This window comes from Bacillus salacetis (genome assembly GCF_049177075.1).
Taxonomy (GTDB): Bacteria; Bacillota; Bacilli; order Bacillales; family Bacillaceae_B; genus Rossellomorea; species Rossellomorea salacetis_A.
This window is the reverse complement of sequence record NZ_CP185377.1, coordinates 175001-270000: the sequence shown is the minus strand read 5'-3', so window position 1 is coordinate 270000 and position 95000 is coordinate 175001. Positions and strand designations below refer to the sequence as shown.

Below are 95000 nucleotides of genomic sequence, written 5' to 3'. Positions count from 1 at the left end.
AGTCTGGGCCGTGTCTCAGTCCCAGTGTGGCCGATCACCCTCTCAGGTCGGCTACGCATCGTCGCCTTGGTGAGCCGTTACCTCACCAACTAGCTAATGCGCCGCGGGTCCATCTGTAAGTGGCAGCCGAAGCCGCCTTTCCACCATCCCCCATGCGGGGAAAAGAACTATCCGGTATTAGCCCCGGTTTCCCGGAGTTATCCCAGTCTTACAGGCAGGTTACCCACGTGTTACTCACCCGTCCGCCGCTGACTTCAGGGAGCAAGCTCCCATCAGTCCGCTCGACTTGCATGTATTAGGCACGCCGCCAGCGTTCGTCCTGAGCCAGGATCAAACTCTCCGATAGAAGTTTGACTTGCTCATTTGCTAATTATAGTATTAGCAACTTTGTAAGAACTAGGTTCTTACTAGAATTAATGTTGACGTTTTTTGTCTTGTTTTGTTCAGTTTTCAAGGTTCAATCAGTAATAATGGAGCGGGTGAAGGGAATCGAACCCTCGTCATCAGCTTGGAAGGCTGAGGTTTTACCATTAAACTACACCCGCATATTTAATTGCTCACTGGTCGGGAAGACAGGATTTGAACCTGCGACCCCTTGGTCCCAAACCAAGTGCTCTACCAAGCTGAGCTACTCCCCGTTTTGTTATCTCATCCTCAAAACAGGATTGAGTTTTAAAATGGCGCGCCCGAGAGGAGTCGAACCCCTAACCTTTTGATCCGTAGTCAAACGCTCTATCCAATTGAGCTACGGGCGCAATACTTTCAGTTGGTGCGGCCGAGAGGAGTCGAACCTCCACGGGGTTGCCCCCACTAGGCCCTCAACCTAGCGCGTCTGCCATTCCGCCACGACCGCGTTAAAAGCGACAAGTTCTATTATATAATTTCACTCGTTAGATGTCAATAATTATTTCAAAAAGTAAAGTGCGGGTGAAGGGAGTCGAACCCCCACGCCTTGCGGCGCCAGATCCTAAGTCTGGTGCGTCTGCCAATTCCGCCACACCCGCATATTTTTTTATTGTTCCCCTTGAGGAAAACAATGGTGAGCCATGAAGGACTCGAACCTTCGACCCTCTGATTAAAAGTCAGATGCTCTACCAACTGAGCTAATGGCTCTCAATGGCTGGGCTAGCTGGATTCGAACCAACGCATGTCGCAGTCAAAGTGCGATGCCTTACCGCTTGGCTATAGCCCATCATTTTATTAACTTCTCGCAGAAGCGAGGTTTTAAATATAACATGTTTTGTCGAAAGGCGTCAAGCACTTTCTTCAAAAAGTTTTAATGGCGGTCCGGACGGGACTCGAACCCGCGACCTCCTGCGTGACAGGCAGGCATTCTAACCAACTGAACTACCGGACCAAAGATTTTTGCCGACAGGCAAAATATCTATCCTTAATGTAAGAAATAAGATATTTAGATGGTGACCCGTACGGGATTCGAACCCGTGTTACCGCCGTGAAAGGGCGGTGTCTTAACCGCTTGACCAACGGGCCATTTTATAATGGCGGAGAAGGAGGGATTTGAACCCTCGCGCCGCTTACACGACCTACACCCTTAGCAGGGGCGCCTCTTCAGCCACTTGAGTACTTCTCCACTACTTCATAAAAATGGCTCCGCAGGCAGGACTCGAACCTGCGACCGATCGGTTAACAGCCGATAGCTCTACCACTGAGCTACTGCGGAACAAAAAGTATTTAGTGTCGTTGTCCGACTTTTATTATTATAACTACATCCACTTTGGATGTCAACGGATTTTTCAATGTTATTCAGAACTTGTTTTTTCTAGTTGCAATCTGCCTCTGCACTTCCCGCAAACATACCGCTCCGTATTTATCCTTCGCCTTCTTTTGTACACGAGATTACATCCGGTACATATATATAGATGGATTTTCGATCTCTTTTTAGCCTGGGATTGAAGCGGGCTGCAGTGCCTTGGTGCATCCACCTGTTTCATCAAGTCCCTGAAATCCTTATCTCTGTGTTTGTATCCTTTTCCCTCTATATGCAAATGGTAATGACATAGCTCGTGTTTTATGATGCCAATCAGCTCATCCATCCCATGCTCTTCTAGATACTTCAGGTTAATCTCGATATTATGTGAACGCAGCATATAACGTCCGCCAGTGGTGCGCAGCCTTTTATTGAAAAAAGCCTTATGCCTGAAAGGTTTGCCGAAACTCTTGGATGATATATCTTCAACCAGCAATTGCAGCTCATTGTTTTCCACAGACATCAACTCCTTTCGGTGAACCTGACAAACTATTATAGCATATATTTAAGAGAGGAACTTATAGTTCATCTTAGAGTTGGATTTTTGGCTCATTTCACCTGATGAAAACAAACCGAGAGAGCAAATACATTTGCTCCATCGGTTTGTTTTCATCAGGTGACCTTTCAGCAGAGCTGAAAGGCAATTGAAACCGGAGGTTTCAATTGAATGAGCCAAAAATTTAAAAATGTTCATTCATAACTTCTATAAAGGAGGTTTGGTTATGCCTAACTGGCTTGTCAGCCAAATGCGGAAGGCTTATTTCGAAAAAGACCGTTACCAGATCAAACTTCTCAATCAATGCTGGTATTTCTATAGAAAAAAACACTGCTCGTAGTAAGCAGTGTTTCCTTTATGCCTTTTACGCTATTCCTTTACCATCGATAAGGCAACTCTTCCTTTTTTCACATCGGCACTCTCTACCCACACGGTTACGACATCTCCTACAGAGACGACATCAAGAGGGTGCTTCACGAATCCTTTGCGAAGCTTTGAGATGTGTACAAGTCCATCCTGCTTCACACCAATGTCTACAAACGCTCCGAAGTCGACTACGTTTCTGACCGTTCCTTGCAGCTCCATCCCCGGCTGAAGATCTTCCAGTTTCAGTACATCCTTTTTCAATAGCGGAGCAGATAGTTCATCCCGTGGATCACGGCCAGGACGGACAAGGGCATCTATAATATCCTTCAATGTCAGCTTACCAACACCAAGCTCTTCTGATAACTCTTCAAGATTAATGCCTTCTATTCTTTTTCTTAGTTCTTCTGTTCCTAAAGAGCTTTCATCCAAGCCAAGCTTCTTCAAGAGATTCCTGACTTCATCGTAATTCTCCGGGTGGATTGGTGTTCGATCCAGAACTTCCTCACCATCCATGATCCTCAAGAATCCGATACACTGCTCATACGTCTTGGCACCAAGGCGCGGGATCTTCTTCAATTGTTTTCTAGAAGTAATCCGCCCCTCTTCTTCTCTTTTCTTCACAATATTATTTGCGACCGTCTTAGATAAGCCGGCTACATATTGGAGAAGCGAGGAGGAAGCTGTATTGACGTTCACCCCTACTTGGTTAACAACTGTTTCTACCACAAAGGTAAGGGATTCGTTCAGCTTCTTCTGCGAAACATCATGCTGGTACTGCCCCACTCCAACTGATTTAGGGTCGATCTTTACAAGCTCTGCAAGTGGATCCTGAAGCCTGCGTGCTATGGATACTGCACTTCTTTCTTCAACCTGCAGATCAGGAAATTCTTCCCGGGCAATATCAGAAGCTGAATAAACACTCGCACCTGCTTCGTTAACGATAATGTAAGAGATATCCTGATTCACTTCTTTCAGGATATCAACTGCAAACTGCTCCGTTTCCCTTGAAGCCGTTCCGTTTCCTATTGCTACAATTTCAATATCATATTTTTGCAATGTTTTTTTAAATGTTTCCACTGCAGCTTCTTTTTTTGCCTTAGGAGGGTGAGGATAGATGACACTGATCTCAAGCATTTTGCCAGTCTGGTCCACTACCGCCAATTTACAACCTGTCCTGTAGGCCGGGTCGACTCCCAATACCATCTTCCCTTTCAGCGGAGGCTGCAGAAGAAGCTTCCTTAAATTCTCCGTAAATATATGTATGGCACGGTCCTCGGCAGTTTCCGTTAATGCATTTCGTATCTCCCTCTCAATCGACGGCTGGATCAAACGTTTATAACTATCTTCGATTGCCTCTTCGATGGTCTTGGAAGCCACAGAATTCTTCTTGATCACATTCTTCACCAGGAAGTTATGGATCCTGTCTGCATCAGGATTGATGGACACCTTCAGGATGCCTTCCTTCTCTCCCCTGTTTACTGCCAGGACCCTGTGAGGCACAATTTTATTTACCGGTTCACTATAATCATAATACATTTCAAATACGTTCTTTTCGTCCTCGGCGTCTTTTTTTACCGCGGTAACAAGCTGCCCTGTTTTGAATGTATCATTGCGGATCCATTCTCTGAATTTGGCATCGTCAGATACAGTCTCTGCAATGATGTCTTTGGCACCCTCGATTGCATCTTCCGCTGAATTCACTTCATTTTCTACTGAAATATATTTTTCCGCTTCCCCCTGCAGACTTCCGGATTCAGGGAAGGATAACATCCAAGTAGCGAAAGGCTCCAGCCCTTTCTCTTTTGCAACAGTCGCTTTTGTTCTGCGCTTTTGTTTATAAGGACGATATAGGTCTTCAACTGTTTGAAGTTTATCTGCTTTTTCAATATCCTTCTTCAACTCTGCCGTCAGCTTGCCTTGTTCTTCAATTAAACGAAGGACTTCTTCTTTACGGTTTTGGAGATTTTGGACATAATTCCACGCATCCATGATCGCCCTGATCTGTACTTCATCCAAGGCTCCTGTCTGCTCTTTTCTGTACCGGGCAATGAACGGAACTGTATTACCCTCATCTAAAAGGGATATTACGCTTTTAATCTGCTTTATATTGATTGAAAGATCTTTTGAAATTTTCTCTATCAGATTTGGTTTTTCCATTACTGAACTCACTGCTGCATTACCTCCAGTTTATTTCTCTACCTACCAAGTTTACCATAGCCTCTAGTATATATACTGTCTGTATGCAGGACATTCCTGCTTGGACTTTGAGCAAAAGAAAAAGCCTACTCATCAGAGTAAGCTTCCAACTATAAAGGTTGTATCATCTATCGGCTCTGCCAGACGCAAGCTGATTTCATCATTAATTTTTCTCAAGGAATTACTCTTTTGAAGCAGGGATTTAATATTCGTGATATTCAATCCGTCAGAGTGCAGTAAAAATTTAGATTGGGGTTCATATGTGAATCTTTGCGTTCGATATTTTTGGGGTCTGCCGGAAAGATAACCTGTTACCGGAAGGGGATACGTCATTTTTCCCACCGATGAATACAAATAGAAACGGATATTGCCAACACAGCTGTATTCAAACTCATTGCTATTGTAATACACCTTCATGATGGCTACAGCTGCCCCTCTTTTATGCATCAATTCCTGGTTGCAATAATTCATTAAGGTGGAAACATCCTCTTGATGATGTTTTTCCACCAGCTCCACTACTGCATTTGAGGATTCATAGGCAAACTTTCCACTTCCCAAGCCATCGGCTAGTATACAGATAAAATAATCATCGGTAGAGGTGAAAAAGAAGCTGTCACCACAATAAGGGTTCTTACCTTTTGACACTTGCTTGGCATAAACCTCAATCTGATCTTGGACTAAATGAGTCATCCAGGATGACTCTCCGAATTTCTCATTTCTGCATCTATAGCTTCTTTCAGCTTTTTAATCGCCCGCCTTTGAAGCCTGGATACATGCATCTGTGAAATTCCCAATTTTTCTCCGGCGTCTTTTTGGCTGAGATTATCCAAATAGGTATATTGAATGATGAGCCTTTCTCTCTCTGATAAAACATGAAGCACTTTTTCCAGGACAAGTTTCTGGTTGATTCGTTCGTAACCCTCGTCCACACTGCCGACGATATCCAATAATGTAACTGTACTTCCTTCAGAATCAGCCTCGATAGAATGGTCAACAGACAACGCCTGGTAGCTTTTGCCCATTTCCATCGCTTCCAGCACTTCTTCTTCAGTCACTTCAAGATAATCGGCAATTTCTTCGACTTTCGGTGAACGCTCCAATGAATTGGTAAGCTCTTCGACCGTCGATTTAATCTTAGGGCCTAATTCTTTAATCCTTCGCGGTACATGTACACTCCATGTCTTGTCACGGAGGAATCGTTTGATTTCACCCACTATTGTGGGAATGGCAAATGCTTCAAATGTCTTTCCAAAGGAATCATCGTAACGGCGTATGGCACCTAACAAACCAATCATACCGACTTGGACAATGTCCTCATGAAAGGATTTCCCTTTTGAATATTTTCTCGCTATAGAAATTACCAGATTTTCATAATGGAGCACCAAATTACTCTGGGCTTCTTCATCATTATCTTCCTGGTATGCTTTTATCCATTCTTTGACTTTTTCTTTTGTTTGCTGGTTAGGTTGAGATAGTTTCGGCATCCTTCTCCACCTGCTCTCCTTCTAGGAACTTGGTCATAAAGACAGTTACACCTTCTTGATGGTGGACTTTCACCTCATCCATCAGACTTTCAATCAGGTACAGCCCAAGTCCGCCTTCTCTGAGGAATTCCACAGAGTTTTCAGCATCATAAGGACCTACTTCTTCACGTGTCTTTTTAAAATCAAAGCTTTCACCATTATCAGCTACCATAACTTCCAAACGTTCTTTATATAAAGCGAATCCGACAACGATTTCACCGGTTTCGTCCTTGTAGGCATGCTGGACAGCATTTGTAATAGCCTCACTTGTCGCTATCTTCAAATCTTCAATCGCATCATAGGTGAAACCCATTCTGCTGGCAATACCGGAGAGAGTCAATCGAATTACACCCACATATTCTGGTTTAGCAGGGATTTTCATCTCGATGTAGTCAAAATCTTGCATTATTCTACGCCACCTTTTACCTCGGAATTAATATTCATAATATCTCCAAGTCCTGTGATATCAAACAGGCGTTTTAAGCGTTCTGATAAACCGATCAAGTAAAGCTGGCCACCGTTTGCTTTAATGGTTTTGAATAACCCTACAAAAACCCCTAAGCCTGTACTATCCATATAGGAAACCTCGGATAGATCAACGTTCATTACAACATTTTGCTCTTCAGCAGAAGATGCAAGGGCATCTTTTAATTTCGGAGCCGTATAGGCATCAATTTCCCCATTTACTTTCACGTCGATCACTTTGTCATTTTCATTCAAATCTATCGTCAAATTCATCAAATTTCACCTCTTCTACAAATCCATTGCTATATTCGTTTACCCTACTGAATAGATAATAAACATCAATCAACAAATTCTTTTTAAAATGATAAGGGTGAAGTCATCCCGCAGTTGGAAATGCTGCAGTCTTTCCAATTCTTTATATACACTGTTCACAATATCCTGGGCAGGCAGGTGGATGTACTTTTCGATATATCCAATCAAATCCTCCCTTTCGATGAACCCCTCTTCCGTACGGCATTCAGTTACCCCGTCAGAAAGAAGGATGATCAAATCGCCCACATTGACTTGTCTTTCGTACTGCCTGTATTTGGCTCTCTTATCTACTCCAAGCAGCAGTCCCTTTGCTTCAAGGTCCTCGAACTCACCGTTCTCGGAATTATAAAAGAACCCCGGCTCATGCCCGGCTGAAGAGTAGTTGAAAACATGTTCATACGGATCATACATTCCGTAAAACATGGTGATGAACATACTTGGATCCACATTCATTTCTACAACTCTATTAAGGCTTTCCAATACCGCACTTGGAAAATGCCTGTGCTCAGGGAGGCTGTCCATTGCATACTTGATCATGGACATGCAAAGCGCGGCCGGTATCCCTTTACCGATTACATCCGCGATGGCCACACTTATATAATCATTGTCATCTTGCACAAAGTGATAATAATCTCCATTCATCCTCTTGGCAGGGACACTCAGCGCCCCGACATCCAGCGCGTCCACTTCAGGTACTGTTGTACCAAGAAGCGTCTGCTGCATATTCGAAGCAATTTCGATCTCGTTATTCAGTTCCTGCTGTTTGGAGCGCAGGCTCTGATGCTCACGATAAGCAAAACCGTAACCTATCATAACCTCTAGTAAAATATCAAAAGAATCGAGCACACTACCTGATAAGCCAGGCTCCATTTCAAGCATGATGCTCTTATGGAGGCTGATGATCTCCTCTGGAGAGATATTATGTTCAATCGACTTCCGGCTGAACTTCTGTCCCAGATATAGAGCCTGTTCATCCTGTTCTTTCAAATAATTTTCTATGATCTCTTTATATTTAACATCCATTAATTCTCTAAAGTCCATGTCACTCCCCCTAGCGGAGCCACTTTGTAGCTCTTATATCAGTTCCTTCTCCCGGGGTCGATTCAACATTGAATTCATCCATCAATCGCTTCACACCCGGCAGTCCGGCTCCCAGACCTCCAGAAGTTGAAAAGCCATCTTCCATCACTTTTCGGATATCCTTTATTCCAGGTCCTTCATCCAAAGCGATGATACGAACACCGTTCTTTCCGTTCTCGCTTAGTTTTTCTATACATATTTGTCCCTGTCCGGCATATAGGTAGATGTTCCTGGCCAGTTCAGAGATGGCAGTGGTGATCCGGGCTTGGTCGACTGTTCCAAATCCCAGGTCCTTCGCTACATTTCGCCCAAGTTGTCGGGCTGCAACGATATCCCACTCATTAGTGATCTTTACGCAGGATTGGATTTCCATACACTAGTCCCCCAATTCCTGTTGTAATTTCTCCAAACCTTTTTCTAGATCCAATGCCGTCAGAACATCATCCAGATGAATGCCAAGTTCAATAAGCGTGATGGCAACAGCAGGCTGAATTCCCGTGATGACTACTTTTGCCCCCATAAGCCTGGACATATTGATAACATCACCAAGCACCTTGGCGATAAAAGAGTCGATGAAGTCGATGGATGTGATGTCGATTACCACACCTCTGGCGCTCGTTTCATGAATCTTATGAAGAAGGTCTTCTTGAAATTGAAGAGCCGTTTGGTCATCTAGTTCCCATTGAATGGATATTAACAGGCAATCGTGCAGCTTTAATATTGGTATTCTCACACTGTTCCCTCCGTTGAAACAATTTTTCTATTCGTCATTTCAAGGGCCTTTTCAATGCCCTTTCTTAAAGTACTGTTTGTGCTGAACTGATTTAAATCGATCCCGAGATTTACGATGGTCTGGGCAATCTCCGGCCTGATGCCTACCAGCATGCACTGCGCACCAACGAGCCTCACAGCCTCTGATGCTTGTATAATGTGATGGGCCACCATCGTATCCACGACAGGAACCCCCGTAATATCGATCAGCACGACTTCAGCACGGTGTTTCACAACACCAGTCAGCAGGTTCTCCATTATCAGCCTAGCCCGCTCGGTATCAATCGTACCAACCAGGGGCATAACAGAAATCTTCTCGAAAACAGGGATCAATGGAGCAGAGAGTTCTTGAAGAGCTATCTTCTGCAAGGAAACCGTTTTTTCCCATGTTTTTGCATAAGCTTGTACAATTTCGTTATACATGGGTGAAAGCCATTTATCAAAATCCTCCACCGATTGCTTATGGTTCTCCTTATCGATCTTTCCATTTTCAGTTAAATAGTCATAGACGATACGGCCGAATCTCCGCAGTCCGGATGTCACAAAAGTCAGCGGCCATCCCAGACGGACAACCCGCTCAGCAAAATCTTCAAGCCTCTCAGAATACTCTTTAGAATCTTCAAGATTGGAAATGAGCAGGTCGACAAACTCATGGCTTGTTTTAACAAAGACTTTATCGGATACAACTTCCGTTACTAAATCGTCTGATTCATCCTTCATTATCTCCATCCATTCAGAGACAAATTCAGATTTGTTCTCCTTGATTGTTCCAATTAAATCGTTAAACATCTAGTCCTCCCCATTTTATCACAAAGATTTTCTGTTCCCTCCCAGAGGTGCCAATTGTAATGCCGATTTAAAAAAGTAAATAATATATATGAAGATTTACACGAAACTGGAAAACAGAATTTTTTTTAACAGTTGCTTTTCTCATTTACATTATAAATATTTTTTGATTATTTGTCATATAATGTCCACTTTACAATAGACAAGGTACTTTATCCAATCGAATGCATACCATAAATTGAAAAATATTCATATAAACAAACAAAAGCCCGGAAGGAACTGCGGGTGCATTTTCCTGCTGAGCTTCAGAGCCGGATTTCTTCTACAAATAAAAAAAGAACACTCTCACCTAAAAGAGCGTTCTCTTGTCAAAACTGTATGAGACCCACGCTGATCTGCAGGGCATCATCCACTTTTTCCATCATTTCATCATCTAAATGCGTAATCTTATCCGTTAAACGCTGTTTGTCGATTGTTCGAATCTGTTCGAGCAAGATAACGGAATCTCTTTCAAAGCCGTAACGCTTTGCATCAATCTCAACATGAGTAGGCAGTTTTGCTTTTTGAATCTGGGCTGTGATGGCAGCCACGATCACAGTGGGACTGAACCGATTGCCGATATCGTTTTGTATAACCAGGACAGGCCTTACGCCTCCTTGCTCGGATCCGACTACTGGGGAAAGGTCCGCAAAATAGACGTCACCACGCTTGACAATCAAAGGATTAGCCTCCACTCACTAAACGTTCGACTGTATGTTCCGCTTCATATTCCGCCTGTATTGCTTCAGAAGCGATAGCAAGATTGATCTTTGCCATCTCCATATATCCACGTCTCATTGTTTCACGGATTTGGCGCTTCTTACGTTCACGAAGATACATTTTAGTCGCACGATAGATGTACTCATTGCGATTTACATTTTCTTGTTCTGCAAAGCCGTCTAATTCCGTAACGAGCTGTTGCGGTAAGCGAATTAAGATTTCTGTTGTTGTGCTGGATTCAGACACAAACCACACCTCCACCAATCACTATATACCGTTTCGTTTTACTACCATAACTATCATACCATCAATTGCCTGAAGATAAAAGACATAAAATAAAATCCTTCTCTATTATCGGCTTTAAAGCTGGAGAATTATGCATGTTTTACCTAAGCTGTTTCATAAATCCAAGATTTTCTGCGTAAGGAGGCTCCTTGGGATTCAAGTAAAGTGTGTTACATACCCATCATTACTTTTACCCCGTCTCAAAACCTTTCCCTGAATATTCTTATACAGCCTGCCGGCAGTTCATTCCAACTAATTTTATATATCACCGGAAAGGTTCCGGCATATCACTTCTTTTTCATTTGGATTTTCAGGTGTTATTTACCATGCCGCAGTTTACTTTTTATAAAATCCGCTTGTGGCGAGCAGCTGATTGGAAACTTCCACCGGTTCTCCATCCTTGATATAAATTCTTGGCACCCGGTTGGAGATGATGCAGGGAATCTCATAGTTGATAGTATCAAGTTTGCCTGCTATCTCATCCATCGATATAAAATCTTCCCCCTGCCTGCCAATCAAGGTCACCTTGGTTCCAGGCTTCACCTCATCCGGCAGGCTGATCATGCATTGGTCCATGCATATCCGCCCAACGATCGGGGCGCGCTTTCCGTTGACCAATACCTCCTGGCCCTGCAGTTTCCTTAACCATCCATCGGCATACCCGATCGGCAGAGTCCCGATCCATTCATTCTTTTTTGTTTCATAAGTCGCACCATAACTGACCTTTTCCCCCGCCCGGAGTTCCTTCACTTGCACAACCCTTGAGTGGAGGGAAAACACCTGCTCCAGCGGAAATGGAAGAATGCTTTTCATTTCAATTGAAGGGGACAGGCCATACATGGCGATTCCCGCCCGTACCGCATTGAAGTGCGATACAGGATGGGACAGCGTTGCTGCACTGTTCGAACTGTGGACATATTCAGGGCGTTCAGACAACGAAGAAATCATCTCTTCAAAGACCTTCAACTGCCGGTCAAAATACTCTGTATCCAGTTCATCTGCTGTTGCGAAGTGGGTGAAGACCCCTTCCAGGCAGAATCGCTCTTCCCGGCGGATAAACTTCTCAACCTTTTGAAGTTCTGCCGTATTACGCACCCCTATCCGGCCCATTCCAGTATCACACTTAATATGGATGTTCAGCTTCCCGTCTTCCTTCTCCAGGAATCCCCTTGCTGCTTCCAGCCAATCATAATCAAATACTGTCAGTGAAATATCATGGGTCATGGCAAGATAGGCATCTTCAGCTCGCGTAGCCCCGAGCACCAGGATCGGAGCATCTATTCCATTTTCTCTAAGGGAAATGGCTTCATCCAGGAAAGCAACCGCAAGCCCCCCGGCTCCAGCCTTCAGCGCCATACGCGCAGTCTGGACATCTCCGTGGCCATAAGCATTCGCCTTCACCACCGCAAACATCGTTACACCTTCCGGCAAATGCCGTTTGATATTTTCAACATTTTTATATAGGTTATCAAGATCGATTTCTACCCAGGTATCCCTGAAGAATCGGGTTTGAGTAATCAATGAATTCACTTCCTCTTCCTGAAACAAAGCTGCCTGTTCTGTACAGCTTTTCCATATGACTATTAAATCTGCATTGCGTTTAGTAATAAATTCGATTATTGCCCGGGCGGCCATTGCTGTCAAACCCTATATTTCCTATTTCACTCCGAAAACCGCCAGACCCTCAACCTTTTGAAGGACTGGCGCTTGCCGGAGTCCGCCTCCAACATTTTCTTTTTAAAAAGTATATCAGAATTTCCTATCCTTTTTCTAATGACAGCCTAAAAATAGGAGCCGCCCGTCAGAGCAGCTCCTTCACAAATTGTTTATTTAACCATTGATCCTTGAACCGAGCGGGCGATTTCTGTCATTTCGTCCGGAGTCAGGTCATTGGATGCAAGCATATAGTCAACACCATCATACGTCCAGGTAATCGTGCGGTCGGTCATGGCCGCGACTGTGAATCCAAGATCCTGGATATCTCCGTTTACCGTTGTGGAAACTGTCACAGCAGGAACGACTGTTGATTTCTCTTGAACAAGAGTGAAGGATTTTTCACCATCATAAGTGAGAACGACACGCTTGCCATTATCCGTCTTCACTTCTTTTTCCTCTACAAGCTCAGCGCCTTTTTCAGCTGCTGCAGTAGGATACGTTACAGTGAACTCACTGTCGGCCACATTTGCAGTCACAGGCATTTCAAGCTGGGCGCCTGTCATGTTCTTCTTCATGTCGAAGTCGTTTTTATCAAATGCCGCTTTTGTATCCATTTCAGAGAACTCAACTGTTACAAGCGCATTGCGGTCGGCATCCATCACTTTTACGGAAGCCGGTGTCAAATCCTTCTTGTTAAAGCTGATTTCCTGGAAAGGCAGCATCTGGCTGTTTTGATATCGTGTGGCCGTTTCGAAAACATAGTGTTTATCGGTTGCCGTAAATTTGGCCTCTTTGTCCGCCTTGATATCCTCTACAAGCGACTCAAACAGGTATGCCTGGCTGCTGTTGTTCGGCCAGTCGCTTTCAAACTTGAAGCTTTTGTTCAGCGCCGGCGTCAAAACAAAAACTCCTTCGTCATTACGCAAAATCATCTGACTCTGTTCTTTGGCAGGGTTCGATAAGTTCACGCGGTAATAATTCGGATCATTATGCCAGATATCCACATCATACGTTTGCGGTTCATCTCCGACCTGAAGAGTCATCTTCGCTTTTGCTTTATATCCCTTCATATCTTCCACTTTGGCACTCAAATCCTTGAGAACATCTTCTTGAGACTTCGCTCCGCAAGCAGCAAGCATTAAGATCGCCAACATCGCTGCAGCCAAAACAACTAACTTCTTTTTCATCCTTTCAACCCCTTTTATCTCAGTTAACGTATTAGAGAGAGGGGAAACCAGCCGGCATGAATGAACTGTTCTCCATTCAAGCCGCTCAACACCCGCCGTCCAAAAATCTTTGGAAAACAGCAATCCCGCTGCCAGCTGGCCTTGTCTCTCCTACTGCACTATGAATATATGAGACAACCATGGGGTTTATGCTAGAAAAGATGACAAGCCCGTAAAAATTAATTGAGCGGCTGAGGTCCTTGAAGACACACTGAAGGGTTTTTTTCTTTTTATGTATCTGGGAAGTTTCTTCAAGGCACCTAGGATGTTCTTTTTTCTTGTTCATGCCTTTGAGACTCTTCTTCAAGACACTTTTATAACGATTTTGTCCACTTCATGTCCTTGAGAGGCTTTTTCATGGAATTCACTTAAATTTCTTCTATAATCACCTGCGCAGCGGCAAAATCTTTGCTGTGGGTGATGGAAAGGTGCACACCTTTATCAATTGGCAAGGCTATATAAGGCTTGCCCCGGTGATCTTTTCTCACTTCAATATCCGTAAAAGAAAGATCGGAACCGATTCCGGTGCCCCGGGCTTTGGCAAATGCTTCTTTTGCAGCAAACCTGCCCGCCAGAAATTCATATCGGCGGCCATCGGATAAAGATGAGTAGTGATCGATTTCCGCGTCAGTCAAAACCCTTTTAATAAATTTCGGCTGCCTCTCTGCAAGCCTGGCTATTCTTTTGATTTCCACTATATCAAGACCGATTCCTTTGATCATTGAGATCCTCCTCATTCTATTTCTATCTATTATTACATAGTATTAGTACAAGATATCCCATCATTGATGGTAACACACATCAGGCTACACACTCGGCGAATAAACAGGTAGAATGTTAGACATGCAAGGGTCAGCGTTCTTAAAGGAGGTAACAAACATGTTTGTCCGAACAGAAAGCTTTTCTCAATTCATCCGGCTTTATCCGATTGTATCCATTATAGTATTTATTCATCTATTGTTATTCAGTGTTACTTTGGTTCCGTTCTTACCAGAGATATGGGTCTATGAACATTTTGCCGGAATCAACCTTTATATATTCAACGGCGAGTGGTGGAGGCTGATAACTCCAATCTTCGTTCATCTGGGGTTTGCCCACCTTTTATTCAACTCGTTTTCCCTCATCCTCTTCGCTCCTCCATTGGAAAGGATGCTTGGAAAAATAAAGTTTACGGCTATTTATCTCGGCTGCGGTTTCATCGCCAATGTCGCTACTTACTTTTTAGAACCGCTAACTTATAACCATGTAGGCGCATCAGGGGCAATCTTCGGGTTATTCGGTATTTATGTCGGGATGGCCCTGTTTCATAAACATCTGATTTCAGCACAAAACAAGCAAGTGATCATCCCGATTGTTGTGATTGGTTTGGTCATGACTTTCTTCCAATCCAATATCAATATTACCGCCCACCTATTCGGACTGCTTGCAGGCATCATTATTTCCTGGCTGCTGCTTCCTTATATGGTCAAAAAAAATCACTATTAAAAAACGGCGTGCACGAGGGAACCGCTCCTCGTACATGCCGTTTTTTGTTTTGGGTCTTTGGTTTCCTTGTTTCTGGATACCGCACGCATACACCTTTACAGCCCCTGCTTCTCAGGGTAATACCATTGATAAATTCTTTTTACACTTTCATCATCGAGGTCGACAATTTTGCCTGCGGCTCCTGTTTCTCCTGATTTCACTGTTGCCCTCAGGTTGGCCAGCTCTTTTCTCACCTGAAAGAAGTTTTGCTCTGTTTCCAATGATTGAATCCGGTATTTCTTCATCAATAATGTATGCTTCTGCAATGAGCGGTATCTCAAGCCAAGTTGTGCTTCCTCGATACTCCAGCCGGCACTGCGGAACTTGGAATACCCGAAAAGCCAAAACGGGACATAAAGGAATAACGACCATAGCCCAAGCGGCCAGAAAGCAATGGTCACCCCAATAATAACGGCTGTCACCAGCAAGCTTTCCCTGAAAAGATAACGTTTCAAGGATCTTTTAGGTACGGTTTTAAAATCTACTGAAATCTTGTAGTCAGGCAGGACATCCTTCATGACTGCCTCTATTTTTTGTTTTTTGATCATTGGAAGGATCTTGATTGTGCTGCTTTCTTTTTCAAGTACAGATCCGCCGGCGCTTTCAATTTGAACGGCAGCATACCCCAAGGGCTGTCTCAGGATATTTTCGACGATCCTGACCCCTTGGATCCGATTGATCGGAACCGTCATTTGCTTTTTCTCCAGAAGGCCTCTTGTGATAATCAAGTCGGCCCCTTGCTTTTTTACGGTAAAATCAGCAAACACCAACAAAGTGCCGATGATGGCCGCAATCCAGGCAATCAACAGGCCTATGATCACAACAACACTCACCAGAACAACACCGCTTCGGACGAACTGCTCCAATTCGTTAAACACTCTTTCATACGGTATGAGTTCATCGAATTGTGATAGGAAAATCAACACCCCCGAGATGACGACACCGGCACCTCCGGAGGTAGTGGCCATCAGCAGCAGGTCTTTAAAATTCATTTTGAATACCACTTCTTCGTTGTTTTGGATAACAGGCTGTTCTTCTTCAGCACCTGTATTTCTTTTAGACGATTTAGCTTCGTTAATGATCCTCTGCAGTTCCTGCGCTTCACTTTTACTGATGGCCGTCAGTTCCGCTTCCGCCTGCTTGGAATCAGAAGATCCGGCAGTTTCCACCTTGACCTTAACAAGTCCGAATGGCCTTTGCAGGATCCCCTCCGTCAAATTCAGGCTTTGAATCCGTTCAAAAGGGATGTATCTCTTTTTCTTTACAAATAATCCATATTCAATCCGCAGCTCTCCCTCTTCAAGCCAATAGGAAAAACGAAGCCACTTGATGATCCCTGCGACCAGCAGGAAAACCATGATGGAGCCACCAATAATAAATGGCAGCCACTCAAGGAATCCTTCGGAATCATCTCCTCTGTTCAGAAAGACCAAAAAGATGAACGGAAGAATGAGCTCCTTCAACTGCTTAAGAAAGTTTGCCACTGCGGAAATCGGATGAAGCTTCTTTTTCTCAGACATCATCTTCAGCCACCCTTGCCAGAGCCGATATCGAATTTCGCAGCTCATCAGCCTCATACATATCGAGTGCGGGGATCTCATGAGTAGTCGCGGCCGTGGAGATGGTTATAGTCGCTAAACCATATTTCCTAAGCAGCGGCCCCTGTACGGTATCAACATGCTGGACCCTGACCATCGGTACAAGTGTCCTTTTCACAAAGAAGACTCCTCTTTGAAGCTCAATCTCCTGCTCCCTTACTTCATAACGCCATCTCTTCCAGCGTATGACCGGGAACAGGACGGCAAAAAAATATGTATAGACAGCAGCAATGATCACCGCCGTAACGGGAATCCAAAGCGGCCAGTCAAAAATAATCGAGAGAACAAGCGCTGCCACAGCAAGGATGATGACTCCGACCGAATGAATCAGCCCGGACCATCTCCAGACAGGGAGCGCTTTCTCCGATATTCTTGTGCTTGGTTCATTCACCATCGTTCTTCCTCCAATCGATTTCTACCTTTCTCCATTGTATACGATTGCAGGCGCATTTTAGTTTCGTTTCACTATTAAATTTCAAAAGATGCATGATCGATCCAGCGAAGCTCCTTCTTTTCCCGCAGATCTTCAACCAGCCGGAACAAGGCATCATCCTTCTTTTTCGCTTCAATCATGCAGTCGACCTGATCCGCGGAATCTTTAATGCCATTGAGAAAATCGAGGAACATACCCGGATCAATATATTCAGCGTGCGCTTTGAAATCTTTTTCAGAGCGCGGACTGGATATATGCATTTTCACCGGAAGAGGTGAATCCGCCCAAGTCCCCACGACTCTTTCCCAATCCTCTTCCCAGCTTTTTTCATGGTGAGCCAGGTGATGATGATAATCAAAAACCATAGGGATTCCAAGCTTTTCACACAAATAAAGGGTATCATGAAGGGTAAAAACAGTATCATCGTTCTCGAGGATGATCAGCTCCTGCAATGAAACAGGAGTCAGCCCCCAGTTATGGATGAACTGTTCCAGCGCCTTTTCCTTATCTTCATATGCCCCACCGACATGAAGGACACACCGATGCTTCGGATCGACATCCATCCCCCTCAGCAGCGCCTCATGGATCTTCAACGTCTGCAGAGTGTTCTTAAGAGTATCTTTGTTATTGGTATTGAGGAGGACAAAGTGATCAGGGTGAAAGCCTACCCGCTGCGGATGCTCCTTGATAAAATCACCGATCTCCTGCAGCGGTTCTTTCATGGCCCTCATGAATTTCCAGTCTTTCAGCTCGGGATGGTTCGCTAGCGGGATCAGCTTGGAACTGAACCGGAAGAATTTAATGTCATGAGCAAGATTATGCTTAAGGAGCCTCAAGCAGTTATGCAGATTGGAGACTGCTATCCGCTCAAGCTTCCGCAACCCGGCCTCCCTGTCTTTCAGCTGTGAAAATTGTTTATATGTCATCGTCTGAGATGGTGACGCATTCTCCAGGTGAACACTCATCGCTACATAACCCAATCGAACAATTGTCATTTCTTCTCCGCCTTTTTTGGGAATAGCATCTGCTATTGGGGCGGGTTCTATTAGAAAGGGGTTTGGTGAGTTTCGGGGGTTTGGCATCATTCGGTTTACTCCGCCATTATGATGCTGGTTTACATACGCTTTGGGGACATCATCCACTTCAAGCTACCCTTTTAATGCTGGCATAGACGCTCTTTGAGGACATCATCCTCTTTATGCTCCCATTATGATGCCGCCATTTACGCCCTTTGAGGACATCATCCTCTTTGCTCTCCCCTTTTGATGCCGGCATAGATGCTCTTTGAGGACATCATCCTCTTCTCTCTCCAATTATGATGCTCGCATAGACGCTCTTTGAGGACATCATCCTCTTCTCTCCCCCATTATGATGCCGCCATTCACCCGCTTTGAGGACATTATCCGCTTTATGCTCCCATTATGATGCCGCCATTCACGCCCTTTGAGGACATCATCCGATTCACTCCCCCACTATGTTGCTGGCACCCCCTCATCCAAACAACAAAAAAACCATCCCCGATAAAGGAGATGGTTTCGTATATTTATTAAGATTCGCGCTGCTGTTTACGGCGAGGATTTCTTGAAGAACGGCCTCTTGAAGAAGAGTAACCTTGTCTTCCTCCGCCTTTGCCGCCGCGGTTAGAGCCTTTTTTGAAATCGCGTTTTCCGCCGCCGCGTCCACCGTTTCCTTTGTTCGGAAGCGGTCTTTCTTCTGTGATTTGAACCGGTGTATCATCCGGCTCTTTTGTCAACAGGCGAAGAGCAGCTGCTGCGATATCCACGCTGCTGTGGTCTTCAAGCAGTTCTTTTGCCATGTTGCGGTAGTTTTGAATGTCATTGGAGTTCACTGTTTCAACAAGCTTCTCCATTGCCAAACGCTGCTGTCCTTCCAATGCTTCGTTGGAAGTAGGCGGCTTCATTTGCGTCATTGTCTTTTTCGTTGTTTTCTCAACGATGCGCAGGTAACCCATTTCTCTTGGTGTTACAAACGTCATCGCCATACCTTCTTTACCTGCACGTCCTGTACGTCCGATACGGTGGACATAGCTTTCAGGATCTTGAGGGATATCGAAGTTGTATACGTGAGTAACGCCTGAAATATCAAGTCCGCGTGCTGCTACGTCAGTTGCAACAAGGACATCGATACGGCCTTCTTTGAACTGGCGGAGAACTGTCATACGTTTCGCCTGGCTCAAGTCACCGTGGATTCCTTCTGCAGAGTAGCCTCTTAGTGTCAATGCACGAGCCAGTTCATCGACACGGCGCTTTGTGCGTCCGAAGATGATGGCAAGTTCAGGTGACTGCACATCAAGCAAGCGGGAAAGCACATCGAATTTTTCTTTTTCATGCGCTTTTACAAAGTACTGCTCGATATGAGGAACCGTCATTTCTTTTGATTTTACACTTACTGTTTCAGGATCTGTCATGAAGTTGTTCGCAATCTTGCGGATCGGTCCCGGCATTGTTGCTGAGAACAATAGTGTTTGGCGCTCATCCGGTACATTTTTCAAGATTGATTCGATATCTTCGATGAATCCCATGTTAAGCATTTCATCCGCTTCATCCAGAACAAGCGTGCTTACGTTTCCAAGCTTCAACGTTCTGCGGTTGATATGATCAAGCATACGTCCAGGTGTACCGACGATGATATGAGGGTTCTTCTTCATCGCGCGGATCTGGCGCTGGATATCCTGTCCGCCGTATACAGCCAATACGCGTACTCTTTTATCTTGACCGATTTTGAAAAGCTCTTCAGAAACCTGGATTGCCAACTCACGAGTCGGGGCAATGATAAGTCCTTGTACGTTCGGGTTGTTCACATCGATCTTCTCTACCATCGGGATACCAAATGCTGTCGTTTTACCAGTACCTGTCTGTGCCTGGCCGATAACGTCTTTACCTTCAAGTGCCAATGGAATCGCACCGGATTGGATTGGTGTTGCTTCTTCAAAGCCCATGCGATTGACCGCTTTTAATGTACTAGAGCTTAAATTTAAATCTGAAAACTTTGTCAATTTCTCATTTCTCCTTTTGTTCAGGGCTGCTTCCGCATTATTTGCTGCTATTACAAATCAATAAATTAAAATGACGCTCTTTTCAAGTTGAAAGGGGAGCGAATAGATATCATGAAGAAATTCTCTTCTTCAACTGCCAGCAACAAAGGTTACGAAAAAAGCCTTGTTTATTGATGCATTTATTTTATTGACATGGTCTACATTTTCATAAAGAGAACCCGGCTGCAGTCTAAGCACCCTTATAAAACATAAGGGTCATGGATCTTACCGAGATATATTTATTGTGAAAGCCGTGTTATCCTTATCGGCAACGTGTTTGGGACAATAACTACCCTACAAAAAAAATTACTCTTCTTAAAGAAGAGTTTGCACAAAAAAATGTGAACAATGTTATGGATATGTTACCACTAATAGAAGAAGATTTCAATTAAAGTAAAATTATCTTGCTATTCACTTATCTTTCACCAGGAATTCTTTCACCTTATTGAATAGTTCATCACTGTCATCACTGTGGCAGATCAAGTGCTTTGCTTCTTCCGAAAAATATCTCTCCTTTTCTTCATATGTAATTTCTTCATACAAGAAATCGGCACTTTTCGGAGGAACGATTCCATCTTTTTTTCCCTGAGCAATAAAAACGGGAACATTAATATCCTTCAACAACGGTTTGGCCATCAATACTACTTTCCTGAACTGGTAGGTTGCCGATATGGGGGTATCCTTGATTTTCTTTTTGTACCGCAAGAATAACTCATTATCGGACAATTCTCCCCGGAAAACATCCTGGATCATCTCCTTAATGTCTGCCAGGAGCTGTTTAGGATTGACGTAGTAAGCGGCAGCACTTAACAAGACCAGCCTGCTGACGGGGTACTTCACAGCAAGATAACTAGCGATAAGGCCTCCCATGGAAAAGCCGATAACATATACCTCTTCACATTCTTCCAGCAAAACCTTCAATTCCTTCTCTGCACATTCAACCCATTCATCCGCCTTCTTCCCTTTCAGAGCGAGTGACTCACCATGGCCGGGAAGTGTCGGCACTGCAATCTTCCAATCTGTATGGCGTTTGAGATAATGAGCCAGAGGGTCGACTTCATAAGGTCCTCCTGTAAAACCATGTATAAGTAAACATCCATTCATCATTATCACCGTTTTCGAGGTATTATATTTATAGCGCAAAATAATATTTTGTAAACATCTTTGCGGTTTGCTTTTTATAACCAAAGGAGGTTTTTCATGAAAGCCATTTTATTTGATTTGGACAGGACGCTGCATGACAGGGACTCCTCGGTCCTTGAGTTCCTGAAAGCTCAGCACCAAACCTTAAACAGACTGCACCATACGGTCATACCTCCCTCTTATATTGACCGGTTCATCGAATTGGAATGCAGGGGGTATGTTTGGAAAGATAAGGTGTATGCCTCCTTAGCAGAAGAATTCAGCCTTCCGCTTTCACCCGAAGAGCTGCTGCATGATTACCGGAACGGCTTTCACCGGCACTGCATTGAAATGGACGGGGCTTCCGCTCTTCTGATATTCATCAAGTCACTGGGGTTAAAAATAGGCATGATTACAAACGGCATGACGGATGTGCAAAACCAAACTATCGACGCTCTTGGGATTCGGTCTCATTTTGATTGTATCGTTATTTCTGAAGAAGCCGGGATGAAAAAACCAAATCCCGAGATTTTCGCATCTGCTGCAGAAGCATTGAATGTTTCAATTTCAGAATGCCTTTATGTTGGTGACCATTATGAGAATGATGTGGCCGCCGCCCGAAAAGCCGGCATGAAGGCAGCCTGGCTGACAGTGGATGAACTGGCGCCAGCAGGGAGTGCCGCGGACATAACAGTTTCCTCATTGGCAGAGCTGCAGGAATACTTATCAAAATAAAACGGGTGCCTGGTACAAAGTTGTGCCAGGCACGATTTCTCGGTCCAAAAGCATTACTTGGTAAGATTTTCGATGATCTCTTCCAGCTCCATCCCGCGCGAAGCTTTAAAAAGGATGACTTCGTTTCCTTGAAGGATGCTTTCCAGCTTCTCAGTCAGCTGCTGTTTGTCATCAAAACTAAAGACGTTTTCTTCGCCGATGTTTTCTGCTGCCCCTTTTGCGGTGTTCTTAGCCAGGTCACCGTAAGTGAAGACCAAATCAACCTTGCCTTTTTGGACTTCCTGCCCTACCTCATAATGATAAGCCTCTTCATTTGGGCCAAGTTCAAGCATGTCACCGGCAACCAGAATTTTTTTGCTGTACCCCTCAAGGCCTGACAGAAGGCCGATTGCCGCCCTCATGGAAGTCGGGCTTGCGTTATAGGCATCATTAAGAATTTTCTCGCCATGCTTCCCTTCCATCATTTCCATTCTCATTTTTGTCAGCTTCAACTGCTGGAAGGCCTGAGGCATTTCCTTGTAATCCACACCCAGTTCTTTTGCGATCAGCATGGAAGCGAGGGCATTCATGACATTATGCTCACCCAGCACCGGAAGGACGACTTCTGTATCAGGCTCTGCATTCACCCTGAACACACTTCCGGAATCGGTTGTTTTTACCTCTAGTGGATAAAGCGTGTTTTCTGTTCCTTTGCCGAAGGTTTCCACTCTGAACGGCCAGTCTTTGTCGATTCTTTCGTTCAGTAATGGCTCTTCCCCGTAATAGACAAACAAACCTTCTTCTCTTAAACCGCTGATGATCTCCAGCTTGGCTTTGGCGATGCCTTCCCTGGAACCCAGGTCCTGAAGATGTGACTCACCGATGTTGGTGATGACAGCCGCATCCGGAAGGGCGATAGTTGACAGCTGTTCGATCTCGCCAAATCCGCTCATGCCCATTTCCAGGACCGCCACCTCAGTGTCTTTTTCCAAATCAAGAATGGTTAGCGGAAGGCCGATATGGCTGTTGAAGTTCCCTTGTGTCTTTTGAACTTTGTATTTCAAGCTGAGAAGGTTTGCGACCATATCTTTCGTGGTCGTTTTTCCATTGCTGCCTGTAATCCCGACAACTTTGATGCCAAGTTCATGGCGGTAGGCTGTGGACAGGTTTTGCAATGCTTGCAGACTATCTTCCACGATGATGATCGGAAGGCCTTCCGGAGGGTTCGGCACATCTTTTTCCCATAGAGAAGCAGCTGCTCCGCTTTTAATGGCTCCCTCAACAAACTTATGGCCGTCCACTTTTTCCCCTTTGAAAGGAATGAATAAGTTTCCTTTTTCAATTTTCCTGGAGTCGATGGAGACCCCTTGAATGGTTACATCCTGAAATGCCGATAGATCATTTTCTACATTTATCATTTGGGCTAACTCGCCTAAAGATTTTTTTATCATTTCAACAGCTCCCTTTGCGGCTATTTTCAATTATTATAGGCTCTTTTCTCAACTTTGTTACTCTCGTGTATGTATAAAAGAAGAGAGCTGACCAGTTTTCCTCGTCAGCCCCTTTGTTTTACATAGTATGTTTGATGTTCTGCTTCTCGGCATGACGTTCTTTTGCCAGCTGGACAAGACGTTCAATCAATTCAGGATATTCCACACCGCTGTGCTTCCAAAGCAGAGGGAACATGCTGAATGGAGTGAATCCTGGCATCGTATTCACTTCGTTCATATAAATCGTACCTTCTTCTGTTAAAAAGAAATCCGCACGCACAAGACCCGAGCAGTCCAATGCTTTAAACGAATCGACTGCAATCCGTTTCATTTCTTCGTAGGTATCTTCCGGGATTTCTGCCGGGATGATCAGGGCTGTGTCTCCATCTTCATATTTCGCTTTGTAGTCATAAAAATCTTTTTTCGGCAGGATTTCACCGGCTACAGAGCATTCCGGGTCGTCATTCCCCAGCACGCCAAGCTCGATTTCCCTGGCTTTGACGCCTTGTTCAATGATGATTTTGCGGTCAAATTGGAAGGCTTCCTTAAAGGCAAGGACCAGTTCCTCACGGGAAGTCGCCTTGCTGATCCCTACGGAAGATCCAAGGTTGGCCGGTTTTACAAAACAAGGATAGCCGAGTTCTTTTTCAACTTCCAAGTAAGCGGCTTCCGGATCGCTTTCCCATGTTTTTTTCAAATACCACACGTAATTCACCTGCGGGATTCCCGCCTGTGCATAAAGGTTCTTCATGATGACTTTATCCATCCCAGCCGCTGAAGCCAGAACTCCGTTACCGACATAAGGAAGGTTAAGGAGCTCAAGCATTCCCTGGACAGTTCCGTCTTCCCCGTTCGGTCCGTGAAGCAGCGGAAGGATGACATCAAATGTGCTGTCTTCGCTCTCAGAAACACTTAGTGTCGTGCTTAAAGCATTCGGAGCAATCGCCTCTCCTTCTGAAAATGCCAGCTTTTTCGCTTCCTCTACCGGTCCTTCCAGCTGAGGCCCCTTGATCCACTGGCCTTCCTCTGAAATATAGATCGGATATATATCATATTTTTCATTATCCAGCGCGCCTATAACTGCTTTGGCTGTCTGCAAAGAAACTTGATGCTCCGCTGACTTGCCTCCGTATAATAAACAAATTTTCGTTTTCATAAGTATAGCCTCCAAATATGAGTAGATGTTTCTATTTTATCACTTTCACTTAAAAGCGGAAGAAGGATTATGCAGGAAAAGCAAATAAAGTCTTACGGCTCTAAGGCTCATTTCAGAATCCATGTTATCAGCCTATGCAGAAATCCGTTTAAAGCAACACCCTTCACCATAAATTTCTATGTATCAAATGTAATTCTGCGATCCGCCATTCTTGCGCTGGTAAAATATTACCCCCGCGCGATACCTTATCAAACATACTTATTATGAGGGAACCGAACCCGGGCTATTCCCTGCAACGCATTAACGCACTAAAAGGGACAGTCCCTCTTAGTGCGTTAACGTGATAAAGCTTTAGTGTCATATTCGACAATATCAGACACATTCCGGGTGGTGACTGGCACTGATCACTTCACCACCAGTACCGGCCTGTCCGCTTTTTGTACGACTTTAGGGCTGACGCTTCCCAGCATCAGCTCCTGTATGGCATTCAAGCCTCTGCTTCCGACTACAATAAAATCCATATTTTCTTTTTTAGCCAATACAATGATTTCCTCAGCCGGGTCTCCTTTTGTGAGATTGACTGAATAAGCGAGCTCTGCCTTTTCAAGAACTCTGGAGATGGGCTTCATCTTTTCTTCCCGCTCCCTTTGTCTTGCGCCGGGATTCATTCCGAGCCAGGCATCATGCTTTGAGGCTTCATGATCAACAACGTGCACCACCATCAGTCTATATTCCTCGTCACCCTTCAACAAGGTGACAACGTGTTCAGCTGCTTTGCCCGAATGCGGTGATCCATCGGATGCCAATAGAATAGATTTCAACCTTTACACCTCTTTTGAGTTTTATTTTATCAGATGTCCTTGGGGATAGAAGCATTCTTTTGAACCAATCAGTTTTTGTCTATCCCCCTCTAACTTTGTTAAATCATACGTCTTTGGTCCTGTTTTTTTGACCATCTTCGATAAAAAATTACGGTTTTATGGAAAGTAGTTCAGTTTTGTGATTGTAAAACTAGGAAAAGCAGTCTACAACGGACTGTTTTTTTCTATAAATCCAATAATTGAGAAAGTCACCAGGAAAAAGGAAGGGTACTTAAAATAAGGGAAGATTTTTCAGTTAAACTGCAGAATTTAACTGGCGAGAGGTAAATAAGGGAAGGATTTTCCGTTAAACATGCTCAACAACCCGATTTTCACGTTTTTTAAGTAAATAGCGGAAGATTCTTCCTCTATTTGACCTGTTTTCCCCGAGATTTCTTCAATAAGGGAAATTTCTTCCCTTAATAAAAAATAGCATACGAATAGTGATGCAATTCGTATGCTAAAGACTATGAATTTCCTCTATAGTGAACCACTTATTCCGAAGAAGAGCAGTCTCTATTTTAATGGCCTGAAAGCTTAGCGCCTTCTTTATTATGGACGGCCAATTTATCTATAAGGTTTGAACTAGCTTCATTAACGCCTATCAGTGTGACCGCTGTTCCTGATTCTCTTAGCTTCAGGACGATACGGTCGATCGCATTGACACCGGAGTCATCCCAGATGTGGGCTTTGGAAAGGTCAATTTCCACCTTCTCCACATTTTCATTGTAATCAATTGCGGCAATCAAGTCAGTTACAGACGCAAAGAAAATCTGTCCTGTAATTTGATATACGCGTTTCCCCGTTTGTTCCTCGATAAATGAGTGAACATGGACTTCTGAAATTTTAGCAGCGAAGAACAGTGCGCTTAAAATGATTCCAGCAAACACTCCTTTAGACAGGTCATGCGTATAAACCACTACAGCAACTGTCACAATCATGACAAGTGAATCTGTGATCGGCGCTTTTTTCAGCGCTTTTAGAGATCCCCAGTCGAATGTACCAATCGATACCATGATCATGACACCGACCAAAGCAGCCATTGGAATTTGTACAACCAGATCACCGAGAACCAGGATCAGGAACATTAGGAATACCCCGGCCACAAATGCAGACAAACGTCCGCGGCCGCCTGACTTAACGTTGATCACTGACTGGCCGATCATCGCACAGCCCGCCATGCCGCCGAAGAAACCAGCGACGATGTTCGCAATCCCCTGGCCTTTACTTTCCTGGTTCTTGTCACTTGCTGTATCTGTCATATCATCAACAATCGACGCTGTTAATAATGATTCCAGCAAACCAACCATCGCCAAAGCGATAGAATAAGGGAAAATAATGGCTAATGTCTCTAAGTTAAAAGGAATTTCCGGCACTAAGAAAACCGGGAGAGACCTTGTTAATTCCCCCATATCACCAACTGTTTTCACACCGAGACCGCCGAAAATAACGATCATGGAAATCGCGATGATCGCAATCAGCGGAGATGGAACAGCCTTAGTAAACCTTGGAAGGATGTAAATGATAGCAAGTGCTCCGGCAATCAAGGCATAAACCAATGGACCTTCACCAAGGAAGTGAGGCACCTGTGCCATAAAAATCAAAATAGCCAGTGCGTTTACGAAACCGACCATAACAGAACGAGGGATGAATTTCATGAACCTCGAAAGTTTAAATACCCCGAACAGAATTTGGAGCACACCTGTCAAAATGGTGGCGGCAAACAAATATTGAAGGCCATGGTCTTTCACCAACGTGACCATCACCAGGGCCATCGCACCTGTAGCAGCAGAAATCATTGCAGGACGCCCGCCGACAAAAGCAATGACAACCGCAATACAAAAGGAAGCATACAATCCTACCATTGGATCTACACCCGCAATGATGGAAAACGCGATCGCTTCCGGAATTAAAGCAAGGGCAACGACAATACCTGAAAGGATATCTCCTCTGACATTGTGGAACCATTCAGTTTTATAGTTTTTGAACAAAAACTTGCACCTCTCTCTATTAATATAGTATTTCTTTTCCCGTAGAAAAGACACCGACCAAAACATGAGTAATCATACCTGCTATTCAACAACTTAACAAGAGGTTATGTAAGCGGTATTTATTGATGTTTTCTCTTGATAACTTCGTTTTTCTAACAAAAACTATCTCATGCACTAAATTCGCACCACCTAAAAGTTTAACTATTCAGAAAAAATATTCTCATCTTAAAAGTCAAATCCTTACAAGGATGTCCAGCGTTTTTGCTATTCTATGGAAAGGAGGTTTTTACAATGAGTTCAAAAGCACCTATACATACGAAGTTTTATTATGGCTGGATGATTGTTGCGATTTCCGGTCTTGCTGTCTTTTTCTCCGGCCCCGGCCAAACTTACTCTGTTTCCGTCTTTATTGATAGATATATCGCTGAATTCGGATGGAGCCGGTCGCAGGTTTCTTCTATTTATTCTGCCGCTACCTTACTGTCCGGTTTATGTATGTTCTTTGTGGGATGGTTCATTGACCGTTTTGGACAGAGGCGGATGCTCGTCTTCGTTTCGATCGGGCTTGCGCTTGCCTGCCTGCTCAACAGCATGGTCGCGAATATAGCGATGCTTTTCATCGGGTTCTTCCTGATTCGATTATTCGGGCAGGGGTCACTCACACTCATTCCGAATACGCTTGTTCCTCAATGGTTTATCTTAAAGCGCGGTAAGGCGTTGAGTTTTATGGCTATCGGCGGATTTGCCAGCTCTGCAGCAATACCGCCGATCAATGCCTGGCTGGTTACCCAATACGGCTGGAGTTTCACATGGCAGGTGTGGACTGTACTTCTTTTAGTGGTTTTCACACCTCTTGCCCTTTTCTTTGTACGAAACAAACCTGAAGATATCGGCCTCCTTCCTGATGGACGGCAAGTAAGGCCTGACATGACGGAAGATGAGGAAGACGACTTGGAGGACAACTGGACTTTCCAGGAAGCCTTGAAAACAAAAGCCTTCTGGCTGCTCCTTTTCTGTGTCAGCATCCCTGCACTCGTCAATACCGGAATCACCTTTCACTTGATCTCCATTTTCAAGTGGAACGACCTTTCCGCAGGAACTGCCGCCCTTGTCCTCAGCCTGATGGCTCTCGTCGGCTTCCCGGTGACACTGCTTGCCGGAAGGGTTTTGGATAAGGTAAAGGTCAACTATGTACTTGCCGGGATATTCCTCGGGGAGATCATTTTCATCTTATTTCTCTTTGTTACAAAAAGCCCTTGGCTGGCGATTGTCTTCGGTCTGCTTTGGGGAATCAGCGGCGGTTTCGAACGGATTGCCCTGACCTATATCTGGCCTAGTTATTATGGAAGGGCTGCATTGGGACGCATCAAAGGAACCGCCACGACTGTCATGGTATTAGGGTCGGCGTTCGGCCCGCTGCCATTTGGTTTTGCCTATGATACGTTTAATGGCTATTCGGAGATCCTGCTGCTGACCTTGATCCTTCCCGCCCTCGGGATTGTATGCTCATTGCTGGCGAAAAAGCCGGCGAGGGAAACAGCTTGATAACAAAAGCGCAAGCGCCTTGATCAGCCCCGACAGGCATAAGACGAGCCGGCGGGAAGGTTGCTCTTTAACCTTCTTGACGGATTGGCTTATGACCCCGAGGGGCTAGGCGCTGGAGCTGGATGCAGAGCACAATCTTTATTATCCACACCCCAAAAATTTTATAATTTCCTTAACAATAAAAAGCGGAAGAAACCACTGAAGTCAAACAACGAAAAAAAATCCTGTGCAGACTAAGCGGCACAGGATTTTTTCATGATATTTATATTAACATTTAGGGACGAATGAAGCTCCTACGATAATCAACAAGATGAACAGAACCACGATCAACACAAAATCTCCATATCCACGGGCTGGAGCTACAGGGTAACAGTAAGCTGGCGAAGTGTACGCAGGTGATACTGCAGTTGGCGCCATATTCACATTAGGGGCTGCATTTACATTACCATACATTTTCTAGTCACTTCCTTTTAGGGCATATTTATCACTAACTATAGTACTCTCGGGATGCGTGATGTGAGCCCGTCAACCTCAAAAATGGGTGAAAGTCTATCTTGGCCATGGCAGCCCTTTAGAAAGATAACGATGATACCTCAAGCAAGAGATGGAATCTTTATTATGATGTATGACCCTTTGCTGCTTTTTCGCGCGGCTCCATTGGGAAACCCCGATACCTGCTGCACTATTGAAAGAAAGCCGTGTGATCAGGCTTGTTAAATAGGCAGACTGATCACTCCCATCCTTCCTCATTTTATTGAGAAATTCGAGAATTTCTGTATCGCTCATGACACCAAGCCCATGCCCAAAATATTGCCCATCCCCCATGGCCACCGCATTGACGCCCCGGTACCACGGGCTGTCAGGGCTATAGTCCGGATTATTAAAGTAAACGACATCTCCCGGCAAAACGTGGTCTCCATAGAATGTATGGATCCCCAGATCCTGATCGGTATGCCAGCTGTATAAATAGATATCTTGAAAAAGCGCATTGAAATCAGCTGCACCAATACTGTTTAAAACGGCATGATAGTAGATGATGACACATGCTGTGGCGCATTCAAATGCATATAACGTGCTGTTCGTGAAAATATCGCGTATCGCATCGGAAGGATTCACACCATCTTTTAACCGGAATCCGCCCGCACTCGTCAGGTCCCAATAGGCAGGATTGCAAGCCGCGTAAACGAAGGTGGTGAAGACCGCCTTTCCCCCACTCATCTGTTTTGCGCTTTCGATCATATTCTTTCTGTATTTCAATTCAAATAAAAAATCCTTGTTTGCAGGGTATGAATAGACCACTTTGGCATCAACCATTTTTACAGCGATCTTTTTTTCAATACTTCCCAGGTTCAATGAATCAATCTGCTGAAAGGTCCTTCCCGCTATTTGTATCATGAGCTTCCCCATCCCGGTTATAGTATTTGTTAGTACTATTCGTATTCATATCCGGGGTGAAAAATGAGGATGTGCTCAAAAAAGCCTGTACCCACGGGGGATACAGACCTTCTAATAAGCTGAAAAATATGGGAGCGCCCGCTTACTGAGACCTTTTTAAAGAGGTGTGCAAATCTCTATATAATGCCCGTCCGGATCTTCCACATAGGCAACGACTTGCCCCCAGGGCTTTTCTGTCGGCTCGAGCAGAATGGCAACTCCTTCCGCCCTTAATTTCTCAACGACACCTTTCACATCCTCCGTGACGAGGCCGATTTCAAAAGTCTGCTCTTTCCGTTTTTGATCAGGGATCGGTAGTCCGGTTATATCCCTGCCGGACTCTCTCGTATTAAAAGAAAGGGTTGTTGCGCCCGTTTCTAGTTCTATGTATGTTCCAGCTTCCATTTTAATAGAAAGCCCAAGCAGATCTCTGTAAAAATGAATGGTTTTATCCAAGTTTTCCACGTATAGGATGATATAGCCTAATTTCAATGACATCTTAATCCCCCCAAAAGTTATCGTCCCTACACTAATTCGATTTCCTTTGCGAAATTCCTTGTTAATGGATGTTTTCCTTTAGAGAAACTGCCGAGTGTGGTTAAATAAAATAAAGAGTTAATTTTCTGACGACAGGTATAGGAGAGATAGAATGACAATCACAGGACCAAAAGTAACTCTTCGGGCGGTCGAGCCGGAAGATCTTCCGGAATTATTCAAACTGATTTACGGGGAAGATGATACTCTTCCTGAATGGAAAAAATGGGATGCTCCCTATTTCCCTCACAGTAAACCCAACTATAAATCTTACATAAAAGGAACGGCGAGAAAAATTAAAGATGGCCGGGATAATCAGAGGATGGCGATTATTGTCGATGATATCCTCATCGGTACGGTCACCTACTACTGGGAAAACCAGGACACCAAGTGGCTTGAAGCCGGGATCGGGATCTACCGTCCGGAGTATTGGAATGGCGGCTATGGTACAGAAGCTTTGGCTCTATGGGTTGAACACCTATTCCAAACGCTTGATATCCCTCGCGTCGGCATCACGACATGGTCAGGCAATGAGCGCATGATGAAAGCTGCTGAAAAAATCGGGATGATCCTTGAAGGCCGCCTGAGAAAGTGCCGTTATTATAACGGAGAATATTATGATTCAATCCGGATGGGTATTCTTCGCGAAGAGTGGGAAGAAAAGAAACCTAGTTTCGTAAGGTAACAGGACGGGCTTTGCTTGTCCTGTTTTTTTGTTGTGACGGACCCTTTAGCACTTTAAAGCACGAAGAGGGACTGTCCCTCTTCGCGCTTTAAAGCGGTAAAGTTATTCTGCAAACAAAGAACCAGATTAAGCATACAGGCTTAATCTGGTTCTTTTAGTTGATATAAAGTCCCCACTCTTTGGTTTTCCGGTCAAAGACGAAATAGCCGTATGGCGGCTGGGCTGAGCGGGTTTTATAATCTTCGAACATGGTGTCCATATGCATGTAGTCACCCATTACCCAAATGGGCACCTTGATGTTTCCTCTGCCTTTGATGGCTTTTTCGATAGAAATCGCCGCTCCCTCTTTGATCTTCTCTTTTAGTGAATACATCACTTCTTTGGAGATCGGCGGAAGGTTGGTGACCTTCTGGCTTGGCAGGAGCCGCTTCAGGGACTTGTCCCCTTTTTGCTGCAGCAGCTTGGCCGAAATGACGCTTCCGAGCATGCTGTAGAAGTCATCCGTATAGCGGTAATAGGTTTTGTTGAACCATCCGTCATCATGTGCCAAGTAGACAAAGCGGTTATTCAACTTGGAATAGAAAGGTGAATGGAGACTTTGTTTCGTGTGTCCCATATAGAGGATTTCAGCCAGCTCCTGTCCGCCCAGCTGGTCAAGGCCATCCACTTCTTCAAAGTCGATCCAGCAGAAATCTCCGTAACCGTATATATTATCTCCTGCTAATTTGCTGACATCCTTCTTATTTGTATACTCCATCATTGTATTCATATTGAATGAGCCGTGATCAAATTGATGCTTGATCATCAGCAAGTGATTGAGAGGCTGCGGCAGGTTTTGTGAGAAATCCCGGAAACCCAATCCGTAAGACATCACATATTTCAGTGTTTCGTTTTGGTGTACATAGATGACGTCTTTAAAATGGCCGTTCTGTTTCAGTGGTACCACATCCCTTATTCTGGTATCTGAATTCATAACGTTAATTTTATCAAATTTTGACGAAAATAATATTTTATTATCATTACATTTTTTTAATACCGGTTAAGACTATAATAGAAGATGAAATCTCCACCAAAGGAGGTCGGAGCATGTATAAAACATTGCCGCAAGACCAATTGACACTGCTTACCATCAAGGCCCTTAAAGATGGAAAGAAAAAAGAACTGCAGCAAATCCTTGAAGAACTCCAGCCCTATGATATGGCGTTGATTTATAAAGATTTGCCTGAGAAACACCAGTCACGTTTCCTCCTTCAATTAACCATACCCGTTCTGGCGGATATGATTCAGGAACTTGCTCCGGAGGAACAAATTTCCGCCCTTCAAAGAATCGGGAAAGAACGGTCCGGCAAAGTCCTAGATGATATGGACAACGATGATATCGCCTCATTACTGGACAATATGTCACCGGAAAGGATCCAGCAATTCCTCTCGGGAATGACGAAAGAGGAATCATCCATCGTTCAGGACATGATGAACTACCCGCCGGAAACCGCCGGCCGCCTGATGACAAACCGCTTTGTCTGGATCAGGAATTATTACTCTGTCAGGGAAGCTGTCGATAAGTTAAAAACATTCGCGGAATTTGCGGAAACGATCAATTACTTATATGTTGTGGACGAACACAGAAAGCTGGTCGGGGTTGTCTCCTATCGCGACCTCCTCCTCGCCGATATGAATCATATGATCAAGGACATCATGTATACACGCGTAATTTCAATCGGATTGGAAACTGACCAGGAAGAAGCGGCAAGGCTGATTGAGCGATATGACTTCCTGGCCATTCCCGTCATTGACGATGAAGGGGAGCTGAAAGGAATCATCACGTTCGATGACATAATCGACGTTGTCATCCAGGAAGCGAACGAGGATATCGAGAAGCTGTCCGCATCCGGTAAGGCGATCGATTTCGATACCAAATCCCATGTTGCCGCCTACAGAAGGCTGCCCTGGCTGGTATTGCTGCTGTTTATCGGCCTTGTATCCGGGAGCATTATCGCTTCCTTTGAAGAGACACTATCCAAGGTTGTGGCTCTTGCCTTTTTCATGCCGATGATTGCCGGGATGACGGGTAACACAGGAACACAATCGCTGGCAGTCGTTGTCCGCGGGCTGGCTTCAAGGGACATTGACATGAAGACAGTCATGCGATTGATCGGGAGGGAATTCGGGGTCGCCCTGATCATCGGGGTTACATGCGCACTCTTGATTGCCGTTATTGCCTACGTCTGGCAAGGGAGCTATGTACTTGGTTTTGTCGTGGGGGCTTCGCTTCTGCTTACTTTGATTATCGGAACCATGGCCGGCACAGTGATTCCCTTGATCTTATATAAAATTAAAATCGATCCCGCTGTTGCTTCGGGACCGCTGATCACAACCATCAATGACATACTTTCGCTGCTCATTTATTTTGGCATCGCCTCATTTTTTATTCATGCGTTAATGTAGAAGCTGCCGCCTCTCCCGCTAATTACTAGAGAAAAGACTAATTCCAATTAAATGGGGGAATGTATTTATAAGAGTCTTTTTCGGGGAGGTGCAGAGGCCCAATCCTCTTAACGTTTTAAGGGGTTGCCCTTATTTATGATTGCTTTGAATCTATTTCTCGTAGCGGTCCTGATTGGATTGACAGCTTTTTTCGTTGCATCCGAGTTCGCCATTGTCAAAGTGAGGTCAAGCCGGATCGATCAGCTTGTCGCGGAAGGCAGCCCAAAAGCGGAGGCAGCACAGAAGATCATTTCCAACCTGGACGGCTACTTATCAGCATGTCAGCTCGGCATTACCATTACTGCTTTAGGCTTGGGCTGGTTAGGAGAACCGACCATCGTCGTTCTGCTGAATCCAGTATTCGAAAGCTTTGCGATTCCTGAATCGGTGTCACACGTCATTGCCTTCGTTATTGCATTCGGTGTGATCACATTCCTGCATGTCGTGATCGGTGAATTAGCGCCGAAGACGTGGGCCATTCAAAAAGCAGAACACATCACCCTTTTAACCGCAAAGCCGTTAATTATGTTTTATAAAATCATGTACCCTTTCATTTTTACATTGAATGGTTCAGCGCGCTTCATCACCAGGATGTTCGGCCTTGGAACAGCCTCCGAACATGAAGTCGCCCATTCGGAAGAAGAACTCCGGATCATTTTATCCGAGAGCTATGAAAGCGGCGAAATCAATCAATCTGAACTCGAGTATGTAAATAAGATCTTCGAATTCGATAATCGGGTCGCCAAGGAAGTGATGGTCCCCAGAACGGAAATCATCAGCCTTGAGAAAGATACACCTCTGAAAGAAATTGTGAGGACAGTCAAAGAGGAAGGCTACACCCGTTATCCTGTCACTGAAGGAGATAAAGATAACATTCTCGGGCTTATCAATATAAAGGAAATTCTCACCGACTGCCTGAGCAATGAGTGTCCACAGGATCAGCCGGTTCCCAACTATATCAAGCCGATCATCAGGGTCATCGAGACGATCCCGATTCATGACCTTTTGTTAAAAATGCAAAAGGAGCGCTCGCATATGGCAATCTTGATCGATGAATACGGCGGAACGGCTGGTCTCGTCACAGCGGAAGACATAATAGAAGAAATTGTCGGCGAGATCCAGGATGAGTTTGATATCGATGAACGTCCACTCGTCCAACAGGTGGCTGATGAGCATTTTATTATAGACGCTAAATTGTTGATTAATGAATTCAATGATCTTCTCGGGACGGACCTATCGGACGAAGAGGTTGATACAATCGGCGGCTGGATGCTCACCCAAAAGTATGACCTCAAACAAGGCGACTCCTTGTCTGAGGACGGATACACCATCACTGCCAAGGAAATGGAAGGGCACCACATTTTTTATGTCGAAGTGAAGAGAATGAATGAGGACTGACCGGGCTAATCGGGCAGTCCTCATCGTTTTTCCAGACGCTTTAAAATGTGAAATTAGGGTAATAGAAACAAAGGCCGGCGCAAAAGGAGTAAACCCATCTAAATCATTATTGTTCAGGCAACCCATCTTTGATAGAGTTAAGAGTGTTGGCTAGAGGTCAGGTTAGTTTTGTACATAAAACTGAAAATGATAATTTTAGCTTTATTATTCAGATAGTCCATTATGATCAACATTATTCGTCAGGAAGTTGATTGGAGCGGAAGGTGCCCGACCTCCTGCGGGATTAGCGGGACAGGTGAGACCCCGCAGGCGCAGCCGAGGAGGCTCACCGCCCGCCCCGCGGAGTCGGGCGCCTGCAGCGGAAATCAACCAATACCCTTTCAAACTGAAGAAAAGGTACTGCACTCTTCCAACCCAAAAATTTACTAATAAAAACATTTTCATATTTCACGGACTTCCATTAAACTGTACTATAGAATTCAATTAGAAATTAAGGTGAATGCACATGGAAACTCGCCAGCGTTTTTCAGATAAAATCGATTGGGGATTAATATTTTTACTGTTTCTCTTTTTCATTGTCAGCACAATTGCCATCAGCAGCGCCCAGACATCAGGCCAGTATGCTGGTTATAACTTCGTTTTAAGACAGGCTTTCTGGTATGTCGTCGGCTTCATCCTGATCGGGTTTGCTCTCTTGTTCGATCCGGATCAATACAAGAGACTGGCCTGGTACGCATACGGTTTCGGACTATTCCTGCTTGCCTTGCTGGTCATCGCCCCTTCCAGCATCGCACCCGTCCGAAACGGAGCGAAAAGCTGGTTTGAACTGCCGGGAGTCGGATCGATCCAGCCATCAGAATTCATGAAGACATTCTTGATCCTTGCCATCGCCAGGGTCATCAGCAGCCATCATGAGAATAATCCAAAGAAGACACTGAAGACGGATTTCATGTTACTTTTAAAAATCGGTGTGGTCACATTGATCCCACTAGGGCTGATCATGCAGCAGCCCGATTTGGGTACCTCACTAGTGATCATTGCGATTGTCAGCGGCCTTATCCTTGTATCGGGAATCACATGGAAATTGATTGTCCCTATCTTCGCCAGTATTGCGGCAGCCGGGGCTTCAATCCTTGCATTGGTCGTGTACGCGCCTCAGCTCCTGGAAAAATATCTGGGTGTCCAGCCGTACCAGTTCGGCCGCATCTACTCCTGGCTTGATCCTTATAATTATCAGAAACAGGAAGGCTATCACTTAGTCAATTCCTTAAAAGCCATTGGGTCCGGACAGGTATTCGGGAAAGGATATCAGGATAAACAGGTGTACATCCCTGAAAACCACACAGACTTCATATTCAGTGTCATCGGTGAAGAATTTGGATTCATCGGAGCCAGTGTCGTCATCAGTCTGTTCTTCCTGCTTATCTATCATTTGACGAAGACTGCTCTTGATATCAAAGAGCCTTTCAGCGCTTATGTATGTGCAGGTGTCATCAGCATGATCACCTTCCACGTTTTCCAGAATATCGGCATGACGATCCAGCTTCTGCCGATCACGGGTATCCCCCTTCCTTTCATCAGCTATGGAGGAAGTGCGTTAATGGGGAATATGCTTGCCCTCGGGCTCGTGTTCAGTATGAGGTTTTACCATAAGAACTACATGTTCTCTTCAGATGATTCATAAAATTTCAATTCAAAGGTTTCCTTTCGTGCAGGATGTGTGTATAATACTCTCTAACAATAATAAGTTCGATGACAAAGAGAGTAGTTTCAAGGCCAGAACCCCAGAGAGCCGGGGATGGTGGAAGCCCGGTGTTCCCCTTGGAATGAAGCGCACTTTGGAGAAGCATATCCGAACACTTCAGTAGGATATGCCGGGTACATCCCGTTATCTGATGAGCTGCCCTGTTTGGGGAAGAAGAGTGGTACCGCGGGAAACCCGTCTCTATCTAGAGGCGGGTTTTTTTGTATCCTAAAACAGCTCTTTGTCATCCGGCACTCAATTCTTTCGGAGGTGGAATCCATGAATTTATATGATTTTTATGCGGAATTGCTTGAAGAACATCTGAGTGAAGACATGAGTAAAGAAGAAATCAAATCCGTCATTGAAACGCCGAAATTTTCTCACCAGGGTGACCTTTCATTCCCCTGCTTTCAGCTTGCCAAAAAGAAGAGACAGTCCCCAGCAGCGATCGCAGCTGAATTAGCCGGTTCCCTTAGCAGCTCTTTCTTAGTAAAAGCAGAAGCTGCCGGTCCCTATGTGAATATCTTCTTTAACGGAAAAACGACTGGAGCAGAAATCATGGACGGCATTCTCTCCCAAGAACCTCAATTTGGAACCCTTTCTTTCGGGAAAGGCAAGGTCATCACGATCGATATGTCCTCACCCAACATTGCCAAACCTTTTTCAATGGGACACCTCCGTTCAACAGTCATCGGGAATTCCATTGCCCTGCTTGCTGAAAAATGCGGCTTTGAAACAATCAAAATAAACTATATTGGCGACTGGGGCACCCAGTTCGGAAAGTTGATCACCGCCTACAAAAAGTGGGGAGATGAGGAGAAGGTGAAAGCCAATCCGATCCCTGAACTGTTCAGCCTTTATAAAAAATTCCACAAGGAAGCAGAAGCGGATCCTTCCCTGAATGATGAAGGCAGACGGGCTTTTAAACTTCTCGAGGACGGAGATCCGGAAGTGACTGCCCTCTGGAACTGGTTCAAGAGTGAGTCCCTCTCTGCTTTCGAGGAAATTTATGAACTGCTTGGAGTATCCTTTGATTCGTATCATGGCGAATCCTTCTATAATGACAAGATGGGCGCTGCCGTAGAGCTGATCAAAGAGAAGGGGCTCCTTGAAACCTCGGAAGGTGCTGAAGTAGTCTGGCTGGATGACAAAGGCCTTCCCCCTTCCCTTATCAAAAAATCAGATGGGGCGACTCTCTATGCGACCCGTGATATCGCAGCCGCACTCTATAGGAAAAAGACATACGGCTTCTCACAGGCGTTATATGTCGTCGGCCAGGAGCAGACGATCCATTTCCGCCAGGTGTTTGCCGTGTTAGAAAAACTCGGCATGCCTTGGGCTGATCAAATGGTTCACATCCCATTCGGCCTCATCCTCCAGGAAGGCAAAAAAATGTCCACCCGGAAAGGAAGGGTCATCCTGCTTGAAGAGGTACTGAAGGAAGCCATCGATATGGCCTCCTCCAATATTAAAGAAAAGAATCCAGACCTTGAGAATGCTGAAGAAACCGCCCGCTGGGTCGGAACGGGTGCCGTCATCTTCCATGATCTCAAAAACGACCGGATGAACGATATCGAGTTTTCCCTTGAGGATATGCTCACCTTTGAAGGAGAAACAGGACCATATGTACAATATACTCATGCGCGGGCCCAATCCATCCTGAGAAAAGCGGACATGCAAGAGGCAGATCACTTTACCGGGCTGGAAGATCAAGAGAGCTGGGAATTGATCAAAATCCTGAACAAATATCCCGAAGTGATACAGGATGCCTATACAAACTATTCTCCATCGATATTGGCAAAATATATCCTTGCTGTCAGCAAAGCTTTTAATAAATACTATGGAAAAACAAGAATCCTGGAGGAAAATGAAGATCTGCACTCACGGCTTTTATTGGTGAAATCTGTCACAGATATTCTTAGTGACGGACTCTCCCTCTTAGGCATAAAGGCTCCATCCCAAATGTAGAATGTCGATATTTCCCGAGAAATTTTTTAGCACAAAAGCGCAAGCGCCTTGAACAGCCCCGACAGGCATAAGACGAGCCGGCGGGAAGGTTGCTCTTTAACCTTCTTGACGGATTGGCTTATGACCCCGAGGGGCTAGGCGCTGGAGCTGGATGATCAAAAGCGCAAGCGGCCGTTCAGCGCCGTACAGATTGGAGGGCTCTCGCATGAGATAAAGGAAACACGAAGAGCGGCAGCGATTCGATGTTGACTTATCTCTAAAAAGTGGAAAGGCCCCGCTCAGCGGCGTACGAACTGGAAGGCTTCCGCATGAGATAAAGGAAACACAACGAACGTAGTGAGTTGATGTTGACTTATCGCAAGAAGGAAGACTGAAGTTCGATAGCCGTTGGGGCCTTGCAGCTGGATTCGCAAGGAGAGAGACCGAAATCTGCTAGGCGCTGGCCGCTGGAGCTGGATGCAGAACACAATCTTTATTATTCACACCCAAAAATTTTATAATTTCCTTAACAATAAAAAAACAGCCCGGTTCACAAGTACTTCATGCTTGTGAACCAGACTGTTTTTATAATTTACGAATACTCGATACGCCCTAACACCCTTGCAAAAAATAAACCGACAAGAAATGTAAGGACACTTGCGATAATGAGAGCGGCACTTTCCGGGATACCCGGGAAAATAACCACAATGGATCCGACCACCAGGCCGATGATCAGGGCATAAGTCGCTGATGAATAGTTCTCCAGGAAGAACTTGATCAGCTTGCTCATGACGACGATGCCAATAAGGATACCAACCCCCACGACAAAGATGACATCAAGCTGGAAATTGGAAATACTGCTGATGACTGTTGAATAGACACCGATGATCAGCAGGATAAATGATCCACTGATACCAGGGAGAATCATGGCAGCACTTGCTATGAAGCCCGAGAAAAACAACAATACATATGTTCCTGTCGTTATGTCCTGTATCACTGCGGTTTCCTCTGATTTGAAGAATACCATCGAAGCCACGATGACAGCGCCGATTAACAGCAGAATATAATGATAGGGCTTAAAATTCGTTTTCATCTCTGATTTTTGAGCTAAATAAGGGATGATTCCAATGATCAATCCCATGAATAAAAATTGGGTAGGAGCCGGATAGTGTTCAAAAAGCCACTCAATAAGCTTGGCTAATACCAGAATGGAGGTCACAACACCAATGCCAAGCGGGATCAAGAATCGCAAGTGCGTTTTCCATTCTTTACTGAAAATACCGTTGATGGCAGCGATCAATCGATCGTAGATACCCAGCATGACAGCAATCGTTCCGCCGCTCACACCCGGGATCACATCACTCGCGCCCATTATCATACCTCTATATATATTTTTCCATTCCCACATTAGATGATCTCCTTTAACATTTTCTAACATTCAACTTTTCAATGCGGTTTAATACCGCTACAACAGTTTATCATCATCAGACAATATTTTCTATAGATTATAATACTCACCAGTTATTTGTCCTATTTTGTCAGAAATTCAGATGCGCTTGCAATAAAAAAGCAGGCCATTCAGTGTACCATTGGAGCTTGGACACCAGAATTGAACTGCTTGATTGTTGGTTAATCGACAGCTTCTTGCTTTTCTTCCTCCCCGACGATAAACGGGATATGGTGTTTCAATACTTCCAGTTTGGCGGGGGTTTCGGTATAGACCTCCCCGTCCATATCGATATTCTGGAGGGGTGTGCTATCTATTGCGGCACTCCGCGCTCGAAAATGAAGGATTTCCCCGCTTTTTTCATTAAGTTTGCCCGTTCCTTTTGCAGCCAGCAATTCTTTCAAAAGGCGGAAACCTGCTTCTTTAATAATGAAGATATCGATCAGTCCGTCACTATATTTCTGAGGCGGAAGAGGCAGTTCACTTGTGCCGATGAACCTTCCATTTGCCACGAACACCATGACAGCCTCTTCTTCGACAGCTTTTCCATCAATCTCCGCCTTGAAGGTAAAGCTCTTTGCTTCCTGTATGGTCTGGAATGCACTGAGGTAATAGCTCAGCTTTCCAAAGACCCCTTTTACTGCTTCATTGACATTCTGGGAGGCATTCGCAATAATTCCGACTCCCCAGAAATTTGAAAAATAACGTTCATTTGCTTTGACGATATCAATTTCTTCTATCATACCCTGCTTAATCAGCCTTGCCGCCTGTTTGATATCCTGGGGGATCCTGAGCGAGCGGCTGAAGTCATTACAGGTACCGGCTGGCAGTATGGCTGTCTTCGGCCTCTCAGCAAGTTCCGCTAAACCATTCACACACTCATGGACAGTCCCATCACCGCCAAGAATGATGATGAGCTCATAGTTTCCGCCCTTTTCCCTGCAAATCCGTTCTGCGTCCGATTTACTTTTGGTGCCATAAAGCGTCAACTCATCACAACATGATGACAGTTCACCTATACAGTTACCCAGGGTTGAGTCCAGATCATCCTGACCTGCTTTTCCATTATAAATCAGTAAAGCATTTTTATACCGGTTCATATCCTTCAGCCCCTAACTCTTTTCACTTCTATTACTCTTCTTCATACCACTTTCACGGCATAAAAAAACACCTAACAAAATGTTAGATGCGGGTCAGGCTGTATGCGAGTCGTCTTGAGGAACCGTTTTCATCGCTTTGTAAGCAAAAGCCAGTCTTCCTCTGATATAGGACTGCGGATCATAAGCGATATTTTCATTCTTTATTCTGTGGATTTCCACCTCTGCAAAGGTTCCAAGGGCCCGGCATATGTTATCCAATGCCATTTTAAGTGCTTGCGGATCATTGGCCAGCTTCCTGTTCATACACTGATATGAAAGCTCATCTGCCTTTCGTCTGATCGCTTTCAGCGTTTCTACATCGAACATGGATTCAGGCATACTCTTCCCTCCCCTTCCTACTAAAAGTATATCGAAAGAAGGGGATGATTATGTCTGTCCCATATTTCAATTTTATGAATCATGTGACAGCGGTTTCGGTAAAGGCTGCAGGCTTTTCAGTGATTGGAAAACTTCCATTCGGGATTTCGTTTTTGTAATGTTGACACCGACCTTCGAGAGCTTTGAAACGACTTTCTTTAACCGATCATTTTCGTTTGCCACTTTGTGTACACCCTCTCATAAAATTGTCTCTTCCAGTACTACGAATGAAACCTCATTTGGTTTCACTTTTTTCCGAAATTCATAAGTCCATTTTATATTACCACTTAATACTCTGTTTAACCTTATTTTGAATATTTTTTAACTTTTTTCTTTTCTTATGTGCTTCTCTTGATGCTTATTGGATGAGTTTGTTGATTTGCGCTCCAGGTGTACGACTCCGCGGGGCTCGCGGTGAGCCTCCTCGGCTGCGCCTGCGGGGTCTCACCTGTCGAGCTAGTCCCGCAGGAGGTCGCACACCTTCCGCTCCAATCAACCTTATGAACAAGAAGCGAAAAAACTTTAGTAGCGTGTTCCAGAAAAACTTTCTGTAGACACCTTTCCCTGTTTCTTCAACCTTTAACGTCCTATAGAATCCCCCTATAGACACTTTCTCCAGCTTCTGCAAACTTCCATGTCCTATAGAGCTCTTATATAGCCTTTCCTGCGGCATCTTTTGTGCGTTTTCAAAAAAACATTTTTTTACAAAATAGTTCACATAAAAAATTCAATAATTGACATCATAAGTATCATGAAAACTAAAATTCTTTCCATTGTCGTCACGTTGTCTATTGCCTTTGGGTTAATTGCTCCAACTATTTCTCACGCAGCAGATGTCTATTATGTTCAAAGAGGGGATACGCTTTGGATAATCTCCAAAAAGTATCAAATCGGGCTTTCTGAAATCATCAATGCCAATACACAGATTCCCAACCCGGACCTTATTTATCCTGGACAGAAGATCAACATCCCTAATAAAGATGTGGTCAAAGGGATTGAAGGTGAAGTCATCAGGCTTACGAACCAGGAACGTGCCAAAAACGGCCTCTCTCCTCTTCGTGCAGACTGGCAGCTTTCAAGGGTAGCGCGTTATAAATCAGCTGACATGAGAGATAAAGGATATTTCTCACATACGAGCCCAACGTATGGATCTCCATTTACTATGATGAAGAACTTCAACATCAACTACCGTGCCGCAGCTGAGAATATCGCTGCCGGCCAGCCTACTGCCCAGTCAGTAGTTCAGGCTTGGATGGAAAGTCCCGGCCACAGAAAGAATATCCTGACTCCTAACTACACGCATATTGGAGTTGGATACGTAAAAGGCGGTTCCTATGGAGCCTACTGGACACAAATGTTCATTCAAAAATAAGGAGATGAAACCATCTGACAGAGCTGCCTTCCCGGGCGGCTCTGTTTGTTTTTGTCCTAATTACTTCTCCCAGGCATATACATGTACAAACGCTAAGGGAGGAGATTTTTTTTGAAAAAGATACTGGTTTTCCTGTTGAGCGCAGTTACCCTCCTCGCATTATTTCTGCCTTTCACCGCCGTTATTGCTGAAGACCCAATCATTGACAGCATTGATGAAAAGCTGGAAACGGTCGATCCGTACTATCAGAAGGGTTCTGCTGGTGTGATGGATTTTGTGGATTTGACAATGGATGTCGCCATTAATGAAGAAGAGACTGAGACCCAAAAGGTGAAGATGGTATTCGTGAAGTATCAAATTGACAGAGACACCATCTTTCACTTCAATAAGCAGGAAATCTTCTATTACAGTCTGGATAAAAACACTCTGCTTGAAAATGATTCCGTCATCGGAAATGAGGAGTCTCAAACATTCATCACTAGCCATCAAGATGATTACCGCAGACAAATCACTCCAGGTTCTTTAGCCTTGATCCTGATCCTTGTATTTGGAACCGTGCTCGTGTTCCCGCTGTTCGTGATCCTTTTACAGAAAAATGCCCCATCTGACGAACTTTACCACTACAAGCTGTAGCTGGTAACTTTGGCTGGACTTAGAAGGCTCTGTAAAGAATAAAACAGCCCCGGTTTCCCATACTAATTATGTACTGACCAATACTTTCAAGGGGGAATCAGAATGCGAGTACGTGATGTAATGACAACGAATGTAGAGGCCTGTTCCGCTCAAGACACCTTCCAATCAGCTGCCAATAAGATGAGTTCCCTGGGAGTGGGAGCTTTGCCGGTTGTGCAGAATGGACAGGTTGTCGGTATGGTTACAGACCGTGACCTTGTAGTGAGGGGCTTATCCCATAACAACACTGCCGGCGCAATCCAAGGTGTTATGTCAAACCACGTCGTCTCTGTTTCTCCGGATGCCTCGGTAGAAGAAGCCGCGGCATTGATGTCCCAAAACCAAGTACGCCGCCTTCCTGTTGTTGAGAATGGGAACCTGGTCGGGATGCTTGCACTGGGCGATTTGGCAGTACAACAGCAGTCCGATCAAAAAGCCGGGGCTGCCCTCAGTCAAATTTCTGAGCCAGACCATCTTCATTAATCGCGAAAACGTCCGTTTCGACGGGCGTTTTTTCTATAATTATGGTTATATTTCCATGACCAGGAAGGATTTTCAGCCTTTTTGTCGAAACCTTTTGTACAGATGAAGACAAAAAAGGGGGAATACCAATGCGCTCTGCAAAACCTTCCCGCCGCAGGCCCAGAAGCTACCGGCGCGAAAAACAAAAGACAGCCGTCATTGATAACTTGGTCGATTTCCTGTATATGATGATCGGCATCACTATGATTACCTGCGTCTTGCTCCTTGTATTAAATTACGGTATTTAAATCAACTTTTACCGCTTCATTTAAAGCTTCCAAAGCAAATTCATGATCATTGATCACATAAGGTATCTCTGAAGGTTCAGCCCAGATCCGGCAAGCGGATTCATTATTTCTTAGGAATGGCAGGACCTCTTTTATATCCATACGGTAAAAAACCTGGTACCCAACCAAAGGGTACTTTCCTTTTGGGTCAAACTCCGGATTGTTCTTATGGCTGACTTCAATCAGGCTGATCTGCCTGACTTTCCCTTTTACAAATGCCTCTTCCATCACTTCCCTATGAAGGGCTTCCTCAGGCGTTTCTCCCGCTTCCACATGCCCGCCGGGAAAATTGAATCCTCTGCCCTTTATGTTTACGAGAAGGACCTTACCCTGATCAAAGCAGCACCCATGTACACTGGTAACCAATTCAGTTGGCGGCAATTGTTCAGAACGAATCCATGTCAGTTCGACAAGCCCGCTCCCCCACTGAACCTTGATGGTTTTTCTCATACACTTCCCTCTAAAGCAGGGGTTTCCCATAACCGAATGACTTTGCTGAGCTTTTCCCCTTCAAATACAAGCTTGTAGATATCCGGTTTGGTCGTGCTCCGCCAAAAATCGAGAGTGCCATAAGCGGGATCAAAAGCCCCCATGATAATGGTCATCACGTGTCCATGGATACCGACTGCCACGCTTTCCCCCTCATGCTTCTGCAGTACTTCCATTAAGGCAGCCGCGCCTCTCTCCTTTACCTCATCATTGCTCTCTCCTCCAGGGAAAGAGAATGCCGGATGGTCAAATACTTTCTGCATCGCTTGTTGAGTATCCTCTATGAAAAAATCCTTTGATGCCAGGTCCCTTTCCCTGAAACGTTCATCAATTTGAACCGGGAGACCCTTTGCATCTGCCAGACCTTGCACAGTTTGAATGGCTCTTGTATAAGAACTGGAATAGACCGCATCAATTTTCTCTTCCAGCATTATTCCCTTCACCCGCTCTGCGTCTTTCAATCCTTGAACAGATAATCCTCTGGTCTCTTCTTCTTCTAAATTAAATACCGAATGTGCATGCCTGATCATATAAATAACCGTCATTCCCATCACCTGTCCTTTCAACATTGAAATTCGGCATTGAAAAAGAGAATCCTGCTATCTTAATCATGTCAATTTCATGTCATATCTTTTAGATTGTTGAGAAGGTTTTCTAATATAGTAATCTTGTGACTTTTGCTTCTTTTTAAAAATCAGGGACCTTAAGCGCTTTCATGTTATGATGTGAACGTAGTAAAGAGTAGGAGGTTAAAATAATGCTATTTCTCTCAACACCATTGATTCAGGATCCGATGGCCATATTTGCCTATCTTGCAGCGGTGGTCGGCCTGATCTTCGTCTTAGGAGAGTCGAAAAATCCTTTTCTGCAAAAGTTTTTTCATTATGCTCCTCCATTAATTTGGACATATTTCATTCCGATGTTATCGACTACAGTCGGCATCATTCCGGACAGCTCCGACTTGTACAGTTTTGTGTCCACTTACATACTGCCTGTGGGACTGCTGCTGCTGCTGCTTTCCGCAAATGTACCAGCGACACTCAAACTGGGGCCAAAAGCCATCATGATGTTCCTTGCCGGGACGGTCGGCGTCATTATTGGCGGTCCGATAGCGCTTGCCATTTTCCAGCCGTTTCTGCCTGAAGAAGCCTGGACAGGTGTGGCTGCCCTCGCCGGGAGCTGGATTGGCGGCAGTGCCAACATGGCTGCTTTAATCGAAGCAACCGGCACGCCGGACTTTGTCCTTTCGCCGATCATTGTTGTTGATACGGTTGTCGGATATGGCTGGATGGGAATCATGATTTTCCTTGCAAGCTTCCAGCATAAGTTCAACAAATGGAATAAGGCCGACAATTCAGTCATCCAAAAGGTGAACGAAGATATGGGCGCACTTCAGCGAAAGAATTCTCGCCCTATCGATGTCCCGCAGCTGGCAGCCATTCTTGGACTTGGTTTCGGGGTAGCCTATGTGGTTCGTATTTTTGCAGAGACGCTTCCGGAAACTTCCGTCCTTTCTGCGGGAACATGGACGATTATGATTATCTCGGCAGTCGGTATCCTGCTGTCTTTTACAAAAGTCAGCAACCTGGAAAACTACGGCGCCAGTAAAGTGGGATATGCCGGGATTTATATCTTGCTGGCAACCATCGGGGCAAAGGCAGACCTGGCTTATGTCGTCGAAGCACCACAATATGTATTAATGGGAATCGTATGGCTTGCCATCCATGTATTCGTTATCTTCCTGGCAGCCCGCCTGCTTCGTGCACCATTGTTCTTTGTTGCCGTCGGCTCACAGGGTAACATCGGCGGAACAAGCTCCGCCCCAGTTGTTGCTTCTGTCTTCCAGCCTTCCCTTGCCCCTGTAGGGTTACTGATGGGAATCATGGGGAATGTCGTCGGGACCTATGCCGCCGTAGCTTGTGCCATGCTCGCCGAATGGGTCAGCGGATTTTATTTTTAAGATTGATAGTTTGCTATGTAAACGAAACTCCTTTGGGGTTTCGTTTTTTGTTATTGATGGGAAGTGACCAAATGACATTGGCTGTTTTTAATTACAATCCTAGCTTTCTAGGACTTTAAAGATGGAAAAGACAATCTAGAGTCCTTTATATAATTCTTATAGGACTTTAAAATTCGGAAAGAGTATCCAGCGTCCTTTAACGGCTGCTTATAAGACTTTAATAATGGAAACGGGTTTCTAACGTCCTTTAAAAGCTCTCTATAAGACTTTAAATTTCGAAAAGAGTATCCAGTGTCCTTTAAAGACTTTTTATAAGACTTTAAAATTCAAAAAGGGCATCCAGCGTCCTTTAAACTTCCCACATAGGATTCACCTCTGTAACACCAGCCCAACACCACCAAAAAAAGACCCATCCGCTCAAACACGGACAGGTCTCCCCCCTTTACCCTTCCACTGCATTCGGGTCATCATATACTTCAATATCTAATTCATCCGTCACTTTACCGGTGATCAAGCCGGATGTCATGGCTCCGCTGACATTGACGGCTGTACGCCCCATATCGATCAGGGGTTCAATGGATATCAGTAAACCAGCCAGGGCAATCGGCAGGTCCATTGCCGAGAGCACGAGGATAGCGGCAAAAGTTGCTCCGCCTCCGACTCCAGCCACTCCGAATGAACTGATGGCCACAACCACGATTAGTGTAAAGAGGAACGACGGCGTCATCGGGTTGATCCCTACAGTTGGCGCAATCATGACCGCCAGCATTGCGGGATAAACTCCGGCACAGCCATTCTGCCCGATGGACAACCCGAATGAACCGGAGAAGTTGGCAATGCCTTCCGATACGCCCATATGTTTGGTTTGGGCATTAATCGTCAATGGCAATGTCCCCGCACTGGAGCGGGAAGTAAAGGCGAAGGTGAGAACCGGAAAAGCTTTTTTCAAATAGGTGATCGGGTTTAATCCGGCCAGCGTCAGCATAATCAAATGGATGGCCAGCATGACGAGCAGCGCAGCATAGGATGCAGCAACAAATTTTCCAAGTTTTAAAATCGCATCGAAGTCACTTGTTGCCACTGTCTTTGCCATAATGGCAAAGACACCGTATGGCGTTAAACGGAGAACCAATTTCACAACCCGCATGACAATAGCATAAATGGCGTCAACAATCTTTTTAAAGAACTCGGCTGTTTCCTTTTCTTTACGATAAACGCCAAGATAAGCGACACCAATGAAAGCAGCAAATATAACTACAGCAATCGTTGATGTGGCCCTTTCTCCTGTAAAATCCAAGAATGGATTGGCCGGCAGAAGCTCAAGAATCCTCTGCGGGTAGCTTTGGTCTTCCAAGGCAGCGGAACGTTCCTCAAGCTGAAGTCCCCTCGCAGCTTCCGCATCCCCTTGTTCAATTTGGATGGCTTCCAGGCCGAAACCCTGCGCAGCCGCAATCCCGACTGCAGCCGCAATTGCAGTTGTCCCGACCAGGAGCCCGATGATCAAAACAGCGATTTTCCCCAGGTTATTTCCGAGCTTAAGCTTGGTAAAAGCAGAAAGAATCGATACAAAGACAAGAGGCATGACAACCATTTGCAAAAGCTTGATATAACCATATCCGACGATGTTGAACCAATCGATCGACTGCAACAGGGTTTCATCGGCCGGACCATACAGCCATTGAAGAACAAACCCGAAGACAATCCCCAGCCCAAGGGCAGCAAAAACCCTTTTGGAGAAAGACAGATGTTTCTTCTGCATGTAAAAAAGGACACCTGCGATGATAAGAAATGCGGCTATGTTGGCAAGCAAAGCCAAACTGGTCATTCCCTTCCCTCCCTTTGAATAATGTAGTGTTAAGAAGGCAGTGAACGTTCACTGCTTTTACATCATATGAGGGAAAGAATTATTGTATGTTTCATGTTCTCCAGTATGGGAAGAAGGATGGAGACAAATCCGGAAGCAAGAGCACGTTGAGGAATTTTAGATGGAAGGAACCGGATTAACTTGTTCCGTTGTGATAGAATGACTAAGTATAATCAAAATTACTGATTGGCGTTATTATTTCATTGATTCAGAGGGGAATTGTATGGATATCCTGTCTATTTTTCTTGGCATCTTTGTTGTTTTGAATATAGCCTTCGCCTGTGTCGTCGTATTTCTTGAAAGGCGTGATGCCGGTGCCACCTGGGCATGGCTGATGGTATTGCTTTTCATTCCTGTGCTGGGCTTCATCCTCTACCTGGTTTTTGGGCAGAACCTGACCCGGAAGAGGTTGTTTCAGTGGGATGAAATTGAAAAAATCGGTATTGAGGAGCTGATTGCAAGGCAGGTTAAAGAAATCAAGGGAGAGTCTTTTTCTTTCAGGGACAGCACGATCAGCACAAATAAAGAACTGATTTATATGCATTTAATGAATAATGAAGCGGTCCTGACCCAGGATAATGATATCACCGTCTACACCCATGGTGAAGATAAGTTTGAGGCTTTGCTGAATGATATCAAAGCGGCCAAAAACCACATTCATTTTCAATATTACATACTGCGCAGGGACGCGCTTGGCAAAAAAATCCTGAGTGCCCTGACTGAAAAAGCGGCGCAGGGTGTGAAGGTACGGGTATTATATGATGAAATGGGTTCACGAACATTGAACAAAGGATTTTTCCGTGAACTGATCAAGGCTGGCGGGGAAGTGGAAGTCTTCTTTCCTTCACGGATCCCTTATATCAACCCGCGCCTCAATTACCGGAACCATCGGAAGCTTGTTATTATTGATGGAGTGACCGGATATGTCGGGGGGTTTAATGTCGGCGATGAATATCTTGGGCTGAATCCGAGATTCGGTTACTGGAGGGATACTCACCTCAGGCTGGAGGGCAGCGCCGTTCTGGCCATGCAGACCAGGTTTATCCTCGATTGGAATCAGGCTTCCGCATCAAGGGATATTCATCTTGAACGCAGGTATTTTCCTGAAGCCAAATTTAAAGGCAATGCCGGAGTGCAAATCGTGACGAGCGGTCCGGATTCGGAATGGGAACAAATCAAGAATGGATATATCAAGATGATATCTTCGGCAAAGGAATCGATTTACATCCAAACGCCTTATTTCATTCCTGATGCAAGTCTTCTTGATGCGTTAAGGATTGCTGCCCTTTCCGGTATCGATGTCAGAATCATGATCCCTAATAAACCTGATCACATGTTTGTGTACTGGGCTACTTTCTCCTACATAGGGGAGATGCTGAAAGCCGGAGCACGGATTTATATCTATGATAATGGCTTCATTCATGCAAAAACGATTGTCGTTGACAGTGAGCTGTCTTCTGTCGGGACAGCGAATATCGATGTCCGCAGTTTCAGGTTGAATTTTGAGGTGAATGCATTCATTTATGATATTGAGCTGTCAGAAGAACTTAGCTCCATCTTCCTTAAAGATATTCGATTATCCAGGGAGCTAACCATGGCAGAATACTTAAAACGCCCTTTATGGATCCGGTTCAAAGAATCCATCTCCAGGCTCTTATCCCCCATCTTATAATAACAAAAGGCAGCCCGCGGGCTGCCTTTTGTGTGCTTTATTATCCTTTCAGGAAGCCGGGTTCTTCATAGGAAGGGTTTGGGTAGGTATAGAAACCTTCGCCTGTTTCCCTGCCGAGCTTTCCTTTATCGATATATTCCGTTTTCAGGACAGCCGCCAGTTTGGCAAATTCTTCGGAACCTGTTGCTTCTGCTTTTGCATTGGAGATATTATAAGCAGTTGTGATGCCGACGATATCCAATATACCGAATGGACCCTTCGGCGAGCCTGTAGCGATCATCCAGGTCTTATCAATCGTTTCCGGATCCGCCACTTCTTTCACAAGCAGCATCTGGGCTGCCTCCAGGAATGGAACCAATAGGGAGTTCAAAATATAGCCCGGCTGCTCTTTGTGCAATGGCAGGGCCACCATTCCAATCGCTTTGGCAAATTCCATTAAGTCATTGAAGACCTTTTCATCTGTTCCAGGATGTTTCATGACCTCTGCAGTGTTGTTTTTCCAGATTTCATTTGCAAAGTGCAGAGCCAGGAATTTTTCCGGGCGGCCGGTCGCTTCAGCAAATTGGCTTGGCAGCAAAGTCGAAGAATTCGTTGCAAACACTGTTTTTTCTGGTGAAGCCTGTCCTAATTTTTCATAAAACTCCGTCTTGATCTTCACTACCTCGGGTACAGCTTCAATTACAAGGTCTGCGTCCTTCACAGCTTCCCCTAAATCAGAATAGAAGGAAATACGTTCGAATGCTTTATCCAGCTCGTCTTGGGAAGCTCCCAAGTCTTCCTGATATCGCGGCTTCAGATTTGTGATTCTGTCTTTAGCCTTGCTAATCGCTTCATCATTGATGTCATAGACATTTACATTAAATCCTTTAAACGCTGTCTGGAATGCGATCTGGCTTCCCAAAACGCCGCTTCCTGCTACAGTGATATTTTTATAATTCATCGTAACTCTCCTTTCTGTTTTAAGCCTCTGGTTAGTTATTACCACATCGGAATGGAAATGAATCAACATTTTATTATAGCCTTATAATGCAAGACCAATGAGTAAAACACTTATAATAATAAAAAAACCGCAGCGCCTTGACTCCAGCTGCGGAAAATACTATATTTATATACTTTTATCCGGCTGTCCGATTACAGACCAGCTACTTAATAGGCCAGCTTCCTCTTCCCGGGACAGCCCTGCTTTCAGTTCCACAGAGCCCCTTGTTCGATTCCAGCTCATCGTATCCTCAATTGTTTCCCGCGGATTCCGAAGAACCAGCCCTTTTTTCATCGCCCGTGAATAATCAGCCAGGATGAAACCATTAGGATATTGATCATTCACCGGAATCCATAATGGAAGCTGGGTAAAAGGAGTGACTTCCCTTTCAACCAAAAAGGCATCTTCTATCCAAGTGGCTTCCGTTTCCTTCGGGGCAATAAGGAGAAGATCCTCCACAAATTCTTTCATGCTGTATCCCTGCTGTGGCCCTGTTACATTATAGGTCCCTGTTTCTCCCTCTTCTGCCATGAGGATGATCCACTGGGCAAGGTCACGGACATCGATCCATTGTATGACCCTTTCTTTGCTGCCGGGAACAAGGACTTCCCCGCCTTCTGAAAACCTCTGGACCCAGTATGTAAACCGGTCTGTCGTGTCATCGGGACCTACAATCAATCCTGGTCTTATGCTGAGCACCCTTCCGGGAAGGATCTGTTCCAGCTTTTGTTCACACAGCGCCTTTAAGGGACCATAGGTTTCACCATTCACCTCTTCGGTGTCAGGATGATTCAGGGTACCTGTTTCGTCGCTTTCTTGCGCCTCCCCTGTCAAAAATTCCTTATAGACCGATATTGATGAAATAAATATGTAGCGGTTGATTCTATCTTTTAACAATGAAGCACTCTGTTCCACTTTCGCCGGTGCATATCCGGACGTATCGATGACCGCGTCCCATTCTCCTTGTCCAAGTGCAGATAAGTCACCGCTCTCCCGGTCACCTGTCAATTTTTCAGCCTGCGGAAACAGATGCGGATTGGTTTTCCCCCGGTTAAACAGGGTCACTTCATGGCCTTTTGAAAGGGCTGCCTGAGCGATATGCTTGCCTAGAAAAGATGTTCCTCCCAGTAATAACAGTTTCACGGTTTCTCCCCCTCTATTCTTTTCCGTAATCGGTCAACGTCACCTTAAAAACATAGCCTATTTCTGCCGACTCTATATCATCCGACAGCGCTCCATCTTCATTAATAGAAACAGCTTCCATTCCGTTTTCACTGGTCCCAACCCACGCTGTAAGATAGACGGCTTCATCTTTTACCAGTTTCTTTTTTTCATTGAGAAGCGTGGTGAAGGATGAGGCTTGAACTCCATCTACGTCCTCTGTTTGTTCTATCAGGCCATTGATAATGCCGTTCAGAAAGGTAATCTTGTTGTCCTGCCTGTCAATCCCATATGAGATCAGAGCCTGATCGAATTCTTTTTCCACTTGTCCGTGGGTATAAACCCGATCATCCACTAACTTTCCATCCTTATAGATTTCCATGGCAAATTGAAGATCCTCTACTTCTTCCAATGTTCCATCTAATTTAAAAAACTGGATGCCATCCACACCCGTCTTACTGATGAGAATCTCTTCTTCTTCGCTTAATGAATGAGGTTTGATTGAAATCGTGCTGCCTTCATCCTTCACGCCTGCACATCCCGCCAGCAGCACCAAAAACAGGATCAGGAGTCCCCCTAGCCTTCTCAATATCATCCGCCCCTTTAAAATCCGCTCACTTCTACTATATTATTAGATGCCGCACACCTTAATTCCTTTATCTTACATATAAAAAAAGCCGGCATGGAAGCCAGCTTCTGCTTTATAGCAGTGCATTGATTTGATAGATTTTCCCGTTTTCAATATCATTGCTTTTTAAAACTTTCACCAAAGCCCCCGCAACCGTTTCAGCATCACGGAGCATTCCTTCTTCTTTGTATTTTTTGAAGGTTTCAATGTCATTGAATGCGGATTTGGAAGATGAACGGATTGTTGACTGCATGTCTGTATCCATGATTCCCGGACTGAATGCAAAAACCCTGTGCTTGCTGCTTCGGTTTTCCAATTCCAGCGCAACGGTCTGGGTGAACATATTGATCCCTGCTTTGGTACTGCAATATACACTCCACCCCTGGATCGGTCTGCTCCCGGCCCCGGAAGAGACATTGGCGATAACAAGCCTGGCATCTGAATTCTCTACCTTCTCAAGAAAAAGATTGCTGATGATCATCGGTGCCAGCAGGTTCACGTTAACGTTCGCTTCCGTACCTTCAGCATCCAGCCTCCCCGCTGTCTCGATAGGATCCACCATACCAGCATTGTTGATGAGGTATACAACTTCCTTTTCTTTCCCGAACACGGTATCAGCCATTTCTTTGAAAACCGACTGAACTTCAGAACTGCTGCCAAGATTACATGTATAGTGCTGGTACTTTCCATTGTCCACTTCAGCCTGCTTCTTAAGTTCTTCATTTTCAGAACGGGAGACAGAAATAATGTTTACCCCTTCAGAAAGCAGCTGCTTAGCAGTGGCTGCACCAAGTCCTTTTGAAGCACCAGTTATAATTGCATAAGCCATGTCTATCACTCCTTTTTTCTTGAGTATATTAAATTTTCCTTAGGTAATAAAGAAAACGGACTTTGGTATTTCTTTTTATTAATCTCTTCTGCTTGCAGCAGGGTCCTAGTTACATTTCCATGTCGGCTGTGCTGCTGGATACATATCCTTTCAAAAAACCGTTCGCTTATGTATCTACATTGCCATTCTGCATACATGAGTTCCCATCAACCAGTAGACTCTTGTATCTTGATTGCGCCACTAGATACATATCTGTCCAAAAACCCAATCACTTATGTATCTACATCACCATCCTTCATAAAGTAATCGCAGATGAAATCCCAGCAAATTTACTCAATGCCCATTCTGGACTGTTTAGCCTTTCCCAACAGTGGTAAAAACATAAAAAAAGGAGTGATGGCAGTTTGAAGATGATGCGAGTGCTGCTTTTGGCCTTTCCGCTTTGCTTCGGTATCCTGCTTTCAGGGTGCAGTGACTTTGAGGAACAGCCCCCGGAAGTTGAGGAAGTCGAAGAGGACACAGATGCGGTAGATGAAGATGAGGCTGGCCAGGATTCCCCTGGTGCGGAGGCAGATAATTTTGACGATGATGAAGGCTCAGACGCTGATCCCGAAGAGCCGGACCTCGATGAAGAACCATCTGAAGAAGAATAGATAATAGACCCGCTGATCCATAGGAATCAGCGGGTCTATATTTAGTGATGATCAACCACTTTCGAAGGAGTGATGACGAAGTCTGCCGGCTTTGGCTGAACAGAATCCGGTTTCACGACTTTTTCTTTTTTCCTCTTCCGCTTGAACACGTTCACACCCACTTTTCTTTGCTGGATCTCCTTGACTCCCTGGACAATCAACTGCATGGCAATGATGGAGATCATAAATGCTGCCAATGGAGCCAGCACAATGGAGTAATTACCGGTCATCAACGCATTCTTCGTTGAACTAATCAGTCCCGACCATTCAAAAGTAGAAGTTTTTGGGGGGTCCGGCATATCTCCCCTTGTGACGATCGTTCCGCCAAGGAATAGGTGAAACAACCCAAGATGCACAAGGATAAACAGCACTTGGATGAATTGCTGGCCAAACAGGATGAACAGCCTCGGTGCCAGGTGCGGGAAAAGATGCGTCCATAAGATGTGCCTGTTGCTTCCCCCCATGAGCTTTGCATTCAGGATGAACTCATTCTTGGACAACTCCCTCATTTCATTTCCAATCAATACAGTTGTCAACGGGATGACAAGGATGGTCAGAATAAAGGCCTCGAACAAAAGCTTTTCCACCATCGAGTATTGAATATCCGAGAACGGATCCTGCCACAGCACCGGTCTCAGTAGTAGGTACGCAATGATACTGAGGGGCAGGAAGTGGATGGAGTCCACAATCCTGGTCAACCAATTCTTTCTGTATTCGTTCAGGTAAAAATGATAATAAACAGATAAATAGAATCCAAGAAGAACCCTCAATAGTGCAACAATCAGCGCGAATATCAGTGTGTACTTGGCCCCCACAATCAATTGATCTAAAATACTGTAACCAAAATAATCAGAACCCAGGATCATCAGCTCCGATGGCTTATGCGGCGGAACGCTGATAAGCTTCCCTTTCTCATCCCGAAGCCAAATAATCTGATCGACCGGCACTTTTGCAAAGATCGTATAAAGGATACTGTAGGCGATCATCGCAAACAGCACCAGGAATCCTAAAGCAAACTTGGGGTTTTTCATGTGCTGCAGGAACAGCCTCCAGAGAGTCGCGATATATCCCCAGATTTTCCACTCGACAATCGGTGAACGATCTTTTTTGTATTTTGAATGGTCTTCTATATCTTCAGTTCTAAGCCATGTATAGATGAGTTGATAGAGGAAGAAAAATGGTGTGTAGATCATGATGAGTGCGGCGGCTACTGTAATGGGCCTGAAATCTTCAACGATGTAATACGTTATCCCCCTCATATTAAAAACCGTTTCGATGATGAACAGGCTGGATAGCATCCCCCATAAGATGATTTTTCCATGATAAAAGACGCTTGGGGAAATGTTTTTTATAACATAAGATCTTAGTATTTTTGTCTTTCCGAGTCCCTTGCTTTTGGCAAACTCTACGTGGGTCTTCAACAGTTCCTCTTCCGTCACCAGAAGAAGTATGCGGTAGAATGACAGCATCGGAATGATGGAAAGCGTGATGATCGGCGCAAGATAGACTTTTTCTTCTCCCAATGCCGTGAACAGCATCAACTCGACGCCAAATGTTTTATAAAAAAAGACGATGAACAGCTGCAGCAAGAATGCGACCATCAAATCCGGAACAGTCTCAAGGAAACCCAGTGACTTTTTGATGGGTGACATCAGCCATTTCGGCATCAGGACCGTGAAATATGTAAGAATCAGCGCAAGACCCAACCCGGCGCCCAATGCCCCGAACAAGATCTGCAAGGAATAGTAGTAAGGTTCAAGCAGCATCTCAATGACATCCACTTCATATCCCTTATACATATAAAACCATGTCTCTTTCTTCGGCAGAGAAATCGCGAACTTTACGAATTCTTCCATATATCCGATACCGTTGTAAATCCCTCGTTCTTTGAACGCATGAGGAGCTATACTGACAAATACAATCCCGAGAATGCCGAGAAAATAATAAAATGGAATTTTAAGCAGGAAATATAGTTTACTTCTCATACCCACCCTCCCTTTCGTAATTATTGTAATGTTTTTGTAAAATTTATTCAATTCTAAATAATAAATTTAATATTCAAAGAAAAAATCCGGGGGAATTCCCTCCGGATTTTAGATACACATTATTTAAACAGATCAGCTAATGACTGGAAAAGATTACGGAAGAAGTCCAGCACTCCCTGTAAGAATCCTTTTCCTTCCTCACCGACTACTTCTTCCAGCCTTTGCTTAATATCATTTGAAATATCTTCAAGCTGGCTTTTTACATTGTCGAAATCGATATCCAGGTTTCTCATTTTATCAAATAAATCGATCAGCAGCTGACGGTCTTCAGGGCTGAGTTCAATATTCAATGATTGCAGCTGCTCGTTCACGATCCGCTCTACATCTTCCTTAGTGGCAGGATTCTGTTCGGCAATCTGCTTCTTGATTTCTGTCAGGAGCTCACTGACCTTTTCCTGATTCATTCCTTCTTCTTTTGCCAGCTCCGTCGCAAGGCCAAGTTCTTCATTGGCGACTTCCATTCTGACTGTGTCCAGCTTCTCGCCGCTTACTTCATAGGCTTTATAGATTCCTGTGAGGGCAGAGTGGCCGCTGACCTTGATAGGGGAAGCTACCACTACCGTCGCATCTTCAACCCCTGCTGTCAGCAGAGCGTTGGCATACATTTCGTCGGTTACTTCTGTGATATTTCCAGGAGTGGCCCTTTCGATGACAAGGCCTTCTCCTTTTTCTTTTCGTGTAATTTTGGCTGATGAAAACATTCTGGCATTTCTGTCTTCACCTTGGATATAGCGGGCCAGGTCTTCACCTGTCACCGTAATTTCCTCGACCATTTCAGGGTCGTCCACTTCAAGGGCTTTCCTGACTTCTTCCTTTTGAGCCTCAGACAGGGATTCCCCCAGGACCACGATCGGAAGCCCGAATTTTTCATTTATGCTATCTTTGTTCGTTTCATTATCGGCTGCCATGACTGTACTGTTTGCAACTAGACCAAATAAGACTGCAAGAGTTAAAGCGATCTTACTCCATTGCTTCTTCATTCAATTAGTTCTCCTTTTTCCATGAAAGATATCTTACAGGAACATCATATCACTTTAACTCTATAATATGTCTACTTTTTTCTTCCATTCATCCTCGAGGATGCTCATCTCCCAAAGGTTCCAGTATTCATCTTCATACCTTTGGACGTCACGCTTAAGCCCTTCCTTTTGAAAGCCGGCTTTTTCATAACATTTGATTGCTGAATGGTTAAAATCATAAACCCCGAGACTCACTCGATGGAGATTCAATTGATCAAAGGCAACCTTCAGGATTTCCGTCATCATTGCTTCCCCGACACCTTTGCCGCGCATGAAGTCCTCCCCGACCAGCACACGGCAGACTCTTGCTGAGCGGTTCTCCCTGTCGATGCTCTCCAGGGAAATATGTCCGACCGCCTTTCCCGAAGCGGTTTCAACCACCTTATAGATGAGCTTTTTGCTGTCTTGCTGGTTCGCATCTTCTATATGTGAATGAAGCTTGCTCCGTGTCAGCGGGTAACCAAAGCCGCCTCCGCCCCATTGAATATATTCCCGTTTGGAATCAAACCAGCCGATCAGCTGGTCAAAATCACCTTCAGTGAAATACTGCAATTCAACCATGCTTGCACCGCCTTTTTTCTGTATTAATACCCTGTTTCATTTGAAATATGAGTTCTAAAGGAATGCATGATAATTATCAAAATCAAAATCATTATCAACCAAAAAAACAAGCCCTCAAAAAGAGGGCTTGTTTTATAGGCATCTCATTATTAGACTTTTTGAACGTTTGTCGCTTGAGGTCCGCGTTGGCCTTCTTCGATATCGAAAGTTACTTCCTGGCCTTCGTCTAATGATTTGTACCCTTCACCTTGGATTGCTGAGAAGTGTACGAATACATCGTCTCCACCTTCGCGCTCGATGAATCCAAAACCTTTTTCACTGTTAAACCATTTTACTTTACCATGTTCCATTTTTCTTTTTCCTCCTAATGTCTAACAAAACAAAAATTTCGTTATAGTATTTTACTCAACTTATTATACCCAGCGGCTCGCGACTTAAACATGAATTACCAATTTATTTAAAAACTTTTTTTAGCCGAGCTTTATTTTGGCAAATTTGCGTTTCCCCACACCTATGATGAGTCCGTCTGTCAATGACACTATGAGGGCAGGATCCTCGACTTTGCTTCCGTTGATTTTTACTCCGCCGTTTCCAATCATTCTCCGGGCTTCACTTTTAGAGCTCATCATCCCAAGGGCAACAAGCAGGTCCACGACAGATGCCTCTGTATCCTTCTCCCAATGAACAACAGGGATATCAACCGGGACAGCTCCTTTTTGAAAGACAGATTCAAACTGGGACTGCGCTTTTTCGGCTGCTTCCTCACCATGGTACATCCGGACCAGGGTATGCCCGAGCTGCACCTTCGCATCCCTTGGGTGAAGGCTGCCGTTTTCCAGCTCATCCTTGATCTCTTTCTTTTTTTCCAATGGCAGGTCCGTGGCCAGTTCAAAGTATTTCACCATGAGCTCATCCGGGATTGACATTGTCTTACCGAACATCTCATTGGGATCTTCATTAATCCCGATGTAATTGTGCTTTGACTTGGACATTTTTGCTTTGCCATCAAGGCCTTCCAGGAGCGGCAGCAGCATGACAACCTGCTTCTCTTTCCCAAAATGATCCTGCAGCGTCCGTCCCATCAAGACATTGAAATGCTGATCCGTTCCTCCGAGTTCGATATCACTTTCCAGGACGACCGAATCGTATCCCTGCATAAGCGGGTAAAAGAACTCATGCAATGAAATCGGTTTTCCGGTGGATAGTCTCTCCGAAAAGTCATTCCGTTCAAGCAGCCTTGCCACCGTGATACTGCCGGCCAAATGGATGACATCTTCCAGGTTCAAGTCCTTCAGCCACTTGGAATTATAGAACAGCTCTACTTTTTCCTTAGCAAGCACTTTTCCAAACTGCTCAAAGTACGTTTGGGCGTTATGTTTGACCTCCTCATCGGTCAGCTGCTTCCTCGCTGCCGACTTTCCTGTTGGATCTCCAATCTTTCCAGTGAAGTCACCAATGATCAATTGGACAATATGGCCATTCTCCTGAAACTGCCTCATTTTATTTAACACTACCGTGTGGCCGATGTGCACATCGGGTGCAGACGGGTCCAGTCCCAGCTTGATTTTCAATGGGGTGCCGGTCTTGATTGATTTGGCGATCTTTTGTTTCAGTTCGGCTTCAGGGATGATTTCCTGCGCACCGCCGGCATAGATGTCGAACTGCCTTTCTACTTCTTTTAACTGGTCATTATTCAGGTCTTTCATCCAATCTGCCATCCTGTTCTCCTCCTTAAAAATTTTTTACAAAAAATAAAAAAACCACATCCCAAAAAAGGGACGTGGTTTGTTGCACGCGGTACCACCCTCGTTGAAGATCGCTCTTCCACTCTAAGACATAACGGTTCAACCGTCCTTTGCTACTGCCGCTTCACAAAGAAAGCTCGAGGAGGTAATTCACATTCACCTTTATACCGGTTTTCACCGCCACCGGCTCTCTGCAATAGGGAGATGAACTGCTACTTATTCCTGTCAACGCTGTTATATAAATTAGAAATAGTGTAACGGACCTCTTCATAAAAAACAAGAAGTTTTTTATTTCATCTTATTCTTTCTTATTTTTAAATATACCCCCATTGCTGTATAGGTGCCGATCAATAATATGAGAAACACCGGGAGACTAAGGTCTGGCATAGAAACACCCTCTATTTCATGTCTTGGAGTGATGGATGGAAGAACAGCAGCAAAACTGCAATGAGAGGCAGCGAAATGATCAGGGCAAGGAGTTTGTTTTTATAGTGCATCCGGATCATTGTAAACATAATCAGGTTGAAGATGAGAGACCAGCCTGCTCCCCAGCCATTTTCATATACAAAGAGGCCCCTTTTGTAAAATATATACTCTATGAAAGTAAAATAAGCGATCCAAACAGCGACATAGACAAGCGATTTCCTGCTGTTCTTCGGGTAGTACCTCAGATAAATCATCAATACAACCGGCAGTATAAAAAAAGAAAAGGTCAGTTCAATCAATGTATGGTTCAGCCAGTCGACCGTCACGGCCTTGTATTTCCATAACGTATGATTATAAAACAGAAAATTATAAGTCAAATTGCAGATCAAATAATACTGGACGGTCGGATAGTAATCTTTCCATCGCTTCCAATCCACAAAAAGGTAAGCAAAAATAATATAAACCACAACTACAAGGAGTAGATACATATACGTTTCTCCTGTTTTTGTTCTCATTCTGTCACTATTGCCTGTTTTTTATAACCCCTTTGCCGTTTATTTCATATACTTCTCCGTCTCAGGTCGTATTAAAAAATAAATCGCCGGTGTCATTGTATAAACTTGGTAAACACAATATGATGATGATATAGAAAGCGACATAAGAAACGAGGGATAAATATGAAAAATCTTTTTGCTATTATCATAGCCATTCTGGTGGTCGGATCGGTACTCATCATCCTCAATGACAATACTTCTTTATTTGCCTCCGGGAAACGTACAGGCCAGAACAGTGTGGCCGTCAACAATGATGTAGATAAGATTGAAATTGATGTTGCCAGCAGCAATACGGTCATCATTCCAGAGGACCGCGAAGATGTAAAAGCAGAACTGGAAGGGAAAGGCAACCTGATTGTCAGTGCAAAAGGTGATGGCGTCAGAGTTGAAGTGAGGCGGAAATGGTTCAGCTGGATGTCATTTGGCCAAAAATCTGAACTGACCGTTTACATTCCTGATCATTTTGACCGGGACATGGATATCAATATCGGCTCCGGAAGCCTTGAGTTCGAAGGGGATTCTTCTTCAAAGCCTATGGTGCTTGATACGTTACGCACGGATATGAGTTCAGGCAGGCTCGAATTAACAGATATCAAAACAAACAAATTTATTCACAACGGCTCATCCGGCAGTCTTACAGCGGACCGGTTTACCACCAAGGAAGGGATTTTCGATATCAGTTCCGGCGATGTCGAGCTTTACGATTATATCGGTCCTCTAAAGGGAGAGCTTTCATCGGGGGATATAGAAGTGGAAATGAAGGAATTGAAAGGCGATATCAGCTTTGACCTTAGTTCCGGCCAGGTTGACCTTGATCTCCCGGATGATGCGGATTTTGAACTCAATGGCGAAGCAAGCAGCGGCCGCATTTCCAGTGAGTTTCCGCTTACAGACCAAAAGCAGGATGATGGTGACATCTCAGGTACTCACGGTTCAGGGAAGTACAACATTGAAGTTTCTGTATCAAGCGGGAATGTGAGAATATATTAGCAGCTTTAAAGCAATAAAGGATCCAGCCCCAGGCTGGATCCTGCCATGAAATTATTTGCCTTTCATTTCTTTTACTTCGTCTGGATGGTTGTCGATCCACTCTTGCGCTACTTCTTCTGCATCCTGGCCTTCGTCAATTTTCACGATCATTTCCTCGATGTCTTCTACAGGCATCTTCCATTTGCTCAGGAATTCGTATGCTTCCGCCGCTTTGTCTTTCAATTCGTTATTCGTGATGACATGGACTTCAGATGTTTGGAAATAGTCCTCAGGACTCTCAAGCACTTTCAGATCATAATTGACGAACATAGGATGCGGTCTCCATCCCAAAAACAGCACTGGTTCTTCATTCTCCATCATCCTTTGTGCCTGTGCGAGCATCCCGCCTTCACTGGAAGCTACATACTCCAGGTCAAGACCAAGCTTTTCAATCATTTCCCTTGATGTAACCGTCATTCCGGCTCCTTCTTCAATTCCGTAGATCTTTCCGCCGAATAGATCTTCCTTGCCTTTAAGATCTTCTACGGAATCAATGCCCTCTACATATGTCGGGATGACCCAGCCCAACTGGCCTTCTGTGTAGCTGACAGCTGTGTCGTCAAGCTTATCGCCGTATTTTTCCATGTAATTCGCATGCATGACCGGCAGCCAGGCATCCATGAATACATCCAAATCCCCTCTTGCCAGTCCTGTATATACTCCTCCGGCATCCGCTTGTGTTTCATTGACGGTGTACCCCATATCTTCCAGGACCAGTTTTGCCACTTTGGTCGGCGGCACTGTACTCGTCCAGGGAGTCACGCCAAAGTTGATGGTGACTCCTTCATTGTTGCCGCCATTTTGCTCTGCATTATCTTCTCCTTCATCGTTGGCACCCGTTCCACAGCCGATCAGCATAAAAACTGCAAGCATCAAGATGAAGCCTAGTTTCCATTTTTTCATTGCATTACACCCCTATTCTTTTATTTCTGACCCAGCCCTTGCGTAATACGGTCCAGGATGATGGCCAAAACAACAATTCCAAGACCGCCGACCAGCCCCAATCCAACATTCACGCTTGAGATACCGGCTAAAACGGTTGATCCCAGCCCCGGTGCCCCGATCATGGAAGCGATAACCGCCATGGACAAAGCAAGCATGATTGTTTGGTTGATTCCTGCCATAATGGTCGGAATGGCCACGGGAAGCTGCACCTTTGTCAACATCTGCCATGAGGTAGATCCGAATGCTTTTGCCGCTTCCACCATATCTGCCGGCACCTGCCTGATGGCAAGGCTGGTCATCCTGACAGCAGGCGGTGTGGCAAAGACGAAAGTTGAAATAACCGCTGGAACTTCACCCAGTCCGAACAGCAGGATGGCCGGAATCAGGTACACGAAGCTCGGCAACGTCTGCATGAAGTCAAGGATCGGGCGGACAACTTTATCCAAAGCTTCGGATTTTGCAGCCAGAATGCCCAGCGGCACCCCGATGACAATCGAGAATAAGGTCGCGACTATAACGACCGCCAAGGTTAACATCGCATCTTCCCAGAGATCGACCGAACCAAGGTAAAACACACCGATCAAGGTAAAGAGCGCGACTCCCTTCCCGGCAAATTTCCAGGCAAGGAGAATAAGGATAATCGACATGACTTCAGCAGGGATCCAAGTGAAAATATCCGCTACTCCATTGATAAAAAACGAAATGATACCGCTGATGGCTTCAAAGAAACCTCCCAGAACCGGGATCAGCCAGTCATACACAAAATTGTTTGTCCATTCTTCCAACGGCAGTGTAAAATAGTTCATTCTGCTGTCACCTCACTTTGCTCTTTGCCAAGTACCAGTCCCGAAAGAATTGAGACCCTGACGATGATTCCCTTCAGCTTGTTATCCTCCACCACAGCAATCGGATATCTGGACTCGGCAGCCACGCCAATAAGATCATTTAACGGCGTTTCCGGGGAAGTCGTATGGTAGTCCTGCTCCAGCACATCTTCCACCCACTTATTTTCTTTATAGGCCTGAATGGCTGAATCGATCGTTAAGATCCCTTTCAAGTTCTTATCCTTATCCACTACAAAGATACTTGATAAACCGGCATCTTCCATCTTTTTCACAGCCATTCTCGGACCGTCCTTCCATGTCGTGACCACGTCAGGTTTTTTCATGACATTCTCGGCCACCAGCACTTTTGAACGGTCCACATCCTCAACGAAGTTATACACATATTCATTAGCCGGATTTTCGAGGATTTCCTCTGCGGTGCCGATCTGGACAATCGATCCGTTCTTCATGATGGCAATTCTGTCCCCGAGCTTAAGGGCTTCATCGAGGTCATGGGTAATGAACAGGATTGTTTTCCCAAGCTTACTCTGCAGATTCAAGAGCTCATCCTGCATTTCTTTCCTGATAAGGGGATCCAATGCACTGAATGCCTCATCCATAAGAAGGATATCCGAGTCATTGGCAAGGGCCCGCGCCAGCCCGACCCTTTGCTGCATACCGCCGCTGAGTTGGTCCGGATAACTGTCTTCATATCCTTTAAGGCCGACATCATGGATGGATTTGAGAGCCTTTTTGGAACGTTCCTCTTTAGCAATACCTTGAATCTCTAGACCGTATTCCACATTGTCTTGAACGGTTCTGTGAGGAAACAACGCAAACTTTTGGAAGACCATCGCCAATTTTTTTCTGCGGGTCAGCATTAAATCTGTCTTGGTCATTTCCGTAATATTATGGCCGTCAATCAATACCTCGCCCGCTGTTGGCTCTATCAATCTGTTCACTAACCTGATCAGTGTGGATTTCCCGCTCCCTGAGAGACCCATGATCACGAAAAATTCGCCTGCTTTCACCTGGAAAGTGGCATTGTTCACCCCGACGGTCATCCCGGTTTCCTCTAAGATTTTTTCTTTCCCCTGTCCCTCTTTTAACCTTTTAAGCCCTTCTTTAGGGTTGGGTCCGAAGATTTTCGTAAGGTTATTGACTTCAATCTTGTACATAAGCATGTCTCCTTTAATAAACTCTCTGACATTACTATTTGTCATTTTTACCATTTCATACTTGAAGAGAGGTTTATTTTGGGCACAAAGGTACCACTTCTTCCCGCTAACCTTTCTGAACAAAAAAAGGACCTGTAAAGGCCCTCGTTTACTTTATTACATGTCGTCCGCACTGTTCCATGTCTTGCCGTCCGTTGAATTTCGTACGGAGTATCGTTCTGCTGTCGTCAGCTCTTCTGCCGTTACTCCGGGCATCGCACCAAGCTCCGTGTCAATGACATCATTTAAAATCGCCGGGTTATCGGTCTCCCTCAATACAGATTGAAGCTGCTCTTTTGCTCTATTTCTGGTACTGCGCTTCACCATCAACAACACCTTCCTTCAGGTTAGTTTTTATAGGTTTTCCCAATCTGGTCTTCCTATTCGAAAGACATGGCCGCCTGCAGCATCTGCTTCCAATAGACCAAGAAAAAGAAGTGACCTTCTTCCCTGACTGAGTGAATGGCCGAGCCTTGATATTTGTTGTGCAAGAATAGAGCCGTTTCTTCCGGCCAAAGGTTATCCTTTTCTGCATACCAGATATGAACCGGGAACGGTGCCTCCCACTCCTCCAGTTTAAAAGGCTTCATCACTGCACGGAGTTCGGCAAATTCCGCCCACCCTTTTGTTCGATAAGCTTCTTTCAACCCCTCTGCTGTCTGCTTTTTCAGCTGTTCTTTCAAATCATTGAGACTACCGCTATGTTTCTCCCTATTCTGGATTTTCATTAAGATCCGTCCGATTTGGCCATTCCATTTTTTATTGACGCTCGGTAAGAATCGGCGGATGAAGAAGGGAACGATTCTCACTAGTTTGCGGATGAGTTTCCATCGGATGGGAAGGAACTTGCTGCTTTCTTTATTGGTAAGAGGAATGGCACTGCCTGCTATTGAGAGTGCAGCCACACTCTCGGGATAACGGTACGCATACGCTTGAGCGAAAAGAGCCCCATTTGACCAGCCGAAACAGTGAACTTCTTCTTGTATTCCCAAGTGATCCAGAACCTTTTTTACATCACCTGCATGATCAAACATGGTATAGTCTTTTACCAAATCGGAGTCCCCGTATCCCGGCCGGTTCACCATAAGAATGAACAAGCCGTTTTTGCGCAAAAACTCTTCATCATAAAAGACCGATGAAGCAACAGATCCCCATCCATGAAAATAAAGGACCGGCCTGCCGGACACATCACCGATTATTTCATATGTAATAATCCTCCCTGAAGGATGTTCGAGCAAAAACCTTCTCTCACTCCGCATAATGACCCTTGTCCCCCCATATCATCCTTTATGTAACTATTTCCCTGCCAAAAGGGGTTACAAACAGGCCTGGTGACAGTCACTCCCCGGTTTTTGTCGGAATTCATCCTACTTTAGAACCTAGTCATAATAGACTACCTTCTCAATTGAGAAGGTAAATCCATTTAACTGTTTTTTACATTTTATCTTGCCTGTCGAGAAGCAAAAAAGTACAATCAATCAGGATATTTGTTGCAGATGCCTTCGTGAAATACTAATTAAGAGGAGAGCTGCAAGCTTGAAATTAAATAATAATGAAAAACTCAGCATTTATAATGGAATCGCCTCAACCGTTTCTACGAATGCTGTGAATGGATATATTCCGTTGTTTGCCATTGGTGTCCTGGGTGCAAGTAATACGCAGATGGGACTGATCACTTCCCTGCCATCCATTATCGGAATGCTTGCCTTGATTCCAGGTGCCATGTGGCTGAACCGGGTAAAAAGCAAGAAGAATTTTGCCGTTGCCTCAACGTTTGCAACAAGACTTTTATTCATGCTCATTTTATTTGTACCGTTCCTGTCGCCTGAATGGGCCCCGTGGGCTCTGGTCGGACTGATTGCCATGCTGAACTTCCCGGGTGCCTTATCCGGATTGTCCTGGCAGTCGATGATCGGTGATCTTGTTCCTGAAGAGAGAAGAGGCAACTTCTTCAGTTCGAGGAACAGGTCCACGACCATCACGGCGATGATTGTGACGTTCTGTACCGGCTTCTTCCTGGAGCAATTCAGTGAAGGCAGTGTATTTCCCTATCAGATGTTATTTATCGTCGGATTTGGATTTGCCCTGCTTGAAGTGTTTTACTTACTAAAACATAAAGAAGCGCCTGCCGAACAGGCGGTTTCAGAGGAAAAAGAAGAAGCACAGAAGAAGAAATTTTCACTTGAAGTGTTCAAGCATAAACCCTATGTGGCTTTCGTTGTTTGTGCCCTGCTCTTTAACTTTGGCGCACAAATGGGCTGGTCGATCTTCAGTATTTATCAGATCAAAGAAGCACACGCCACCGCCCTATGGTTCAGCATGTTTTCTGTTACAAACCAGCTTTCCCAGATTGTCAGCATAAAATGGTGGGCAAAGTTTGCAGATAAATATGGGAACACAATGATGTTATTCGTTGCTGCGGCAGGAATGGCGACTGCACCCGCCCTGATGATTGTTTCAACGAACCTTTACTACATCACCGCCATCAATCTGTGGATTGGAGTCTTTGTGGCCGGAACAAACCTGCTGTTGTTCAACCAGCTGCTCAATTCTTCCCCGCAGAAACAGCTGACTACCTATATCGCAAACTATAACTTCCTGCTTGCGATCATCGGGTTCCTTGCACCACAATTCGGTGTCCTGCTCCTGAACCAGTTCGGTATGGGCAGCGCCATGATCCTGACAGCTTCAGTACGTATGATGGGGGCTTTGGCATTCCTGTTCGTTGCACTGAAAATCCTTGCCCGTGACAGGCACACCCCGAGAAATGTCGAATTGGCGGCAGAACATTCTTAACAATGATACTAAGAAGCGATGATCCCGCTTGGGGTCATCGCTTTTTTGGTGAGATGTCATTTTTATTGACCGGGTTTTGTCGTTTATCAACGGAAGGTTGTCGAATATCGCTCTTTTTGTGTCGAATATCGACCAAAGGTTGTCGAATAACGACCAGGAATTGTCGTTTATCGGCCATTCGACACATTTCGACACCTTTAGCCAGAGAAGGTCATCACACCCCAAGCTCACCCGCAAACAAAAAAGCACACTCCCCGAGCGTGCTTTTTCAAATTATCATTCGACATATACCGGGGCGTGCCTGTCACCAATCACACGTTCTGCAGATGCTCGATGAATTCATGGAGCTTTTCTTCGCTTTGCAGGTTCTGGTTGCATACCTGGCTGTCCTGGCAAATGTAGTTCCCGCGGTTTCTGAAGGTCCCGTTTGCCGCGGCCTTGGACTCAGTAATGAACATGCCGATATCGCCTATCGAATTGCATATTGAACAGACTCCCTTTTGGCTGTGGTTTCTGAATGTTCCCCTGATGCCTGTCAGCTTACCGTTCCTGTCGGTTACAATATACTTCCTTTCCTGGCCGATATCGGTCCAGCCCAAATAAGTAATCTCTTTAAAGTCCATGCCTTCAAGATTTGGAAGCTTGAGTTTCTTTACTTTGGGAAAAAGCTTCTGCAAGGCTTTTTCAGAGATATCCCCGTTCCGGAAAGGAATGACAAACGGCTTTAATCTGGCAAGAAATAATTCCGCGTCCTGCTTATCTTTGATTGAGACAACCGGCTCAAGCAAATCCCGATGTTCTTGAGTGGGTTCCGGAATAAGAGTCATGACTCTTTCCAGGGATACAGCTTTCAGTGCTTTCAGGACCCCGGGGTCGCTGGCACTGGAATGACCATTTATCAAGACTTTTGTCTGGGCTTTTATGACGTTGTACTGAGCGTTTCTAATAAAAGGTTCCATCTCATTTACTCCTTTTAAAAATCTTCTCTATTATTGTAGAGTATTTCCCCTTTGGTGAATATGGCGAAAATGTTTAGCATCCGAACTCGCCATACAAAAAGCACTGCAGATTCTACGGCAGTGCTTTCTTCGAAGTTATCTTGTATACACGATTTTCTTTATGGTTTCTGGAGAAAGAAAATAATCCTCTGCCAGCTTATCAATTGCGCAACCGCTTTTAAATGCTTTTTTAATTGTGGAGTTCCTTTCCTGGATCAGCTTCCTGCCGCCTGAACGGGAACCCCACTTTTGATAAGAAGATTTTGGCTTTGGGATATAAATTGTTTCTCCCTGTACATATTTTTGAACTTCCCTTAATAACTCTTCCGGTAATAGATCATTAGCTTTCGCAGCTTTCATTTCCGCCAGCCCCTTATTATTTTTTATAAAAAAGAAAATAAGGTGCAAAGCCAGGTTAAATCAGAAATGTGAAAGCTTGCCTGGGCGATTATCTAATATCGTTTCACCCCATGCAAAGTATCGCCTTCCCAATAACAGGCTTTGCATGAGTCGCTGCAGATTTTGACAATGATTGTACCCTTGTCATCCTCCACCACCTCCTTTAAAGTTACTTTAGTTTATCCATTATTTGTTAGTATGTGAGTTCATTATAAAAGAATTTTATCATAATTGCATCCCAAAAAAGTATGAAACCGGCTAGTCTGTTAAACCTATTACTTAAAGAGCGGTTTCAATTAGTAAAGAAAGGGAAAAGGAAAAGGAATAAATTATACGGAGAGGTAGTATATGGTAAAAAATCACTTAGAAAAAAACATTTCCGGCTATATCGGCCGCTTGCTGAGAGAACATTTTGGCAAGGGACCCGGAAATGTCATCTGTAATGTATCCGGTCCTTATGTGACAGTGCACATTTCCAACTTTCTGTCACCAATGGAGAAATCCCTTATAGACAGCGGCCAGACGGTCTATGTAGAGAAAACAAGGGATTTATTGATAGATTCACTGCTTACAGAAATTACAGCCTACATCGAATTAAACTCCGGCAAGAATGTTAAGGAATTCTACTACGATTGGGAGCTTCAAAAAAAGACTGGAATGATGATTGCTGTCCTGTCTTCTTCTACGGAAGAACATCTGCTGCCAGAAAAAAATGACTTTAAAAACAGCGGGACAGTCAATGACGAAATCATCAAGATTAGCGCAGAGGTCCAGAAGCCGCCGGAGAATACATATTCCTTCTTGCTAAACTCGCGTACCTTATTGATCATAAGGGAAGGAATATTCATCGAACTCGAGAAAGAACTGATTCGGCTTGGGTCTCAAGAGGTATTGAAATTGGCAAAGCGGAATGTAGAAAAGAGACTTCTTTTAGAACATAAAGATACTTTTGAGGAAAGTTTGAATGCAGAAGTGGCAGACTTCTTTGTTGATTGGAGCTTCGATAAAGACAAAAGCCTCATCCTTTTTAACCTCAAGCCGTCATAAAATCTCCTTTGATAATGGACTCAATCATGTTATCATAGAAAAGAATTTACTTTTTCTCAATGAAAAATTCTAATTCTGATAGCAATGAATGGGCATAGAACCGGACATAAGTCAGAAGAGGAGGATTACACCTTCTTTTCTGACTTTTTTTATTTCCATAAATTGGTTTTTAAACTATTTTAGGATAAAGGATGAGGATATACAAGAATGAACATCAACTCACTATCACAGAAAGAACAAGAACTTTTGTCTTGCATAGATAACTATATAGAAAAAGTAAATGAACAAAGTACTCAGCCCGTCACCATCAAAAAGAATGAACTAGAGGACCATATTGAGACTGTAGCAAGAAGGTTGTCCATTCAATATAAGAAGAACTCCACTTCCATTCGAACCTACTTTATTTTCTTTCTGGATCAGCAGGATGTTCAGGTTGAACTATTTTATCGATATCAGAGCTACTATACGAGGCACAGTATAGATCCTGTAAAATAAATGAAACCCCCTTTTGGATAAGGGGGTTCTTTACGGTTAATTCAGCTTTGTCAGAAGTTCCTGTATTGAAGCATGGTCTTCCGGCGACTCATCTATGTGACTCCAGATGATGTTCCCCTCTTCATCAAAAATCCAGGAACCTCCCTGAATATAAATATCCTGAGTATTAAGCGACTCCTGTACAACTTCCCTTTGTCCTTCATCTTCAGGGAGAAATGCTTTCTTGCCACCCTTAAGATACGCTTTGCCGGCTTTCGCAAGCAGCTTCCACTTAGCCATTGTTTTATGCCCCATCCTTTTATATAAGGCACGTTCGGGATCTCCATAAATCCCAAAGGGATAAGGTCCAAACTCCTTTGTAAAACGTTCCAATAACGAACGATTGGAAGGCGTGATTGCAATCACCTGTGCCCCGCCCTCCGTCAACTGGTCATAATGCTCACGCAACTGCGCAAGAAATGCTCGGCAAACAGGTCAGCCGGGGTGCCTTACAAACACGACAAGGCTTCTTTTACCCTCAATGATTTCTTCAAATCGGTGATCCCCACCAAAAGGTTTCTGCAAAATTTCAGCCATCATCTCACCTTTTCTATTTAGACTTATGGTTCCATGATAGCATTTCTCTTTGCTGACCACATGTTTGAACACTCCTTGCTTCCATTAAAAATATTCGCCGTAGTATACATACGTCAGGCAGGATACTACTATCGTGTAAATAAAGGATAGCCAAAAAGGAATGGACTGAAAATATTTATTCCCCTTGTCCTCAACTACTACTCTGTATCCCGGTCCATGGCAATAAAATATGGCAGTTGATATAAACACTCCAATCAAAAGTGTCCACTCCATGAATGGACGTCCGGTCTCAAGGAATGCCAAATAAGGCAGCCCAAACAAAAGAAGCAGAGTGAATACTGCGGTGCCCAGCCTGAGTGGAATAGTATCTATCATCTCCCGTCCCTCCTTTTATTTCAGAATATTCATTTAATTATACACAACCCTCCCATATATTGGAATGTTTTTACAAGTTTTATATTTAAATCTAAATAATAAAAGTTTATTATGGAGCCCATTACTTCATTTATTTACGTTGGTTGATTGGAGCGGAAGCTGTACGATCTCCTGCGGGACTAGCGGGACAGGTGAGACCCCGCAGGCGCAGCCGAGGAGGCTCACCGCCCGCCCCGCGGAGTCGTACAGCTGGAGCGCAGATCAACGACTCTGGTAACAATTAACTGTATTACCGAAAAGAGAATATTGAAAAAATCCTTTGACTTATAGAAAAAAATAATGTAGATTCGTAATGTACGAACATTAATTAACTAATTTAAAAATAATATTCGTTTTTAGGAGTGTTATATATGGAAAACGTGTTTGATTACGAAGATATTCAATTAATTCCTGCAAAATGTATTGTTGAAAGCCGATCAGAATGTGATACAACCATTACATTGGGCGGCCATACTTTTAAATTGCCAGTGGTACCTGCCAATATGCAGACAATAATAGATGAGAAAATTGCGGTGTACTTAGCGGAAAATGGATATTTCTATATCATGCACCGTTTTCAGCCTGAAAAACGACTTGATTTCATCAGAGATATGCACTCAAGAGAGCTCATCGCTTCCATCAGTGTGGGCGTTAAAGAAGAGGAATATGGGTTTGTTGAACAGTTGGCAGCAGAGGGTGTCACACCTGAATTCATTACAATCGATATTGCCCACGGTCATTCCAATGCCGTAATCAAAATGATCAAGCACATCAAGAAGCACCTTCCTGAAAGCTTTGTCATTGCCGGAAATGTAGGTACACCTGAAGCTGTAAGGGAATTGGAACATGCCGGTGCGGATGCAACCAAAGTTGGTATCGGACCTGGGAAAGTCTGTATCACTAAAATCAAAACAGGTTTTGGTACTGGGGGCTGGCAGCTCGCTGCCCTTCGCTGGTGTGCCAAAGCAGCCAGCAAGCCTATCATTGCTGACGGCGGGATCCGGACACACGGAGATATCGCAAAGTCCATCCGATTCGGTGCTTCCATGGTCATGATCGGTTCTTTGTTTGCCGGGCATGAAGAGTCACCTGGTGAAACAGTTGAAAAAGACGGTAAGGCTTATAAAGAGTACTTCGGTTCTGCTTCTGAGTTCCAAAAAGGCGAAAAGAAAAACGTCGAAGGTAAAAAGATGTACGTTGAGCACAAGGGTGCCTTAATAGATACCCTGACAGAAATGGAGCAGGATCTTCAATCTTCCATTTCTTATGCAGGCGGCAACACACTTGATGCCATTCGCCACGTAGATTATGTAGTTGTAAAGAACTCAATCTTCAACGGAGATAAAGTATATTAATAGAAAAGCGGGCATGGTGTGAAACCTCTGCCCGCTTTTTCTCTGGTTATCTTTTTTTTCAGAAGGATGGTATCCACAATGGCAAACGGCGTTAAGGGGTTTCCTCTGTCTGTTTCTTGTAAACCCTGCCTACTATCTTTGAAGACATTTGACAGAGCAGCATTCCAATCAGGGCTGCAGCAAGGATATAGACACCGGCAAAAATCTGCAGTGTGCCGGAGGCAAGACCGGCAATGATAACAGAAAACTCCCCTCTGGGTGCCAGTGTAAAACCTGTCTCGAAGGACTCTTGTTTATTCAGGCCATACCATTGTCCGCCGACATATCCGACAATCATTTTGTGGAATACTGACCACAGGATAATCGCAAAAAGGAGGCCGAATGCCGGGATATCACTGGTAAACTCAAGCGAGATCCCAAAGTTCAGAAAGAAGAATGGCAGAAACAAATTTCTGACCGGGAGTGCGACTTCCTTTATCTTATCTTTAAAATTGGTACCCGCAAACATCAACCCGGCAAGGAAAGCACCGATGACTTCTGATAAGCCAAGGAAGACGGCGAATCCTCCGTACGCCAGGGCCAACCCGATAATATAAACCAAAAGATAGTCTTCATGCAGGAATTTTTCTATAAGAGTATAACCCTTTTTCTGAATGAAGCGGCTGATGGCCACGGCAATCCCAATCAAAAGGGCAACTTTGAAGAAGATTAAAAGAAAGTCCACCACGCTGAACCCATCTCCACTCAATCCGATCAAAATGGTAATCAGGATAGGTGCGACCATATCCTCGAAGATCAATAGGGTCAACACGTACCCTGACTCTTTTCTATCTAATTTATTATTGTGTTCCAGTAATTTAAGAGTGATGGATGAACTGGTCGCATAAACCAGCCCTCCAATCAAAAGGGAATTGAACAGGCTCTGGCCGAAAAAGGCACTGATCCCAGCTGTTACACCCACTCCCAAAACCAGGTCCAGGAGACCGGGTTTCCAGACCTTTTTTCCTTTTGATGCTATCTCCCCCAACCGGTATTTCATCCCGAGAAGAAAGAATAGCAGGATTAATCCTATTTCCCCCGCCACTTCAATTGTTTTGACTTCCCCAAGCAGGCCGGCAAGCGAGATGCCTGCTCCGAGAAGTATGTATATGACGATATCAGGTATGCGCAGAATCTTGTTCCCAAAGTAGGCAGTGATAAATAGAACTAAAAGAAATAAACCGAGAAATAACGGTAAATTCACGTAATGCACACCCTCTCAATTGATAACAAATAGTAATCTCCTATACCCGGATTTCATTTAATCTAAGCTTAGTAGAAACTGGTACTTCATTCGACCAATATCGGGTCGTGCCTGTCACTAGTTGTGGTAAAATGAATCATTCAAACCAAGGGGGAAATGAAATGTATACGAAGGAAGGGTTAGAAGAAGTATTTATTAAAGGGATCAGGTGCCTGCTGGCCAAACCTGAAAAGGATAATGGGCACACCTTGATTTTCTACCATGGCTGGGGCTCTATTCCCGAAAATCAGGCATTTTCAGCAAAAATTTTAGCATCATATGGATTTACCGTCATCCTCCCTGAAATCATTCACCATGGAACTCGGAATCCTTTTCCAAATCCTTTTGATACAGAAGTTCTTCAGAAGAATTTCTGGAAGGTCGTCCTTCATTCTGTAGAAGAAGCAGAGGGATTAATTTCTTGTGCAGTCAAATCCGGATTAGCTAAAGAAGGGAAGATCTGTCTTATTGGGAGTTCTACAGGAGGAGTGATTGCCTCTGGAGTATTTGTTGAAGTTTCTTCCATTACCTCTTTGGTTACCCTAAACGGTTCACCCGCATGGGAAGAAACGGAGCATCTTTGGAGGAAATCAGATGGCAGGCCACCTGCAGCAGAAGAAGAACTAGCGCAAATCCGAAAATACGATCCGATAAACCGTTTAGAAAATCTGAAACAGCGTCCTGTATTAATGCTTCACGGAAGCCATGATGAACGTATACCATCCCAGGGGCCGAAAAAATTCTATGATGAAGCCAAAAAGATCAATGATTTTGTGCAATACAGGGAATATTGGAATGTTACCCACACCATCAGCTTGAATATGATGGAAGAAATGATTAACTGGCTGATGGAGATCCATAAATAAAGAATCTAGATGCTTAAGGGAAGCATTGAGTAAGTCACCATAGGAAGTCTACTTGAAATAAGGGAAATTTTTTCCGTTATACTGCAAAATTTAGCTGGGCAGATGTAAATAAGGGAAGGATTTTCCGTTAAGCATGCTCAGAAACCCAATTTTCACGTTTTTCAAGTAAATAACGGAAGATTTTTCCCTTATTTGACCTATTTTTCCGGACATCTCATACATAAGGGAAATTTCTTCCCTTATGGTATAAGCTCATACTTGCGGTCCGAGTTTCTCCTTGCTTTTATGGTGGAGGAGCGTCCTGAATAGAGAACCGCCTATTAATAGTTAAAGTTCCTTCCGCGAAAACGGCAAAAACAGCTTAACCCCTCTTTTATTGAAAGGCAGCCATTTCATGTCCGCAATCAAATGGCTGGCATATCCCCCCAAACAAGCCATCAAGATGCCCTCCATTCTGATACTAGCCTGAAGATAATAGGCGATGACACCGAAAAAAACCAAACCAATAAGCGAATGCGTATAACTCCGGTGCGAAACCAGTGAAGCGATGATGATATAAATACCGAATAATAATAGCCAATTTTCAGCAAGGAACAATCCTCCCATAAACGCACCTGCTCCCGCAACGGTCAGCAGGTGCCGCTTTTTGATAAAGGTGGAAACCAGCATGATCCCCAGTCCTGCCGCTATCCCTTTCCACATCTCCTGTTCAGCTCCGGCCCACCAGCTATACACAATAACTGCTACTCCGATCACTTGAGCCAAGGTCATGAGAAACTTATAGGAAGATGTAAAGGTATTACTCAGCTTGCCGTCCACGTCCAAATCCGGGACCAACCCCGAAACTCCCCCTGCTGCTATCAATGTAATCGTTTCAGCAGGAGCTGCCTGTAAATAGTGGGCTGCCAGAAACCCGGCACCCGCCCCTATCATCATATGTGCTGTTCCATTCATGTCGTATCCTCATTTCTGTCTAATCCTGATGATTCCTCCATTATACTAGGAAAAATCCTTTATTAACTGCTTTTGGCCGAATTTTGGTACTATTATATCAAGAGAAAGATTGGAGGGACCCAAGATGAAAAAGCTGATTATCGCGCAGAATATCGAGAAGGAACAGATTGAACACATCCAGCAGGCTGCTCCCGGGTGGGAAGTCATTACCGGCAAAGAACCTGAACATTGGGAGAACCACTTGGAGGATGCTGAGATTATTGCTGGCTGGAAGAGAAGCATGGAAGGGAAAACACTGGGAAGCCCAGCTGCTCTTCGCTGGATCCAGACTTGGAGTGCCGGTGTCGACAGTCTCCCCTTAAAGGAAATGGAGTCCCAGGATATCCTGGTCACCAGTGCCAACGGGGTGCACGCCTACCCTATCTCAGAAACCATTTTTGCCATGATGCTCGGCTTGACCAGAAAGATTCATACATACGTAAAGAATCAGGAGCAAAAAGAATGGGCCCATTCCGGACTCAAACTGGAGATTCACGAGAAGACCATTGGGATAATAGGAGTCGGAGCGATTGGAAAAGAGACAGCAAAGATTGCCAAAGCTTTCGGCATGAGAGTTCTCGGTGTCCGCCATTCCGGTAAAGAAGCCGAATATGTAGACGAAATGTTCAAGACGGAACAGCTTCACGATGTTCTTCCTCAATGTGATTATGTCGTCAACACTGTTCCGCTCACATCGGAAACCCGTGGAATGTTCGGCCAAACAGAATTCCAGTTAATGAAGGAATCTGCTTTTCTCATTAATATCGGGCGCGGCAAGACCATCAAAGAACAGGACCTGATCAAAGCCTTGGAATCCGGTAGCATCGCCGGGGCGGGACTTGATGTTTTTGTCCACGAGCCGTTGGAAAAAGACAGCCCGCTTTGGAAAATGGAGAATGTCATCATCACGCCTCATACAGCGGGATCTACTGAGTTCTACAACAAAAGAGTGATTGAAGATATTTTCATACCGAATTTGAAAGAGTACATTTCCGGTAACCAACCACCGGTTAATCTTGTAGATTATCAAAAAGGGTATTAAATATTCAAAAGCGCAAGCGCCTTGATCAGCCCCGACAGGCATAAGACGAGCCGGCGGGAAGGTTGCTCTTTAACCTTCTTGACGGATTGGCTTATGACCCCGAGGGGCTAGGCGCTGGAGCTGGATGATCAAAAGCGCAAGCGGCCGTTCAGCGCCGTACAGATTGGAGGGCTCTCGCATGAGATAAAGGAAACACGAAGAGCGGCAGCGATTCGATGTTGACTTATCTCTAAAAAGTGGAAAGGCCCCGCTCAGCGGCGTACGAACTGGAAGGCTTCCGCATGAGATAAAGGAAACACAACGAACGTAGTGAGTTGATGTTGACTTATCGCAAGAAGGAAGACTGAAGTTCGATAGCCGTTGGGGCCTTTCAGCTGGATTCGCAAGGAGAGAGACCGAAATCTGCTAGGCGCTGGCCGCTGGAGCTGGATGCAGAACACAATCTTTATTATCCACACCCCCCAAATTTTATAATATCCTTAATAAGTAAAAAGGCTGTCATCACTGACAGCCTTTCATTTATTTCTTCAATAGGTCGTATTGCTTGATGACTTCTTGAGTAATCTGACTGTCTTCTTCCAGATTGCTCACCTTTTTAAGGGCAGCTGCGACTCCTACTTCTTTAATCATATTCTGGATTTCCACTGCTTGTTCATCCTCTTGATAATCAAACAGCAGCGCAGCCGCGATTGCTTTTGCAAGATTGGAATATGGCAGTCCGGATTTTTGTGCTTCCGTTGTCGGGCGGACAAGTCTATCTTCAGGTCCTAATTTCCGGATTGGCGCACGGCCCACGCGGGTTACACCGTCATTTAGATACGGATTTTTGAAACGTTCAATGTTCTTATTGATATAAGCCATGTGCTCTTCTTCATTAAGACCATATTGTTTAACCAGATAGGCTCCCGTTTCCTTCAAAGTCTCTTTTACTTGTTCGGCAATTTGATTGTCAGCCAATGTCTTATCGATTGTCTCTTTCCCTTGAAGATAACCGAAATAAGCAATGACCGCATGGCCTGTATTAACCGTGAACAATTTTCTCTCGATGAACGGAGCAAGATCCTCTACAATTGTCATCCCATTCACTGGAGGGATGCTTTCTTTCGTTTCTACAACCCACTCATAATAAGTCTCTACAAGGACATCCAAAGAATCTTGATCCTGGATCGGCACGATACGGTCTACAGCGGAATTGAAGAAGTAAACGCGGCCTTCAAGCTTGGCTTTCGTATCTTCATCCAGGTTATCCATGACATGACCTTTTAAAATATCTGTCGCACCGATTTGGTTTTCACAAGCGATTACATACAGCTTTTCATCGCTTGCCGCAACCCGGTTGGCAATACCCCGTGCTATTAATGGTGCAATCCTTGGTAAAATATTCGGACCGATTGCTGTCGTCAGGTAGGTGGCATCCGTAATTGTTTTGATTACTTCCTCTTCCTGATGAAGATTGTTCAATCCAGAAACATTTTCGATTGTCACAGTTTCCTTTTCCTCAGTCGCCAACACAACATTATACTGTTGTTCCTGGTTCAGTTTATTAATGATTTGTTCGGCGATATCCACGAATGTTACATGGTAGCCGGATTGGGAGAATAGCGCTCCGATAAATCCTCTTCCGATATTGCCGGCACCAAAATGAATTGCTTGTTTCATCATTATCATTCCTTTACTAAATTATTTTGTAAGTAATCCATGAATAGATCTTCCAGCTTTTTTCTGATCATCGCTTCATTAGAAGACGAGAAAATCATCATTGATATATTATTCTCGATCAGGCTGGTACTGATGATACTTAGTATCTCCTGTTCCCTCTTGCTCATGTTTGCAGGAGCCAGCATCAACAGGAGACTTTTCATAGCGATTTCCCTGCCATCCATTCCCTTGACTATGCAAGGCTGATCCAAGTGGGATATTTGGAAAATCAACTCCTGGATACTATCACTTCGGCAATGGAACAAGGCCATACTTGTATTCGGAATCCCAAGTCCGCCTTTTTTCTCCCGCTCTTCCAGCTCATGCAGCACTTCACTTGAGTCAGTCACAAGCCCATCCTTCTCTGCCTGTTCCACCATCTCCTGCAGTACATTGATATGGCTTCCGGAATGCTGTTTTATATACACTCGGAAATTATCCAGGATTGACTCGATGCTCGAGTGGACATCCTTGATTTCCTGTAAGAGATTCCTCACTTTCGGTTGAGGATCCAGTTGATTGGTTTGTGCATTCAGTAAGTATCTTTTGTTCCTTGTCAGCTTTTCTAAGTTATTTTGCAGATAATTTCGGATGGAGTTTATCTCTCTTTCACTCAGGAGCGGACTGACTAATGTATAATCAATATCCGTAAACGGCAATCTTACGGTCGATATGACAATGTCATAGTCGTTCATGGATGCAGACTGAAAATCTTTTAACGATAATATCTCAACAGCATTGATTTCCGGGACCTCTTTCTGGATGCGGCTGGCGAGCATCTTGGAAGTACCTATACCCGTTGGGCAGACTACCACGGCATTGATTTTCACCTTCTCTTCATGCATCAGTAACGCAGAGCCAAAGTGAAGCACAATAAAGGCTATCTCATCATCCGGAAAATGAATATCCGTGAACTCAACTTCCAGGCTTTTCTTCACAGCCATGAACAGCACTGGATACTTCTTCTTAATTTCCTCTGTTAATGGATTGAATAATTCCATCTGCTGCCTCAAACGGAAGATGGAGGGCTCCATATGTGCCAGCAGTCCCTGATATAGAGAAAAGTCATCTGACAGGTCCACATGAAGTTGTGATGATACATCCTCTATTACCTTTTTGATGAGCTGTCCCAAAATAATGCTGTCATAGTCTATAGAATCAACTGCCTGAACCTTCGATCCTTTTAAAATTAAACTTAAAAAGTGGATATCACTTTCGCCTATTGAGACGTCAAGCCTTTGTTTCAACTCATCGCCTATCATCGTAATCATTCTTATCTCACTGCTATAGCCATTCCCAAATTCAACGTCTTCCTCTAAAAGAAAATCGCTTTCTGCTCTCTGGAAAGTGAGGCAGATATAAACAACAAGCCCGATATAGTCACTGTCGATTAATTTGGTCTGTCCCTTGCTTAGAATCGAATTGGTCACCTGATCAACGGTCATCAAAATTTCTGGAGAGAAGTACCCCAATACTGGTTCAGCCAGAGTGCTGCCTTTTTGCAGCAGATATAAGCTTTCAATGATATCTTCATAAAAATACACCAGAAAGAAGTTTGCAAGAGCATGCCTTTTGCCGGCCTCATCAGCAGAAACCTCTACACCTACTCCCCTCTTTCTTGTAACTGTAACTGAAAATTTGCTTAACCAGTCTGCCAGCTCATCGAGATATACTGTGAGGGTTGCAGGACTGATGCCGAGTTGGTTTGCGAGGACCTGCTTTTTGAAATAAGGTCCTTCATGAAGCAATATGATCAGAAGGCTTAACTTTCTTTCCTCGGGAGTCTCATCTGTGGGAACTATATCGGTCAGCTTTTGGATCAGCTTATATATATGTTCATTCTTCCCATCGATGAAAAGGCCATCATTAATGGTTCTTTTCAACTCCAATTGGTACTCTTTCAGTATTTTTTCAACTGATTTCAGGTTTCGCTGTATGGTTCTTCCGCTGACATTCAGATAATCTGAAAGTGTGGAAACCGTATGCTTGCCGGATGTTCTTATGATTAAATCAATGATGGATTTTTCCCTTGAGGTTATAAACATTTATATCCACTCATTTCTTTCAATCCCGGGGAAACCAACTGGGATTTTCCTTTAGAAAGCAGAACAGAAAGGCAGGTATGACCCGCCTTTCTACTCTTGTCCTTATTTATTTACTGTTGATGATATCCTTTAACTCTTTTGCCGTTTTGGCTTGAACCATCTGATCCACATTTTCCTGTTCGGAACAGATTACCGCAATACCTGAAAGGATTTCTAAGTGTGTGCCGTCTTTTCCGGCAATCCCGAAGATCAGTTTAGCCTGCTCGCCATTAAAGTCGACTCCATTAGGTACCTGGATAACCGTGAAGCCTGATCTAAGGACGGCTTTCTTCGCATCCTCCGTACCATGCGGGATGGCCACGTTGTTGCCCATATAAGTGGTTGTGATGCCTTCACGTTCAATCATGGCATCCACATAGCTGTCTTCCACATAACCGGCTTTCACTAACGCTTCTCCGGCAAAGCGGATTGCTTCTTCTTTATTGGCGAATTCCTTGCCGATAAAGATGTTTTCCTCTAGTAAAAGATCATCATCTTTATCTGCGTTTGGTTCTGTGCCGACTGCATCTGTTTCTGACTCTTCGACAAGCTCTGCCTGCTCTTCTGTGATGCCGTCCTGCAAGCTTGCGATCAGCTTATCGTATTCAGGGCTGGATAAGAAATTATCAACTGAGATATGATACGCACCCGGAAGTTTACTTTGAGCTCTAGGGGTCAATTCTTCCTGGGTGATGACAACTTGTGCATCCGCCGGGATATTGCTGATAGCCGTATTCGTAACGGAAACGTCCAGTCCAGCTTCTTTCACCTTCTTGCGGAGCAGGGATGCTCCCATTGCACTTGATCCCATACCGGCATCACAAGCAAAGACGATCTTATTTACTTCTTCAGGAAGAGTTCCTTTAGCTTGGACTCCAGAAACATGGCCGGCTACTGAACTCTTCTTGCCTTTCATGCCTTCCATTTTCTTTGTTGCTGCATCAATATCTTCATCCGTTTCCTTGCTCGTTTTTAACACGATTGCAGATACTGCAAAGGATACCACTCCCGCTACAAGGACCGCTGCATAGTTTGCCATCAGGGTCAGTCCATCAGGTGTTACAGCTGTAATAGCCAGAATGCTCCCTGGAGAGGCAGGTGCTGAAAGACCTCCACCCAATAATACCAGAGTAAACACTCCGCTCATTCCTCCAAGAATGACGGAAATGAAAAGCATTGGTTTCATTAAAATGTAAGGGAAATAAATCTCGTGTATTCCACCGAAGAAGTGGATGATTCCCGCTCCCGGCGCGGACTGTTTCGCAGTTCCTCTGCCGAAGAACATGAATGCCAGTAAGACACCGATACCTGGTCCTGGATTCGCTTCGAGCAAGAACAAGATTGACTTCCCTGTGGATTCAGATTGTTCCAAACCGATTGGTGACAAAATACCATGGTTGATAGCGTTGTTCAGGAACAAAATCTTTCCAGGTTCGATCAGGATACTTGTCAAAGGCAGCAATCCTGCTTCAACAAGCCAGTCAACACCAGCTACAAGTACTTCTGTGAAAGCATCAACGGCAGGGCCTATACCAAGATAAGCCAGAATCGCAAGGATTGCGCCAAGGATACCCGCCGAAAAGTTATTAACCAGCATTTCAAAACCAGAACGAATCTTTCCTTCAATTGCCTGGTCAAATTTCTTGATGACATATCCGCCTAACGGACCCATTAACATTGCACCAAGGAACATCGGAGTGTCCGGTGCACCGACAATGACACCCATTGTCGCAATGGCACCGACGACACCCCCGCGCTGATCATGAATCAGCTTACCTCCTGTATAACCGATTAACAGAGGCAGCAGGTACGTAACCATCGGTCCGACTAAATTGGCAAGGCTTTCATTTGGAAAGAAGCCAGTTGGAATGAATAATGCTGTAATCAATCCCCAAGCTATAAACGCACCGATATTCGGCAGGACCATAGAGCTGAGGAAGTTACCGAACTTCTGCACTCTTACTTTTATATTTGATTGAGCCATATATAGTCTCCCTTTCATTAATAAATAATAGCAGTAAAGCCTTATTTCATCATAAATGATGAAGCCGGAGTGCTCAATGAAGATGAAAACTAACTTTGTCGCGCATGTGATGACAAACCTAGTGTTTCTCTAATGGCCATTCTTATTCTTTTACTGTACTCTCACGACTATTTCCCTAAATCGATATGTATAAACACAAAAAGCCCCCGGAGAATTCTCCGGAGGCTTTCTTAAAGTTTTATTCAACAGTTACTGATTTAGCAAGGTTACGCGGCTTATCTACATCACAGTCACGGTGAAGTGCTGCATAGTAAGAAATCAGCTGCAATGGTATTACAGAGATAAGGGGTGTTAAAATTTCATTTACTTCAGGGATGACGAAACGGTCGTCTTCCTCTTCCAGTCCCTTCATTGAGATAATGCAAGGGTTGGCTCCGCGGGCTGCTACTTCTTTCACGTTTCCGCGGATTCCAAGGTTGACTGCTTCCTGCGTAGCAAGAGCGATAACCGGAGTACCTTCTTCAATCAAGGCAATCGTTCCGTGCTTCAACTCTCCGCCGGCAAAACCTTCTGCTTGGATGTATGAAATCTCTTTCAGTTTAAGAGCTCCTTCAAGGCCTACATAGTAATCAAGGTGGCGGCCGATGAAGAAGGCGTTGCGTGTCGTTGACAGGTAATCACGGGCAATCGCTTCGAATTCTTCTTTCTCGTCACACAGAGCTTCCATTGCTGTTCCAACAATTCCAAGTTCATGGATCAAATCAAAGTTTGGTTTGATTCCTTTTGATCTCGCTGTAACATCAGCAAGGATGGAAAGGACAGCGATTTGAGCTGTATAGGCTTTTGTGGAAGCAACGGCAATTTCAGGGCCTGCATGCAGAAGCAGTGTGTAGTCCGCTTCACGGGAAAGCGTAGAACCAGGCACGTTTGTAATCGTCAGGGATTTGTGTCCAAGTTCCTTGACTTGTACAAGTACAGCACGGCTGTCCGCAGTTTCACCACTTTGAGAAATGAAGATGAATAAAGGTTTTTCAGAAAGTAAAGGCATATTGTAGCTGAACTCACTTGCCACATGTACTTCCACTGGAATTTTCGCGATATTTTCAATGAACTGCTTACCAACCAATCCAGCATGGTAGCTTGTTCCCGCAGCAATGATGTAGATGCGGTCCGAATCGTTCATTGCAGAAAGGATATCTTCGTTGATTTCCAACTCCTGATCATCATTACGGTAAGCACTGATGATTTTACGCATAACCGCTGGCTGCTCATCGATTTCTTTAAGCATGTAGTGCGGGTATGTTCCTTTTTCAATGTCGCTTGCATCCAATTCAGCAGTGTAAGGCTCACGGGAAACTTCATTGCCTTCAAGGTCATGAATCGTCACCTTTTCTTTTGTAACGATGACTGTTTCTTTATCCATCAACTCAACATACTGATCCGTTACCTGAAGCATCGCCATGGCATCACTTGCTACAACATTGAAGTCGTCACCAAGTCCAACAAGCAGCGGGCTCTTGTTCTTCGCTACAAAGATCGTCTCATCATTTTGATTATCAAGAAGGGCGATTGCGTAAGATCCTTTAAGAAGCTTAAGCGTTGAACGGAACGCTTCTTCCACAGTGTTTCCTTCGTTTACTAATCTTTCAATCAGCATTACGACAATCTCTGTATCTGTATCACTTTTTAAAGTTACTCCCTCAAGATATTCACGTTTTAATGCTGAATAATTCTCGATTACTCCGTTATGAACAAGGGTGAAACGTTCTGTAGTTGATTGATGCGGGTGAGCATTGACTTTGCTTGGAGGACCATGAGTCGCCCAGCGGGTATGACCGATCCCTGTATTGGACAGTACATTCTCATCCACATTATCACGAAGATCCGCAATGCGTCCTTTTTCTTTGAATACATGGACTCCATCAGCATTTTTCACGGCAATTCCAGCTGAATCGTAACCGCGGTACTCAAGCTTCTCAAGCCCTTTTAATAAAATTTCTTTTGCATCATTGTTTCCGATATATCCTACGATACCACACATAATTCTTTTCCTCCCTAAAATACAAGGGGGCAGGAAAGCGCGGGGGCTTCCGGCCCCCTTATCTCTGATTATTAGTTTGGCATTTCCTTTCCTTTGTCCACCAAGTTGCCTCGGTGCTTTGAGAAAGAAATTGACGGCTCTGCTGTAAGCCGGGAGGCATCCGCCGAACAATCGATGAACCTCCACCTCGTCAACTAAACCATCGTCCGGTTTAGTCCTGGCGCTTTTTAAATCTTTATTAACCTCTATCCTCCTAAGCATCATTGAATGGTTTCCAATTACTCAAAAGAGAATCAAAAACAGGATAATCATACAATACCCCGAATGAATTCGTCAATAAAAATTTTTCAGCACTTTTCAAAAGGGACCCTATTTAAAATGCTTACTTAATTTTCCCGAATTACAGGTGATTAAACCCATTGTGCTGATGAAAAGGGTATATTAAGAAAATATGCATAAGCAGCCCCGGAGGTCCCACTTATGCATACCCATTTCCTATTTCTTATTTTAATCCCATTTCTTCCTGAACGACCTGGACAATTTCATCTACATATTTTTCACACAGTTCTTCTGTAGGCGCCTCGGCCATTACCCTTACAAGAGGTTCCGTGCCTGAAGGGCGGACAAGGATTCTTCCATTTCCGTTCATTTCAGCTTCAACCTTCTCGATTACTTCTTTCACCTTGGCATTATCAGTTACGTGATATTTGTCTGTAACTTTTACATTCACCAATTTTTGCGGGAATTTTTTCATCTCGCCGGCAAGTTCTGATAATGATTTGCCTGTTAATTTCATAATATTAACTAATTGGATACCCGTTAACAACCCATCACCGGTTGTATTGTAATCAAGGAAAATGATATGTCCTGACTGCTCTCCTCCTAGGGAGTAGTTATTCTTTCTCATTTCTTCCACTACATACCGGTCACCAACCGCTGTTTGGACGCTCTTGATATCGCTTGATTCCATTCCTTTGTGGAATCCGAGGTTACTCATAACCGTGGACACGACTGTAGACTGCTTCAAGCGCCCCTCTGATTTTAGGTGCTTCGCGCAAATAAACATGATTTGGTCACCGTCCACGATTTCACCATTTTCATCAATCGCAATCAAGCGGTCCCCATCACCATCAAAGGCAAGTCCGATATCCGCCCCTTTTTCTTTCACCAGTTCTGCAAGGGGTTCAGGATGAGTAGAACCGACTCCATCATTGATGTTCAATCCATTAGGAGAAGCCCCCATCGTAATAAGGTCTGCATCCAGGTCTGCAAATAGGTGCGGCGCTAAGGAGGACGTAGCTCCATGTGCACAGTCCAGGGCAATATTCAGCCCTTCGAATTCCTCATCCACCGTCTGTTTCAGATACTGAAGATACTTCTGGCCGCCTTCAAAGTAATCGCTGACTTGTCCCAAATCAGCACCGATTGGACGAGGCAGTGAGTCCACTTCCTGATCTAGGAGTTCCTCAATTTCTTTTTCCTGATCATCGGAAAGCTTGAAACCATCTGAGCCGAAGAACTTGATTCCGTTATCTCCAACCGGGTTATGCGATGCAGAAATCATGACGCCTGCCTGAGCATCAAGAGCTTTCGTCAAGTAAGCTACTCCAGGAGTTGAAATGACGCCAAGACGCATGACTTCCGCGCCGATGGAGAGCAGCCCGGCAACAAGGGCCCCCTCCAGCATATGGCCGGAAATCCTTGTATCACGGCCAATTAGAATTTTGGGCCTGTCGGCATCTTTTGTCAGCACATACCCGCCGAAACGCCCTAATTTAAAGGCTAACTCTGGAGTCAGCTCTGTATTAGCAATTCCTCTTACACCATCTGTCCCGAAATACTTTCCCATTGATATCGCTCCTTAAGTGGGCTTAAAGAATAAATATAATTAAGCCGGTATTTTCTCTTGTACTTGGATTGTAACTTTATTGTTCGTCAATTCCCATTCGATGTCTTCAGGACCCTCAGCTTCAATTTCAACTTCATGCCGGCCGGGGGTCAATCCTGTTACATTTGCCAAGAGTGAAAATGATTCAGAGTTCACGGCATCGAGCTGTTCCTTGAATCCTGATACGGTTATATCAACCGACCCCGATTCAGGGTTAATGAACTCGTATTCCATATCCTCCTCGGCACCTTCAAGCGTTATGGTATTTCCCATGACTGTTTTATTTTCTACTTCCTTCAAATCTATCTTCACTTCTACTTGCTCAGGTGTCGTTTTGTTTACACCTTCCGGCAGTTTAAGCGGCACTTTGATTGTAGCATCTTTCTTAATATCACTTAGGTCCACTTCCGCTGTCAACTCATTGATTGAACGCAGAAGAGCGTCCCTTCCAAAGACTGTGACTTTTTTCGGATCGACGGTTATCGACTCCAATTCAAGTCCTTCAGGAAGTTCCCCTGTCTGATTAACCGCTACCGGCACTTCTTTGCTCGGATTGACTACTTCTATCGTGACATCCACGGTTTCAGGCTCAATGGAGACATCCAATTTATTATAGTCTCTGTCCAGCACCTGGACCCTTGCCTCTCTGGTAACCGATCCATTAATGCCGCTATTGACATCAGGTGTGGCAACGACATAGGCTATCTGTCCTATAACATCTTTTGCTCCGGTAATTTCCACTTTGCGCGGCTCAGCTGTGACACTTTCCGTTTGGTAACCTTCCGCCAGTAAGCCTTCATTGAATTCCGGCTCTACCGCGAACTCTTCCGTCACTTTTTCCTGGATGGAAACATTTGCAAAGGAAGGGTTCAGTTTCACTTGCAGCTTTTCGGAAATCCCTTCTATTTTGAGCTGTACCTGATGCTCGCCGATACCGAGATCATTCAGATCGGCATAAACGTGAAAGTCCCTTAATTGCTTCGTTGAGGTGACCAGGTTCTTGGGCCCTTCCACCTCAACATCTACGGTTGCAGGGACCCCGCTCACAAATAGATTTTCACTGTCATAGAAAACTTCAACCGGAACATTCTCTATCGTTTCTGTATTCTCCTGCGGATTGCTGCTCTCGCTCCGCTGGACAGCCATCTCGTCAAAATTCACAGAAGCATAGAGAACAAAAGCCAAAAGCAAACCAACGATACGCATAAACCAGCGGTTCTCGATGAATTTATCCATTGTCTTTCTTCCCCCTCCAGCTCCATTTTGTAGAGGAAGCATTTGCTTTTTCTCCTATGAGCTCATGTTCGAGGATAAGTTTCAAATCATCCACCGAAACATTCCGCTTCAAATCACCGTTCATAGTAACGGAAATACTTCCGGTCTCTTCAGAAACGATGACCGTTATACTGTCAGTAACTTCACTGACCCCTAAAGCTGCCCTGTGCCTGGTGCCGAGCTCTTTAGAGATAAATGGACTTTCCGACAGGGGCAGATAACATGCCGCCGCAGCAATTCGTCTCTTTTGCAGTATGACGGCACCATCATGAAGCGGTGTATTGGGAATAAAGATATTGATCAGCAGTTCTGAAGAGATCTTTGACTGTATCGGAATACCAGTTTCTATGTATTCACTCAGGCCCGTTTCCCTTTCAATCGATAGGAGTGCCCCTATACGCCTCTTGGCCATATAGCTGACCGCCTTGCCAATCGCTTCAATCATATTGCCCTGTTCCTCTTCCTCCTGATTGCCGCTTCTGGAGAACAGCCTGCCTCTCCCCAGTTGTTCGAGGGCTCTGCGCAGTTCAGGCTGGAAGATGATGATGATGGCCAGGATTCCCCAATCGATCGCCTGATCAACCAATGACCTTAATGTATCCAGACCAAGCAGCCCGCTCAGTCCCCTTACGATGATGATGACAAAAATACCTTTCAATAACTGAACGGCTTTTGTTCCTTTAATAAGCATTATTAATTTGTAAATGACAAACCATACCAGGAGTATGTCTACTATATCTGAAGCATAATCCAGTACGGAATAGTTTGAGTAAACATCGAAAAACGGCATATAGTATCCTCCAATAGAAGTAATCTAAAGGGATAGCCGTGAAAATGGCTATGTAATTAGTAACTTCATTATTATATCACAAACAGCCTTGACACACTGAATAATAAGAAGAAATGGAAAAATATAAAGCGCAAGCGTCTTGATCAGCCCCCGACAGGCATAAGACGAGCCGGCGGGAAGGTTGCTCTTTAACCTTCTTGACGGATTGGAGGGAGACCAAAACCCGCTAGGTACTGGATTGGTTCAAGAGCTTCACAGTTCAAAAAAAGGACTGTTCAAGGAGATATACTCCCGGAAACAAGCCCCTTTCTCTTCTTATATACCCTCTGGCAGTTCTTCAAACCAGTTCACAGTCTCTTTAAATCCCTTTTTCAGCTGATACCAAATCCATTCAAATGCCGCATCGATTTCTTTGATTTCCCCTGTTACACTACCGGCTGAAGCCAGGTATTGGTTGCCATTAATGACCGTAATATCGCCATTCACCTGTCCTTCAACTTTCACATCGCCGTTCTTGACAGTGATATTTCCATCAATCACTTTTCCTTCAGGAACAATGACGGTATGGTCTTGTACGACTAAATCGGGCTGTTTAGTGAAGGAGAATTCTTCACTTTCATTCCAGGAGGAAAACAGGCTGCCAATCATCAATATGAAAAACAAGGAAGCTGCCGTCATCAAAGGATGGTGCCGCAGCCATCTCTGTGCTCCCACTTTCTTCTTTTCGCGCGGCAGGTTCGCCATGACCTTACTTGTAAAATCTTGTGGTGCCTGTATATGTGATGTACTTTGCACGAGTGCAATCGACTTTTTCATTTCATGGAAAAATTGCTGACAATCTTCACACCTTTGAAGATGTTCTTTCAATTTTCTTTCATGGTCCTGAGTGATTTCTTCATCTAAATATTCGTGGATATATTCTTCATATTCTTCAGAACAACAAGCTTTCAAAGGCTTCACACCCTTCCTACATGTTTCTTAATTGTTTTCTGAGAGCTTCCCGCCCTCTATGTATCCTCGTTTTCACCGTTCCTAATGGCAGATCTAGGATCTCACTGATTTCCTGGAGTGACAATTCCTCTATATACTTCAGGACGATCACCGATCTGTATTTATCCGGAAGCTTAAGGATCTGCCTTTGAATCTCTGCCTGAAGTTCCATTTCTTCCACTTCTTCTTCCGGCAGCTGGCCCTCTGCGGCTACTTGAGAATACATTGTTAAACCATCTGTCCCTGTCACCTCTGCATCAAGATAATAATCAGGCTTCTTTTTCCTGATTCTGTCGATGCATAGATTTGTTGCAATCCTGTAAAGCCATGTAGAGAATTTCCTCTTTTGATTAAACGTATGGATATTTACATAGGCCCTGATGAAAGCCTCCTGCGCTATATCCTCAGCCTCATGGCGATTACCCAGCATGCGGAAACAAATCTGGAACACTTTATCTTTATAAAGTTCAATTACCTCAGCAAATGCATCCTGGTCACCTTTCAGCACCTGCTTAATTCTTTTATTGACTAGCGCATCCATTTTATACCTCCGCTCTATGCGGCTATACATATATACGAACGTATAGCAAAAAGGTTTCAATTTTTTTCATCTATTCTATCCTAACAAATTTTAACATGAAATGTTTACATTTTTTATAATAGGGGTATAAATGAACTAAATAATGTCGGAAACGAGGTAATTAGTGTGGGGAGAACTGAATTACTTAAGCAGATAGAAGACCATAGAAGCCGCATGGTAGAGTTAGCGCTGCAATCATCATTTGCAAACGAAAAGGTCGTCGAAATCAGTTGTAAGCTTGATGATTTGTTGAATACCTTCCATGAGCATACTAAAGAAATATAAAAAAGCAGCTTCCTCAATGAAGCTGCTTTTTATTCTATCATTATAGTAATTTTTCTCCAAAAAGAGATCCCATAAGGGCAACAGCAACGGATGCCGTTCTGTTCTTATCATCAAGGATTGGATTGACCTCCACGAATTCAGCGGAAGTGATGAGATTGGATTCTGCCAGCATTTCCATCGCCAAATGACTCTCACGGTAGCTGATACCGCCTAATACTGGTGTACCAACCCCAGGCGCATCACTTGGATCCAAACCGTCCAGGTCAAGGGACAGATGTACACCGTCCGTTTTCTCTTTCAAGTAGTTGATCGCTTCTTCCATCACTTTCGTCATACCCATGCGGTCCACTTCATGCATGGTGAATACTTTGATCCCGCGTTCTTTTATTAATTCCCTCTCACCTTCATCTAAAGAACGTGCCCCGATGATCACAATATTCTCCGGCTTTACCTTAGGGGAATACCCACCGATACTTGTCAGGCTTTCATCGCCAATACCCAGACTTACAGCCAGCGGCATACCGTGGATATTACCAGACGGGGATGTATCACTTGTATTCAAGTCTCCATGAGCGTCATACCAGATGACACCAAGATTTTCGTAATGCTTGGATACACCAGCAAGCGTACCAATTGCGATACTGTGGTCTCCTCCAAATACTAGAGGAAAATCCTTGCCTTCAATTACTTTATCCACTTGATCAGCAAGTTTGCTATTTCCTTCTGCAACCGCTGTCAAATTTCTTAAATTAGAATCAGAAGTATGCACTCTTTCAGGCTGAGCGATCTCGATATTGCCCAGGTCGTTAATCGTATGGCCAAGTTTCTCTAGTCTTTCTGCCACACCCGCATAGCGGATCGCACTTGGTCCCATATCTACTCCACGGCGCATCTGCCCCAAATCCATCGGCACGCCAATAATTGATATATTCTTTTTCATACTAGTTCCTCCTCAACCTTTTCTACCTCCATTGTATCGAACAAAACCAACATGACTCAACCGGACAAAATGGTGTATATATATTCAAAAGCGGAAGCGGGCGTTTAGCGCCGTACGGATTGGAGGGCTCTCGTATGAGATAAAGGAAGCACAACGAACGGAGTGAGTTGATGTTGACTTATCGCAAGAAGAGAGACCGAAATCCGCTAGGCGCTGCCCGCTGGAGCTGGACGTGATCAAAAGCGGAGGGAGCCTGCCCAGCGGCGTACAAACTGGACTGCCTCCGCATGAGATAAAGGAAACACGATGAGCGTTAGCGAATCGATGTTGACTTATCGCAAGGAGGAGGCGGGAAGTTTGCTAGCCGCTAGGCTCCCGGAGCTGGACGGATTCAAAAGCGGAAGCGGGCGTTTAGCGCCGTACGGATTGGAGGGCTCTCGTATGAGATAAAGGAAACACAACGAACGGAGTGAGTTGATGTTGACTTATCGCAAGAAGAGGGACCGAAATCCGCTAGGCGCTGCCCGCTGGAGCTGGACGGATCAAAAGCGGAGGGAGCCTGCCCAGCGGCGATCATAGTGGACCGACTCTGTTGGAAGCATATATAACAGATTTTTTCTTAAATACCCTGCTATAAACGCATATCACTTTTATAGTAGGGTGTTTCTCCTCTATTCACCCCACTACAAACAAACTTGGCGCCTATAATAGGGTGTTTCTTCACTAATCACCATACTATAAACAATCTTGACCTTTATAATAGGGTGTTTCTCCTCTATTCACCATACTACAAACAATCTTGACCTTTATAATAGGGTGTTTCTCCTCTATTCACCATACTACAAACAAACTTGGCGCCTATAATAGGGTGTTTCACCGTTAACCATCCTACGTCTAATAGCTTTCGCGTGTATCGTGGTCTTGCCTTTTCAAGCACAAAAAAGCTTCCAGATAAATATCTGGAAGCTTTCCTGTTTATGAGCCATGAAGGACTCGAACCTTCGACCCTCTGATTAAAAGTCAGATGCTCTACCAACTGAGCTAATGGCTCTTGATGGCTGGGCTAGCTGGATTCGAACCAACGCATGTCGCAGTCAAAGTGCGATGCCTTACCGCTTGGCTATAGCCCAATATCAGTGAAAATAAAAAGGACATTCATTAACATGTCCACTTTCTAATGTTTCTATTCAAGAAATGGTGGAGGGGGGCAGATTCGAACTGCCGAACCCGAAGGAGCGGATTTACAGTCCGCCGCGTTTAGCCACTTCGCTACCCCTCCAATTAAATGGTGCCGGCAAGAGGACTTGAACCCCCAACCTACTGATTACAAGTCAGTTGCTCTACCAGTTGAGCTACACCGGCATTTCATTGGAATGTTATTACTTTATTAAATTGTTACAAGAAACATGGTGGAGGATGACGGGATCGAACCGCCGACCCTCTGCTTGTAAGGCAGATGCTCTCCCAGCTGAGCTAATCCTCCAATGAAAGATATTTTCGCTTTGCGAAAAATGGTGACCCCTACGGGATTCGAACCCGTGTTACCGCCGTGAAAGGGCGGTGTCTTAACCGCTTGACCAAGGGGCCGTTCTTATTAAACTAGTAAGCTTCCAACCGGGCTCGAACCGGTGACCTCTTCCTTACCATGGAAGTGCTCTACCTGACTGAGCTATGGAAGCAATGGCTCCGCAGGCAGGACTCGAACCTGCGACCGATCGGTTAACAGCCGATAGCTCTACCACTGAGCTACTGCGGAACGAAAAGCCTGGCGACGTCCTACTCTCACAGGGGGAGATCCCCCAACTACCATCGGCGCTGAAGAGCTTAACTTCCGTGTTCGGCATGGGAACGGGTGTGACCTCTTCGCCTTAATCACCAGACAACTATTGCTTTGTTTTTTTGAAAGGACAGATTTTATTATAACAACTTTCCGTTGAAAGTCAACTGTTATTTTAAAATTGTTCTCTCAAAACTAGATAAAGTTTCTGAAGAAAAGAAAGTATTCCGAGTTCGCTATAAATTGTGGTTAAGTCCTCGATCGATTAGTATCTGTCAGCTGCACGTGTCGCCACGCTTCCACCTCAGACCTATCTACCTGATCATCTTTCAGGGATCTTACTCACATAAAGTGATGGGAAATCTCATCTCGAGGGGGGCTTCATGCTTAGATGCTTTCAGCACTTATCCCTTCCGCACATAGCTACCCAGCGATGCCTTTGGCAAGACAACTGGTACACCAGCGGTGCGTCCATCCCGGTCCTCTCGTACTAAGGACAGCTCCTCTCAAATTTCCTGCGCCCACGACGGATAGGGACCGAACTGT

At 44.6% G+C, this 95000-nt stretch carries 91 protein-coding genes, 19 tRNA genes, 3 rRNA genes, 1 pseudogene and 2 other annotated features (2 of these 116 running past the window's edge); of the genes and pseudogenes, 24 read left to right on the top strand and 90 right to left on the bottom strand.

Annotation, left to right across the window (positions count from 1 at the left end; translation table 11 throughout):
- The 13 genes from ACOJQI_RS01525 to ACOJQI_RS01465 form a co-directional block, all read right to left on the bottom strand.
- Positions 1-346 (bottom strand): 16S ribosomal RNA (locus ACOJQI_RS01525) (it extends 1205 nt beyond the left edge of the window).
- Positions 347-471: 125 nt separating this feature from the next.
- Positions 472-545 (bottom strand) — tRNA-Gly (locus ACOJQI_RS01520).
- Positions 546-561: 16 nt separating this feature from the next.
- Positions 562-638, bottom strand: a tRNA-Pro gene (locus tag ACOJQI_RS01515).
- Between the two features lie 40 nt (positions 639-678).
- Positions 679-755: transfer RNA gene (locus ACOJQI_RS01510), tRNA-Arg, on the bottom strand.
- Positions 756-767: 12 nt separating this feature from the next.
- Positions 768-853 (bottom strand) — tRNA-Leu (locus tag ACOJQI_RS01505).
- A gap of 69 nt (positions 854-922) precedes the next feature.
- Positions 923-1004, bottom strand: a tRNA-Leu gene (locus tag ACOJQI_RS01500).
- A 33-nt stretch (positions 1005-1037) separates the two neighbouring features.
- Positions 1038-1113 (bottom strand) — tRNA-Lys (locus tag ACOJQI_RS01495).
- Between the two features lie 4 nt (positions 1114-1117).
- A tRNA-Gln gene (locus tag ACOJQI_RS01490) sits at positions 1118-1192 on the bottom strand.
- Positions 1193-1280: 88 nt separating this feature from the next.
- A tRNA-Asp gene (locus ACOJQI_RS01485) sits at positions 1281-1357 on the bottom strand.
- Positions 1358-1416: 59 nt separating this feature from the next.
- Positions 1417-1491, bottom strand: a tRNA-Glu gene (locus ACOJQI_RS01480).
- A gap of 9 nt (positions 1492-1500) precedes the next feature.
- A tRNA-Ser gene (locus ACOJQI_RS01475) sits at positions 1501-1591 on the bottom strand.
- A 15-nt stretch (positions 1592-1606) separates the two neighbouring features.
- Positions 1607-1681: transfer RNA gene (locus ACOJQI_RS01470), tRNA-Asn, on the bottom strand.
- A 79-nt stretch (positions 1682-1760) separates the two neighbouring features.
- On the bottom strand, positions 1761-2225 hold the full coding sequence (locus ACOJQI_RS01465) for a SprT family protein (protein WP_421382875.1): 465 nt from the start codon (positions 2223-2225) through the stop codon (positions 1761-1763).
- A 265-nt stretch (positions 2226-2490) separates the two neighbouring features.
- On the opposite strand from ACOJQI_RS01465, the gene cmpA reads away from it, so the two are divergent.
- A complete protein-coding gene (cmpA, locus tag ACOJQI_RS01460; RefSeq protein ID WP_006838640.1) occupies positions 2491-2604 on the top strand; it encodes a cortex morphogenetic protein CmpA in 114 nt (37 codons plus the stop codon).
- A gap of 29 nt (positions 2605-2633) precedes the next feature.
- On the opposite strand, the gene ACOJQI_RS01455 is transcribed toward cmpA, so the two are convergent.
- The 15 genes from ACOJQI_RS01455 to acpS form a co-directional block, all read right to left on the bottom strand.
- The gene (locus tag ACOJQI_RS01455) at positions 2634-4787 is read right to left on the bottom strand and encodes a Tex family protein (RefSeq protein ID WP_421385369.1); all 2154 of its coding nucleotides are present in this window, start codon (positions 4785-4787) and stop codon (positions 2634-2636) included.
- A 132-nt stretch (positions 4788-4919) separates the two neighbouring features.
- On the bottom strand, positions 4920-5516 hold the full coding sequence (locus tag ACOJQI_RS01450) for a PP2C family serine/threonine-protein phosphatase (RefSeq protein ID WP_421382873.1): 597 nt from the start codon (positions 5514-5516) through the stop codon (positions 4920-4922).
- Positions 5513-6310: an RNA polymerase sigma factor SigB gene (sigB, locus tag ACOJQI_RS01445; protein ID WP_421382871.1), complete on the bottom strand. Its 798-nt coding sequence runs from the start codon at positions 6308-6310 to the stop codon at positions 5513-5515. The genes ACOJQI_RS01450 and sigB overlap by 4 nt, the downstream gene beginning before the upstream one ends.
- Complete coding sequence (gene rsbW / locus ACOJQI_RS01440; protein ID WP_421382869.1) at positions 6288-6755, bottom strand: anti-sigma B factor RsbW; 468 nt, start codon at positions 6753-6755, stop codon at positions 6288-6290. Before rsbW ends, sigB begins: the two co-directional genes overlap by 23 nt.
- Positions 6755-7087: an anti-sigma factor antagonist gene (locus tag ACOJQI_RS01435; RefSeq protein WP_421382867.1), complete on the bottom strand. Its 333-nt coding sequence runs from the start codon at positions 7085-7087 to the stop codon at positions 6755-6757. The genes rsbW and ACOJQI_RS01435 overlap by 1 nt, the downstream gene beginning before the upstream one ends.
- A 69-nt stretch (positions 7088-7156) precedes the next feature.
- Complete coding sequence (locus ACOJQI_RS01430) at positions 7157-8167, bottom strand: PP2C family protein-serine/threonine phosphatase (RefSeq protein WP_421382865.1); 1011 nt, start codon at positions 8165-8167, stop codon at positions 7157-7159.
- A 10-nt stretch (positions 8168-8177) separates the two neighbouring features.
- Entirely contained in the window at positions 8178-8579 is a 402-nt protein-coding gene (locus ACOJQI_RS01425; RefSeq protein ID WP_119547306.1) for an anti-sigma regulatory factor, read from the bottom strand.
- Between the two features lie 3 nt (positions 8580-8582).
- On the bottom strand, positions 8583-8939 hold the full coding sequence (locus ACOJQI_RS01420) for an STAS domain-containing protein (protein WP_006838632.1): 357 nt from the start codon (positions 8937-8939) through the stop codon (positions 8583-8585).
- The gene (locus tag ACOJQI_RS01415; protein ID WP_421382862.1) at positions 8936-9766 is read right to left on the bottom strand and encodes an RsbT co-antagonist protein RsbRA; all 831 of its coding nucleotides are present in this window, start codon (positions 9764-9766) and stop codon (positions 8936-8938) included. The genes ACOJQI_RS01420 and ACOJQI_RS01415 overlap by 4 nt, the downstream gene beginning before the upstream one ends.
- A 365-nt stretch (positions 9767-10131) precedes the next feature.
- Positions 10132-10482 (bottom strand): type II toxin-antitoxin system endoribonuclease NdoA, encoded by a 351-nt coding sequence (gene ndoA / locus ACOJQI_RS01410; RefSeq protein ID WP_006838214.1) that lies wholly within the window; start codon positions 10480-10482, stop codon positions 10132-10134.
- A 4-nt stretch (positions 10483-10486) separates the two neighbouring features.
- Positions 10487-10768: a CopG family ribbon-helix-helix protein gene (locus tag ACOJQI_RS01405; protein WP_006838213.1), complete on the bottom strand. Its 282-nt coding sequence runs from the start codon at positions 10766-10768 to the stop codon at positions 10487-10489.
- A gap of 375 nt (positions 10769-11143) precedes the next feature.
- Entirely contained in the window at positions 11144-12328 is a 1185-nt protein-coding gene (gene alr / locus ACOJQI_RS01400; RefSeq protein WP_421385368.1) for an alanine racemase, read from the bottom strand.
- A 305-nt stretch (positions 12329-12633) separates the two neighbouring features.
- Complete coding sequence (locus ACOJQI_RS01395) at positions 12634-13650, bottom strand: LolA family protein (RefSeq protein ID WP_421382859.1); 1017 nt, start codon at positions 13648-13650, stop codon at positions 12634-12636.
- A gap of 85 nt (positions 13651-13735) precedes the next feature.
- Positions 13736-13975 carry a hypothetical protein gene (locus ACOJQI_RS01390; RefSeq protein WP_421382857.1) on the bottom strand — a complete coding sequence of 80 codons (240 nt, stop codon included), beginning with the start codon at positions 13973-13975 and terminating at the stop codon, positions 13736-13738.
- Between the two features lie 82 nt (positions 13976-14057).
- Positions 14058-14411 (bottom strand): holo-ACP synthase, encoded by a 354-nt coding sequence (gene acpS, locus ACOJQI_RS01385; protein WP_421382855.1) that lies wholly within the window; start codon positions 14409-14411, stop codon positions 14058-14060.
- 157 nt (positions 14412-14568) lie between these two features.
- Between acpS and ACOJQI_RS01380 the strand changes: the two genes are divergently transcribed.
- Positions 14569-15174, top strand: a complete 606-nt coding sequence (locus ACOJQI_RS01380; RefSeq protein WP_421382853.1) for a rhomboid family intramembrane serine protease — start codon at positions 14569-14571, stop codon at positions 15172-15174.
- Positions 15175-15269: 95 nt separating this feature from the next.
- On the opposite strand, the gene ACOJQI_RS01375 is transcribed toward ACOJQI_RS01380, so the two are convergent.
- From ACOJQI_RS01375 to ACOJQI_RS01355, 5 genes are all read right to left on the bottom strand, one after another.
- Positions 15270-16736, bottom strand: a complete 1467-nt coding sequence (locus ACOJQI_RS01375; RefSeq protein ID WP_421382851.1) for a PH domain-containing protein — start codon at positions 16734-16736, stop codon at positions 15270-15272.
- Complete coding sequence (locus ACOJQI_RS01370) at positions 16726-17205, bottom strand: PH domain-containing protein (RefSeq protein ID WP_421382849.1); 480 nt, start codon at positions 17203-17205, stop codon at positions 16726-16728. The genes ACOJQI_RS01375 and ACOJQI_RS01370 overlap by 11 nt, the downstream gene beginning before the upstream one ends.
- Positions 17206-17279: 74 nt before the next feature.
- Positions 17280-18239, bottom strand: coding sequence for a UV DNA damage repair endonuclease UvsE (gene uvsE / locus ACOJQI_RS01365; RefSeq protein WP_421382847.1), 960 nt, complete (start codon positions 18237-18239; stop codon positions 17280-17282).
- A gap of 551 nt (positions 18240-18790) precedes the next feature.
- A complete protein-coding gene (locus ACOJQI_RS01360) occupies positions 18791-20260 on the bottom strand; it encodes a DEAD/DEAH box helicase (RefSeq protein ID WP_421382845.1) in 1470 nt (489 codons plus the stop codon).
- A gap of 450 nt (positions 20261-20710) precedes the next feature.
- Positions 20711-21403, bottom strand: coding sequence for an alpha/beta hydrolase (locus ACOJQI_RS01355; protein WP_421385367.1), 693 nt, complete (start codon positions 21401-21403; stop codon positions 20711-20713).
- Between the two features lie 96 nt (positions 21404-21499).
- On the opposite strand from ACOJQI_RS01355, the gene ACOJQI_RS01350 reads away from it, so the two are divergent.
- Entirely contained in the window at positions 21500-22156 is a 657-nt protein-coding gene (locus tag ACOJQI_RS01350; RefSeq protein ID WP_421382843.1) for an HAD family hydrolase, read from the top strand.
- Positions 22157-22209: 53 nt separating this feature from the next.
- Here ACOJQI_RS01350 and ACOJQI_RS01345 read toward each other — a convergent pair whose 3' ends face one another.
- The 4 genes from ACOJQI_RS01345 to ACOJQI_RS01330 form a co-directional block, all read right to left on the bottom strand.
- The gene (locus tag ACOJQI_RS01345) at positions 22210-23586 is read right to left on the bottom strand and encodes a UDP-N-acetylmuramoyl-tripeptide--D-alanyl-D-alanine ligase (RefSeq protein WP_421382841.1); all 1377 of its coding nucleotides are present in this window, start codon (positions 23584-23586) and stop codon (positions 22210-22212) included.
- Positions 23587-23704: 118 nt separating this feature from the next.
- The gene (locus tag ACOJQI_RS01340; RefSeq protein ID WP_421382839.1) at positions 23705-24781 is read right to left on the bottom strand and encodes a D-alanine--D-alanine ligase; all 1077 of its coding nucleotides are present in this window, start codon (positions 24779-24781) and stop codon (positions 23705-23707) included.
- Between the two features lie 404 nt (positions 24782-25185).
- A complete protein-coding gene (locus ACOJQI_RS01335; protein ID WP_421382837.1) occupies positions 25186-25602 on the bottom strand; it encodes a universal stress protein in 417 nt (138 codons plus the stop codon).
- Between the two features lie 560 nt (positions 25603-26162).
- Positions 26163-27632 (bottom strand): SulP family inorganic anion transporter, encoded by a 1470-nt coding sequence (locus ACOJQI_RS01330; RefSeq protein WP_421382835.1) that lies wholly within the window; start codon positions 27630-27632, stop codon positions 26163-26165.
- Positions 27633-27923: 291 nt separating this feature from the next.
- Here ACOJQI_RS01330 and ACOJQI_RS01325 point away from each other — a divergent pair, with 291 nt between their 5' ends.
- A complete protein-coding gene (locus ACOJQI_RS01325; protein ID WP_421382833.1) occupies positions 27924-29177 on the top strand; it encodes an MFS transporter in 1254 nt (417 codons plus the stop codon).
- A 267-nt stretch (positions 29178-29444) separates the two neighbouring features.
- Here ACOJQI_RS01325 and ACOJQI_RS01320 read toward each other — a convergent pair whose 3' ends face one another.
- The 3 genes from ACOJQI_RS01320 to ACOJQI_RS01310 form a co-directional block, all read right to left on the bottom strand.
- A complete protein-coding gene (locus tag ACOJQI_RS01320) occupies positions 29445-29594 on the bottom strand; it encodes a YjcZ family sporulation protein (RefSeq protein WP_421385366.1) in 150 nt (49 codons plus the stop codon).
- A gap of 132 nt (positions 29595-29726) precedes the next feature.
- Positions 29727-30572 carry a protein-glutamine gamma-glutamyltransferase gene (locus ACOJQI_RS01315; RefSeq protein WP_421382831.1) on the bottom strand — a complete coding sequence of 282 codons (846 nt, stop codon included), beginning with the start codon at positions 30570-30572 and terminating at the stop codon, positions 29727-29729.
- Between the two features lie 156 nt (positions 30573-30728).
- Positions 30729-31109: a VOC family protein gene (locus ACOJQI_RS01310; protein ID WP_421382829.1), complete on the bottom strand. Its 381-nt coding sequence runs from the start codon at positions 31107-31109 to the stop codon at positions 30729-30731.
- A gap of 151 nt (positions 31110-31260) precedes the next feature.
- On the opposite strand from ACOJQI_RS01310, the gene ACOJQI_RS01305 reads away from it, so the two are divergent.
- Positions 31261-31830: a GNAT family N-acetyltransferase gene (locus ACOJQI_RS01305; protein WP_421382827.1), complete on the top strand. Its 570-nt coding sequence runs from the start codon at positions 31261-31263 to the stop codon at positions 31828-31830.
- A gap of 154 nt (positions 31831-31984) precedes the next feature.
- Here ACOJQI_RS01305 and ACOJQI_RS01300 read toward each other — a convergent pair whose 3' ends face one another.
- Positions 31985-32803, bottom strand: coding sequence for a hypothetical protein (locus ACOJQI_RS01300; RefSeq protein WP_421382825.1), 819 nt, complete (start codon positions 32801-32803; stop codon positions 31985-31987).
- 113 nt (positions 32804-32916) lie between these two features.
- Here ACOJQI_RS01300 and mgtE point away from each other — a divergent pair, with 113 nt between their 5' ends.
- From mgtE to argS, 4 genes are all read left to right on the top strand, one after another.
- Positions 32917-34275: a magnesium transporter gene (gene mgtE, locus ACOJQI_RS01295; protein ID WP_421382823.1), complete on the top strand. Its 1359-nt coding sequence runs from the start codon at positions 32917-32919 to the stop codon at positions 34273-34275.
- 135 nt (positions 34276-34410) lie between these two features.
- On the top strand, positions 34411-35712 hold the full coding sequence (locus tag ACOJQI_RS01290) for a hemolysin family protein (protein ID WP_421382821.1): 1302 nt from the start codon (positions 34411-34413) through the stop codon (positions 35710-35712).
- 505 nt (positions 35713-36217) lie between these two features.
- Positions 36218-37396: an FtsW/RodA/SpoVE family cell cycle protein gene (locus tag ACOJQI_RS01285; protein ID WP_421382819.1), complete on the top strand. Its 1179-nt coding sequence runs from the start codon at positions 36218-36220 to the stop codon at positions 37394-37396.
- Positions 37397-37455: 59 nt separating this feature from the next.
- Positions 37456-37662: a binding site (T-box leader), on the top strand.
- 73 nt (positions 37663-37735) lie between these two features.
- Positions 37736-39424, top strand: a complete 1689-nt coding sequence (argS, locus tag ACOJQI_RS01280; protein WP_421382817.1) for an arginine--tRNA ligase — start codon at positions 37736-37738, stop codon at positions 39422-39424.
- Between the two features lie 571 nt (positions 39425-39995).
- Here argS and ACOJQI_RS01275 read toward each other — a convergent pair.
- From ACOJQI_RS01275 to ACOJQI_RS01260, 4 genes are all read right to left on the bottom strand, one after another.
- Positions 39996-40811: a DUF368 domain-containing protein gene (locus ACOJQI_RS01275; protein WP_421382815.1), complete on the bottom strand. Its 816-nt coding sequence runs from the start codon at positions 40809-40811 to the stop codon at positions 39996-39998.
- A gap of 221 nt (positions 40812-41032) precedes the next feature.
- Positions 41033-41950 carry a diacylglycerol/lipid kinase family protein gene (locus ACOJQI_RS01270; RefSeq protein WP_421382813.1) on the bottom strand — a complete coding sequence of 306 codons (918 nt, stop codon included), beginning with the start codon at positions 41948-41950 and terminating at the stop codon, positions 41033-41035.
- Positions 41951-42043: 93 nt separating this feature from the next.
- On the bottom strand, positions 42044-42328 hold the full coding sequence (locus ACOJQI_RS01265; RefSeq protein WP_421382811.1) for a hypothetical protein: 285 nt from the start codon (positions 42326-42328) through the stop codon (positions 42044-42046).
- Between the two features lie 72 nt (positions 42329-42400).
- On the bottom strand, positions 42401-42550 hold the full coding sequence (locus ACOJQI_RS01260; RefSeq protein WP_421382809.1) for an Lmo0850 family protein: 150 nt from the start codon (positions 42548-42550) through the stop codon (positions 42401-42403).
- 568 nt (positions 42551-43118) lie between these two features.
- On the opposite strand from ACOJQI_RS01260, the gene safA reads away from it, so the two are divergent.
- The 4 genes from safA (at position 43119) to ACOJQI_RS01240 (ending at position 45181) form a co-directional block, all read left to right on the top strand.
- Positions 43119-43739, top strand: a complete 621-nt coding sequence (gene safA / locus ACOJQI_RS01255) for a SafA/ExsA family spore coat assembly protein (RefSeq protein ID WP_421382806.1) — start codon at positions 43119-43121, stop codon at positions 43737-43739.
- Between the two features lie 111 nt (positions 43740-43850).
- Positions 43851-44372: a hypothetical protein gene (locus tag ACOJQI_RS01250; RefSeq protein ID WP_421382804.1), complete on the top strand. Its 522-nt coding sequence runs from the start codon at positions 43851-43853 to the stop codon at positions 44370-44372.
- 102 nt (positions 44373-44474) lie between these two features.
- Positions 44475-44894: a CBS domain-containing protein gene (locus ACOJQI_RS01245; RefSeq protein ID WP_421382802.1), complete on the top strand. Its 420-nt coding sequence runs from the start codon at positions 44475-44477 to the stop codon at positions 44892-44894.
- Positions 44895-45022: 128 nt separating this feature from the next.
- Positions 45023-45181, top strand: coding sequence for a hypothetical protein (locus tag ACOJQI_RS01240; protein WP_421382800.1), 159 nt, complete (start codon positions 45023-45025; stop codon positions 45179-45181).
- Here the strand turns inward: ACOJQI_RS01240 and ACOJQI_RS01235 are convergent.
- Together ACOJQI_RS01235 and ACOJQI_RS01230 are read right to left on the bottom strand one after the other, a co-directional pair.
- On the bottom strand, positions 45164-45670 hold the full coding sequence (locus ACOJQI_RS01235) for an NUDIX domain-containing protein (protein ID WP_421382797.1): 507 nt from the start codon (positions 45668-45670) through the stop codon (positions 45164-45166). The two genes, ACOJQI_RS01240 and ACOJQI_RS01235, sit on opposite strands and share 18 nt — an antisense overlap.
- Positions 45667-46254 carry a histidine phosphatase family protein gene (locus ACOJQI_RS01230; protein WP_421382795.1) on the bottom strand — a complete coding sequence of 196 codons (588 nt, stop codon included), beginning with the start codon at positions 46252-46254 and terminating at the stop codon, positions 45667-45669. The genes ACOJQI_RS01235 and ACOJQI_RS01230 overlap by 4 nt, the downstream gene beginning before the upstream one ends.
- 212 nt (positions 46255-46466) lie before the next feature.
- Between ACOJQI_RS01230 and ACOJQI_RS01225 the strand changes: the two genes are divergently transcribed.
- Entirely contained in the window at positions 46467-47669 is a 1203-nt protein-coding gene (locus ACOJQI_RS01225) for a DUF819 domain-containing protein (RefSeq protein ID WP_421382793.1), read from the top strand.
- A gap of 442 nt (positions 47670-48111) precedes the next feature.
- Here ACOJQI_RS01225 and ACOJQI_RS01220 read toward each other — a convergent pair whose 3' ends face one another.
- Positions 48112-49494 (bottom strand): L-cystine transporter, encoded by a 1383-nt coding sequence (locus tag ACOJQI_RS01220; protein ID WP_421382791.1) that lies wholly within the window; start codon positions 49492-49494, stop codon positions 48112-48114.
- A gap of 262 nt (positions 49495-49756) precedes the next feature.
- On the opposite strand from ACOJQI_RS01220, the gene cls reads away from it, so the two are divergent.
- Complete coding sequence (cls, locus tag ACOJQI_RS01215) at positions 49757-51205, top strand: cardiolipin synthase (RefSeq protein WP_421382789.1); 1449 nt, start codon at positions 49757-49759, stop codon at positions 51203-51205.
- A 40-nt stretch (positions 51206-51245) separates the two neighbouring features.
- Here cls and ACOJQI_RS01210 read toward each other — a convergent pair whose 3' ends face one another.
- The 4 genes from ACOJQI_RS01210 to ACOJQI_RS01195 all read right to left on the bottom strand — a co-directional run bounded on the left by ACOJQI_RS01210 (position 51246) and on the right by ACOJQI_RS01195 (position 54802).
- Positions 51246-52145 carry a 3-hydroxyacyl-CoA dehydrogenase gene (locus tag ACOJQI_RS01210; RefSeq protein WP_421382787.1) on the bottom strand — a complete coding sequence of 300 codons (900 nt, stop codon included), beginning with the start codon at positions 52143-52145 and terminating at the stop codon, positions 51246-51248.
- A 165-nt stretch (positions 52146-52310) separates the two neighbouring features.
- Complete coding sequence (locus tag ACOJQI_RS01205) at positions 52311-53327, bottom strand: NAD-dependent epimerase/dehydratase family protein (protein WP_421382785.1); 1017 nt, start codon at positions 53325-53327, stop codon at positions 52311-52313.
- Positions 53328-53340: 13 nt separating this feature from the next.
- A complete protein-coding gene (locus tag ACOJQI_RS01200) occupies positions 53341-53934 on the bottom strand; it encodes a hypothetical protein (RefSeq protein WP_421382783.1) in 594 nt (197 codons plus the stop codon).
- A gap of 112 nt (positions 53935-54046) precedes the next feature.
- Positions 54047-54802: a (S)-benzoin forming benzil reductase gene (locus ACOJQI_RS01195; protein WP_421382781.1), complete on the bottom strand. Its 756-nt coding sequence runs from the start codon at positions 54800-54802 to the stop codon at positions 54047-54049.
- Between the two features lie 404 nt (positions 54803-55206).
- On the opposite strand from ACOJQI_RS01195, the gene ACOJQI_RS01190 reads away from it, so the two are divergent.
- Entirely contained in the window at positions 55207-55455 is a 249-nt protein-coding gene (locus ACOJQI_RS01190; RefSeq protein ID WP_421382779.1) for a hypothetical protein, read from the top strand.
- Between the two features lie 41 nt (positions 55456-55496).
- On the opposite strand, the gene ACOJQI_RS01185 is transcribed toward ACOJQI_RS01190, so the two are convergent.
- From ACOJQI_RS01185 to ACOJQI_RS01160, 6 genes are all read right to left on the bottom strand, one after another.
- Positions 55497-57479, bottom strand: coding sequence for an ABC transporter permease subunit (locus tag ACOJQI_RS01185; protein ID WP_421382777.1), 1983 nt, complete (start codon positions 57477-57479; stop codon positions 55497-55499).
- 119 nt (positions 57480-57598) lie between these two features.
- Positions 57599-58519 (bottom strand): DUF1002 domain-containing protein, encoded by a 921-nt coding sequence (locus ACOJQI_RS01180; RefSeq protein ID WP_421382775.1) that lies wholly within the window; start codon positions 58517-58519, stop codon positions 57599-57601.
- Positions 58520-58579: 60 nt separating this feature from the next.
- Positions 58580-59119, bottom strand: coding sequence for a GNAT family N-acetyltransferase (locus tag ACOJQI_RS01175; protein WP_421382773.1), 540 nt, complete (start codon positions 59117-59119; stop codon positions 58580-58582).
- A gap of 149 nt (positions 59120-59268) precedes the next feature.
- Positions 59269-59469: a cold-shock protein gene (locus tag ACOJQI_RS01170; RefSeq protein ID WP_421382771.1), complete on the bottom strand. Its 201-nt coding sequence runs from the start codon at positions 59467-59469 to the stop codon at positions 59269-59271.
- A 120-nt stretch (positions 59470-59589) separates the two neighbouring features.
- A complete protein-coding gene (gene tyrS, locus ACOJQI_RS01165; RefSeq protein WP_421382769.1) occupies positions 59590-60837 on the bottom strand; it encodes a tyrosine--tRNA ligase in 1248 nt (415 codons plus the stop codon).
- A gap of 53 nt (positions 60838-60890) precedes the next feature.
- Positions 60891-61102, bottom strand: a binding site (T-box leader).
- Positions 61103-61262: 160 nt separating this feature from the next.
- A complete protein-coding gene (locus ACOJQI_RS01160; protein ID WP_421382767.1) occupies positions 61263-61778 on the bottom strand; it encodes a CBO0543 family protein in 516 nt (171 codons plus the stop codon).
- A gap of 189 nt (positions 61779-61967) precedes the next feature.
- Between ACOJQI_RS01160 and ACOJQI_RS01155 the strand changes: the two genes are divergently transcribed.
- Positions 61968-62834, top strand: a complete 867-nt coding sequence (locus ACOJQI_RS01155; RefSeq protein ID WP_421382765.1) for a DUF4097 family beta strand repeat-containing protein — start codon at positions 61968-61970, stop codon at positions 62832-62834.
- 51 nt (positions 62835-62885) lie between these two features.
- Here the strand turns inward: ACOJQI_RS01155 and ACOJQI_RS01150 are convergent, their stop codons facing one another.
- The 5 genes from ACOJQI_RS01150 to ACOJQI_RS01130 all read right to left on the bottom strand — a co-directional run bounded on the left by ACOJQI_RS01150 (position 62886) and on the right by ACOJQI_RS01130 (position 67118).
- Positions 62886-63776 carry a glycine betaine ABC transporter substrate-binding protein gene (locus tag ACOJQI_RS01150; RefSeq protein ID WP_421382763.1) on the bottom strand — a complete coding sequence of 297 codons (891 nt, stop codon included), beginning with the start codon at positions 63774-63776 and terminating at the stop codon, positions 62886-62888.
- Between the two features lie 20 nt (positions 63777-63796).
- Complete coding sequence (locus ACOJQI_RS01145) at positions 63797-64624, bottom strand: ABC transporter permease (RefSeq protein ID WP_421382761.1); 828 nt, start codon at positions 64622-64624, stop codon at positions 63797-63799.
- Complete coding sequence (locus ACOJQI_RS01140; protein ID WP_421382759.1) at positions 64621-65820, bottom strand: quaternary amine ABC transporter ATP-binding protein; 1200 nt, start codon at positions 65818-65820, stop codon at positions 64621-64623. Before ACOJQI_RS01140 ends, ACOJQI_RS01145 begins: the two co-directional genes overlap by 4 nt.
- A gap of 156 nt (positions 65821-65976) precedes the next feature.
- On the bottom strand, positions 65977-66186 hold the full coding sequence (locus tag ACOJQI_RS01135) for a hypothetical protein (RefSeq protein ID WP_421382757.1): 210 nt from the start codon (positions 66184-66186) through the stop codon (positions 65977-65979).
- 53 nt (positions 66187-66239) lie between these two features.
- Positions 66240-67118, bottom strand: a complete 879-nt coding sequence (locus ACOJQI_RS01130) for an alpha/beta fold hydrolase (protein ID WP_421382755.1) — start codon at positions 67116-67118, stop codon at positions 66240-66242.
- A gap of 277 nt (positions 67119-67395) precedes the next feature.
- Between ACOJQI_RS01130 and ACOJQI_RS01125 the strand changes: the two genes are divergently transcribed.
- A complete protein-coding gene (locus ACOJQI_RS01125) occupies positions 67396-68655 on the top strand; it encodes an MFS transporter (RefSeq protein ID WP_421382753.1) in 1260 nt (419 codons plus the stop codon).
- Between the two features lie 311 nt (positions 68656-68966).
- Here the strand turns inward: ACOJQI_RS01125 and ACOJQI_RS01120 are convergent, their stop codons facing one another.
- Both ACOJQI_RS01120 and ACOJQI_RS01115 read right to left on the bottom strand, forming a co-directional pair.
- On the bottom strand, positions 68967-69614 hold the full coding sequence (locus ACOJQI_RS01120) for a FusB/FusC family EF-G-binding protein (RefSeq protein ID WP_421382751.1): 648 nt from the start codon (positions 69612-69614) through the stop codon (positions 68967-68969).
- Between the two features lie 135 nt (positions 69615-69749).
- Positions 69750-70013: a CD3324 family protein gene (locus tag ACOJQI_RS01115; RefSeq protein WP_421382749.1), complete on the bottom strand. Its 264-nt coding sequence runs from the start codon at positions 70011-70013 to the stop codon at positions 69750-69752.
- Between the two features lie 387 nt (positions 70014-70400).
- Here ACOJQI_RS01115 and ACOJQI_RS01110 point away from each other — a divergent pair, with 387 nt between their 5' ends.
- Together ACOJQI_RS01110 and ACOJQI_RS01105 are read left to right on the top strand one after the other, a co-directional pair.
- Entirely contained in the window at positions 70401-71099 is a 699-nt protein-coding gene (locus ACOJQI_RS01110; protein WP_421382747.1) for a DUF2294 domain-containing protein, read from the top strand.
- 207 nt (positions 71100-71306) lie between these two features.
- The gene (locus ACOJQI_RS01105) at positions 71307-71594 is read left to right on the top strand and encodes a hypothetical protein (RefSeq protein ID WP_421382745.1); all 288 of its coding nucleotides are present in this window, start codon (positions 71307-71309) and stop codon (positions 71592-71594) included.
- Positions 71595-71630: 36 nt separating this feature from the next.
- Here ACOJQI_RS01105 and ACOJQI_RS01100 read toward each other — a convergent pair.
- From ACOJQI_RS01100 to ACOJQI_RS01090, 3 genes and pseudogenes are all read right to left on the bottom strand, one after another.
- Positions 71631-72056 (bottom strand): annotated as a pseudogene (locus ACOJQI_RS01100) (peroxiredoxin-like family protein); the annotation flags it as partial.
- A 12-nt stretch (positions 72057-72068) separates the two neighbouring features.
- Positions 72069-72242, bottom strand: coding sequence for a hypothetical protein (locus tag ACOJQI_RS01095; RefSeq protein WP_421382743.1), 174 nt, complete (start codon positions 72240-72242; stop codon positions 72069-72071).
- 12 nt (positions 72243-72254) lie between these two features.
- Positions 72255-72545 carry a hypothetical protein gene (locus ACOJQI_RS01090; protein ID WP_421382741.1) on the bottom strand — a complete coding sequence of 97 codons (291 nt, stop codon included), beginning with the start codon at positions 72543-72545 and terminating at the stop codon, positions 72255-72257.
- Between the two features lie 410 nt (positions 72546-72955).
- Between ACOJQI_RS01090 and guaC the strand changes: the two genes are divergently transcribed.
- On the top strand, positions 72956-73939 hold the full coding sequence (guaC, locus tag ACOJQI_RS01085; protein ID WP_421382739.1) for a GMP reductase: 984 nt from the start codon (positions 72956-72958) through the stop codon (positions 73937-73939).
- Between the two features lie 91 nt (positions 73940-74030).
- On the opposite strand, the gene ACOJQI_RS01080 is transcribed toward guaC, so the two are convergent.
- Positions 74031-75182, bottom strand: coding sequence for a cation:proton antiporter (locus ACOJQI_RS01080; protein WP_421382737.1), 1152 nt, complete (start codon positions 75180-75182; stop codon positions 74031-74033).
- 161 nt (positions 75183-75343) lie between these two features.
- Between ACOJQI_RS01080 and ACOJQI_RS01075 the strand changes: the two genes are divergently transcribed.
- On the top strand, positions 75344-76087 hold the full coding sequence (locus tag ACOJQI_RS01075) for an alpha/beta hydrolase family protein (protein ID WP_421382735.1): 744 nt from the start codon (positions 75344-75346) through the stop codon (positions 76085-76087).
- 327 nt (positions 76088-76414) lie between these two features.
- On the opposite strand, the gene ACOJQI_RS01070 is transcribed toward ACOJQI_RS01075, so the two are convergent.
- Entirely contained in the window at positions 76415-77041 is a 627-nt protein-coding gene (locus ACOJQI_RS01070) for a metal-dependent hydrolase (protein ID WP_421382733.1), read from the bottom strand.
- 124 nt (positions 77042-77165) lie between these two features.
- On the opposite strand from ACOJQI_RS01070, the gene ACOJQI_RS01065 reads away from it, so the two are divergent.
- Positions 77166-78122 carry a D-2-hydroxyacid dehydrogenase gene (locus tag ACOJQI_RS01065; RefSeq protein WP_421382731.1) on the top strand — a complete coding sequence of 319 codons (957 nt, stop codon included), beginning with the start codon at positions 77166-77168 and terminating at the stop codon, positions 78120-78122.
- A gap of 519 nt (positions 78123-78641) precedes the next feature.
- On the opposite strand, the gene ACOJQI_RS01060 is transcribed toward ACOJQI_RS01065, so the two are convergent.
- The 9 genes from ACOJQI_RS01060 to sigW form a co-directional block, all read right to left on the bottom strand.
- Positions 78642-79781, bottom strand: a complete 1140-nt coding sequence (locus ACOJQI_RS01060) for a mannitol-1-phosphate 5-dehydrogenase (RefSeq protein ID WP_421385365.1) — start codon at positions 79779-79781, stop codon at positions 78642-78644.
- 5 nt (positions 79782-79786) lie between these two features.
- Positions 79787-81865 carry a BglG family transcription antiterminator gene (locus tag ACOJQI_RS01055; RefSeq protein WP_421382729.1) on the bottom strand — a complete coding sequence of 693 codons (2079 nt, stop codon included), beginning with the start codon at positions 81863-81865 and terminating at the stop codon, positions 79787-79789.
- 106 nt (positions 81866-81971) lie between these two features.
- Positions 81972-83888, bottom strand: coding sequence for a PTS mannitol transporter subunit IICBA (locus tag ACOJQI_RS01050; protein ID WP_421382727.1), 1917 nt, complete (start codon positions 83886-83888; stop codon positions 81972-81974).
- 238 nt (positions 83889-84126) lie between these two features.
- Positions 84127-85929, bottom strand: a complete 1803-nt coding sequence (glmS, locus tag ACOJQI_RS01045) for a glutamine--fructose-6-phosphate transaminase (isomerizing) (RefSeq protein ID WP_421382725.1) — start codon at positions 85927-85929, stop codon at positions 84127-84129.
- A 502-nt stretch (positions 85930-86431) separates the two neighbouring features.
- Positions 86432-87778, bottom strand: coding sequence for a phosphoglucosamine mutase (glmM, locus tag ACOJQI_RS01040; RefSeq protein ID WP_421382723.1), 1347 nt, complete (start codon positions 87776-87778; stop codon positions 86432-86434).
- A 39-nt stretch (positions 87779-87817) separates the two neighbouring features.
- Positions 87818-89053: a YbbR-like domain-containing protein gene (locus tag ACOJQI_RS01035; RefSeq protein ID WP_421382721.1), complete on the bottom strand. Its 1236-nt coding sequence runs from the start codon at positions 89051-89053 to the stop codon at positions 87818-87820.
- Positions 89046-89882, bottom strand: a complete 837-nt coding sequence (gene cdaA / locus ACOJQI_RS01030; protein WP_421382719.1) for a diadenylate cyclase CdaA — start codon at positions 89880-89882, stop codon at positions 89046-89048. Before cdaA ends, ACOJQI_RS01035 begins: the two co-directional genes overlap by 8 nt.
- A 315-nt stretch (positions 89883-90197) precedes the next feature.
- Positions 90198-90842 (bottom strand): anti-sigma factor family protein, encoded by a 645-nt coding sequence (locus ACOJQI_RS01025; RefSeq protein ID WP_421382717.1) that lies wholly within the window; start codon positions 90840-90842, stop codon positions 90198-90200.
- A gap of 7 nt (positions 90843-90849) precedes the next feature.
- Positions 90850-91413 (bottom strand): RNA polymerase sigma factor SigW, encoded by a 564-nt coding sequence (gene sigW, locus ACOJQI_RS01020; RefSeq protein WP_421382715.1) that lies wholly within the window; start codon positions 91411-91413, stop codon positions 90850-90852.
- 165 nt (positions 91414-91578) lie between these two features.
- Between sigW and ACOJQI_RS01015 the strand changes: the two genes are divergently transcribed.
- Positions 91579-91737, top strand: a complete 159-nt coding sequence (locus ACOJQI_RS01015) for a Spo0E family sporulation regulatory protein-aspartic acid phosphatase (protein WP_421382713.1) — start codon at positions 91579-91581, stop codon at positions 91735-91737.
- Between the two features lie 40 nt (positions 91738-91777).
- Here ACOJQI_RS01015 and rocF read toward each other — a convergent pair whose 3' ends face one another.
- The 11 genes from rocF to ACOJQI_RS00960 form a co-directional block, all read right to left on the bottom strand.
- A complete protein-coding gene (gene rocF / locus ACOJQI_RS01010) occupies positions 91778-92677 on the bottom strand; it encodes an arginase (protein WP_421382711.1) in 900 nt (299 codons plus the stop codon).
- A 978-nt stretch (positions 92678-93655) separates the two neighbouring features.
- Positions 93656-93728, bottom strand: a tRNA-Lys gene (locus ACOJQI_RS01005).
- 4 nt (positions 93729-93732) lie between these two features.
- Positions 93733-93807 (bottom strand) — tRNA-Gln (locus tag ACOJQI_RS01000).
- A gap of 65 nt (positions 93808-93872) precedes the next feature.
- Positions 93873-93956, bottom strand: a tRNA-Tyr gene (locus ACOJQI_RS00995).
- A 7-nt stretch (positions 93957-93963) separates the two neighbouring features.
- Positions 93964-94039: transfer RNA gene (locus ACOJQI_RS00990), tRNA-Thr, on the bottom strand.
- A gap of 45 nt (positions 94040-94084) precedes the next feature.
- Positions 94085-94160 (bottom strand) — tRNA-Val (locus tag ACOJQI_RS00985).
- Positions 94161-94189: 29 nt separating this feature from the next.
- Positions 94190-94264, bottom strand: a tRNA-Glu gene (locus ACOJQI_RS00980).
- An 18-nt stretch (positions 94265-94282) separates the two neighbouring features.
- A tRNA-Thr gene (locus ACOJQI_RS00975) sits at positions 94283-94356 on the bottom strand.
- 2 nt (positions 94357-94358) lie between these two features.
- A tRNA-Asn gene (locus ACOJQI_RS00970) sits at positions 94359-94433 on the bottom strand.
- A gap of 7 nt (positions 94434-94440) precedes the next feature.
- A 5S ribosomal RNA gene (rrf, locus tag ACOJQI_RS00965) occupies positions 94441-94557 on the bottom strand.
- Between the two features lie 142 nt (positions 94558-94699).
- Positions 94700-95000: ribosomal RNA gene (locus tag ACOJQI_RS00960) — 23S ribosomal RNA — on the bottom strand (it continues 2635 nt past the right edge of the window).

Bases quoted from the DNA above. Each gene is read 5' to 3' on its own strand.
- cmpA (WP_006838640.1), top strand. From the start codon at position 2,491: ATGCCTAACTGGCTTGTCAGCCAAATGCGGAAGGCTTATTTCGAAAAA.
- ACOJQI_RS01455 (WP_421385369.1), bottom strand. From the start codon at position 4,787: ATGGAAAAACCAAATCTGATAGAGAAAATTTCAAAAGATCTTTCAATC.
- ACOJQI_RS01450 (WP_421382873.1), bottom strand. From the start codon at position 5,516: ATGACTCATTTAGTCCAAGATCAGATTGAGGTTTATGCCAAGCAAGTG.
- sigB (WP_421382871.1), bottom strand. From the start codon at position 6,310: ATGCCGAAACTATCTCAACCTAACCAGCAAACAAAAGAAAAAGTCAAA.
- rsbW (WP_421382869.1), bottom strand. From the start codon at position 6,755: ATGCAAGATTTTGACTACATCGAGATGAAAATCCCTGCTAAACCAGAA.
- ACOJQI_RS01435 (WP_421382867.1), bottom strand. From the start codon at position 7,087: ATGAATTTGACGATAGATTTGAATGAAAATGACAAAGTGATCGACGTG.
- ACOJQI_RS01430 (WP_421382865.1), bottom strand. From the start codon at position 8,167: ATGGACTTTAGAGAATTAATGGATGTTAAATATAAAGAGATCATAGAA.
- ACOJQI_RS01425 (WP_119547306.1), bottom strand. From the start codon at position 8,579: ATGGAAATCCAATCCTGCGTAAAGATCACTAATGAGTGGGATATCGTT.
- ACOJQI_RS01415 (WP_421382862.1), bottom strand. From the start codon at position 9,766: ATGTTTAACGATTTAATTGGAACAATCAAGGAGAACAAATCTGAATTT.
- ACOJQI_RS01395 (WP_421382859.1), bottom strand. From the start codon at position 13,650: ATGAAAAAGAAGTTAGTTGTTTTGGCTGCAGCGATGTTGGCGATCTTA.
- ACOJQI_RS01390 (WP_421382857.1), bottom strand. From the start codon at position 13,975: ATGAACAAGAAAAAAGAACATCCTAGGTGCCTTGAAGAAACTTCCCAG.
- acpS (WP_421382855.1), bottom strand. From the start codon at position 14,411: ATGATCAAAGGAATCGGTCTTGATATAGTGGAAATCAAAAGAATAGCC.
- ACOJQI_RS01380 (WP_421382853.1), top strand. From the start codon at position 14,569: ATGTTTGTCCGAACAGAAAGCTTTTCTCAATTCATCCGGCTTTATCCG.
- ACOJQI_RS01375 (WP_421382851.1), bottom strand. From the start codon at position 16,736: ATGATGTCTGAGAAAAAGAAGCTTCATCCGATTTCCGCAGTGGCAAAC.
- ACOJQI_RS01370 (WP_421382849.1), bottom strand. From the start codon at position 17,205: ATGGTGAATGAACCAAGCACAAGAATATCGGAGAAAGCGCTCCCTGTC.
- uvsE (WP_421382847.1), bottom strand. From the start codon at position 18,239: ATGACAATTGTTCGATTGGGTTATGTAGCGATGAGTGTTCACCTGGAG.
- ACOJQI_RS01355 (WP_421385367.1), bottom strand. From the start codon at position 21,403: ATGAATGGATGTTTACTTATACATGGTTTTACAGGAGGACCTTATGAA.
- ACOJQI_RS01350 (WP_421382843.1), top strand. From the start codon at position 21,500: ATGAAAGCCATTTTATTTGATTTGGACAGGACGCTGCATGACAGGGAC.
- ACOJQI_RS01345 (WP_421382841.1), bottom strand. From the start codon at position 23,586: ATGATAAAAAAATCTTTAGGCGAGTTAGCCCAAATGATAAATGTAGAA.
- ACOJQI_RS01340 (WP_421382839.1), bottom strand. From the start codon at position 24,781: ATGAAAACGAAAATTTGTTTATTATACGGAGGCAAGTCAGCGGAGCAT.
- ACOJQI_RS01325 (WP_421382833.1), top strand. From the start codon at position 27,924: ATGAGTTCAAAAGCACCTATACATACGAAGTTTTATTATGGCTGGATG.
- ACOJQI_RS01320 (WP_421385366.1), bottom strand. From the start codon at position 29,594: ATGGCGCCAACTGCAGTATCACCTGCGTACACTTCGCCAGCTTACTGT.
- ACOJQI_RS01315 (WP_421382831.1), bottom strand. From the start codon at position 30,572: ATGATACAAATAGCGGGAAGGACCTTTCAGCAGATTGATTCATTGAAC.
- ACOJQI_RS01310 (WP_421382829.1), bottom strand. From the start codon at position 31,109: ATGTCATTGAAATTAGGCTATATCATCCTATACGTGGAAAACTTGGAT.
- ACOJQI_RS01305 (WP_421382827.1), top strand. From the start codon at position 31,261: ATGACAATCACAGGACCAAAAGTAACTCTTCGGGCGGTCGAGCCGGAA.
- ACOJQI_RS01300 (WP_421382825.1), bottom strand. From the start codon at position 32,803: ATGAATTCAGATACCAGAATAAGGGATGTGGTACCACTGAAACAGAAC.
- mgtE (WP_421382823.1), top strand. From the start codon at position 32,917: ATGTATAAAACATTGCCGCAAGACCAATTGACACTGCTTACCATCAAG.
- ACOJQI_RS01290 (WP_421382821.1), top strand. From the start codon at position 34,411: ATGATTGCTTTGAATCTATTTCTCGTAGCGGTCCTGATTGGATTGACA.
- ACOJQI_RS01285 (WP_421382819.1), top strand. From the start codon at position 36,218: ATGGAAACTCGCCAGCGTTTTTCAGATAAAATCGATTGGGGATTAATA.
- argS (WP_421382817.1), top strand. From the start codon at position 37,736: ATGAATTTATATGATTTTTATGCGGAATTGCTTGAAGAACATCTGAGT.
- ACOJQI_RS01275 (WP_421382815.1), bottom strand. From the start codon at position 40,811: ATGTGGGAATGGAAAAATATATATAGAGGTATGATAATGGGCGCGAGT.
- ACOJQI_RS01270 (WP_421382813.1), bottom strand. From the start codon at position 41,950: ATGAACCGGTATAAAAATGCTTTACTGATTTATAATGGAAAAGCAGGT.
- ACOJQI_RS01265 (WP_421382811.1), bottom strand. From the start codon at position 42,328: ATGCCTGAATCCATGTTCGATGTAGAAACGCTGAAAGCGATCAGACGA.
- safA (WP_421382806.1), top strand. From the start codon at position 43,119: ATGAAAACTAAAATTCTTTCCATTGTCGTCACGTTGTCTATTGCCTTT.
- ACOJQI_RS01245 (WP_421382802.1), top strand. From the start codon at position 44,475: ATGCGAGTACGTGATGTAATGACAACGAATGTAGAGGCCTGTTCCGCT.
- ACOJQI_RS01240 (WP_421382800.1), top strand. From the start codon at position 45,023: ATGCGCTCTGCAAAACCTTCCCGCCGCAGGCCCAGAAGCTACCGGCGC.
- ACOJQI_RS01235 (WP_421382797.1), bottom strand. From the start codon at position 45,670: ATGAGAAAAACCATCAAGGTTCAGTGGGGGAGCGGGCTTGTCGAACTG.
- ACOJQI_RS01230 (WP_421382795.1), bottom strand. From the start codon at position 46,254: ATGACGGTTATTTATATGATCAGGCATGCACATTCGGTATTTAATTTA.
- ACOJQI_RS01225 (WP_421382793.1), top strand. From the start codon at position 46,467: ATGCTATTTCTCTCAACACCATTGATTCAGGATCCGATGGCCATATTT.
- ACOJQI_RS01220 (WP_421382791.1), bottom strand. From the start codon at position 49,494: ATGACCAGTTTGGCTTTGCTTGCCAACATAGCCGCATTTCTTATCATC.
- cls (WP_421382789.1), top strand. From the start codon at position 49,757: ATGGATATCCTGTCTATTTTTCTTGGCATCTTTGTTGTTTTGAATATA.
- ACOJQI_RS01210 (WP_421382787.1), bottom strand. From the start codon at position 52,145: ATGAATTATAAAAATATCACTGTAGCAGGAAGCGGCGTTTTGGGAAGC.
- ACOJQI_RS01195 (WP_421382781.1), bottom strand. From the start codon at position 54,802: ATGGCTTATGCAATTATAACTGGTGCTTCAAAAGGACTTGGTGCAGCC.
- ACOJQI_RS01185 (WP_421382777.1), bottom strand. From the start codon at position 57,479: ATGAGAAGTAAACTATATTTCCTGCTTAAAATTCCATTTTATTATTTT.
- ACOJQI_RS01180 (WP_421382775.1), bottom strand. From the start codon at position 58,519: ATGAAGAAGCAATGGAGTAAGATCGCTTTAACTCTTGCAGTCTTATTT.
- ACOJQI_RS01175 (WP_421382773.1), bottom strand. From the start codon at position 59,119: ATGGTTGAATTGCAGTATTTCACTGAAGGTGATTTTGACCAGCTGATC.
- ACOJQI_RS01170 (WP_421382771.1), bottom strand. From the start codon at position 59,469: ATGGAACATGGTAAAGTAAAATGGTTTAACAGTGAAAAAGGTTTTGGA.
- tyrS (WP_421382769.1), bottom strand. From the start codon at position 60,837: ATGGCAGATTGGATGAAAGACCTGAATAATGACCAGTTAAAAGAAGTA.
- ACOJQI_RS01160 (WP_421382767.1), bottom strand. From the start codon at position 61,778: ATGTATCTACTCCTTGTAGTTGTGGTTTATATTATTTTTGCTTACCTT.
- ACOJQI_RS01155 (WP_421382765.1), top strand. From the start codon at position 61,968: ATGAAAAATCTTTTTGCTATTATCATAGCCATTCTGGTGGTCGGATCG.
- ACOJQI_RS01150 (WP_421382763.1), bottom strand. From the start codon at position 63,776: ATGAAAAAATGGAAACTAGGCTTCATCTTGATGCTTGCAGTTTTTATG.
- ACOJQI_RS01145 (WP_421382761.1), bottom strand. From the start codon at position 64,624: ATGAACTATTTTACACTGCCGTTGGAAGAATGGACAAACAATTTTGTG.
- ACOJQI_RS01140 (WP_421382759.1), bottom strand. From the start codon at position 65,820: ATGTACAAGATTGAAGTCAATAACCTTACGAAAATCTTCGGACCCAAC.
- ACOJQI_RS01135 (WP_421382757.1), bottom strand. From the start codon at position 66,186: ATGGTGAAGCGCAGTACCAGAAATAGAGCAAAAGAGCAGCTTCAATCT.
- ACOJQI_RS01130 (WP_421382755.1), bottom strand. From the start codon at position 67,118: ATGCGGAGTGAGAGAAGGTTTTTGCTCGAACATCCTTCAGGGAGGATT.
- ACOJQI_RS01120 (WP_421382751.1), bottom strand. From the start codon at position 69,614: ATGGAACCTTTTATTAGAAACGCTCAGTACAACGTCATAAAAGCCCAG.
- ACOJQI_RS01115 (WP_421382749.1), bottom strand. From the start codon at position 70,013: ATGAAAGCTGCGAAAGCTAATGATCTATTACCGGAAGAGTTATTAAGG.
- ACOJQI_RS01110 (WP_421382747.1), top strand. From the start codon at position 70,401: ATGGTAAAAAATCACTTAGAAAAAAACATTTCCGGCTATATCGGCCGC.
- ACOJQI_RS01105 (WP_421382745.1), top strand. From the start codon at position 71,307: ATGAACATCAACTCACTATCACAGAAAGAACAAGAACTTTTGTCTTGC.
- ACOJQI_RS01090 (WP_421382741.1), bottom strand. From the start codon at position 72,545: ATGATAGATACTATTCCACTCAGGCTGGGCACCGCAGTATTCACTCTG.
- guaC (WP_421382739.1), top strand. From the start codon at position 72,956: ATGGAAAACGTGTTTGATTACGAAGATATTCAATTAATTCCTGCAAAA.
- ACOJQI_RS01075 (WP_421382735.1), top strand. From the start codon at position 75,344: ATGTATACGAAGGAAGGGTTAGAAGAAGTATTTATTAAAGGGATCAGG.
- ACOJQI_RS01070 (WP_421382733.1), bottom strand. From the start codon at position 77,041: ATGAATGGAACAGCACATATGATGATAGGGGCGGGTGCCGGGTTTCTG.
- ACOJQI_RS01065 (WP_421382731.1), top strand. From the start codon at position 77,166: ATGAAAAAGCTGATTATCGCGCAGAATATCGAGAAGGAACAGATTGAA.
- ACOJQI_RS01060 (WP_421385365.1), bottom strand. From the start codon at position 79,781: ATGAAACAAGCAATTCATTTTGGTGCCGGCAATATCGGAAGAGGATTT.
- ACOJQI_RS01055 (WP_421382729.1), bottom strand. From the start codon at position 81,865: ATGTTTATAACCTCAAGGGAAAAATCCATCATTGATTTAATCATAAGA.
- ACOJQI_RS01050 (WP_421382727.1), bottom strand. From the start codon at position 83,888: ATGGCTCAATCAAATATAAAAGTAAGAGTGCAGAAGTTCGGTAACTTC.
- glmS (WP_421382725.1), bottom strand. From the start codon at position 85,929: ATGTGTGGTATCGTAGGATATATCGGAAACAATGATGCAAAAGAAATT.
- glmM (WP_421382723.1), bottom strand. From the start codon at position 87,778: ATGGGAAAGTATTTCGGGACAGATGGTGTAAGAGGAATTGCTAATACA.
- ACOJQI_RS01035 (WP_421382721.1), bottom strand. From the start codon at position 89,053: ATGGATAAATTCATCGAGAACCGCTGGTTTATGCGTATCGTTGGTTTG.
- cdaA (WP_421382719.1), bottom strand. From the start codon at position 89,882: ATGCCGTTTTTCGATGTTTACTCAAACTATTCCGTACTGGATTATGCT.
- sigW (WP_421382715.1), bottom strand. From the start codon at position 91,413: ATGGATGCGCTAGTCAATAAAAGAATTAAGCAGGTGCTGAAAGGTGAC.
- rocF (WP_421382711.1), bottom strand. From the start codon at position 92,677: ATGAAAAAGAATATATCAATTATTGGCGTGCCGATGGATTTGGGGCAG.